At 64.3% G+C, this 97060-nt stretch carries 76 protein-coding genes and 4 pseudogenes; 34 read left to right on the plus strand and 46 right to left on the minus strand.

Annotated features, from left to right (window positions below):
* The 3 genes from HWX25_RS26485 to HWX25_RS26495 all read right to left on the minus strand — a co-directional run.
* The coding region (locus HWX25_RS26485) for an amidohydrolase family protein (protein ID WP_175911381.1) at positions 1 to 383 on the minus strand (383 nt) is incomplete at its 3' end.
* A 19-nt stretch (positions 384 to 402) separates the two neighbouring features.
* Positions 403 to 570, minus strand: a complete 168-nt coding sequence (locus tag HWX25_RS26490) for a DUF1427 family protein (protein WP_059534375.1) — start codon at positions 568 to 570, stop codon at positions 403 to 405.
* Positions 571 to 739: 169 nt separating this feature from the next.
* Positions 740 to 1426, minus strand: coding sequence for a hydrolase (locus tag HWX25_RS26495; protein WP_175911383.1), 687 nt, complete (start codon positions 1424 to 1426; stop codon positions 740 to 742).
* A gap of 308 nt (positions 1427 to 1734) precedes the next feature.
* Here HWX25_RS26495 and HWX25_RS26500 point away from each other — a divergent pair, with 308 nt between their 5' ends.
* Both HWX25_RS26500 and HWX25_RS26505 read left to right on the plus strand, forming a co-directional pair.
* Positions 1735 to 2016, plus strand: a complete 282-nt coding sequence (locus HWX25_RS26500) for a XapX domain-containing protein (protein ID WP_175911385.1) — start codon at positions 1735 to 1737, stop codon at positions 2014 to 2016.
* A 155-nt stretch (positions 2017 to 2171) separates the two neighbouring features.
* Positions 2172 to 3080 carry a LysR family transcriptional regulator gene (locus HWX25_RS26505; RefSeq protein ID WP_175911388.1) on the plus strand — a complete coding sequence of 303 codons (909 nt, stop codon included), beginning with the start codon at positions 2172 to 2174 and terminating at the stop codon, positions 3078 to 3080.
* 28 nt (positions 3081 to 3108) lie between these two features.
* Here HWX25_RS26505 and HWX25_RS26510 read toward each other — a convergent pair whose 3' ends face one another.
* The 3 genes from HWX25_RS26510 to HWX25_RS26520 all read right to left on the minus strand — a co-directional run bounded on the left by HWX25_RS26510 (position 3109) and on the right by HWX25_RS26520 (position 7038).
* Positions 3109 to 4572, minus strand: a complete 1464-nt coding sequence (locus HWX25_RS26510; protein WP_175911390.1) for a mechanosensitive ion channel family protein — start codon at positions 4570 to 4572, stop codon at positions 3109 to 3111.
* Positions 4573 to 4745: 173 nt separating this feature from the next.
* Positions 4746 to 6539 carry a winged helix-turn-helix domain-containing protein gene (locus HWX25_RS26515; RefSeq protein WP_175911392.1) on the minus strand — a complete coding sequence of 598 codons (1794 nt, stop codon included), beginning with the start codon at positions 6537 to 6539 and terminating at the stop codon, positions 4746 to 4748.
* Between the two features lie 193 nt (positions 6540 to 6732).
* Complete coding sequence (locus HWX25_RS26520) at positions 6733 to 7038, minus strand: hypothetical protein (protein WP_175911394.1); 306 nt, start codon at positions 7036 to 7038, stop codon at positions 6733 to 6735.
* Between HWX25_RS26520 and HWX25_RS26525 the strand changes: the two genes are divergently transcribed.
* Positions 7037 to 7678, plus strand: a complete 642-nt coding sequence (locus HWX25_RS26525) for an HD domain-containing protein (protein WP_175911396.1) — start codon at positions 7037 to 7039, stop codon at positions 7676 to 7678. The two genes, HWX25_RS26520 and HWX25_RS26525, sit on opposite strands and share 2 nt — an antisense overlap.
* Positions 7679 to 7703: 25 nt before the next feature.
* Here the strand turns inward: HWX25_RS26525 and HWX25_RS26530 are convergent, their stop codons facing one another.
* Complete coding sequence (locus tag HWX25_RS26530) at positions 7704 to 8129, minus strand: DUF3331 domain-containing protein (protein ID WP_059698900.1); 426 nt, start codon at positions 8127 to 8129, stop codon at positions 7704 to 7706.
* Between the two features lie 404 nt (positions 8130 to 8533).
* Between HWX25_RS26530 and HWX25_RS26535 the strand changes: the two genes are divergently transcribed.
* Together HWX25_RS26535 and HWX25_RS26540 are read left to right on the plus strand one after the other, a co-directional pair.
* Positions 8534 to 8689: a hypothetical protein gene (locus HWX25_RS26535; protein WP_175911398.1), complete on the plus strand. Its 156-nt coding sequence runs from the start codon at positions 8534 to 8536 to the stop codon at positions 8687 to 8689.
* Positions 8686 to 9507 (plus strand): alpha/beta hydrolase, encoded by an 822-nt coding sequence (locus HWX25_RS26540; protein WP_175911400.1) that lies wholly within the window; start codon positions 8686 to 8688, stop codon positions 9505 to 9507. The genes HWX25_RS26535 and HWX25_RS26540 overlap by 4 nt, the downstream gene beginning before the upstream one ends.
* Positions 9508 to 9635: 128 nt before the next feature.
* Here the strand turns inward: HWX25_RS26540 and HWX25_RS26545 are convergent, their stop codons facing one another.
* Positions 9636 to 11216 carry an MFS transporter gene (locus tag HWX25_RS26545; RefSeq protein WP_175911402.1) on the minus strand — a complete coding sequence of 527 codons (1581 nt, stop codon included), beginning with the start codon at positions 11214 to 11216 and terminating at the stop codon, positions 9636 to 9638.
* A gap of 83 nt (positions 11217 to 11299) precedes the next feature.
* On the opposite strand from HWX25_RS26545, the gene HWX25_RS26550 reads away from it, so the two are divergent.
* Positions 11300 to 12328, plus strand: coding sequence for an HlyD family secretion protein (locus tag HWX25_RS26550; protein WP_175911404.1), 1029 nt, complete (start codon positions 11300 to 11302; stop codon positions 12326 to 12328).
* The gene (locus HWX25_RS26555; RefSeq protein WP_175911406.1) at positions 12325 to 13749 is read left to right on the plus strand and encodes an efflux transporter outer membrane subunit; all 1425 of its coding nucleotides are present in this window, start codon (positions 12325 to 12327) and stop codon (positions 13747 to 13749) included. The genes HWX25_RS26550 and HWX25_RS26555 overlap by 4 nt, the downstream gene beginning before the upstream one ends.
* Before the next feature lie 74 nt (positions 13750 to 13823).
* On the opposite strand, the gene HWX25_RS26560 is transcribed toward HWX25_RS26555, so the two are convergent.
* The 3 genes from HWX25_RS26560 to HWX25_RS26570 all read right to left on the minus strand — a co-directional run bounded on the left by HWX25_RS26560 (position 13824) and on the right by HWX25_RS26570 (position 16513).
* Positions 13824 to 14480 carry a response regulator gene (locus tag HWX25_RS26560; protein ID WP_244135309.1) on the minus strand — a complete coding sequence of 219 codons (657 nt, stop codon included), beginning with the start codon at positions 14478 to 14480 and terminating at the stop codon, positions 13824 to 13826.
* A gap of 118 nt (positions 14481 to 14598) precedes the next feature.
* Positions 14599 to 14970, minus strand: a complete 372-nt coding sequence (locus HWX25_RS26565; RefSeq protein WP_175911410.1) for a response regulator — start codon at positions 14968 to 14970, stop codon at positions 14599 to 14601.
* A gap of 55 nt (positions 14971 to 15025) precedes the next feature.
* A complete protein-coding gene (locus HWX25_RS26570) occupies positions 15026 to 16513 on the minus strand; it encodes a winged helix-turn-helix domain-containing protein (RefSeq protein WP_175911412.1) in 1488 nt (495 codons plus the stop codon).
* A gap of 347 nt (positions 16514 to 16860) precedes the next feature.
* Between HWX25_RS26570 and HWX25_RS26575 the strand changes: the two genes are divergently transcribed.
* The gene (locus HWX25_RS26575; RefSeq protein ID WP_175911413.1) at positions 16861 to 21945 is read left to right on the plus strand and encodes an ATP-binding sensor histidine kinase; all 5085 of its coding nucleotides are present in this window, start codon (positions 16861 to 16863) and stop codon (positions 21943 to 21945) included.
* A 27-nt stretch (positions 21946 to 21972) separates the two neighbouring features.
* On the opposite strand, the gene HWX25_RS26580 is transcribed toward HWX25_RS26575, so the two are convergent.
* The gene (locus HWX25_RS26580; RefSeq protein ID WP_175911414.1) at positions 21973 to 23238 is read right to left on the minus strand and encodes an FAD-dependent oxidoreductase; all 1266 of its coding nucleotides are present in this window, start codon (positions 23236 to 23238) and stop codon (positions 21973 to 21975) included.
* A 205-nt stretch (positions 23239 to 23443) separates the two neighbouring features.
* Here HWX25_RS26580 and HWX25_RS26585 point away from each other — a divergent pair, with 205 nt between their 5' ends.
* The 13 genes from HWX25_RS26585 to HWX25_RS26645 all read left to right on the plus strand — a co-directional run bounded on the left by HWX25_RS26585 (position 23444) and on the right by HWX25_RS26645 (position 38435).
* Positions 23444 to 23716 (plus strand): UBP-type zinc finger domain-containing protein, encoded by a 273-nt coding sequence (locus tag HWX25_RS26585; protein ID WP_059534396.1) that lies wholly within the window; start codon positions 23444 to 23446, stop codon positions 23714 to 23716.
* A 134-nt stretch (positions 23717 to 23850) separates the two neighbouring features.
* Positions 23851 to 24333: a VOC family protein gene (locus tag HWX25_RS26590; RefSeq protein ID WP_175911415.1), complete on the plus strand. Its 483-nt coding sequence runs from the start codon at positions 23851 to 23853 to the stop codon at positions 24331 to 24333.
* 1 nt (position 24334) lies between these two features.
* A complete protein-coding gene (locus HWX25_RS26595; RefSeq protein WP_175911416.1) occupies positions 24335 to 25561 on the plus strand; it encodes an FAD binding domain-containing protein in 1227 nt (408 codons plus the stop codon).
* A gap of 80 nt (positions 25562 to 25641) precedes the next feature.
* Positions 25642 to 26001, plus strand: coding sequence for a DUF485 domain-containing protein (locus HWX25_RS26600; RefSeq protein WP_175911417.1), 360 nt, complete (start codon positions 25642 to 25644; stop codon positions 25999 to 26001).
* On the plus strand, positions 25998 to 27677 hold the full coding sequence (gene actP / locus HWX25_RS26605; protein ID WP_175911418.1) for a cation/acetate symporter ActP: 1680 nt from the start codon (positions 25998 to 26000) through the stop codon (positions 27675 to 27677). The genes HWX25_RS26600 and actP overlap by 4 nt, the downstream gene beginning before the upstream one ends.
* A complete protein-coding gene (locus tag HWX25_RS26610) occupies positions 27674 to 28819 on the plus strand; it encodes an amidohydrolase family protein (RefSeq protein ID WP_175911419.1) in 1146 nt (381 codons plus the stop codon). The genes actP and HWX25_RS26610 overlap by 4 nt, the downstream gene beginning before the upstream one ends.
* Positions 28820 to 28986: 167 nt before the next feature.
* Positions 28987 to 30111, plus strand: a complete 1125-nt coding sequence (locus tag HWX25_RS26615) for an FAD-dependent monooxygenase (protein ID WP_175911420.1) — start codon at positions 28987 to 28989, stop codon at positions 30109 to 30111.
* 452 nt (positions 30112 to 30563) lie between these two features.
* Positions 30564 to 31844, plus strand: a complete 1281-nt coding sequence (locus HWX25_RS26620; RefSeq protein ID WP_175911421.1) for a cytochrome c — start codon at positions 30564 to 30566, stop codon at positions 31842 to 31844.
* Positions 31841 to 32341: a (2Fe-2S)-binding protein gene (locus tag HWX25_RS26625; RefSeq protein WP_059534405.1), complete on the plus strand. Its 501-nt coding sequence runs from the start codon at positions 31841 to 31843 to the stop codon at positions 32339 to 32341. The genes HWX25_RS26620 and HWX25_RS26625 overlap by 4 nt, the downstream gene beginning before the upstream one ends.
* Entirely contained in the window at positions 32341 to 34602 is a 2262-nt protein-coding gene (locus HWX25_RS26630) for a molybdopterin cofactor-binding domain-containing protein (protein WP_175911422.1), read from the plus strand. The genes HWX25_RS26625 and HWX25_RS26630 overlap by 1 nt, the downstream gene beginning before the upstream one ends.
* Positions 34603 to 34672: 70 nt before the next feature.
* A complete protein-coding gene (locus tag HWX25_RS26635; protein ID WP_175911423.1) occupies positions 34673 to 35590 on the plus strand; it encodes a LysR family transcriptional regulator in 918 nt (305 codons plus the stop codon).
* A 353-nt stretch (positions 35591 to 35943) separates the two neighbouring features.
* A complete protein-coding gene (locus HWX25_RS26640; protein ID WP_059534411.1) occupies positions 35944 to 37161 on the plus strand; it encodes an MFS transporter in 1218 nt (405 codons plus the stop codon).
* A 161-nt stretch (positions 37162 to 37322) separates the two neighbouring features.
* A complete protein-coding gene (locus tag HWX25_RS26645) occupies positions 37323 to 38435 on the plus strand; it encodes an alkene reductase (RefSeq protein ID WP_059698924.1) in 1113 nt (370 codons plus the stop codon).
* A gap of 77 nt (positions 38436 to 38512) precedes the next feature.
* Here HWX25_RS26645 and HWX25_RS26650 read toward each other — a convergent pair whose 3' ends face one another.
* The 3 genes from HWX25_RS26650 to HWX25_RS26660 form a co-directional block, all read right to left on the minus strand.
* Complete coding sequence (locus HWX25_RS26650; protein ID WP_175911424.1) at positions 38513 to 39184, minus strand: phosphohydrolase; 672 nt, start codon at positions 39182 to 39184, stop codon at positions 38513 to 38515.
* 95 nt (positions 39185 to 39279) lie between these two features.
* Positions 39280 to 41160, minus strand: a complete 1881-nt coding sequence (locus HWX25_RS26655; protein WP_175911425.1) for an amidohydrolase — start codon at positions 41158 to 41160, stop codon at positions 39280 to 39282.
* A 120-nt stretch (positions 41161 to 41280) separates the two neighbouring features.
* Entirely contained in the window at positions 41281 to 44172 is a 2892-nt protein-coding gene (locus tag HWX25_RS26660) for a winged helix-turn-helix domain-containing protein (RefSeq protein ID WP_175911426.1), read from the minus strand.
* Between the two features lie 417 nt (positions 44173 to 44589).
* Here HWX25_RS26660 and HWX25_RS26665 point away from each other — a divergent pair, with 417 nt between their 5' ends.
* On the plus strand, positions 44590 to 45498 hold the full coding sequence (locus HWX25_RS26665) for an AraC family transcriptional regulator (protein WP_175911427.1): 909 nt from the start codon (positions 44590 to 44592) through the stop codon (positions 45496 to 45498).
* A gap of 271 nt (positions 45499 to 45769) precedes the next feature.
* Here HWX25_RS26665 and HWX25_RS26670 read toward each other — a convergent pair whose 3' ends face one another.
* On the minus strand, positions 45770 to 46420 hold the full coding sequence (locus HWX25_RS26670; RefSeq protein WP_175911428.1) for a DsbA family oxidoreductase: 651 nt from the start codon (positions 46418 to 46420) through the stop codon (positions 45770 to 45772).
* A gap of 104 nt (positions 46421 to 46524) precedes the next feature.
* Between HWX25_RS26670 and HWX25_RS26675 the strand changes: the two genes are divergently transcribed.
* Positions 46525 to 47430 (plus strand): LysR family transcriptional regulator, encoded by a 906-nt coding sequence (locus tag HWX25_RS26675; protein WP_059534422.1) that lies wholly within the window; start codon positions 46525 to 46527, stop codon positions 47428 to 47430.
* A gap of 26 nt (positions 47431 to 47456) precedes the next feature.
* On the opposite strand, the gene HWX25_RS26680 is transcribed toward HWX25_RS26675, so the two are convergent.
* From HWX25_RS26680 to HWX25_RS26690, 3 genes are read right to left on the minus strand one after another with little or no spacing between them, the layout of a single operon-like run.
* Entirely contained in the window at positions 47457 to 48899 is a 1443-nt protein-coding gene (locus tag HWX25_RS26680) for an alginate export family protein (protein WP_059819790.1), read from the minus strand.
* A 14-nt stretch (positions 48900 to 48913) separates the two neighbouring features.
* The gene (locus HWX25_RS26685) at positions 48914 to 49855 is read right to left on the minus strand and encodes a glyoxalase (protein ID WP_175911430.1); all 942 of its coding nucleotides are present in this window, start codon (positions 49853 to 49855) and stop codon (positions 48914 to 48916) included.
* A gap of 49 nt (positions 49856 to 49904) precedes the next feature.
* Positions 49905 to 50630, minus strand: a complete 726-nt coding sequence (locus HWX25_RS26690) for a YoaK family protein (RefSeq protein WP_059534426.1) — start codon at positions 50628 to 50630, stop codon at positions 49905 to 49907.
* A 366-nt stretch (positions 50631 to 50996) separates the two neighbouring features.
* Between HWX25_RS26690 and HWX25_RS26695 the strand changes: the two genes are divergently transcribed.
* Positions 50997 to 51716, plus strand: a complete 720-nt coding sequence (locus HWX25_RS26695) for a TetR/AcrR family transcriptional regulator (RefSeq protein ID WP_175911432.1) — start codon at positions 50997 to 50999, stop codon at positions 51714 to 51716.
* Between the two features lie 27 nt (positions 51717 to 51743).
* Here the strand turns inward: HWX25_RS26695 and HWX25_RS26700 are convergent, their stop codons facing one another.
* Entirely contained in the window at positions 51744 to 52016 is a 273-nt protein-coding gene (locus HWX25_RS26700) for a hypothetical protein (protein ID WP_175911434.1), read from the minus strand.
* Between the two features lie 49 nt (positions 52017 to 52065).
* On the opposite strand from HWX25_RS26700, the gene HWX25_RS26705 reads away from it, so the two are divergent.
* Complete coding sequence (locus tag HWX25_RS26705) at positions 52066 to 53208, plus strand: FAD binding domain-containing protein (RefSeq protein WP_175911435.1); 1143 nt, start codon at positions 52066 to 52068, stop codon at positions 53206 to 53208.
* A 7-nt stretch (positions 53209 to 53215) separates the two neighbouring features.
* Here HWX25_RS26705 and HWX25_RS26710 read toward each other — a convergent pair.
* From HWX25_RS26710 to cblC, 3 genes and pseudogenes are all read right to left on the minus strand, one after another.
* Positions 53216 to 53374, minus strand: a pseudogene (locus HWX25_RS26710) (IS481 family transposase); the annotation flags it as partial.
* A complete protein-coding gene (locus HWX25_RS26715) occupies positions 53373 to 54542 on the minus strand; it encodes a CfaE/CblD family pilus tip adhesin (protein WP_175911436.1) in 1170 nt (389 codons plus the stop codon). The gene HWX25_RS26715 and the pseudogene HWX25_RS26710, both read right to left, overlap by 2 nt.
* Positions 54543 to 54617: 75 nt before the next feature.
* A pseudogene (gene cblC / locus HWX25_RS26720) lies at positions 54618 to 55391 on the minus strand (cable pilus usher protein CblC); the annotation flags it as partial.
* 1185 nt (positions 55392 to 56576) lie between these two features.
* Between cblC and HWX25_RS26725 the strand changes: the two are divergent.
* Positions 56577 to 56870: an H-NS histone family protein gene (locus HWX25_RS26725; RefSeq protein ID WP_059708362.1), complete on the plus strand. Its 294-nt coding sequence runs from the start codon at positions 56577 to 56579 to the stop codon at positions 56868 to 56870.
* A 423-nt stretch (positions 56871 to 57293) separates the two neighbouring features.
* On the opposite strand, the gene HWX25_RS26730 is transcribed toward HWX25_RS26725, so the two are convergent.
* From HWX25_RS26730 to HWX25_RS26770, 9 genes are all read right to left on the minus strand, one after another.
* Positions 57294 to 58472, minus strand: a complete 1179-nt coding sequence (locus tag HWX25_RS26730; RefSeq protein ID WP_175911437.1) for a site-specific integrase — start codon at positions 58470 to 58472, stop codon at positions 57294 to 57296.
* Positions 58473 to 59204: 732 nt separating this feature from the next.
* Positions 59205 to 60104, minus strand: coding sequence for a MurR/RpiR family transcriptional regulator (locus HWX25_RS26735; protein ID WP_175911438.1), 900 nt, complete (start codon positions 60102 to 60104; stop codon positions 59205 to 59207).
* Positions 60076 to 61275: a Gfo/Idh/MocA family oxidoreductase gene (locus HWX25_RS26740; RefSeq protein ID WP_175911439.1), complete on the minus strand. Its 1200-nt coding sequence runs from the start codon at positions 61273 to 61275 to the stop codon at positions 60076 to 60078. The genes HWX25_RS26735 and HWX25_RS26740 overlap by 29 nt, the downstream gene beginning before the upstream one ends.
* 137 nt (positions 61276 to 61412) lie before the next feature.
* Complete coding sequence (locus HWX25_RS26745; protein WP_175911440.1) at positions 61413 to 62609, minus strand: porin; 1197 nt, start codon at positions 62607 to 62609, stop codon at positions 61413 to 61415.
* A 90-nt stretch (positions 62610 to 62699) separates the two neighbouring features.
* Positions 62700 to 63620: a sugar ABC transporter substrate-binding protein gene (locus tag HWX25_RS26750; protein WP_043179523.1), complete on the minus strand. Its 921-nt coding sequence runs from the start codon at positions 63618 to 63620 to the stop codon at positions 62700 to 62702.
* 110 nt (positions 63621 to 63730) lie between these two features.
* A complete protein-coding gene (locus tag HWX25_RS26755) occupies positions 63731 to 64648 on the minus strand; it encodes an ABC transporter permease (RefSeq protein ID WP_244135317.1) in 918 nt (305 codons plus the stop codon).
* Positions 64649 to 64749: 101 nt separating this feature from the next.
* A complete protein-coding gene (locus tag HWX25_RS26760; RefSeq protein WP_175863185.1) occupies positions 64750 to 66270 on the minus strand; it encodes a sugar ABC transporter ATP-binding protein in 1521 nt (506 codons plus the stop codon).
* A gap of 180 nt (positions 66271 to 66450) precedes the next feature.
* Complete coding sequence (locus HWX25_RS26765) at positions 66451 to 67392, minus strand: sugar phosphate isomerase/epimerase (RefSeq protein WP_175863186.1); 942 nt, start codon at positions 67390 to 67392, stop codon at positions 66451 to 66453.
* 83 nt (positions 67393 to 67475) lie between these two features.
* Positions 67476 to 68495 carry a Gfo/Idh/MocA family oxidoreductase gene (locus HWX25_RS26770; protein ID WP_175825360.1) on the minus strand — a complete coding sequence of 340 codons (1020 nt, stop codon included), beginning with the start codon at positions 68493 to 68495 and terminating at the stop codon, positions 67476 to 67478.
* A 571-nt stretch (positions 68496 to 69066) separates the two neighbouring features.
* Here HWX25_RS26770 and iolD point away from each other — a divergent pair.
* The 4 genes from iolD (at position 69067) to iolB (ending at position 74743) form a co-directional block, all read left to right on the plus strand.
* Positions 69067 to 71016 carry a 3D-(3,5/4)-trihydroxycyclohexane-1,2-dione acylhydrolase (decyclizing) gene (gene iolD / locus HWX25_RS26775; protein ID WP_175863187.1) on the plus strand — a complete coding sequence of 650 codons (1950 nt, stop codon included), beginning with the start codon at positions 69067 to 69069 and terminating at the stop codon, positions 71014 to 71016.
* Positions 71017 to 71088: 72 nt separating this feature from the next.
* Entirely contained in the window at positions 71089 to 71952 is an 864-nt protein-coding gene (locus HWX25_RS26780) for a sugar phosphate isomerase/epimerase family protein (RefSeq protein ID WP_043179535.1), read from the plus strand.
* Between the two features lie 74 nt (positions 71953 to 72026).
* Positions 72027 to 73949 carry a 5-dehydro-2-deoxygluconokinase gene (iolC, locus tag HWX25_RS26785; RefSeq protein ID WP_175911452.1) on the plus strand — a complete coding sequence of 641 codons (1923 nt, stop codon included), beginning with the start codon at positions 72027 to 72029 and terminating at the stop codon, positions 73947 to 73949.
* Positions 73946 to 74743 (plus strand): 5-deoxy-glucuronate isomerase, encoded by a 798-nt coding sequence (iolB, locus tag HWX25_RS26790; protein ID WP_043179537.1) that lies wholly within the window; start codon positions 73946 to 73948, stop codon positions 74741 to 74743. The genes iolC and iolB overlap by 4 nt, the downstream gene beginning before the upstream one ends.
* 122 nt (positions 74744 to 74865) lie before the next feature.
* Here iolB and HWX25_RS26795 read toward each other — a convergent pair whose 3' ends face one another.
* The 3 genes from HWX25_RS26795 to HWX25_RS26805 form a co-directional block, all read right to left on the minus strand.
* Positions 74866 to 75942 (minus strand): LacI family DNA-binding transcriptional regulator, encoded by a 1077-nt coding sequence (locus HWX25_RS26795; RefSeq protein WP_175863188.1) that lies wholly within the window; start codon positions 75940 to 75942, stop codon positions 74866 to 74868.
* Positions 75939 to 77399 carry a sugar porter family MFS transporter gene (locus HWX25_RS26800; protein WP_244115730.1) on the minus strand — a complete coding sequence of 487 codons (1461 nt, stop codon included), beginning with the start codon at positions 77397 to 77399 and terminating at the stop codon, positions 75939 to 75941. Before HWX25_RS26800 ends, HWX25_RS26795 begins: the two co-directional genes overlap by 4 nt.
* A gap of 1162 nt (positions 77400 to 78561) precedes the next feature.
* Positions 78562 to 79521 carry an HPP family protein gene (locus HWX25_RS26805; protein WP_175911441.1) on the minus strand — a complete coding sequence of 320 codons (960 nt, stop codon included), beginning with the start codon at positions 79519 to 79521 and terminating at the stop codon, positions 78562 to 78564.
* 374 nt (positions 79522 to 79895) lie between these two features.
* Between HWX25_RS26805 and HWX25_RS26810 the strand changes: the two are divergent.
* Positions 79896 to 80060: pseudogene (locus tag HWX25_RS26810) on the plus strand (IS66 family transposase); the annotation flags it as partial.
* 298 nt (positions 80061 to 80358) lie between these two features.
* Here HWX25_RS26810 and HWX25_RS26815 read toward each other — a convergent pair.
* From HWX25_RS26815 to HWX25_RS26860, 10 genes are all read right to left on the minus strand, one after another.
* The gene (locus HWX25_RS26815; RefSeq protein ID WP_175911442.1) at positions 80359 to 80742 is read right to left on the minus strand and encodes a hypothetical protein; all 384 of its coding nucleotides are present in this window, start codon (positions 80740 to 80742) and stop codon (positions 80359 to 80361) included.
* Positions 80743 to 80804: 62 nt separating this feature from the next.
* Positions 80805 to 81188 carry a BON domain-containing protein gene (locus HWX25_RS26820; protein ID WP_244137836.1) on the minus strand — a complete coding sequence of 128 codons (384 nt, stop codon included), beginning with the start codon at positions 81186 to 81188 and terminating at the stop codon, positions 80805 to 80807.
* Positions 81189 to 81336: 148 nt separating this feature from the next.
* Complete coding sequence (locus HWX25_RS26825; protein WP_175911443.1) at positions 81337 to 83484, minus strand: glycoside hydrolase family 15 protein; 2148 nt, start codon at positions 83482 to 83484, stop codon at positions 81337 to 81339.
* Positions 83485 to 83651: 167 nt separating this feature from the next.
* Positions 83652 to 84548: a CopD family protein gene (locus tag HWX25_RS26830; protein WP_175911444.1), complete on the minus strand. Its 897-nt coding sequence runs from the start codon at positions 84546 to 84548 to the stop codon at positions 83652 to 83654.
* Positions 84549 to 84553: 5 nt separating this feature from the next.
* A complete protein-coding gene (locus HWX25_RS33525) occupies positions 84554 to 85132 on the minus strand; it encodes a copper resistance protein CopC (RefSeq protein WP_244138798.1) in 579 nt (192 codons plus the stop codon).
* 40 nt (positions 85133 to 85172) lie between these two features.
* Positions 85173 to 87356, minus strand: coding sequence for a glycoside hydrolase family 70 protein (locus HWX25_RS26840; RefSeq protein ID WP_175911446.1), 2184 nt, complete (start codon positions 87354 to 87356; stop codon positions 85173 to 85175).
* Between the two features lie 411 nt (positions 87357 to 87767).
* On the minus strand, positions 87768 to 90026 hold the full coding sequence (locus HWX25_RS26845) for a glycoside hydrolase family 3 C-terminal domain-containing protein (protein WP_175911447.1): 2259 nt from the start codon (positions 90024 to 90026) through the stop codon (positions 87768 to 87770).
* A gap of 127 nt (positions 90027 to 90153) precedes the next feature.
* A complete protein-coding gene (locus HWX25_RS26850; RefSeq protein ID WP_175911448.1) occupies positions 90154 to 91293 on the minus strand; it encodes a porin in 1140 nt (379 codons plus the stop codon).
* A 268-nt stretch (positions 91294 to 91561) separates the two neighbouring features.
* Complete coding sequence (locus tag HWX25_RS26855; protein WP_175911449.1) at positions 91562 to 93121, minus strand: hypothetical protein; 1560 nt, start codon at positions 93119 to 93121, stop codon at positions 91562 to 91564.
* A 59-nt stretch (positions 93122 to 93180) separates the two neighbouring features.
* The gene (locus HWX25_RS26860) at positions 93181 to 94230 is read right to left on the minus strand and encodes a carbon-nitrogen hydrolase family protein (protein ID WP_175865894.1); all 1050 of its coding nucleotides are present in this window, start codon (positions 94228 to 94230) and stop codon (positions 93181 to 93183) included.
* 155 nt (positions 94231 to 94385) lie between these two features.
* Here HWX25_RS26860 and HWX25_RS26865 point away from each other — a divergent pair, with 155 nt between their 5' ends.
* Positions 94386 to 95345, plus strand: coding sequence for a helix-turn-helix domain-containing protein (locus HWX25_RS26865; RefSeq protein ID WP_175911450.1), 960 nt, complete (start codon positions 94386 to 94388; stop codon positions 95343 to 95345).
* Positions 95346 to 95471: 126 nt separating this feature from the next.
* Positions 95472 to 95803: pseudogene (locus HWX25_RS33530) on the plus strand (transposase); the annotation flags it as partial.
* Positions 95804 to 95893: 90 nt separating this feature from the next.
* On the opposite strand, the gene HWX25_RS26870 reads toward HWX25_RS33530, so the two are convergent.
* On the minus strand, positions 95894 to 96313 hold the full coding sequence (locus HWX25_RS26870; RefSeq protein ID WP_043179548.1) for a helix-turn-helix domain-containing protein: 420 nt from the start codon (positions 96311 to 96313) through the stop codon (positions 95894 to 95896).
* A 79-nt stretch (positions 96314 to 96392) separates the two neighbouring features.
* On the opposite strand from HWX25_RS26870, the gene HWX25_RS26875 reads away from it, so the two are divergent.
* Positions 96393 to 96950, plus strand: a complete 558-nt coding sequence (locus HWX25_RS26875; protein ID WP_175911451.1) for an NAD(P)H-dependent oxidoreductase — start codon at positions 96393 to 96395, stop codon at positions 96948 to 96950.
* Positions 96951 to 97060: the final 110 nt, after the last annotated feature.

Genomic DNA, 97060 nt, shown 5'->3' on the forward strand with positions numbered 1-97060 from the left:
TTCTCCACGAACTGATGTTCGGTGAAGCCGCCGACCACGCGCACCCACTGCGGCGCGGGCGTGATCGCGACCTGACGCTTGAGCATCTCCATCGCGACGGCGAGCGAAGGCACGCCGTCCCAGCGGAGCTCCATGTTGTAGTTCAGGCCGCCGCGAATCACGTGGCAGTGGTTGTCGATCAGGCCCGGCAGCACGCCGCGGCCGTCGAGGTCGACCACCTTCGTCGCGCGGCCCGCGAGCGGCATCACGTCCGCGTCGCTGCCGACCGCGACGAAGCGGCCATCCTTGATCGCGACGGAAGTCGCGACGGGGTTCGTGCGGTCGAGGGTCGTGAATCTTCCGTTATGGAGGATCAGATCCGGTTGGGTCCCGGTTGCGGTCATGTGCATCACCTCGCTTCGATCAGAAGCCAAAGAGCTGTTTGAGGGTGGGAATGGCCTGCACGCCGATCACCATGCCGAGCAACCCGACCAGTGCGATCAGCGGCGGCGCGGGAGAGCGGACCTTGATTGCGCTGTAGATGACACCGATCAGCACGCCCGCACCAAGGGAAACCAGATAAGGTTCCATACGATCAATCTCCCGGACAAGTTGAAATGCAGGCCCTATGTCCTGGCAAACGCCGGGCGGACGGCATCGTGAATCATCACGGTTCGCCGTCCGCGTCGACGCATCGCCGATGCGGCGCGTCCGGATCGGGCACGCCGCTTCGGCAGCGACAGTCGAGGACTGTCCGCGCTTACTTCGCCGGGACGGCCGGGATCGACTCGTGCGGCGTCGCGGTGCGCTGCGCAGCCTTGTGGACCATCGTGTACGCGTAGTCGACGCCCATGCCGTACGCGCCCGAATGTTCCTTCGCGATCGCCATCACGGCGTCGTACGTCTCGCGGTGCGCCCAGTCGCGCTGCCATTCGAGCAGCACTTGCTGCCAGGTGACCGGCACGACGCCCGCCTGCACCATCCGCTGCATCGCGAAGTCGTGCGCGGCCTGCGTCGTGCCGCCCGATGCGTCGGCGACCATGTAGATCTCGTAGTCGCCTTCGAGCATCGCGCAGAGCGCGAACGTCGTGTTGCAGACTTCCGTCCACAGGCCCGACACGACCACCTTCTTGCGGCCGTTCGCGGCCAGCGCGTCGCGCACCTTCTGGTCGTCCCACGAGTTCATCGACGTGCGTTCGAGCGTCTTCTGGTTCGGGAACACGTCGAGCAGTTCGGGATAGGTGTGACCCGAGAAGCTGGTGCTTTCGACGGTCGTGATCGTGGTCGGGATGTTGAATACCTTCGCGGCCTTCGCGAGACCGACGACGTTGTTCTTCAGCGTCTGGCGATCGATCGACTGAACGCCGAACGCCATCTGCGGCTGCTGGTCGATGAAGATCAGCTGGCTGTTGTGCGGAGTGAGTACTTCAAGCTTCGGGTTGCTCATGGCGGTGATGTCCTTTGACGCGGAGAAAAGTGAGGCTCGCCTCGCCGACGAATCCGCGAGGCGTCCGATGCGCTGTGTCGGGAGGTTCGACAGCCGGCCCGCATCATTCAATACGCAAATTCGCGATCACGCCAATTAATCGTTCTGATCATCGCGACCCTCGAAATTCAGGCTTAAGAGATCTGAATTTGGTTGAATCGACACGTGACGAACGCACAGACCTGATAGGCTGAACCGAGACTTTCGGATCGACGCCAGATCGGTAGTTATCCAGATTTTTCACCCGGTCGTCACTCCATTCCAATTCCATGAAACCGTACACTGCTTCGCTTTTCGCCGGCATGCTCGCCGGCATCGTCTACGCGCTGATCGGCGTGCAATCGCCGGCGCCGCCGACCGTCGCCCTGATTGGCCTGCTCGGCATTCTGGTCGGCGAACAGATTCTTCCCGTCGCGCGGCGGATGGTCGGCGGAATCCGCCTCGGAACCGCGTGGAGCGACGCGAAGTGCAGCCAGCACATGTTCGGCGCGCTGCCCGGCGCGCACGCGTCCGACGCTGCCACGAAGCGCCGCGAATCGACGCCGACCTGACCGGCATGCGTTGACCGGATGCGGCAACGCGCGTCGGCGCGCACGCTTGCGCGTTTTCCGGCACGTCGGGCGATGCCTCGCCCCGATCCGTATTGGATTCGGTGCCGCTTGACGCTAACATGACAGCCCGATGCCCTTCCCCCGTGGAATTCGCCATGAAGCTGTCCTTCGAAGCGCTCGAAGCACTGGACGCGATCGACCGCACCGGTACGTTCGCCGAAGCCGCGGAACTGCTGCACCGCGTACCGTCCGCGCTGACTTACCTCGTACAAAAGCTCGAGAGCGACCTCGACGTCGCCTTGTTCGACCGCAGCGGACGCCGGGCGCGGCTCACGCACGCGGGCCGCGTCGTCGTCGAGGAAGGCCGTCGGCTTCTGCATGCCGCCGAACAGCTCGAACGCAAGGCGCAGCGCGCGCAGCAAGGCTGGGAAACCGAGGTCCGCATCTGCGTCGACGAGATCCTGCCCTTCGAGGCGATGTGGCCGTACGTGCATGCGTTCTACGGTCTCGAGATGGACACGCGGCTGCGACTCTCCACCGAAGTGCTCGGCGGCACCTGGGATGCGCTGATTTCGCGCCGCGCCGATCTGGTCGTCGGCGCGTCGGGCGAACCGCCGGAGCTGCCCGACATCGTGACGCGGCCGATCGGCACGCTCAGGCACGTGTTCGCGGTCGCCCCCGACCATCCGCTCGCGGCGCTGCCGGAGCCTCTGTCGATGGCGTCGGTCGTCGAGCATCGCGGCGCGGTGATCTCCGATACCTCCCGCGAACTGCAGCCGCGTTCGGTCGCCGTCGATGCCGGGCAACCGTATCTCGCGGTGCCGACGCTCGCCGCGAAACTGGCCGCGCAATGCGAGGGACTCGCGGTGGGCACGCTCCCGGACTGCATCGCGGCACGCGCGATCGCGCAAGGCAGACTCGTCGCGCGCCAGGTGACCGGCATGCGCGACACGACCCATTGCTATATCGCGTGGCGCGGCGACGAAGCCGGACGCGCACTGCACTGGTGGGTCGAGCAACTCGATCGCCCCGACCTCGTCGACCGGTTCACCGCGCTTGCCTGATTCCGCGGCCGCACGCCATGACGCCGCGTCAGCCGAACGCATCGTGCAGGCGCTTCATCTCCTTCTCGAGCCACTCGATCAGATTGAACGACGCGTGAGCCTTCGCGGCCGGCGGGATCAGCATCCTTTCCTCGGTCGCGATGTGCTCGGTCAGCGATTCGCACATCAGCCTTCCCAGTTCGGGCTTCCTGGCGATCAGCGGGGACAGGTCGCGGCTGCTCAATTGATACGCCGTCACGGCGGTCACCGCGTAGACGCTCGCATGAAGCCGCGTGCCGGCGAGCACGACGGACTGGCCGATCGCGTCGCCGGGCGCCATGCGCCTGACTTCGATGTCGCCGGCCGCGCCCGGCACGAACACCGACGCGACGCCGCTGCCGACGATGGTCAGCAGCCGCGCATCGGCATTCGACGCGTAGATCACCTCCCCCTTGTGGAACACGCGTGACGCCAGCGCGTCGGCCAGCACCGCCAGATCCGCGTCGTCGAGCTGCCGGAAGAGTTCGACCGCACGCAACAGGCGCTGCCCCCGCGAAACCGGACGATGCTCCGCGACGGTCCCGGCAAGCGGGCGCAACGCGACGTCCGCGGCGGCCAGGTGCCGATGGGTCAGATCGTAGAGGCGGTTGCGGACCTCGATCTTCTTCTGCAACGTGTCGACGTAACAGATGAGCTCGTATTCGATCGAGTTGGTCCGGAACGCCTTGACGACCGAGACCGGCGCGGGGCGCGTCAGCACGTCGAGCGAACTCGCGGCGGCGCGATCGAGCGCATCGACGACCACGGCGGGCCGCACGCCGGGATCGATCTCGATCGTCAGCGTCACGCCGTGCACGCTCGCGGGCTCGCTCAGGTTGACGATCGTGGCCTTGGCCGCCGCGCTGTTCGGCACGACGACCAGATTGCCGAGGCTGTTGATCATCTTGGTCGCGCGCCAGTTGCTTTCGACGATGCGACCTTCGAGCTCGCCGATCGACACGGTGTCGCCGAGGCGAAACGGCTGCGTGGTATTCAGGACCAGGCCCGAGAACACGTCGTTCAGCGTGTTCTGGAGCGCGAGACCGAGGATGACCGCCACGGCGCCCGACGTCGCGACCACCCCGCTCAGCGGCAACCCGAGGACGTAGCCCAACGCCGCGACGGCCGCGGCACCGAACACGGCGCCCGCCGCGATGTCATGAAACAGCCGCTGGTTGCGCCACGCACGCGGCAGCAGCAGATGATCGAGCATCAGACTGAACACCAGCGCGCACTGCAGCCACCACGCGACGGCGATTGCCTGGATCGCAAGGCGGTCGAGGCGGTCGGGCGACGACGGCACCGCGAGCGGGCTCACGCCGGTCGAGAACAGCGCATAAGTCAACGCGGCGAACGACGCGCAGCGCCAGATCGCCTTCGTCGTCGAACGGCCGGCCCCAAGCAGCCGCCAGGCAATCAGGTCGGCAAGAACGATCGGCGCGCCGTAGGCGACCGTGTCGGACAGGTTCGGCATGCTGGAATGGGCTGAGGGCGCGCTTCGCGACGGGCGGGGACCCTGCGCCGGCAGTCAGTGGCGTCGCGACAGCGATGAGCGGACAGTCCCCGCGCATGCAATGTAGACGCGCCGGCCGGCCAGGTCCTGTATTCGGCCTGAAATGTTCTGAATGTGCCGTCGGCACACGGGCGCTACGCGTCGCGCGGCGACACCTCGGCCTCGCCCGCCTCGAACCCGAGCGCATGCACGGCCGACCAAGCGTCGTGCGCGACCTGCGTCGGCCGCGACGTATGAGCGAGCGCCGCCGCATACGCGGCCAGCAGCCGCACGCGCGCGTCGGCGTGCTCCGGTGTGTCGTCGAGATCGCGCATCGCGTCGAGCGCCGTGCGCGCCCGTTCGCGACATTCGTCCACGAGCGACAGGTCGAACAGGCACGGAACCGCGACCGCCGCCAGCGCGATGCCGACCTGCACGTCTCCGTTCGGCGAAAACGCCCAGTCAAGCGCCGCACGCAGATTGCCGAGCTCGCGCCGGATCACGTCGAGCCGCGATTCGGCGAGCTGCCCGCCATCGTCGATGGGCGCGAGCCTGAACAGCGTGTGGAAGTAGTTCGCATGCGCAAGCGCCGCGGCCGCGCATTCGCCGTTGTTCTCGAGTTGCTGGAGCGCATAGGCGCGCGTCGTCGTCAGCAGCCGGTAGCGCGGCGCGCCGTGCGTGCTCTCCAGGCTCAGCAGCGATTTCGACACCAGGCCGGCGATCGTGTCGAGCAGGTCCGCGCCGGCCAGCCCCTTCGTGCCGACGATCTCCCGCACCGCGTCGATCGAGAAGCCGTCCCGGAACACGCCGAGCCAGCGCAACAGCAGACGTTCCGCGTCGCCGAGCAGGCGGTAGCTCCAGTCATACATCGCCTGCAACGTCTGATGACGCGGCAACGCCGTGCGAAAACCGCCGGTCAGCAACCGGAAATGGTCGTCGAGATGCGCGGCGAGCACGTCGATGCCGAGCACGGCCGCGCGGGCCGCGGCCAGTTCGATCGCGAGCGGCAGGCCGTCGAGACGCCGGCAGACCGACGCCATCAGCGTCAGGCTGCGTTCGTCGAGCGGAAAGCGCGGGTCGGCGGCGCGGGCGCGCGCCGAGAACAGCTGCACGGCGCTCGCGCCCACGATCGCGCGTTCGTCCGCGCCCTCGTCGGGCACCTCGAGCGGCAGAACCGGACACAGTCGCTCGCCCTGGATGCGCAGCGCCTCGCGGCTCGTCGCGAGCACGCGAAGGCCGGCATCCGCCTCGGTCAGCGCGGTCGCGATCCGCGCCGCGGCGTCGAGCAGATGTTCGCAATTGTCGAGCACCAGCAACATCCGCCGATGTGCGACGCTGGCGAGCACCGCCTCGAGCGTCAGCGATCCCGCCGGCTGCGCGAGCTCGAATGCGTCGGCCAGCGCGTCGGGCACGAACTGCGGGCACGCCACCGTGGCGAGCGACACGAACGCGGCGCCGTCCGGAAAGCTCGCCTCGGCGCGCATGGCCGCTTCCAGCGCAACCCGCGTCTTGCCGATGCCGCCGGCGCCGACCAGCGTCACGACGCGTGCGGTGTCGAGCGCGGCCAGGACCTCGGCGACCGTCTGTTCCCGGCCGATGAGTTCCGTCGGGGCCTGCGCCAGCCGCGACGTCGCGGGACGCACGGGCGCCGCGCGCTCGGCTTGCCCGCCCACCAGCCGGTAGCCGCGCCCCGGCACCGTGACGATCAGGTTCCGGTCGCCGCCCAGCGCCTTGCGCAACGCGGCGACATGCACCTGCAGGTTGTTTTCCTCCACGACCGTGTGCGGCCACACGCGCTGCATGATCTCGTCCTTCGATACCAATGCGCCGTTCGCCCGAATCAGGAGTTCGAGAATTTCGAATGCGCGACTGCCGATTCTCAGCAGTTTGCCGTTCGAGCGAATTTCACGTCTGTCGAGAAAGACGTGAAGCGTTCCAATCCGGATCATGTGAATTCTTAATCGTTTCCATTCGTCGATGCCCTGTCGGAAATGACACCGCTACCGTGCCAATGCTACGGCATTCGCTTCGAACAATGATTCAAATTATCAGAACCCAATGAACAAATTTTTTGAATCGATGAAATTCGCGAACACCGCCGACGGGACGGCATTTGTTCTCGCACACGCGCAGGATCTCGCATCACGGCGTCCGGCAGCACCGCCGATACGCGAAATAGTGATTTACCGATGAATTCTTTTCCGGCAGCAAAACCCGGTTATTCCGGCTTCGCTTTGGCAACCCGTCGTTTGCCGTGGCGAATCGAATGAATTGCGTTAATGTTCCGGAAAAGATGACTCGCGGCATTTTGGCGGAACCGATTTCCATCCCGCCGGTCGGGCGATTTTTCCTTTCAGAATGATTCAGGCCGCGCTCAAGACATTCGGCGGCGCGGCGCGAGACGATGGGCACCGGACAACCACCGTCACGCCGCGAGGAGGCGACCATGGGCCACCGTATCGCCGGCATCCTGATTCCCGACAGCGCGATCGCGCGCGAAGCGGCCGCGATCGTGCGGGCCAGCGAGCCTGAACTCCTGTTCCGGCATGCGATGCGCGTGTTCGCGTTTGCATCTGTCATCGGCACGCGTCGCGGCATCGCCTTCGATGCCGAGCTCCTGTACGTCGCCGCGCTATTCCACGACATCGGACTGACCGAAGGCCACCGCGACTCGCACCGGCGCTACGAAATCGACGGCGCGAACGTCGCGCGCGCATTCCTCGGCGGATACGGCGTTGCCGCCGAAGACGCGGCCGAGGTATGGCGCGCGATCGCGCTGCACACGTCCTTCGGCCTTCATCCTCACATGACGCCGCTGACCGCATTGCTCGGCGCCGGCATCGAGACGGATCTCTTCGCGCGCCATCTCGACGAGGTGAGCTGCGCTGAACGCAACGAGATCACGAACGCGTGGCCGCGAGGCCCGTGCTTCAAGGAGTTGTTCCTCGAAGCGCTCGCCGCGGGCACCGCGCATCGCCCCGAAACCGCGTTCGGCAACGTATGCGCCGACGCGCTCGAGCGTTGCGACCCGGACTATCGTCGGACAAATTTCTGCGGCCTGGTGCTCGGGTCGAAATGGGCGGACTGAGCGCGGCCGGCCGTGCCCGTCACGGTCATGAACGGGGCAGTCTGACGATGAACCGGTCCAGCTCGGACGCGAGGATCGCCTCCCGATAGTTCGCGGGGCGCTTGGCGCCGCGCCATTGCGGTTTGTAGATCGCGTCGCCGGTGCGAATCGTCGTGCCGGTCAGCGCGCAGCGCCCGGCGCTGCGCGACTTGGCGCTGATCCAGCGCTGCTCGTCGTAGCGACAGCGCGTCGGATCGCTCCACGATATCAACACCGATGAATCGGTCTGCCGCTCGACCGCGACGATCGCGCATCGGCGGCGCGCATCGCCGCTCGACGCGGGCGGCGCCTCGTCACGATGGCGGCGGCGCGCGGCGTCCGCGTCGCGAAGCTGCGACAACGCATTGCGACTCACTGCGGGCGACGGGTCGAGCAGTGTCATCACGTGTTCCCAGCGATTGAAGGCGTTCATGGCAACGTATCCAGGCAAATGGCGACGGGCCGGACGCATCACACCCGGGCACATCGCGGTCGTCATCCGCCGCCGCGAACTGGCACGATCCGCGACACGATGACCTGACCTTGACGATAGCGGGCCGCCGCTAAAGAGTCTTGATGCCCGGCTTAATTTTTCTGACCGGTCGGTTCATGCGTCGCGCGACACGCGCCGCGGCCGCGTTCATGACAATTCAGCGCGATTTCAGTACAGGACGCGCGGCCGCGCGATAGGCTCCTGTCCGCATTCGTTCGCTACGTTGCGCGCCCGCGGGCGCGAACGCGAACGCATGCCGGCTGCCGGCGCGATCGCCGCAGGCGGGCAGATCCGACCCAACCAACCAGCGCGGCACCGTTCCACCGCACGTTCAAGGAGTTCCCATGCGTCCCGCAGATATCGACGCCGTTCCCTCGGCGCGTCGCCGAGACATGTTGCTGGCCGGCGCGACCGCCGTTGCCGCCGCCACGCTGCCGGCCGCCGCTGCCGCCGCCGCGCCCAAACAGCCGCTTCCGCCCATCAAGGAGCCCATGCGATGAACACGATCACCACGAAAGACGGTACGCAGATTTACTTCAAGGACTGGGGCAGCGGCCGCCCGGTCGTCTTCTCGCACGGCTGGCCGCTGTGCGCCGATGCGTGGGACGCGCAGATGCTGTTCCTCGTGCAGCACGGCTTCCGCGTGATCGCGCACGACCGGCGCGGTCACGGCCGCTCCAGCCAGCCGTCGCAAGGCAACGACATGGACACGTATGCGGACGATCTGGCGGCGCTGATGAATGCGCTGGACCTGCGCGAAGCCACGCTCGTCGGCCACTCCACCGGCGGCGGCGAAGTCGCGCACTACATCGGGCGCCACGGCACGAAGCGCGTGTCGAAGGCCGTGCTGATCGGCGCGGTTCCGCCGCAGATGGTGAAATCGGCGTCCAACCCGGGCGGCCTGCCGATGGACGTATTCGACGGCATCCGCAAGAACGTCGCCGAAAACCGTTCGCAGTTCTACAAGGATCTCGCCGTGCCGTTCTTCGGCTACAACCGCCCGAACGCCAAGGCGTCGCAAGGTACGATCGACGCATTCTGGGCGCAGGGCATGATGGGCGGCGTGCACGGCCAGTATCTGTGCATCAAGGAATTCTCCGAGGTCGACTACACCGAGGACCTGAAGAAGATCGACGTCCCGACGCTGATCCTGCACGGCGACGACGACCAGATCGTGCCGATCGACGATTCGGCGCGGTTGTCCGCGAAGATCGTGAAGCACGCGCAGCTGAAGGTGATTCCCGGCGGATCGCACGGGATGTGCGTCGTCAATGCCGACCTGATCAATGCCGAACTGCTCGCGTTCCTGAAGGCGTAAGCGTCGCGGCACGGCGCGTCCGGCCGTTGCGCCGGCGCGCTTCAGCACGATTCAGGATTTTTCAGGCCGGCACCATCTCGTTGCGGCGAGCGCGATCGCGAAGATCGTCGCTGCGCGATGGCGGGTGCTTACGGCGCGCGCGCCGGCCTGAGCAGCATGCCGATCATCACCCCCGCAACCGCAACCGCCATCGCGACCCGGAAATTGTCGGCCAGCGCGAGCGTGGTCGCCTGGACCCGGACCGCCCGGTCGAGCAGCGCATAGGCCGCCTGGTCGCCTGCCGCGAAGGTGGCGCCGTGCGACACGAGTGACGCCGCGCCGGCCCGCAGGCGGTCGAGCGTTTGCGGATCCGACAGCGTGACATGCAGACCGACGAGATTCGAATGGGTAGCTTCCATGATGCGCTGGATCACCGCGATCGACGTCGTGCCGAGCTGCCCGCTCAGCAGGCGCGTCGTCTGCACGACGGCGCCGAACGTCAGCACGTGCTCGGCCGTCACGTGCTTGCCGAAGAAGTAGATGACCGACGTGAGCGCCATCGTCTGCCCGAGCGCCTGGAGCAACTGCGACGGGATGAAATCGGGTTCGGCCCAGGCGGACGTGAGACGCGCGCCGAGCGCGAACGCAACCGCCACCATCAGGAAGCCGGCCACGATCAGCCGGCGCGGATCGACACGCTGCAGCAGCCACGCGACGCACGGCGCGAACAGCAGTTGCGGAATCGCGATCCAGCGCAGCGTATCGCCGATCTGCAGCGGACGCAGCCCGTAGGTGCTCGCGAGAAATACCGACGGGATGAAGCTCGTATTGAGCACGGTAAAGCGCACGAGGCCGACGAGCACGATCAGCCATGCGATGTTGGGCCGCGCGAGGTAGCCGAGATCGATCCCGGCCCGCCGGGACGTGAGCTCGTGAATCAGGAACGCGGCAACCATCAGGATGCCGATGCACAGCAGCGCGACGATCAACGGCGACTGGAACCAGAACAGCCGTTCGCCCTGATCGAGCGCGATGCACAGGCACGTGAATCCGCCGGCGCCGAGCAGCATGCCGCGTGCGTCCATACCGGACGCGAAACGCTTGATCGGCTCGTTCGACAGCGACAGCAGCAGGCACACGATGAACGGAAGCGTCAGCAGCGCGTTCTGCCAGAACAGCCAGCGCCAGCTCAAATGTTCGCTGTACCAACCTTCGAGCGTCGCAGACAGGTTCAGCGACATCTCGAGGTTCATCGCATACGCGGCGATGCCGAACGGAATGAGCCGCGGCGGCAGCGTGCGGACGACGAAGCCGACGGTCAGCGGCACGAACACGCCGGACGCGAAGCCGGCGAGGCTCTGGAACACGATGAACGTGCCGAAGTTCGTGCACAGCGGCAGCACGCTTTCGACGACGAGAAACACCGACGCGCCCGCCAGCAGCACGCGGCGCGTGCCGAACACGAAGGCCGCCGCGATCGCGAGCGGGCCGACGAACATCTGCGATGCGGTGAACGCCGTGTTGATCCACGCGCCTTCGTCGAACCCGACGCCGAGCGCGCCGCGCACGTCGGCGAGCCCGAGCGACGTGATGCGCGACGTCAGCGTCGCGATGATCGCGCCGAGCAGCACGGACGCGATCGCGGCGATCGAACGAAACGTCGGTATGTCGGTGGCTGGCGCGGCGGCCGGCCCCGGTGTCGCGCCGCCGGGGGCGAACGTGGTGTTCATCGTCGAGTGGTTTCCACACATGAGGCTCGCGCAAGCATAGCGCGATGCGAAAAAAATCGTCTGTTCGATGGAGTATCCCGACCATGACCCCGAACCCGCCGGACGCACCGTCCCCGCCCGCCGCGCGCTCACGCAAGTGGCCGATCGTCCTGATCGCCGGTTGTGCACTGCTGCTCGTCGCGCTGCTCGTCTACGAATTCGATGCGCATGAGCGCGGCACCGACGACGCCTACGTGACAGGGCACCTGCACGTGATCTCGCCGCGCGTGGCGGGCACCGTCGAGCGCGTGCTGGTGGACGACAACCGCTTCGTGCACGCGGGCGAGCCGCTCGTCCGCCTCGACCCGCGCGACTTCGACGTGCGCGTCGCGCTGCAGCGGGCGCGCGTCGCGCAGGCACATGCCGACGCGAGCCGCGCGAAGGCGCTGGTCGAGCAAGCCGAGGCGACGCGCGTGTCGGCGCATGCGGACGCCGAGAAGGCCGAACTCGATTACGCACGCGCACGCGAGCTGACGCGCGAAACGCCGCGCGGGTTGTCGCAGCAGGAATTCGATGCGGCCAACGCGGCGCGCACTTCCGCCCGCGCGCGCGTCGCCGCGGCCGACGCGCAGCAGCGCGGCGCGCAGGCCGCGTGGCAGGCCGCCGCCGCCGTGTCGAACCAGAACGACGCCGAGCTGCGCGACGCGGAGCTTCAGTTGCAATACACGACGGTCGTCGCACCGTCGGACGGCTACGTCGGCAAGAAAACCGTCGAGACCGGCGAACACGTCGCGCCCGGCCAGGCGCTGCTGACGCTCGTCGAGCCGCACCCGTGGGTGGTCGCGAACTTTCGCGAGACCCAGCTGCGGCACGTGCGCACCGGCGACGTCGTGCAGTTGCGCTTCGACGCGCTGCCGGACCGGACCTTCAGCGGACACGTCGACAGCCTGTCGCCCGCGACCGGCGGACAGTTTGCCCTGTTGCCGCCCGACAATGCGACCGGCAACTTCACGAAGGTCACGCAGCGGGTGCCCGTCAAGATCCTGCTCGACGGCCAGGCGTCGAGCGAGCCGCGCATCCGGCCCGGCCTGTCGGTCGTCGTCACGCTGCAGCGCGAGCGCACTCGGCCATGATCCGCATCGCCGCCCTGTTCGCCGCCGGCTTGCTCAGCGCGTGCACGATCGCGCCGCGGCCGCTCGCGCCCGTGCCGGTCGGGTCCGACCGGTTTCGCCACGCGGATGCGGCGCACGAGCCCGCACCGCCGCTCGCCGAGTGGCCCGCGTGGTTCGACGCACCGCCGCTCGTCGCGCTCGTCGATGCCGCGCTCGCCGGCAATCCCGACATCCGCGCCGCCGCGGCGCGCGTCGATCAGGCGCAGGCGCTGCTCGGCGTGCGCGAAGCCGCGTTGGCGCCCACCGTCGGCGTCGCGCCGTCGTTCAGCCGCGCGCGCGTGTCGGGCACGGTTGACAACGCATTGCCGAAACGCACGATGCACAACTGGTCGGTGCCGTTCAACGCGAGCTACGAAGTCGATCTGTGGGGGCGCCTGCGCGGCGACGCCGAGATCGGCCGGCAGAACGTGCTGCAGGCGGATGCCGATCGCGCGGCGGTGCGCCTGCGCGTCGCGACCGAGGTCGCGGCCGACTACCTGACGCTCCATTTCGTCGAACAGGATCTCGCGACGCTCGCGCGCGCGATCGAGCTGCGGCGCACCGCGCTCGACGTGATCGCCGCGCGCGTGCGGGCCGGCGCGGCGAGCGATCTCGACGCGCTGCGCGCGTCGGCCGATCTCGATACGGCACGCGCCGATCTCGCGGACAGCAGGCGACTGCGCGAAAACCTCGTCGACGCGCTCGCCGTGCTGACCGGCGTGTCGCCGACCGCATTCGCCGTCGCGCCGACCGCATCTGCCGTTCGCGTACCGGACCTGCCGCCCGGCCTGCCGTCGACCCTGCTCGCGCAACGGCCGGACGTCTACGCGGCCGCGCGCCGTGTCGACGCGGCATCGCTCGATATCGGCGTCGCCCGCACCGCGTGGCTGCCGACCTTGACGCTGACCGCGCAGGGCGGTTTTGCCAGCCGCGATCTCGGCACGTTTCTCGATCGCAACAGTTCGCTGTGGGGACTCGGTGCGAGTGTCGCCGAAACGCTGTTCGACGGCGGCAAGCGCGACGCCGCGGTGGCCGCCGCGACGGCGGGCGCCGACGTCGCCGACGCGAACTATCGCGCGACCGCGCTCGGCGCGCTGCGCGAGGTTCAGGATGCGCTCAACGACATCGCCGCGCAGAAGGAGCGGATCGTGCGCTACGACGGCGCGGCGCGCGCCACCGAGGCGGCGGCGCGTTTGTCGCTGAGCCGTTACGCGCACGGCTACGTCAGCTATCTGGAAGTCATCGACGCGGACCGCGATGCATTGAGCGCGCAGCGCCAGCTGATTCACAGCCGCCAGGCGCTGGCCATCGCGACGGTCGGTCTCGTGCGCGCGCTGGGCGGCGGGTGGACGCCGCCGGCGTCGGCGCCGGCGGGCGACGCGCATCGCGCCGGGCTGTTCTGAAGATGCCTGAACGTGCGTTGCGCCGTCGCTGGCGCGCGCCGATGCCGTCGCGTCGAACGGGCCGGCGCGCCCGCTCAGTCGCCCGCGCCGGCCGGACGCACACCGAGCGCCTCGGCCTGGCGCACGAGATCCGGCAGCGTGCGGACCTGCATCTTCTTCATCACCTGCGCACGATGCACCTTCACTGTGATTTCCTGCAGCCCGAGATTCGACGCGATCTGCTTGTTCATCAGGCCCGCGATCACGTGGCTCATGACCTCGCGTTCGCGCGGCGTCAACGATGCATAAGCCTGCCGCACCGCATCCAGCGCTCGCTCGCGAACGAGGCGTTCGCCGTCGCGGGCCAGCGCGCGGCCGACCGCATCGAGCATCGTCTCGTCGTCGAACGGCTTCGTCAGGAAATCGAGCGCGCCGCCCTTCATGGCCTTCACGGTGGTCGGTACGTCGCCGTAACCCGTCATGAACAGGATCGGCACGTTCAGGCCCGCGCGCACCGCTTCCTCCTGAACGGCGAGCCCGCTCTCGTCGGCAAGACGCACGTCGAGGATCAGGCAGCTCGGCACGTCGGGCCGCTCGAAGGCGAGGAACGCGCGCGACGTCGCGAACGTCTCGACGCGAAATCCCGCCGAGCGCAACAGCGCGCTCAGTGCGCGCCGCAGCGTTTCGTCGTCGTCGACCACATAGACGATCGGCGCAGGATCGCCCGCGCTCTGGTTGCGGTTCGAAGTCATATCCGGCGTGCTCGCCATCGCATTCCCTGAGTAGTCATCCGCTTCATTATCGAATGATAAACCGAGAAAAATTCGGGCGGCTACGCCTGAACGCGCGACGTGACGGCCGGTGGGCCGATCAAGCGGGCGGTGCGCCGGATGCGACCTGATCGATCAGGTTGAGCATGTCGTCAGATGGAAACGGCTTGCGCAGGAACGCGACCGCGCCTTGCGCGAGCGCCCGGCGGACCGACTCGTCGTCGCCGTGCGCCGACATCAGGATGACCGGAAGCGCCGCGTTGCGTTGTGCCAGCAGGCGCTGGACGTCGAGACCGCCCATCCCTTTCATCTTCAGGTCGAGCAGCACGCACGCCGCGTCGTCCAGCGGGCCGGCCGCGAGGAATTCCTCGCCAGACGGGAACGGCAATGCGGTATGGCCCGCCGATTTCAGCAGGCTGACAAGACTCTTTCGGACCGACGCATCGTCATCGATGATGCAAACAAGGGCCATGAAATAAGAACCGGAAAATTGTGTCAGTCGAGAACATCGCCGTGCGGCCCGGGGTTCACGCCCACGACCCGGCAAGCAGCATGGGTTGCGCCGACGCGTCGGCCGGCGCGGGGTGCGGCGTGTTCGCGATCGCGTCGGCCGCGAACGACGCGCACCGCGCATGGAGGCGCCCGGCCTCGCCCGACTCCGCCAGTTTCTCGAGCGCGTATGCGCGCACGACCTCGAGCAGCGAGTAACGCTTCGACAGCCCGACCGAATGGACGACCAGAAGCGATTTCGATGCAAGGCCGACGAGCGCGTCCAGCACCTCCTCCGAACCCAGTTCGTCACAGGCGGCGAGCGCGCAGGCCGCGTCGAGCCGGAACGCATCCGGAAACACCGCGAGACGGCACAGCACCGTGCGCTCCATGTCGTCGAGCAACCGGTAGCTCCACTCGATGGTGGCCCTGAGGGTCTGCTGCCGCGGGTGGGCCGTGCGCAGGCCGCCGGACAGCGACAGCACGGACTTGTCGAGATCCGCCGCCAGCCCCTGGATGCCGAGCGATGCGACACGGGCCGCCCCGAGCTCGAGCGCGAGCGGCAGGCCGCTCAGGCGGCGGCAGATGGTCGCGATCGCGTCGAGGGTCTTCGCATCGCACGGAAGGTCCGTCCCCATCGCACGCGCGCGCGCCAGGAACATCCGGACCGCGCCGCTCGCGACGATATCGCCGGCGTTCGCGCCGGCCGGCGGCACCGACAGCGGACCGACGCGATAGACCCGCTCGCCCGCGACGCGCAACGGCTCCCGGCTCGTCACGACGAGTATCGCGCCAGGATTCGCGTCCGCGATCGCTTCGCTCAGATCCGCCAGATCGTCGACGTACGGCTCGGCGTTGTCGAACACCAGCACGACGCGCTGCTCGCCGATCGCCCGCACGACATCGGCGGGCCCCGCGGTCGCGCCGCCCGGCAGGTCGAGCGCGCCCAGCACCGCGGATGCCGGCGTCGCGCCGGCCTGCAGGCCGGCCAGATCGACCCGGGCCATCTCGATCCCGCGCGCCGCCGACCAGGCCGTCGCGACCTCCAGCGCCAGATGCGTCTTGCCGACGCCGCCGGGGCCGACCAGCGTGACGAGCGCCTCGCGCTCGAGCAGCTCGTGCAGCTCGGCCGCTTCCGTCTCACGACCAATCATCGGACATTTGCGCGGCGCGGCGCTCGTGCGGGCCGCGCCCGCCGATTCGAAGGCGATCGGCAGGCGATCGTCATGCGTCCGGTCCGCCGGTGGCGCGAGCCGGTAGCCGCGACCCGATTCGGTCCGGATCCACCCGTGCTTGCCGCCGAACAGCTTGCGCAGCGTCGAGATGTGAACCTGGATGTTGTTCTCGACCACGACCGTGTGCGGCCACACGGCCTGCATGATCTCGTCCTTCGACACCAGCCGGCCGGCCGCCTTCACCAGCAGCTCGAGGATCTCGAATGCCCGGGCGCCGATATACCGGGGCTGCCCGTCGACGCAGACCTCGCGGCATTCAAGGGAAACCGTCACCTGCCCGAACGTGTACATGATCCGCACTCGCTTATGCTGCGTGGCACCTTGCGCCGCCTCGCGAGACGACGCGCTTCTGGGTTGCCCGTCCGGCCGTGCCAAGGCAGGCCGGAAGGCTCGACCGTATCGTAGGTCGCAACCGGCGCCGCGAACATTATCCATAGGTTTAGTCCGGCATGGACCGGTCACCGGGGCGCACGGGGTCCTGCAAAATCCGCCGGGCTGTCGGACAATGCACGGGTCGCCGCCCGGACGTGCGCGACCGAGCCCGGCCGATCCCGCATCGCGAGCCGTTTCCGACCTGCTCCATCCAGCCTGCCCCAACCGTGAATCAGCCCTTGCGTGACCCGGACGCCTCGAATCGAATGGATGCCGACTGGCTCGCGCGCGCCCGCCTGTCGAACGTGGTGCGCTCGGGCGACGTCCTGACGTTCGACCTGACCGACGCCGCAACGGGGGATGTGTGGTCGGCGTGCCAGACCGGCTGGGTATCCGATCAGCGCTGCCGGCAGTTCGAGCAGGAATACGCGTTGGCCGGACTCCTGGAACCGGCCCGGGCGCTCACGCCGACGGCGCTGATCCGCGCGGCCGACGGCCCGGTGCTCGTCTATCCGCGCCTGGACGTGCGTGCGTTCGACACGCTGACGGACGGGCGACTACCGCTCGACGTCTTCCTCGAAAGCGCGATCGGCGCCGCACGCGCGCTCGGCGAACTGCATCGGCACGGCTGGCTGCACGGCGATCTCCAGCCGGCCAGTTTCGTCATCGCACCGGACGGCACGGTCATGCTCCGCGCGTTCGCCCATGCCCGGGAGCGCGGCACGAAAAAAGCGGCGGCGGGCACGATGCGCACGGATTTCGCCGCATACGCGGCGCCGGAAGTCTCGGAAGGCGCATCCGTCGACGAGCGCGCCGACCTGTACGCGTTCGGCATCACGCTGTTCCGCCTGCTGACCGGCGCGATGCCGTACAAGGCCGCGTCGACGTCCGATTGGGTCCACGCGCACGTCGCGATACAACCGTCGCCGCCCGCGGCGTTTCGCGGCGACGTGCCCGCCATCCTGAACGATCTGATCCTGAAGCTGATCGCCAAGGAGCCCGCCGATCGCTACCCGTCCTGTGAAACGGTGCAGCACGATCTCGAGCGGATCCTGCACGACTGGCGGGCAGCGGGCCGCGTCGAGCCCTTCGCGCTCGGCGGCCGCGATCCGTTCGCCGGTCTGCACGCGCCCGACCTGCCGGTCGGCCGCGACGCTGAAATTCACGTGCTCGAGGGGAGCCTGGACGCCGTCATGCGCACCGGCGAGACGGCCGTCGTCCTGATCGACGGGCCGGCCGGTGTCGGCAAGACCGCGCTCGCCGAACACTTCATCCGCCATGCGCGCGCGGCGTCCGACACCGCCTGGTGCACGTCGGCCAAGGTCGATCAGTTCCAGCCCGCGCGGCCGTATGCGCCCGTGCTGCAGGCATTGCGCGCGCTGTTCGGCAGCGCGCTGGCCAGGCGCGACGACGAAATCGCGGTGATCGCCGCGCGGCTGCGCGACCGCGTGGGCCGTCAGGCCAGCGTCCTTTCCGCGATCTTCCCGGAAACCGCGTGGCTCCTCGATGTCGAGCCCGTCGCGTTCGACCACACCGATGCGATTCCGGCATTTCATCTCTGCCAGATCGTCGTGAATGCATTCCGCGCGTTCGCGGCGCCGGCCGAACCGCTCGTCATGACGCTGGACGACATCCAGTGGGCCGATGACGCGACGCTCGCGTTTCTCGCATCGATCGTGCTCGATCCGCCGGCGCATTTCTGCATCGTCGCCGGTTACCGGAGCGGGCCGTCGCACGACTACCCGCCGGCGTTCCGTCGCTTCCTCCAGCAGATCGATCGCGGCCGCCTGTCGTCGTTGACGCTCGCGCCGCTCGGCGCGCCCGACGTCACGCGCATGCTGTCCGGCATGCTCGGGGAAGCGCCGGACCGATTGTCCGGGCTCGGCGACATCGTGCATCGCAGGACGGGCGGCAATCCCTTCCACATCCAGCAGCTGCTGCGCACGCTAATCGACGAGCAGCTGCTCGGCTACGATCCGGTGCGGCAAACGTGGCAATGGAACGCGGGCGACATCGACGCGCACCACCAGACCGAGAATGTCGTGAGCCTGCTCGCGATCCGGATGCAGCGCTTGCCGCATGAGTCGAGAACGCTGCTGGCGCTGATGGCCTGTATCGGCATCGACACCGACGAAGCGCTGTTGCGCGCCGCCGCCGGCAAGACGCTGGCCGAACTCCGCTTCTGGCTGGACCCGGCGCGCCAGATGGGCCTCGTGTCGCTCTCCGGCGACCGCTGGCGCTTCACGCACGATCGCATCCTCGAGGCCGTCTACGCGCTCACGGGGAGCCCGGAGCGCGCGCTGCGCCACGCCCGGATCGCCGCCGCGATGCTGGCACGCGCGAACGCGCCGTCGCCCGAATCCTTGCTCGCGCTCGCTGCCCAGATCGAACTGGCGAAAGACGTGCCGCTCGACGACGCGCTCGCGCTTGCGTTCGCGGGCGCGCTGACCGACGCCGCGGCGGCCGCCGCCACGGCCGCCGCGCGCGATCGCGCGTTGTCGTTCCTGGCGCTGGCGCAATCGTTGCTCGGCCCGCATGCGTGGTCGCGACACTACGGTCTCGCAAGCCGGATCGGCATACTGCGCGGCGGCCTGCTGCTCGCGATCGGCGAAACCGCGCAGGCGGCCGACGCGATCGACATGCTCATGGCGCGGACGCGCACGCCCGCCGACCGGGCCGAGGCGCATCGGCTGAAGGCCGCGCAGCTCACGGTCGAGTCGCACTACCGGCAAGCCATCGACGTCGCGCTGGCCGGGCTGGCGCTGCTCGGCGTCGAGCTGCCCGCCGAGCCGGCCGAGGCCGATCTCGCGGCGGCCTGCGAGGCCGTGCACACGGCGCTCGACGGCCGCGCCATCGCCGATCTGGTCGACCTGCCCATGATGACCGACACGCGCGTCGAAGCCGCGATGGCGCTGCTGACCGCGCTCGAAGCCGCGATGTTCTATCCGAGCGGCGGGCTGATGCTGCTGCATTTCGCGACGATGGTGCGGCTGACGCTGCGCCACGGTGTCACCGCCGCGTCGGTGCAGGGGCTCGCGTGGTACGGCGTCAGCATCGCCGAGCATCACGACGCGTATAAAGACGGCTTCGAATTCGCCAAGGTCGCGCTCGCGCTGGTCGATCGCCACGGCTTCGAGCGCTATCGCTCCGCCACGCTGATCGCGCTCGACCAGGTGAGCGTCTGGACGCAGCCGCTGTCCTACGCACTCGAACGCGCACGCGATGCGAAAGCGGCGGGCAATGCGAGCGCCGAGCTGCGCTGGATGTGCTACAGCTGCAACCACATCGTCAGCGATCTGCTGTCGATGGGTGAAGCGCTGCCCACGATCCGCGACGAAATCGACCCGCTGCTGGAAATCGCGCGCGGCACGCACTACGACGACATCGTCGACCTCGTCTCCACCCAATCGGAATTCATCGACGCGCTGCAGTTCGGCCAGGACCGGCGGATCGGCACGTGGCGGACCCGCGCGTCGACCCGGACCCCGATGTCGGTCCTCGCGTTCTGGACCGACGTGCTCGTCGGCCAGGCGGCGTTCATCTTCGGCGATGCGGCGACGGCACGCGCATCGCTCGAGGCGGCCGCATCGAGTGCGTGGTCGACGCCCGCGCACATCATGCTTGCCGATTTCCACCTGTTCAGCGTGCTGGCCGGCATCGCCGCCGACGACGGCGCAACGCGGCCCGATCGCCTGCTCGAGCGCTTCGCGCCGCAGCGTGCCAGATTCGCGGCGTGGAGCGAGCGAAATCCGGGTACGTTTCTCAACAAGCTCGCGCTGATCGACGCCGAATTCGCGCGCGTACGCGGCGAGCATGTCGTCGCGATGCAGCAGTACGAAACGTCCGCCGGCCTCGCGGCGGAACGCGGTTTCGTGCACGAACAGGCGCTCGCGCACGAACGGGCCGCGGAGCATGCCGCGTCGCTCGGGCTCGCCGGCCACGCCCGCCATCAGTTGCGGCTCGCCCATGCGTGCTACCGGCGCTGGGGCGCGACCGGCAAGACCCTTGCGATGGAAGCGCAGCATCCGTTCCTCGTGATGGATGCGTCGCCGGGCGGCCCGGCCGCGCCCGCGTGCGAGGATCTCGATTTCGCGCTCGCGATGCGTGTGGCCCACTCGCTGTCCGAGGAAATCGTGCTGGAGCGCCTGATCCAGACGCTGATGCGCAACATGCTCGTGTACGCCGGCGCGCGTCATGGCCTGCTGCTGCTCGCCCGGCGCGACCGGCTGACCATCGAGGCGGTGGCGCGCATCGCGGGCAGCGACGTGATCGTCGACATCGCCCGCGGCGAACCGACCGAACAGGACGTGCCGCTGTCGATCCTGAACACCGTCGCGCGGACGCGCAAGCCGATCGTGCTCGCGAATGCGCAGCGCGATGGCGTTCCCGACCACGTCGACAGCCTGCGCGCGCACCCGACGCGCTCGTTGTTCTGCCTGCCGCTATTGAAACAGGGCACGCTGATCGGCGTGCTGTATCTCGAGAATGCACTGAGCAACGGCGTGTTCTCGCCGCGGCGCATCGCGATGCTGGAAGTGCTCGCACCGCAGGCCGCCAACGCGCTCGAATCCGCGCGGCTCTACGCGGAACTGATCGACGAGAACGCCCGCCGGGTCGAGACCGAGGCCGAGCTGCGGCACGCGCGCACCGAACTCGCGCGCACCGCGCACATGACGGTGATGGGCGAACTGGCCGCATCGATCGCGCACGAGATCAATCAGCCGCTGACGAGCATCGTGTCGAGCGTCGGCGCATGCCTGCGCTGGTTGCGCGGCCCGCAACCCGATCTCGGCGAGGCGCTCGCGAGTCTCGAGGACATCCGTGCGTCCGGCGTGCGTGCGGCCGACATCGTCCGCGCGTTGCGATCGCTCGCGCGCCAGGCACCGCCCGCGCTCGCGCCCGTCGCGATCGACGACCTGATTCGCGACATGCTGCGTCTCACCGAGACGGAAATCGACGCGAAGCATGTGGTGCTGCGCGTCGACCTGCACTGCGACGGCGTGCACGCGATGGCCGACCGCACCCAGATTCAGCAGGTGATCCTGAACCTCGTCACCAATGCACTCGACGCGATGGACGGACTCATCGCGCCGCGCGAACTCGAAATCACATCGCAGGTCGGCGACGGCCACGCGGTCGTCCGCATTGCCGATCGCGGCGCCGGCATCGACGCGGACATCGCGAACCAGATCTTCGACCCGTTCTTCACGACGAAATCGCACGGCATGGGGATGGGCCTCGCGATCTGCCGCTCGATCATCGAAGCGCATGGCGGCACGCTCGAGGCCGCGCCACGCGACGGGCACGGTACCGTCATGACGTTCCGGCTGCCGGTGTCGACGCCGCGCTGATATCGGCGGCAAACGCATGGCTCGGGTTCAGCCCTGACGGTGCGCGTCCTCGCTCAGGAATCGATGGACGAAGGTCACGGCCATCGCCCCCTCGCCGACCGCCGACGCCACCCGCTTGACCGAACCCGACCGGACGTCGCCCGCCGCGAACGAACCCGGCACGCTCGTTTCCAGAAAGTACGGCCGGCGCTCGAGCGGCCACACACGCTCGAATGCCGGACAGTCGTAAAGATCGCTGCCGGTGACCAGATAACCGCCCTCGTTGCGGATGATGCTCGTATCCCTTGCCCATTCGGTGTTCGGCGCACCGCCGATGCAGACGAACAGGTGCGTGGCCGGCAGCACTTCCCGCGTGCCGTCTTCCGTGCGCAGCACGATCGCCTCGAGTCGATCGTCGCCCTGCAGCGCGTCGACGGTCGTGCCGTAGCGGACGGTCACGTTCGGCATGCGTTCGATCCGGTCGATCAGATAGCGCGACAGCGTCGCCGCGAGCGACGCACCGCGGACGATCATCGTGACTTCGCGTGCGTGCCGTGCGAAGTTCATCACGGCCTGGCCGGCCGAATTTCCGCCGCCGACGATGAACACGTGCTTGCCCTCGCACATCGACGCTTCGCTCGATCCCGCGCCGTAGAACAGGCCTGCGTTGAGAAACTGCTGTTCGTCCGGCAAACCGAGGCTGCGGTATTCGATGCCGGTCGCACAGATATTCGCGCGCGCGGTCAGGATCGAGCCGTCGGCCAGGTCGACGCGAATCTTGCCGTCGACGAACGTCGCATGCACGCCCTCGCGCATCATCAGCAGCTCGACGCCGAACTTGACCGCCTGCTGGCGCGCACGCTCGGTCAGTTCGGCGCCCGGTATGCCGTCCGGGAAGCCCATGTAGTTCTCGATCAGCGAACTGGTCCCCGCCTGTCCGCCGACCGCATCGCGCTCGATCACGACGGCCCGCAGCCCTTCCGACGCCGCATAGACAGCGGCCGACAAGCCCGCCGGGCCGGCGCCGTAGATCGACACGTCGTACTCGACGAAGCGCGGCCGGGCGACCCAGCCGAGCTTGGCGGCGATCTCCGGCAGCGTCGGCTGGTAGAGGCACGTGCCGTCCGGAAAGACGACGGCCGGCAGCCGGATGTCGCGCAGCGGCGCGATGCCCAGCTCGCGCATGCAGTCGGTGTCGGACGTCAGCTCGCACCACGCGTACTTGACCACGCCGCGCTTCAGGAAGTCGCGAATTGCGTAGGCCTCCTTGCTGTTCGGCAAACCGATGACCTTGACCTGCTGAGACTGCGTCATGAAACCTCCAGGTGACCGCGGTGCCGTATTTCATGTCGGCCGTACTTGCGACTGTACGTCGTCATCGCCTTCACGCCGCCGCGCTTCATAAGAATTAAGGTCCGCTCGCACCGCGACCGTCCACAATGAAGCCTGTCCACCTCCGCTCGCAGCTTCGTGCCGGCCGCGCTGCGAGCGCTCTGCGGCGCCGGCATCGGAGCGAAAGATGGCCACGACCTGCACTCACCTCGGCGAAGCACGCGTGCTGAACACGGACAAGGACTACTGCGAGGAATGCGTGAAGTCCGGCAGCCGGTGGGTGCATTTGCGCCTGTGCCTGAGCTGCGGGCAGGTCGGTTGTTGCGACTCGTCGCCGAATCGCCATGCGAGCCGGCATTTCCACGAAACCGGCCACCCGCTCGCCCGTTCGATCGAGCCGGGCGAGCGCTGGGTATGGTGCTACGCGGACGACGTCATGGCCGGCGAGATCGCGTCGTAACGCATCGCGTGGCGGCATCCGGCACCTTTTCCGACCACGGGTAAACACCGCTCGATCGCGGCTTTGTCCTGCCGATCTTTTCCACTAGAATTTATCGAACGATAACTTATCGCCCGATAAACACGAGGTGTCCCATGCCTGTATCCAGACTCGCGCACTACTCGATCCGCACGCTCGACCTCGAAAAATCGTGCCGGTTCTATGAACGCGTGCTCGGCTTCAAACGCGGCTATCGCCCGCCGTTCGACTTTCCGGGCGCGTGGCTCTACAAGGGCGGCGACGAAGCCGACTACGGAATCGTTCACATCATCGGCGTCGATCCGGCCAACCCGGACGGGCTCGCGGCCTATCTCGGCGACAAGGCGCTGTCGGCCAGCGGCACGGGCACCGTCGATCACATCGCGTTCCTCGCGACCGGCGTCGAGGCGACGTGGCATACGCTGCGCGCCGAGAACATCCCGTGGCGCGACCGCACGGTGCCGAGCCTCGGGCTGCACCAGGTCTTCATCGAGGATCCGTCCGGCGTGACGATCGAACTCAACTTCCCTGCCGCCGAGGTCGAGGGCCTGGCGCTTCCCGACGCGGCCGCAGCGGCCCGCGCATCCATCGGAGACTGACATGAACGACGTCACTTCAACCCACCGCAAGGCCGTCATCGTCGGCGGCTCGCTGGGCGGCCTGTTCGCCGCGAACCTCCTGCTGCGCAACGGCTGGGACGTGGACGTGTACGAGCGGGTGCCCGAGGCGCTGTCGGGCCGCGGCGCCGGCATCGTCACGCATCCGGAACTGTTCGACGTGATGCGCGCCGCGGGCGTGCGCATCGACGAATCGATCGGCGTCAAGGTCGAGTCGCGCATCACGCTGTCGCAGGACGGCGCCGTGGCGTCGGCGCGCCGGCTGCCGCAGACGCTTACCGCGTGGAGCAAGATGTATCACGTGCTGCGCGCGGCGCTGCCTGATCAGCACTATCACCCGGGCGCCGTCGTGACCGACGTCTCGGACGGCCCGGCGCACGCGTCCGTCACGCTGTCCGACGGCTCGATCGTGCACGCCGACCTCGTCGTCGCGGCCGACGGATTCCGCTCCGCGATTCGCGAATGGCTCGTGCCGGACGCACGGCTTCAATACGCGGGCTACGTCGCGTGGCGCGGGCTGGTCGACGAAGCCGCGCTGTCGGACGCAACCCACGCGACCCTGTTCGACAAGTTCGCATTCGGCCTGCCGCCGCGCGAACAGATCCTCGGCTATCCGGTCGCCGGCCAGGGCAACAGCACGCTGCCCGGCGAGCGCCGCTACAACTTCGTCTGGTATCGCGCGACGAGCGAGGAAATCGACCTCCCGAACCTGCTGACCGACGAGACCGGCAAGCTGTGGGCGGGCGGCATTCCGCCGACGCTGATCCGGCGCGACGTCCTCGCCGATCTCGAGGACGCGGCCCACGCGCTGCTCGCGCCGCAGTTCGCGGAAGTCGTGTCGCGCGCGACGCAGCCGCTGTTCCAGCCGATCTACGACCTCGAAGTGCCACGCATGGCGTTCGGCCGGATCGCGCTGCTCGGCGATGCCGCGTTCGTCGCGCGGCCGCATTGCGGAATGGGCGTCACCAAGGCCGCCGGCGATGCGCTCGCGCTCGTCGAGTCACTCGCCACGCGCGCCGACACGCTCGACGCACTGAGCGAATACAGCGAAACGCGCACGGCGTTCGGCGCCGCGATCGTGCAGCACGCGCGCCATCTCGGCGCCTACATGCAGGCGCAACTGAAAAACGACACCGAGCGCGAAATGGCCGAGCGCTATCGAACGCCGGAAGTCGTGATGCGGGAAACCGCCGTGCCGCCGCACGTCTGAGCCCGGCAACGGCGGACGCCGCGCACGACACGCGCGACGCTCACGCCCCGCCACGACATTCGATCCATCGAGGAGACACCGTGAACCACACGCTTCCGGCCACCGCCGGCACCGCGCCCGATCCGGACTCGCCGGCGCAGGCCCCGCATCCGCTGCTGCGCGATGCCCGTTTTCGCACGCTCGTCAGGCGCAGAAGGCTGCTCGCCTGGTCGCTGACGCTCGTCATGCTCGCCCTGTATTTCGCGTTCATCCTGACGCTGGCGTTTTCGCCGACGCTGCTCGGCCAGCCGATCATGCCGGGCCGGCCGACGCCGTGGGGCATCCCGGTCGGCTTCGGCATGTTCGTCGTCACGTTCGCGCTGGTCGCGCTGTACGTGTTCCAGGCCAACTCGGTCCACGACGCGCTCGTCGCGTCCATTCGTGACGGAGACGCGCAATGAAACGCCTGCTCCTCGCATCGATCGCCGCCGTCGGCGCGGCGCCGGCGTTCGCGGCCAGCCCCGCGGCGCTCGCGCACGGGCACAACCCGGTCGCGATCGGCATGTTCCTGCTGTTCGTCGCGTCGACGCTCGTCATCACGCGCTGGGCCGCGCGCAAGAACCACAGCGTGGCCGACCACTACGCGGCCGGCGGCCGGATCACCGCGCTGCAGAACGGCTGGGCGATCGCCGGCGACTACATGTCGGCGGCGTCGCTGCTCGGCATCTCCGCGCTGGTGTTCACGAGCGGCTACGACGGCCTGATCTATTCGGTCGGCTTTCTCGCGAGCTGGCCGATCATCCTGTTCCTGATCGCCGAGCCGCTGCGCAATCTCGGCAAATACACGCTCGCCGACGTCGTGTCCTATCGCCTGCGGCAACGGCCGATCCGCGCCTTCGCGGCGTCGAGCTCGATCGTCATCGTGCTGCTCTATCTGGTGTCGCAGATGGTCGGCGCGGGCAAGCTGGTCGAACTGCTGTTCGGTCTCGACTACACGGTCGCGGTGCTGGTCGTCGGCGTGCTGATGGTCGTCTACGTCTTCTTCGGCGGGATGCTCGCGACTACCTGGATCCAGATCGTCAAGGCCGTGCTGCTGCTCGCCGGCGCGGCGTTCATGGCGTTCATGGTGCTCGGCCGTTTCGGCTTCAGCCTCGACGCGCTGTTCGCGCAGGCCGTGAGCGTGCATCCGAAGCATGCGGCGATCCTGCATCCGGGCGGCCTGGTCTCCGATCCGGTCTCGGCCGTGTCGCTCGGCCTCGCGCTGATCTTCGGCACGGCGGGTCTGCCGCACATCCTGATGCGCTTCTTCACGGTCGGCGACGTCAAGGCGGCCCGCAAGAGCATCCTGCATGCGACCGGCATCGTCGGTATCGGCTACATGCTGATCGTGATCATCGGCTTCGGCACCATCGCGCTGGTCGCGCCGGACCGGCAGTACCACGATGCGTCCGGCGCCGTGACGGGCGGCGCCAACATGGTGGCGATCCACCTCGCGCATGCGGTCGGCGGCAACGTGTTCCTCGGCTTCATCTGCGCGGTCGCGTTCTCGACCATCCTGGCCGTGGTCGCCGGACTCACGCTCGCGGGTTCGTCGGCGATCTCGCACGACCTCTACGCGAACGTGCTGCGCCGCGGGCGCGCGTCCGACCGCGAGGAAATGCGCGTGGCGCGCGCGACGACCGTGGTGCTCGGCGTGCTCGCGATCCTGCTCGGCATCGCGTTCGAGAAGCAGAACATCGCGTTCATCGTCAGCCTCACGTTCTCGATCGCGGCGAGCTCGAACTTCCCGGTGCTGCTGCTCTCGATCTACTGGCGCGGGCTGACGACGCGCGGCGCGGTACTGGGCGGCCTGCTCGGGCTCGCCACCGCCGTCACGCTTACGGTGCTGAGCCCGACCGTGTGGGTGACGGTGCTCGGTCATGCGCATGCGGTCTATCCGTACGAATATCCGGCACTGTTCTCGATGGCGGCGGCGTTCGCCGGCGTCGTCCTGTTCTCCGTCACCGATCGCTCGGCCCGTGCGCGACATGAGCGCGCGCAGTTCGACACCCAGCTCGTCGCGTGCGAAACGGGCATCACAACGGGCATCTCGCAACGCGGCGGAGCCGCACGATTCGAGGAGTCGATATCCGCATGAGACACGCCACGCTGACCTGCACCTGCTGCCCGTCGCCGGCCCGGCGACGCCTGCTCGGCGCGTTTGCCGCGCTTGCCGGCACGGCCGTGGCCGGCCGTTCGGCATCGGCCGCCGAAACCGCGAACGCCCCGGCCGCATCGACCGCCCCGTCGCTGCCGAGGCCGCGCGCGATCGACGTCCACGCGCACTACTACCCCGAAAGCTTTTGCGATCTGGTCGGCGGCGAGGGCAAGCGCTTCGGCGGGTCGTTCACGTGCGACGACGCATCGTTCACGTTCCGCACGCCCGCCGGCGGCCTCGGGCCGCTGCCGATGAAGTTCATCGACGTCGACGCGCGGCTCAGGGACATGGATGCGTCCGGCGTCGACGTTCAGGCGCTGTCGCTCAGCGTGCCGATGGCGTATTGGGGCGACCGGCCGTTCAATGCGAAGCTCGCGCGCGACTGGAACTCGGCCGCGTCGCGCGTCTACCAGCGGCATCCGGCACGATTCGTCGTACTCGCGACGCTGCCGATGCTGAACGCGACCGACGCGATCGACGAACTCGAACGCGCCGCGCAGTTGCCAGGCGTGCGCGGCGTGTACATGGGCACCAACATCGACAACCGCGATCTCGACGATCCGTTGTTCGCGCCGGTCTTCGCGCGCATCGCGCAACTGAACCTGCCCGTGTTCCTGCATCCGCAGCAAACGGTCGGCGGCGCGCGGCTCGGCGATTTCTACCTGAGCAATCTGCTCGGCAATCCGTTCGATACGGCGATCGCGGCCGCGCATCTGATCCTCGGCGGCGTGCTCGATCGCCATCCGGACCTGCACTTCACGTTGCCGCATGCAGGCGGTGCGTTGCCGATCGTCGCGGGACGCCTCGACGCGGGCTGGACCGTGCGCCCCGAAACGCGCCGGCTCGCGCAGAAGCCGAGCAGCTATCTGCGGCGCTTCAGCTACGACACGGTGTCCCATTCCGGGCCCGTGCTGGACTTCCTGATCGCGAACGTCGGCGTCGATCGGCTCGTGCTCGGCAGCGACTACTGCTTCGACATGGGCTACGAACAACCGGTCCGCTTTCTCGATCGCGTCGACCTGACGGCGGAACAGCGTTCGATGATCCTCGGCGGCAATGCGGGCAGGCTGCTGCGCATCTAGCGCGCGGGCCGGCCAGCGAAAACGCATGCGACCGGCCGCGCCTGCACGATCGGCGCAGCCCGCCGACGCACATGGCATCATCCGGCGAACCGTCGGCACCACGCGCGTCGGCACGCGGGCGGGCAAGCGGCCGGCGGTGCCGTCTTTCGAACATGGAGTCACGCACGATGAAAATAATCATTGCCGGCGGGTCGATCGCCGGTCTCGCGGCCGCGCTGACGCTCGACTGCATCGGGCACGACGTAACGGTCTACGAGCGCTCGCCGTCGCCGCTACGCGGTCAGGGCGGCGGCGTGGCCGTGCTGCGCCGGATGATGGCGTTCCTCGAACAGCATGGCCGTCATTGCCGGCAGATGATCAGCGTGCCGACGCATCGGCGGCGCTGGATCGATCGCGACGGCAGCGTCACGCGGGACGAACCCGAAATGCTGCCGTTCTCGTCGTGGGACGCCGTGTACCGCTCGCTGTGCGAGACGCTGCCGCCCGGACGCATCCGTTACGGCCGCGCGGTCAGCGGCTTCGAGCAGGACGCCGACGGCGTCGACGTTCTCCTGGGCGACGAACGCATCCGCGCGGACGTGCTGATTGCGGCCGACGGAGCGGGCTCGACCCTGCGCACGCGCCTGTTTCCCGGCTACGCGCCGTCGTTCGCGGGCTATCTCGCGTGGCGCGGCATCGTCGACGAAGCCGATTTCGACGCCGCCGCGATTGCGCCATTGGTCGAGAACATGACGCTTCACAAGGCGCCGGGCGAGCTGTTCATGGCGTTCCTGATTCCCGCGCTCGACGGCTCGCTCGCGCCGGGCGCGCGCCGTTTCAACTGGCTGTGGTATCGCAACGAAGCCGACCGCACGGCGCTGCGCCGCCACCTGACCGATCGTGACGGCAACGTCCATCATGCATCCGTGCATCCGGGGATGCTTGCGGATGAGACCGTCGGCGCGCTGCGGCAACTGGCGGAAGAACGATTGCCGGCATCGTTGTCGCAACTGGTGCTCGCGACGCGCGCGCCGTTCAACCAGGCGATCGTCGACGCGCTGAGCCCCGGCTTCGTCAACGGCCGCGTGGCGCTGATCGGCGATGCGGCCTGCACCGTGCGCCCGCATACGGCCTCCGGCACGTCGAAAGCGGCGAGCGATGCGGTGTCGCTCGCCGAAGCGCTGCCGGCCGACGCGGCCGACGTCGTCGAACGTCTCGCGCGATGGTCGGTGCGACGGCGTGAGGAAGTGACCGCGTTGCTCGCGAAGGGGCCGCAACTCGCGGCCGCGTTCGGCCTCGGCACACCGCTTTGACATGCTGGCCGGCGATGACGGAATCGATGTCGCCAACGCCGACACGATGGTCCGCAATGCGCCGCGGCGCACGACGGAACCGCACGCGATGCCCGCCGCCTGCGTTCAGAACGTTTCAGCGCGGTTTCAGGTAACGGCGCCGCCCCCCGCGTAGACTGCCCCCATCATCCGCCGCACGGGCCACGCCCCGCGCGCAATCCCACCTTCTGGAACGACGACATGAACTCCGCCGCGAATCGCCATCGCCGGCCCGGCTCGTCATGGCCGAACCGGTCGGCCATGCGCCATCGCCATCCGCCGGCCCCGGCCGCAACCGCCGTTGCCGGCACGCGCCGGCCCGCCTGTCACGGCAAGCGGATCCGCGCCGCATCGGGCGAACCGCACGGCCGACGCCCTTTCCATTGCCACGCCAACTGCACGACGCCGAACGAACCGGCTCGCCGGGAGCGCGCATGAAGCACAAACGTCTCTGGTTCGGCGCGGCAGGTGTCGCGGTCGTCGGCCTCGCGGTCGCGATCGGCATCATGTTCCGGCCGTCGATCGCGCCGATCGATCCGCCCGCGCGCGCGTCGTTCGATCCGCAGCTCATTCGCGCAGGCGCGCGCGTCGTCGCGCTCGGCGACTGCGTCGTCTGTCACACCGCGAAGGACGGCAAGCCGTTCGCCGGCGGCCTGCCGCTCGCGACGCCGTTCGGCACGATCTACGCGACCAACATCACGCCGGATGCCGACACGGGCATCGGCCGCTGGTCGCAGGCGGCATTCGCGCGCGCGCTGCGCAGCGGCATCGCCCGCGACGGCCATCCGCTGTACCCGGCGTTTCCGTACATCCATTTCACGCGAATGTCCGACCAGGACATCGCGGCCGCATACGCGTATCTGATGACGCGCGAACCGGTCCAGACGAAGACGCCGGCGAACGACCTGATCTTCCCGCTCAACTTCCGGCCGCTGGTCGCGTTCTGGAACGTGCTGTTCCTGCGCGAGGGCGCGTACCAGCCCGACCCGTCGCAATCCGCGCAATGGAATCGCGGCAAGGCGCTCGTCGACGGCCTCGGGCACTGCGCGTCGTGCCATTCGCCGCTCAATGCGATCGGCGGCGAACAGGCCGGCAAGGCGTTCGACGGCGGCATCGTCGACGGCTGGGAAGCGCCGCCGCTCAATACGCTCGGTCACGCGGTCCGGCCGTGGACGCAGGCGCAACTGGTCACGTACCTGCGCACCGGCCGCGCGAGCGAGCATGGCGCGGCCGCCGGACCGATGCTGCCGGTCACGCGCGATCTCGCGACGGTGCCGGTGGAGGACGTCGAGGCGATCGCCGCGTACATCCTGTCCATCCAGAAGCCGGCCGCCGCCCGTCCGGCAACCGCCGGCGCGGGACACGGCCCGACGACGCCCGCCGGACAACGCGGCGCGGTGCTGTTCCAGGCGTCGTGCGCGCAGTGCCACGGGCCGGCGTCGCCGATGCAGTCGATCGGCGAACGGCCGACGCTCGCGTTCAGCACGGCGATCGCCGCCGACACGCCGCGCAACGCGATCCAGATGATGTTCAACGGTATCGGCTGGCACGGCGAGGACACGCTGAACTACATGCCGTCCTATATCGACCAGTACGACGACGGGCAGATCGCGGATCTCGCCGCCTATCTCCGCGAAACATATTCCGATCGCGCCGAATGGACCGGCGTCGACACCCTCGCCGCGAAGCTCAGAAAGGAGGACCGCGCGCAATGATCGCCCTCACCGTGAATGGCGTGCGACACACGCTCGACATCGATCCCTCAACGCCGCTCCTGTACGCGCTGCGCAACGACCTGCACCTGCACGGCGCGAAGTTCGGCTGCGGCCTCGGGCAATGCGGCGCGTGCACCGTGATCGTCGACGACAAGCCGATGTTCTCGTGCCTGATCCCGGTCGCCGCGCTCGGCGAGCGTCGCGTCAGGACCCTGGAAAGCCTCGGCACCGCCGAGCATCCCGGCAAGCTGCAGCAGGCGTTCATCGATCATCAGGCGGCGCAGTGCGGTTACTGCATCGCGGGCATGATCATGCGCGCGCAGGCGCTGCTCGAACGCAACCCGAAGCCGACCGAGCGCGAGCTGCGCGCCCACATGGAACCGAACCTGTGCCGTTGCGGCACCCACATGCGGATCCTGGCGGCCGTACGCCAGGTCGCGGGGATGCCGGAGCCGGAACCGTCCGCCGCGCCCGTCATGATCAACAAGGAAATCTGATGAACGCACCCGACGACATCGACGAAGGCCGCCGGCACTTCATGGTTTCCGGCGCGCTCTTCGTCGCGTTCACCCTCGCGCCCGCCGCGCGCGCGCTCGCCGAGGTCGTGATCGCGGACGAAGGCGCCGCCGTCCACGTCGCCAAGGCCACCGAAACGCTGGCCGGCAGCCTGAAGACCAACCCGCTGCTGGACGCGTGGATCAAGATCGCGCCCGACGGCAAGGTCACCGTGTTTACCGGCAAGGTCGAGCTCGGCACCGGCGTGCGCACCGCCTTGCTGCAGGTGGCCGCCGAGGAGCTGAACATGAAGCCCTCACTGATCACGTTCCTGACCGCCGACACCGGCGCGTCGCCCGACGAGGGCCTGACGGCCGGCAGCCACACGATGGCGGACAGCGGCTCCGCGCTGCTGAACGCCGCCGCGCAGGTTCGCGGTCTGCTGGTCGACGGCGCGGCGAAGCAGTTCGGCGTCGATCCGCGCACGCTGACCGTCGCCGACGCCGTCATCAAGGCGCCGGACGGCCGCACGATGCGCTACGCCGACGCGGTGCGCACCGTCGACCTGCACCGCAACGCCACGCCGACGTCGCCGCTGAAACCGCCGGCCACGTTCGCCGTGATCGGCACGTCGCTGCCGCGCGTGGACATTCCGAACAAGGTCACGGGCGGCGTCAGCTACGTGCAGGACATGACGCTGCCCGGCATGCTGCATGCGCGGGTCGTGATGCCGCCGGTGTACGACGCGAAACTGCTGTCGTTCGACGAAGCCGCGATCCTGAAGATGCCGGGCGTCGTGCGGATCGTGCGCAACGGCAGCATGCTCGCCGTCGTCGCCCAGGTGGAATGGCAGGCGGTGCTCGCGCAGCGCGCGCTGGCCGCCGGTTGTCGCTGGTCCGGCGGCCGAACGCTGCCCGGTCGCGAGACGGTCCACGCAGACCTGAAGCGGATTGCGACCCAACGCATCGAGATCGCCAACACGCACGCGCCGAGCGCGCCGGCGACGAAGACGCTCTCCGCCACGTTCCTGAAGAACTATCTGCTGCACGGCTCGATCGGGCCATCGTGTTCGGTCGCCCATCTCGAGAACGGCACGCTGACCGTGTGGACCCACTCGCAGGGCGTTTATCCGCTGCGCGACGCGCTCGCGGAAATGCTGTCGATGCCGAAGGCGAACGTGCGCTGCATCCACACCGAGGGCTCCGGCTGCTACGGGCACAACGGCGCGGACGACGCGGCCGCGCATGCGGCGCTGATCGCGGCCGCGATGCCCGGCAAGCCGATCCGCGTGCAGTGGATGCGCGAGCAGGAACATACGTGGGACCACTTCACGCCGGCGATGGTCACCGAGCTCAGCGCATCGCTCGATGCGGGCGGCCGCATCGTCGACTGGAAGTACGCGCTGTGGAGCAGTTCGCACAACGAGCGCATCGTCAACGCCGGCCGGCTTCTGCCCGCCCGCATGCTCGAGCCGCCGTTCGTGTCCGCGCCGTCGACGCCGATGCTGCAGCCCGAGGGCGGCGGCGATCGCAATGCGATCCCGCTGTACGCGCTGCCGAACATGCACATCGTCAACAACTTCTCGCCGACGATGCCGCTGCAGACTTCCGCGATGCGCTCGCTCGGCGCGCACACGAACGTCTGGGCCATCGAAAGCTTCATGGACGAACTGGCGCACGCCGCCGGCGTCGATCCGGTCGAATTCCGCCTGCGCCACATGGAGGATCACCGCGCGCGCCAGGTGATCCAGCTCGCCGCGACCAGATTCGGCTGGCCGCGGCCGCCGCGTGCACGCAATCGCGGCGTCGGCTTCGCGTTCGGCAAATACAAGAACCTGATGGGTTACGTCGCGATCGCGGTCGAGGTCACGGTCGTGCCGGAGACGGGCCACGTGACGCTCGACCGTGCGGAAGTCGCCGTCGACGCCGGCCAGATCGTGTCGCCCGACGGCATCCGCAACCAGATCGAGGGCGGCATCGTGCAGGCCGCGAGCTGGACGCTGTACGAGGCGTTGAAATACGATACGCAGCGCATTCGCAGTTTCGACTGGAGCAGCTATCCGATCCTGCGTTTCCCGGCCGCGCCGCAAAGCGTGAAGGTGCACCTGATCAATCGCCCCGGCGCGCCGTTTCTCGGCGCGGCCGAGGCGTCGATGGGGCCGACCGCCGGCGCGCTGGCCAATGCGATCTTCGACGCGACCGGGCAGCGCATGCGCGAAATGCCGTTCGCCGGCGATTCGCTCAGGAAACGCATCGACGCATAGCTGCGGATCACAACCGATCGCGCCGGCACGCACCGGCGCCGACAATCGACAGGCTGGAGATTTCTGAACGATGGATACCTTGCTTTCGATGCGCGTGTTCACGCGCATCGTCGAGACGGGCAGCTTCACGCGCGCGTCGGACACGACCGGACTCACGACGCCGCGCGTGTCCGCGCTGCTGAGCACGCTCGAACGGCATCTCGGCTGCCGGCTGCTGAACCGCACGACGCGCCGCATCTCGTTGACCGAGGACGGGCAGGCCTATTACGAACGCTGCGTCGGCGTGCTGCGTGAGATCGACGACATGGAAGCGGCCGTCTCGCAGGCGCGCAACGTGCCGCGCGGCCGCCTGAAGGTGAACCTGCCGCCGGCCATGGCGAAGCAGATCATGGTGCCCGCGCTGCCGGAGTTTCTCGCCGCCAATCCGGGCATCTCGGTCGAACTCGGCGTGACCGACCGGCAGATCGACCTGATCGGCGAAGGCGTCGATTGCGTCGTGCGCATCGGCGCGCTCGACGATTCGGGCATGGTCGCGAAACGGATCGGCAGCCTCACCACCTGCACCTGCGCGGCCCCCGCCTATCTCGAACGATGCGGCGCCCCCGAAACGGTGGACGACCTGGCGCAGCACGTCGCGGTCAGTCACATCTCGGCCGATACGGGCCGGCCGCGTCCGTGGGATTTCGTCGTCGACGGCGAACCGCGCATCGTGCAGATGTGCGGCACGGTCGCGGTGAACGACGCCGACACCTACATCGAATGCGGCCTCGCGGGGATCGGCCTGATCAAGACGTCGCTGTACCTGGTCGAGCCGTACCTGAAATCGGGGCGTCTGCGCGAAGTGCTGACCGATTTCAACCCGCCGCCCCGGCCGATCTCGATCCTGTATCCGCCCAACCGGCATACGCCGGTCAAGCTCAAGCTCTTCGTCGACTGGCTCGCGGGCCAGTTCGCGGAGATTCCGACGCTGCAGGGCAAGCGCGGCTGACAGCGACACCCTCGTCGCGCGCCGCATGAATCAAATGATTTAAAGCGGCGTTTCAGGACAATTCAGTCCGCGCGATCCAGACTGGTTCATGGGCTTCGCGAGCCGCGATATCCGCGCCGGTGGCCCGCTTCACGCTCGTGCCGACGCTGCCGCGCGGCGCCCGCGCATGATTCCACGCGCGATCCGCCCCCTTTGCGCGCCACGCAATGCTCGATTGCGCAGCGGGCGTATTCCCTTGTTATCGATCGATCAATAATCTTGACGGCAATGCGGCGGCTGTCGTTTCGCCGCATCGGCAATCGCACCGCCCGCCCGAAGAACGGGCTCCCGACATCTCTTTCAAGGAGTCGATCATGTCAGCAGAATCCACCCCGCTCGCTGCCCACGGGCACGCGACCAAGCTCACGCAGGGCCTCATCCTGCTGTTCGCGTTCAGTTGCGGCGCGATCGTCGCGAACCTGTACTACGCGCAGCCGATCACCGAACTCATCGCACCCAGCCTGCACATGTCCGGCGAAACCGCGAGCCTCATCGTGTCGCTGACGCAGATCGGCTACGCATTCGGCCTGTTCTTCATCGTGCCGCTCGGCGACCTGCTCGAGAACCGCAAGCTGATGATCACGACCGCCGTCGTGTCGATCGCGAGCCTCGCGGCCGCGGCGATGGTGCATACGCCCGGGCCGTTCCTCGCGATCTCGCTGCTGATCGGCTTCAGCTCGGTCGCCGTGCAGATCCTCGTGCCGCTCGCCGCGCACCTGGCGCCCGATCATTCGCGCGGCCGCGTGGTCGGCACGATCATGAGCGGGCTGCTGCTCGGCATCCTGCTCGCGCGTCCGCTGTCGAGCGTGGTGGCCGACGCGTTCGGCTGGCGCTTCGTGTTCGCGGCCGCCGCCGTGCTGATGACGCTCGTGACGGCCGTGCTCGCGCTGACGATCCCGTCGCGCCAGCCCGATCATCGCGCGACCTATTTCGAACTGATCGGCTCGCTGCTGCATCTCGTGCGCACGATGCCGGTGCTGCGCCATCGCGCGTTCTACCAGGGCCTGATGTTCGCGTCGTTCAGCCTGTTCTGGACCGCCGTGCCGGTCGAGCTCACGCGTCACTACGGCCTGTCGCAATCGGCCATCGGCCTGTTCGCACTGGTCGGCGCGATCGGCGCGACGTCGGCGCCCGTCGCCGGCCGCCTCGCGGATGCCGGCCACACGGTGCGGGCCACGCTGATCGCACTGGTCGCAGGCGCCTTGTCGTATGCGGTCGCGCTGGTGCACGGCGCCGGGCTGTACGGCCTCGTCGTCACCGGCATCGTGCTCGACTTCGCGGTGCAGATGAACATGGTGCTCGGCCAGCGCGAGATCTATGCGCTGCATGCGGCGAGCCGCAACCGCCTGAACGCGCTGTACATGACGAGCATCTTCGTCGGCGGCGCCATCGGCTCCGCGCTCGCCAGCCCGTTGTACGAGCATGGCGGCTGGCCGCTCGTCGCCGCCGTCGCCGGCGTGTTCCCGATCGTCGCGCTCGCCCACTACCTCGTGATCGGGCGGCCGCACGCGGAACGCCACGCACAGGCCTGAACCGGCGCCGGCACCGGTTCACGCGCGAATGCCGCTCGGGCTTCTCGCGCAACGGAACGCTGCCGGCACGTCATCTCCGACTTCCCGCAGGGCCAGCCGCTGCACCGGCCGCAGCCGGACGATTCGCGGCGGCGCCCTGCCCCACGCACAAGGAATCCATCATGTCCACCTTGCTCAGCCACTACGATCTGCGCGGCCTGCCGCTTCCCAACCGTATCGTGATGGGCCCGATGACGCGTTCTCGCGCGCCGTCGCGCGGCCTGCCGACCGCGCTCATGACCGAGTACTACGCCCAGCGCGCGTCCGCCGGCCTGATCGTCACCGAAGCGACCAACGTCAGCCCGGCCTCCGCGGCGTTCGAACTCACGCCGGGGCTTGTCACCGACGAGCAGGCGGCCGGCTGGAAGCAGGTCACCGACGCGGTCCATGCCAACGGCGGTCGCATCTTCGCGCAGCTGTGGCACGGCGGCCGGGTCAGTTCGCTGACGCTGCTCGGCGGCGCGGCGCCGCTGTCGCCGTCCGGCGTCAACGACGATCTCGAACAGTTGCAGGTGTGGGCGCAGTTGCAGAACGGCTACTACACGAAGATTCATGCGACGCCGTCGCGCGCGATGACGACCGACGAGGTCGCCGCGACGGTCGAGGAATTCCGCCAGGCGGCGCTTCGGGCGAAGGCGGCCGGCTTCGACGGCGTCGAGATTCACGCGGCCAACGGCTACCTGCCGCACCAGTTCCTGTCGTCGACGCTGAACCGCCGCGACGACCGCTACGGCGGCTCACTCGCGAACCGCGCGCGCTTCCTCGAGGAAATCGTCGATGCCGTCGGCGGCGTGCTGCCGCTCGATCGCGTGGGCGTGCGCATCTCGCCGTACGCGAAGTACAACAACGTGCGCGACGCGGATCCGGATGCGACCTACGCCTACGTCGGGCGCATGCTCGACGAAGCCGGCGTCGCCTACGTGCACGCGGCGGACACCAACGGCTGGAGCGGCGAGCCCGACCTGCCGCGCATCATCGCCAACACGCGCGACGCGTACCGCGGCACGCTGATCGTCAACGGCGGCATCGCGCCGGACGCCGCGAATGCGCTGATCGACGCGGGCGATGCCGATCTCGTCGCGTTCGCGCGCGCATACATCGCGAACCCGGACCTCGTCGAGCGGATCGCCGCGAATGCGCCGCTCGCCGCGCCGAAGACGGTCGGCTGGTACGGCGGCGACCGCGCGGGATACGTCGACTACGCGCGTCACGACGCGGCGGGCCTGACCGCCTGACCGGCCACGCACTGCGCCGGCGGCAGCCCCCGCTGCCGCCGCAGTCGGCCCAATCGTTCGGATGGCGAAGAATACGCTCAGGCGTCCTGCCAGCGCGAACCGAGCACACGGCCGCAGAAATTCGGCCGGCGGAAATCCGGATCGGCCCGATCGAGCACGTCCGCGCTCCACGTGCCGAAGGTCGACGCCGGCCGGTGCGCGACACCGCGCGCGAGCGCGTCGAGGAACGCATCGCCGAATCCTTCGCCGCGCGGGTAGGCGGCGAGCAGCGCGCGGCGCTCGTCCGCCGAATACGCGTCGAAGCCCGTCGCCATCAGGTCGGTCGACACGGCGAACGCCAGCGCACGCGCGAGCGGCGACATGCGCGCGGCCACGCCGGGCGTCGTATGCAGCGCGATCGCGCACCACACCTCGTCGCGCAGCTGCTGCAGAATCTGGTGGCGCGACAGGAACGCCTGCGCGGCATCGGCGCTGTCGATCTCGTAGCGTTCGGTCGAGCGGGAGTAGGCCGGGCTCAAGCCCATGTTCGCGTACATCGCGGCCACGTACAGCGCATCGGCATCGAGCGTCTCGCCGGCACGGCGCGCGGCGAGCGACGCGAGGACGAACACCCGGCATGCATGATCGGCGATCACGCGCGGCAGCGACGCGCATGCGGCCTCGACGGCCTCGATCGTCATCGGCGTCCGGGGAATGCGAACGCCGGCAACTTCGTCGTCGGCCCGTGCACACGTGTGCGCAGCACTCATCTCGTCTCCTTCTGCCCGTTGCCGGGGCACAAAATTATCCATTCGCCGCGCGGTACGCACCGGCACCGCCATTCCGCCCGCCGACCCATGCCGTCCTAAAAGGCGGCACCGTGGCAGACCAATCCTTCGCACTGCTCGACGACCTCCCGCGCGGCCGCCTGCAGGCGCTGCGCGAAACGGCCCGCATGACCGCGCGCGGCGCGCGCATCCGCGTTGCCGTCGGCCGCCGCGCGCTTCGGCATCGCGGCCGTCCAGCCACGCCGCGCGAAGCCGCCGAACTCGACCACCGGCGACCACGCGGGGCTGACCGGCAGCGGCGGCGGCGCCAGCGTTCCGAACTCGTCGTCGGCGTGCACGACCTTGCCGTCGACGACCGTCAGCACCGACGCCAGCGACTTGATCTGCGACTCGTCGATCGTGAAATAGTCGTCCGTCAGCACCGCGAAATCCGCATACTGGCCCGGCACGAGCGCGCCCTTGCGATCGTCTTCGTTCGAGAACCACGCGCTGCCCACCGTGTAGCGGCGCAGCGCCTCCATGCGGCTGAGCCGGTTGCATTCGGGATAGAGCGCCGTGCCGCCCACGGTGCGCCCGGACACCATCCAGTACAGCGACAGGAACGGGTTGTAGCTCGCGATGCGCGTCGCATCGGTGCCCGCGCCGACCGGCAGCCCGGCCGCCAGCATCGCGCGGATCGGCGGCGTGCGCGCGGCCGCTTCCGCGCCGTAGCGCGCGATGAAATACTCGCCCTGGTACGCCATCCGGTGCTGAACGGTCACGCCTCCGCCCAGCGCGGCGATGCGCGCGATGTTCGCATCCGAGATCGTCTCGCAGTGGTCGAGGAACCAGCGCAGTCCGTCGAACGGCACCTCGCGGTGCACGGCTTCGAGCACGTTCAGGAAACGGCCGATCGATTCGTCGTACGTCGCGTGCAGCCGGAACGGCCAGCGGTGCCGCACCAGCAGCCGCACCACGGCGGCCAGTTCCGTCTCGAGCGCTTCCGGCAGATCGGGGCGCGGCTCGAGGAAATTGCCGAAATCGGCCGCGGAATACACGAGCAGTTCGCCCGCGCCGTTCATGCGCAGGAACGCGTCGCCGTCGCCGGGTTTCGCCAGCGTCACCCACTGCGCGTAGTCGTCGATCTCGCCTCCGGCGTGCTGCACGAACAGGCTGTACGCGATGCGCACCGTCATTTCACCGCGCTGCGCGAGCGCCATGATCGCGCCGTAGTCGTCCGGATAGGACTGGAAATCGCCACCGGCATCGATCGCGCTCGTCACGCCGAGGCGGTTCAGTTCGCGCATGAACTGACGCATCGAATTCATCTGCTCGTCGCGGTCCAGCTTCGGGCCGCGCTCGAGCGCCGCATGCAGGACGCCCATGTCCGGGCGCGCGATCAGCATGCCGGTCGGCCTGCCGAGGCGATCGCGCTGGATCTCGCCGCCGGGCGGATCGCCCGTGTCGCGGCCGTAGCCGATCGCACGCAGCGCGGCCGCGTTCAGCAGCGCGCTGTCACCGAGGTGCAGGATGAAGACCGGCGTGTCGGGCGCAATCGCGTTAAGCTCGGCCACCGTCGGCCCGCGCTTTTCCGCGAACTGGAATTCGGTCCAGCCGCCGACCACGCGCACCCAGTGCGGCGCCGGCGTGCGCAGCACCTGGCGACGCAGCATGCACAGCGCGTCGGCCAGCGTCGGCACGCCGTCCCAGCGCAGTTCCAGGTTGAAGTTCAGGCCGCCGCGAATCGCGTGCAGGTGCGAATCGTTCAGCCCCGGGATCACGGTGCGGCCGTTCAGGTCGATGCGCAGCGTGCCGTCGCGCGCGTGGCGCATCACGTCGTGCCCGCTGCCCGTTGCGAGAATCCGGCCGTCCTTGACCGCGAGCGCGGTCACGAACGACTGCCGCGCGTCCTGCGTCGCGATCTTGCCGTTGTATACGATGAGGTCCGCCGCTTCGGCGGATGCCGTCGTCTCGAGCACCGTCAGGCCCCCCCGTCCGCGCCGAAAGCCGGCATGCGGCCGCACGCGGCATGCATCCGGTTTGACGATCCACCGACCATCCCTTCCTCCTTGAACATTGAACGATCGGCCCGCGCGCCGTCACGCCGCCGACTGCATCGCATCCGCCGCCTCGCGTCGCGCGCGCGTCGGGCTGGTCGACGCGTTGGTCTCCTGGCGAACGAAGTTCTGCAGACGCGCCAGCCGCCGGACGTCGAACGCGCGCGATTGCGGGTCGATCTGCCCCGACAGGTCGGCCACCAGCGACGATGCCTGCGCGATGCGCCCGCGCTCGATCAGGTGATCGGCCAGGTCCAGCGTGCCGCGCAGCGCCCACATCGCGGCGCCTTGCGCGTTCGCCGTCTGGATCGCCGTCAACAGATGATGCTGCCCGTCCGCTTCGCACGCGGCCGCGCGATCCGGATCGGCGGCGCGGGCCTGTTCGAGCGTCGCCAGCCCGCGCGCGCGCAGCAGTTCGGGCACGAACAGATGCTCGCCGTGCGCGCGGCAGCGCGCGAGCGTCGCGTCGAGCTTCGTGCATGCGTCGGCCGCACGGCCGGTGCGCGTCAGCCCTTCCGCGTAGGCAACGACCAGCGGCGCGAGCAGCCGCCGGAACCCGCTCGCTTCGATGCGTCGCAGCGCGGGCTCGAGGCGCGCGAGGCCGGCGCCCGGATGGCCTGCCTGCATGTCGAACCGCCCGGCGAGACATTCGGCATGGCTTCGCCAGATGTCGAAGCCGTTCGCGTCGGCGGTCGCGCGCAGCGTCGCGAGATGGTCGGAGATCGCATCGTGATCGCCATAGCGCAACGCAATCGGCACGGCCGCGGCACCGAGCACGACGCACAACGCCAGCCCCGAGCCGCTGCGGCGCGCGCATTCGACCGCCTGCGCCGACAGCCGCATCGCGTAATCCGGATCGCCCTGGATCCAGACGAGCCGCATCAGCATCGTCCGGCCGAGCGTCGCGACGTCGATGCCCAGTGCGGCTTCGGCGCACGGCGGTTCACCCGCGTCGGCCAGCTCGGCGGTCGCCGCCTCGAGCCGCTCGCGCGCCTGCGCATGCTCGCCGAAGTAATGCAGCGAGGTCGCGACCATCGCACTCGCCAGCAGCCGTTGCGACGGGTCGCCCCGCCGCTGCGCGGCCCGCTCGAAGCGCGTCGCATAGCGCAGCGATTCATGAATGTCGGCGCGCGTCAGCATGGTGTTCCACAGCCCGACCAGCGCGCGCGCGTCGAACGCGTCGTCGCCGACCCGGCCCGCGAGACCGAGCGTCCTGTCCCACATCGCGGCGGCCGTGTGCGTATCGCCGTCGGTATGCAGCAGTGCAGCCGCATAGGCCGCGCGCAGGCGCATCTCGCGCGCGGCGTCGACAGCCTCCGGCGCGCCGGCGTCGAGCGCGTCGAGTGCGCGTCGCGCGGGTAGCGAACATTCGCGCATGCGCGCCGGCTCGAGCAACGCCTGCGCCAGCCCGTCGATTTCCGCGGCCTGCGGCCCGGCCGCCGCGCGTTCGCGAAGCGGCGCCACATCTGCGTCGGGACGCAGGCCCGCGGCGTGCGCGGGCTGTGCCTGGGCCAGTATTCGTGCTTCCGCCTGCTCGTGTTCGTAACGCGCATGACGTGCGGCGACCGCGTCGAATTCGCCTTCGTTGTGCAGTTTCTCGAGCGCGTACGCGCGGGTCGATTCGGTCAGCCGGTAGCGCGCCTGCGCGCCGTTGAATTCGACGGCGACCAGCGACTTCGCAACCAGCTCGCCGAGCAGCGCGACTATCTCGGCGGCCGGCATGCCCGGGTCCATCGCGACGTCGCGCGCGGCATCGAACGTAAACGGACCGATGAAGCAGGCCATGCGGCGCAACAGCGACCGGGCAGCCGCATCCAGCAACACGTAGCTCCAGTCGAACGTGGCCCGCAACGTCTGGTGGCGCGGCAAGGCCGACCGTAGCCCGCCCGTCAGCAGGTTCAGCCTGTCGTCGAGACGCGCCGCGACGACCTCGAGCCCGAGCGTCGCGACGCGCGCGGCCGCAAGCTCGATGGCGAGCGGCAACCCGTCGAGGCGCCGGCAGATATCGCCGATCAACCTGAGGCCAGCCGCATCGACCGCGCAATCGGGCGTGGCGGCGCGAATCCGCGCCAGAAACAGCTCGACGGCGGAATGGCGCACGATCTCGTCGACGGATGCGCGCCCGTCCGGCACCGCCAGCGGGCTCACGCGAAACACGGCTTCGACCGAAATATGAAGCGGCTCGCGACTCGTCACGAGCACGCGCAGCGCCGCGCTGTGCGACGTCAGCGTTTCGACCAGGTCGGCCACCAGATCGACGACGTGCTCCGCGTTGTCGAGCACGAGCAGGCCGCGCGACGCGGCGAATGCATCGCCGATCCGCTCGACGGCAGGCACGCCGTCCGCGTCGAGCCCGAGTTCGGTGGCAATCGCGCGCAGCACGTCGTCGCGCGTCGTCGCACACGCCAGTTCGACGAACAGCACGCGCTCACCCGAGCGCGCGCGCAATTCATGCGCGACGCGCGCGGCGAGGCTCGTCTTGCCGATGCCGCCCGCGCCGACGAGCGTGACGACCGGCACCCGTTCGAGCATGTCGACGATCTGCCCGATCTCGGTTTGACGCCCGACGAGCGGCACCGGATGGGAGGTTGCTTCGGTATCGTGCGCCACGTCGGGCGCGGGCGGCGCCACGGTGTGCGCGACCGGCGGATGCGCGATCAGCAGGTAGCCTCGGCCCGGCACGGTCTTGATCAGATCGCGGTTCGGGCCCAGCGCCTTGCGCAGCGTCGCGACGTGCACCTGCAGCCGGTTCTCCTCGACGATCAGGCCCGGCCATACCGCGTCCATGATGTCGTCCTTCGACACGAGGGATCCGTTCGCGCGATGCAGTACTTCCAGTATGTCGAGCGCGCGCGCGCCAATCCGCAGCGACGCGCCGTGATGGCGAATGTCGCGCTGCTCGAAATCCACCGACAAATTCCCGATCTGGATCATGGCCGCCTCCAGGTTCCCCACGATGACCGCCATGTGAACGCACGGTTCACCGGGGCGGAAGCCCGCACCGGGCCTGCGCGGCACGCGGGGCACGAAATGTCAAAAAGTGGGCCGAGTCTAAACGCCGCATAAAGAAAAATCTTGAATGAAAATGCACTCGCGCCCGCCGTGACGGCACGCGGCGGACACGCGGGCGGCGAGAACCCGAATGGGGCAGTATCATTCGGCCCGCTGTCTCCGCAGGCCGTTCGCGCGACGGCGAAATCGTTCGCGTGCTGGCACAATGAACCGGCCCGGCCGACGCATTTTTCATCAGCAAGCGGACATTTATTCAAGTTACAGTGGGCCTGTCGGGCGCGCCGTATAAACTGCGCGCAAGAATGCTCGCGCGCCGTACCCCTCGAAGGACGCTCCATCATGTCAGATGCCCTCGTCGCGCCCGCCGCGGCGCCACCGAAAGACACGCTCGGATGCATGTCGAGCCTGCTTTCCAAGGATATTGAAAGGTCGGCCGGCGGCCTGACCCTCCATCGCAAATGCATGCGCGACGAACAATTCGAGCGCATCGAGATGGCCGCCAGCGATCGCGGCTTCCTGATCGGCGTATCGCTGAACGGCGGGCACCGGCGCACGATCTATGGCGGCACGGGCAAATCCGAGCGACGGTTTCAGCACAACTCCATCTACATTCGCGACTTTTCCCGGAATTTCCGCGCCGACCTGTACGGCAAGTTCGACTTCATGCTGATCGAGCTGTCGCACAGCTACCTCGGCCATCTCGACCGTGAGCACGACGGCACCGAAATCGCCGGCCTGACCTGCGCGCCCGACGTGCAGGACGCGGTGCTCGGCCACCTCGCGCACGCGGTCGCCGACAGCCTCGACGTGCCGGGTGCGCTGAACACGCTGTTCGTCGAGCAGATGGGCGTCGCGATCGGCACGCATCTCGCGTGCCAGTACGGCAGTGCGCATGCGCGCGACCTGCAGCGCAAGGGCCTGCTGTCGCCGGCCAAGACGGCGCTCGCCAAGGAACTGCTGATGGAGAAGGCGAACCTCGGCGTATCGATCGAGGAAGTCGCGAACGAATGCGATCTGTCGCGCGGATATTTCATCCGCGCGTTCTCGCGCACGACAGGGCGCACGCCGCATCAATGGCTGCTGGAGCAGCGCGTGATGCGCGCCCGTGAGCTGATCGAGACGACCGACATGACGCTCGCGGAAATCGCGGCCGCGTGCGGCTTCGCCGACCAGAGTCACCTGAACCGCCTCTTCGCGCGCATCGTCGGCCATCCTCCCGGCGCATGGCGGCGCGGCATGTCGCGCTGACACCCTCGCCCGGCCCGGCGGCAAACGCGCCCGAGGCGAGAAGGCCGACGCACCATGCGGCGAGCAGCATGGCGTCGGAGCGCAACGCGCGCATGCGCCGGTTCAGTGTGTTCATGTCCGAGTTCCACGGTTGCGTGTCGACGTCGCGCGGCGCCTGCCGCTCCAGCAGACGAAATGCGCGCAACATGGAGCGTACCGTTCGGTTTCGCAATAATCCTGAGCCGAATATGAAACGTTCTGAAAATCGACGCGCCGCGGCTGCGGGCCGGATTCATGCGACCGGATGATGCGCGCGGTGCGCGGCGAGCAACGCATCGCGAAACACGGCGGCCGGCTGCGCGCCGCTGACGACCGTGGCTCCGATCCGCGTCGACGGCACCGACGCGACGCCCGCGCGCACCGCATCGGCCTCGAGCGCGATCACCGCGTCGAGCCCTTCGTCAGAGGCGAGGAACGCCCGCACCGCGTCGCCGGCCAGACCGGCACCCGCCGCAAGCTCCACCAGCACATTCGCATCGCCGATGTCGCGGCCGTCGCGGAAGTACGCGGCGAACAGCGCATCGACGAGCGCGGCCGCGCCGCCGCGCTGCTGCGCGAACCAGACGAGCCGGTGCGCGAGCCGGGTGTTCGGCGTGCGCGCGATCCGCGCATGATCGAACACGAGGCCCGCCGCGCGGCCGGCGTCGGCCACCTGCGCGTCGAGTGCCTGGGAGCGCGCCCAGCTGCCGAACTTCGCGCTGCGATACGCCTTGCGGTCCATGCCCGCGGCCGGCATCGTCGGGTTCAGTTCGAACGGCACGAACCGGACCTTCACGTCGCCAGCGAGCCCGGCTTCGTCGATCGCCTCCGCGAGCCTGCGCTCGGCGATCCAGCACCACGGGCAGATGAGGTCGTAGGTGATCGTGACTTCGACGGAATTCATTGCGCTCTCCTGTTGATTGCAGTCTCGAAGATAGCGCTTGCCGGCCGGCGATAGAATGCGAGCGGCACGCAACGCATCGTTGCGGCATGCACAAAGGCAACGACATGGACAAATTCTCCGCGCTGCGCGCGTTCGTGGAAGTAGCGGAAGCCGGCGGCTTCTCGAGCGCGGGGCGGCGTCTCGATCTCGCGGCCTCGTCGGTGGTGCGCGCGGTGGATGCGCTCGAGGCATCGCTCGGCACCGTGCTGCTGAACCGCACGACGCGCCAGGTCACGCTGTCCGATGCCGGCTCCGTGTACTACGCGCGGGCCAAGCGGCTGCTGGAGGAACTCGCGGAAGCCGACGCGCTCGTCTCCGATCGCGGCGACGAGCCGTCCGGACCGCTGCGCGTGTCGGTGCCCGTCGCGTACGGCGTGCGTCGCATCGCGCCGCACATCGGCGCCTTCCTCGCGCGCTACCCGAAGCTCGACCTCGACCTGCAGCTCACCGACGAACGCGTCGATCTCGTCGCCGGCCGGATCGACGTCGCGATCCGCCTCGGCGAGGCGGCGCCGTCCGCGGAGGTCGTCGCGCGGCAGCTCGGCACCTTCCAGCGCTTCGTCGTCGCGAGCCACGACTACCTCGATGCGCACGGTGCGCCGGGTAGCCCGGCCGAACTGGTCGACCATCAGTGCCTGCGCTTTCACTTCGGCGGCGACCAGCAGGCGTGGTCGTTCGCCGATGCGCACGGCACGACGAAAGTGCTGGTCGCCGGACGGCTGAAGTCGAACCACAGCGAAGTGTTGCGCGATGCCGCGCTCGACGGCGCCGGCATCGCGCTGCTGCCCGACTGGCTGGTCGACGGCGACGTCCAGTCGGGCCGTCTGCGCAGGCTGTTCGAAGCGTACGACGTCATGCCCGACGCGGCGCGCTCGGTCGTCACCGCGCTGTATCTGCCGAATCAGCGCGGCTCGAAGCGCGTCACGGCGTTCATCGACTTCGTCGAGACGCTCGCGGGCGCGCAGCACTGAGCCGAGCGGCGCACCGCGTCACCGCGTCACCAGCCGAACTTCGCCTCCACGCCGACATAGTCGGCGTTGCGCGCGCCCAGCGCGCGAATCGAATCGGCGAGCTGGAAGTGCACCGCCTCGACCGCCAGCGCCGTGTTCGCATTGACGAGCCAGTCCACGCGGGCCTGCGCGTACATGCCGGTCCACGCGCCGCCCTTGCCGGCCGTGCCTGGCACGGCCTGCATCCCTTGCCCGTAGATCGCGTCGGCCGTTGTCGCGCGCCACTGGAAACCGACCGCGGTCAGCACCGTCACGTTGCCGGCCGGCTTGAACGTCAGCGACGGCTTTACGTGAATCAGGTTGCTGTAGCCCGTGTAGCCGGCCAGCGTGAAGTAATAGCCGTTCGGGAACAGCGGATTGAAGGTGCCCATGCGTCCGTCGCCGGGATGCTTGTCGCCCGACGCGCCGTCGACCTGGATGCCGATGCGCGGCGTGCCCGGCGTCTTCGCGAACGTATAGCCGCCCAGCGCACCGAACGCCCATGCACCGATCGTGTCCTGGCCGATGTGCCCGGTCTGCAGCATCGCTTCGGCGTCCCAATCGAACCCGGAAGACTTGCCCGCGTAGCGCATGTCGAACACATCGCGCCGCTCGGTGCCGGCCCCCGCGATGTAGCGCGCGTTGTCGCGCGTATAGCGCGACCAGTAGCCCGACAATTCGCCCGGCCCCACCGCGTTGTGCTCGATTCGCACGCCGTCGAATCTGAGGTGCCGGTTCGACACGTCGTCGAACACCGCGTCGTTGCGATACTGCACGGGGCGCGTCACATAGCCGATCAGCCGCCAGTTGCCGATTTCATAATCCGCCCACAGCGCGTCGAACGCCTGGCGCACGTTGGGCCCGTCGCGCACCGACACGAACCGCTGCAAGTCGTACGCCATTTCCTGCCGGCCGACGCGCGCCTTGAACGTGCCGCCGCCAAGCTGGTCGACATACGCGACGAACGCCTGCTCGATGTCGAGCTGATCCTTGTCGACCGGGCCGACCGTGTCCTTGCCGTACGGCCGCGCATCGACGAACTGGACGAACGCCTGGAAATGCCCGGCATAGCGCAGATCCGCGTGCACCGTCGCGCGCTGGATCACGTAGTTGTCGTCGTGGGCGGCGCCGAGCCCGAACAGCGGCGCGTTGTTCAGCTCGAAGCGCTCGCGCAGGTTCGCGCCGAGCGACAGGTAAGTCGACGGGTCGCCGCCCAGCGGGATGTACTTCAGCCCGTCGAGCGGCTTGCGCGGCACGCACGGATTCGCGAGTACCGACCAGTCTTCCTGCCAGCGGTTGAACAGCACCGCGGGACGCTTCGCGGTGCACGTCGCGGCGGCGGTCGAGGCCGGCGCCGCGGTTTCCTCGGCGCCGGCCGCCGTCCCGGCGTATGTCGCGACGCCGCCCGCCAGCACGGCGGCCGGCAACACGCCCCGCCACGTCCGCCTCATCGACCGCCGGTCCATCACTTCGACCGCGCGTGGATCTCGGCGACGTAGCCGCCCGGGAACTGCACGAGCGCCGCATCGCGCCCGTCCGACGTGAAGGTCGGCACCAGCACCGTCACGCCGGCGGCCTTCGCCTTCTCCAGCGTGGCCGCAAGGTCCGCCACTTCGTAGCCCGTCATTTCGCGCCCGAACGGATAAGGCAGATGGCCGTCGGTGGCCAGCACGGTCATCTTGCCGAAGCCCGACTCGATGCGGATGCGGCGGTACGTGTCGTTCGGCCGACCGATCTCGATGCCCGGCGCCTTGCGCACGTCGGACACGACCTTGCCGCGCGAGAACGCGACGAAGTCGTGCACCAGCTTGCTCGCGCTTTCCGGCGACACGTACACGCGGTTTTCCGGCACGGTCTGCAGCGGATCGTAGTGCGGCGCCTGGGTGTGCCAGTACAGCTGCATGTTCACGCCGCCCGGCCAGCGGATGATCGCATCGCGGCCGATCGGATCGGGGAACGTGTCGACGACCACGTCCGCACCGTGCGCGCGCGCCGACTTCATCGCGACGTCCATGTCGGTGACGAGGTAGCCGGTGCGCTCCTCGCAGAACGGGTACGGGATCGGCGTCTTGAAGCCGAACACCGAGATCGTGCCGGACGGCGTGAACACGAGCTGCGACATCGTCTGGCTCGGCGTCGGCGTGACCTGGAACACGCCCTGCTGCGACTTCTTGCCGCCGAACGTGGCGACGAAGCTGTCGGTGAAGCGGTCGAAGTCTGCCGGCGCGACGCACACGTGCGTCGTGTCGTATTGCGGGCCGACCGAGACGGCCGGCACCTTCGCCGACGAGGTCTCGAGCAGACGCGTCTCGTCCGCGTGGGCCGGCGCGGTCGCCAGCAATGCGCCGAGCACGGCCGTCGACGCGGCCGTCATCCGCAATACCTGTCGCAACTTCAGTGCAATCATCGAAATTCTCCTTGAAAGTGGCAAGCGCTGCCGTGCGGCGCGCGTGGATTCAGCGTGATGCCGGCCCGTCATCGGGCCGGCCGGATCGATAGGCGAGGAAGCACAGGGTCGCGAGCGGCAGCGCCAGCGCCCAGAAGGCGGCGAATACGTACGCCGCGGCCCCCGCGCCCGCGCCGATCGCGAAGGCCGCGACCGGCGGCAGCGTGCGCCGCAGCCGCACGCGCGCGGCGTCACGTTCGGCCGGCGCGGCAAGCGGCACGAGCCAGTCGAACGCATCGATCACCGCCTGCGTGACGTTGCCCGTCATCACCGTGTTGGCGACGACCGAGCGGGCCGTCAGCCGGCCGTGCGCATTCTGGACACCCATTGCCGCGGCGCCGAGCAGACCGCACAGGATCGTGCGCGGCGCATCGGCGTCGGCGATCGGCGACGCCATCACGCCGGCCAGCATGAACCCGGCCAGCAGCACGGCCTGAAGCGCATAGAGCGAACGCGCGCGCGGGCCGTGGCCCAGCGAACGCATCCGGTGGTCGAGCACGCGCGCGCCGACGATCCCGGCGATGAAGGCCGGGAACGCGAGCCATTTGATCGCGAGCCCTTGCCCGACACCGGCCAGCCCCGAGCCGATCAGGATGAAGTTGCCGGTGACGTGCGCGGTAAACAGGCCGAACAGCGCGACGAAGCCGAGCGTGTCGACGTAGCCGGCGATCGACGCGAGAAACACGTCCTCGCCGCGCACGTGATCGGGCGCCGCGGCCGCGGTTACCGTCGGCATGACACGGCCTCCTGGATGGCGACGGTGGCGCCGGCGCACGCGATGCGTGCGTCCGGCGAGATCAGATCACGCATGTTCCGCTCCGGTTGTGCCGAACGGCCCGGCGGTGCCGACTGGCGTCCGGTCCAAACGGCTGTTCGGAAGCAAGACTAGTTAAGGCGCGTCTTAATGTCATGGCGATGGGCCTGAATTTTCCTGAACAGGACGCCCGGGCGCCCGGCCGGATGGCGCGCTCGACGCGACGCGAGGCACTTGCGCGACGGGTCCCGCATCGCGTCGACAAGCACGCCGCGCGCGGTCCTCGCGGTCCGATCGTGTTATTTTTCGATCGATAGCTTAAGCGCGCACGCGATCAGGAGCCGATGCATGACCGAAAGAAAACGCAGCACGCCAGCCCGCGAGCGCGGGACGGACGCCGACGGCAACGCCGTCACGCCGGGCCGGCGCCTCGCGCCGGAAGCGCGCGAGCGGCAGATCGTCGAGAAGGCGATCGAGCACTTCGCGACGCACGGCTTTTCCGGCAGCACGCGCGAGCTTGCGCGGCAGATCGGCGTCACCCAGCCGCTGCTGTACCGGTATTTCCCGAGCAAGGAGGCGCTGATCGATCGCGTGTACGACGAGGTCTACACGTGGAGCCCCGACTGGGAAAAAATGATCGCGGATCGCACGGTCCCGCTGCAGGAACGGCTCGTCGCGTTCTACCGCGCGTACGCGCAAACCATCCTGCGGCGCGAATGGATCCGCACCTTCATCTTCGCGGGGCTCAGCCGCGAGGGCTTCAACACGCGCTATCTGTCGCGGCTGCGCGAACGCGTGTTCCTGCCGGTGCTGCGCGAGCTGCGCCACGAATACGACATCGCCACGCCGGCGACGGAGGCCCAGCGCAACGCGGAAATCGAGCTCGTCTGGAGCCTGCACGCGAGCATCTTCTATTTCGGCGTTCGCAAGTGGGTCTACGGGCTGCCGGTGCCCGACGATCTCGACACCGAAATCGAACGGCTGGTCGACGCGTTTCTCCACGGCACGCCCGCTACGCTCAAGCAGCTCGCGGCCGGCGCGGCCGCACGGCGACGCCGCCGCGTGTAGCGCGGCCCCGCGCGCCGCCCGACGAATTCAGAACAATTCATCCGGCGTGCCGGTCGCTTCGCTTATCCTCGAAAGGCATTTGCGCCCGCGTCCGGGCGCGTGCGGGCCGAACCGCATGGTGACCGTCACCTGACCGCCGACACGCCTTCGATCGCTCATCGCACCGTCACCGCGAACGGTTTCCGCCAGCACGACGTCGACGCCGGCAGCGGGCCGGCCGTCGGCCAAGACGAGCGCAACATGGCGCGCGAAGAACAGCCGGCGCGTGTGAATGCGTGGCCGGCGGTCCTCCTGAAGCACTGGGAAGGTTGAGTCGCCGCGCGCGAAAAATCATCGGGGGAAGGGAATCATGAGCGACGTTTCGGGCCCGTCGGCGATCGTCATCGGCGGATCGGTGGGCGGGCTGTTCACGGCGACAGCACTACGCGCGGCCGGATGGCGCGTCAAGGTATTCGAGCAATCGCCGCACGACCTCGACAGCCGCGGCGGCGGCATCGTGCTGCAGCCGCCGATCGAGCGCGCGTTCGCATTCGGCGGCGTGCCGGTGCCGCGCGATGCAGGCGTCGATTCGGTCGACCGGATCTATCTCGACGAGCACGACCGGATCGTGCAGCGCCTTTACATGCCGCAAGCGCAGACCGCGTGGAACGTGATCTACACCGCGCTGAAGCGCGCGCTGCCCGCCGGCGTCGTGCACGCCGGCGTATCGTTCGAGCGGTTCGAACAGGACGGCGCGCGCGTGATCGCGCATTTCGCGGATGGCAGCGTCGAGCATGCCGACCTGCTGGTCGGCGCGGACGGCGGCCGCTCGGCCGTGCGCGCCCAGCTGCTGTCCGACGCGCGGCCCGCGTATGCGGGCTACGTCGCGTGGCGCGGGCTCGTCGACGAGCACACGCTTCCCGACACGGTGCTGCGGGTGCTGCGCGATCGGTTCACGTTCCAGCAAGGCAACGCGCATCTGTTCCTGACCTACCTGGTGCCCGGCCGCGACGGCGCGATCGAGCCGGGCAAGCGGCGCGTGAACTGGGTCTGGTACCGGCGGCTCGAGCAGGATCGCGTGCCATCGCTGTTTCTCACGCAGGACGGCACGCAGCGCGACGGCTCGCTGCCGCCCGGCGCGATGCGCGACGACAACCGGCTCGAACTCGTGGACGCCGGCCGCCGGTTGCTCGCGCCGACGCTCGCCGCGCTCGTCGACGCGACCCGGGCGCCGTTCGCGCAGGCGATCCTCGATCTTGCGGTCGAGCGCATGGCGTTCGGCCGCGCGGTGCTGCTCGGCGACGCGGCCTGCCTCGTGCGACCGCATACGGCCGCCGGGGTCGCGAAGGCGGCGGAGAATGCCGTCGGTCTTGCCGAAGCGCTGCGCGGTGGCGTGCACGCAAGCGCATTCGACACCGCGCTGTCGCGCTGGGAAGCCGCCCAGCTCGCGACCAATGCTTCGCTATCCGAACTCGGCATCTCGCTCGGCACGCGGATCATGGGACGGGCGTGATCAGCGGCAGGCCGGTGTCGCGCGCCTCTCGTGGATGTATCGCCGTGTAGGCAATCCGGACATGATCGTCCACTGCGACGAAGAGCGACTCCCAGCCAACGCCGTCCACAGTATCGCGCCGATTGCCGGTGACGCGATGGCCAGGACGCACGATACGGCCTGGCTTACAGACTCGCCGACGACGGCGTAAACGTGATCGTCAGCTTGTTGCTGTACTTGCCGGGACGCTTCCACACCGACTGGAATTCCGGCGTCTCGAGTGTCAGCGGCGTCGGGGTGCAAATGACCGGCACCGAAATGCCCGGCAGCGATACCGAGCGACCGGCGCTGTTGTTCACGCCCTGGAGCCGCACCGTCTCGTTGTTCGGCAGCGCGATCTTCTTGCCCGCATACGTCAGGCTCACGTTGTAGTCGATACGCGATTCGTACGCACCGCTCTTGTCCTTATCGAGCAGCACCGAATACTGACCCTTGTCGCGGCGATCGACCGTGAGACCGTCGCTCGCCGACACGTCGAACCACGTGCTCTGCGAGTTGTAGCCGTCGTACAGGCACATGTCGACGTTCGACGTGCCCGACATCCTGCTGCCGTTCGGCAGCTTGCGCAGCTTGAGGTCGACGGTGGGCGTCGCGCTCGTGTATTCCGGCAGATAGACCTGGATGTTGTTCTTGTCGGTGACGTCCAGCTCGATCGCCGATTTGAAGACGGCGATCGTCGGATGAGTACCTGAGGTGGCCCATTGCCTAAGGTTCAGCCAAAGATTCGCCTTCCACGTTCCGCCGGACGGGAGCTTCTTCAGCTCCGCGGCGGGAATCTTGACGAAGAGACTGCGGCCATCCCATTCGATTGAGGAGTCGCACTGGGCCACGTAGTAGGGGTTCGCCTCGTTAATTGGCTTTGTCGCGATCGACAATACTAACGGAATGACGTTTTTGTTGCAATCCAGCCTGCGAGTGAGCACCGACTGTCCGTGAAGATTCAGCACGGCCGTGGCACCGGTCTTTTCTTCCTTGAACGAAAGCTTGATGATGCTCGATTCGCCCGTCGCGTCTGTTGCCGGTGATGTGTTGCACGCGCCGGTCGCCGCGTCGGTAGCCGATTGGCAAGTCCACGAATTCCTCGCCCATTTTTTGGGCTCGCTCGTATCGTAACCTCCCGAAGCGTTGTCGAAAATCACGACGTCCCCCTGCGGCGCGGCGCGATCCAGCGTAGCTTCCGCCGTATCGTTGCGGTTGGCCGGCTGCTGGGAGGCCGCCGATGCGTCAAGCGCGATCGCCCCCAATGCGGCCGCCAGGACAATTGCCCGACAGCGAATTCGATTGATCTGAAGCATTTGAGTAGCTGTTTCCTTATCGTTTCGGCAAAGCAAGCGGCAGCGTGAGGTGCCTGCCGGCACAGATCGTGCGCGTCATTGCTCCGCGTCGGTCACACCTGTCGTCCGCGCCCGCATCGACATCACATAGCGATGCTCCAGCAGCTTGCGCACGCGGGCCTGCTTGCGCAGCGATTCCGGCAGCGCATCCGGCCCGGCCACTTCGCAACGCACCTTGCCCACCATCATCAGCACGTCCTGCTTGCGCTTCACGTGCAGCGGGCACCGCATCAGCGTCGGCCCGTCCACGACGAACAGTTCGCTTTCCTTATGGTCGAGTTCGGCAATGAATCCGCCCTGACTGTCGATCAACGGCATCGCGCCGTTGAGAATCACGCTGTCCGACAGCGGCATGCCACCCTTCGAGAGGGCCTGGCCGACGTACGTGTACGTCACCTTCGCGTCGACGTTGCGCAGCGCGAGCTGCCCCGGAACCATGAACAGCGTGCGCTTGCCGAGCCCCTCGGTCACGCTCGTCGCGCCCGCAGACGCATGCGCGCCCGCGTCGTTCACTTCGGTCGTCACCGGCGTGAAGGCCGACACCGGCAGCAGCGCGCGCTGCCCGAAACCCACCTTGATCTTCGCGCTCGAATCGCTGCGCACCTCGGCCGCCATGCCGCTCGCATTGTCGCGCTTGCCAACCCTGACGGCGAAACCCGCCAGCGGATCCGACTGCGACGCGGATGCACCGAGAAATACGCCCTGTCGCGCCACCGCGAACGACGAGGAATAGCTCGCCGTCACCGACGGATTGTTGCCGCCGCTGTCACGGCTGTAGCTGTTCGCGACCGACGCGGCGACGTCGCCGTAGCCGAGCATCGCCGCCGGTGATGCCGGTTATCCGCATCCTTCACCCAATCCGGCCGGATGGCGGACGCGTAGGCCTGACCGGTGCGCGAACCCTCGCCGCTTGCCTGTGCGCGCAGTCCGAGACGTTCATCAATCGCATGAGCGACAGTCGAAGATTTTGGCAGACGACCGCCATCGCAGTCCGTCCAGAACATATGCATCGCGTCGAACAAAACTGAGAGGATCGTGGTCAGGTAAGGCAGGCAAACGACTACACCGCCTCCCATCGAATTGCCATCAACAGGACCGTAGTGATCGCTCGGTACGTCGGCCTGCAGATCTATCCGCAACGCGTCAAGTTCACGCTGCAATCGCTCTTCAACGCAGTAGTGCGCGGTCGCCGAGTTCGCCAGGACCTTGCTGAGCTCGCACAGCTTCTCGTCTTTCAGTTGAACGCATCTTGTGAGACGCCGAATCTGCGTTTCGGCCCTTCGCAAACGAATCTGTAAGGTCGCGCAATCGCAGGCCGGTGCCGAGCATGCGCTTGTATCACTCGATCGCCAAACATTATCGCGTTGCTCCATAACAGGCCTCGCCTCGAACGTGGCGATGTGTACTCCACACGCCGCGAGAAATCGGACCGATGATGCACCGACCTGGCCGGACTCATCGCGCTGGCGCAAATCGGTTCATCTTTTTTCGTTCCTCCTCGCAACAGAGTCAACTGTAAAGATTTGGGGGTACCGATCAGCGCGTCTGCGAAGTTGAACGAGGTCACGCACGTACGAAAAAATAACGTGGCTTGTCTGACGTTTTACGCTTTGACACGGTCTGACGAACACAAAAATAGCTCTCCTCATTGTGCCTACGACGTAATTCAATAGAGAGGGCCGCCGCCCCTGCTGGATCGGAGCGCTTGACCGTACATCGGTGGGCGACGTACGGTCGCACGACTATTTGCTGATGATCGTCAGGAATTTGCATACCCAACCGCAATAATCCAATGTACGGCTTCGATGTCCCACCAAATTCGCGGCCTCGGAGACGATAAATGATCGACTCCTGGTCAAAACGATGAGAAAATCGCGTAATCGTTCCAATTTCGCCTCCGACAATGACATGTCGCAGACCCGATGCGCCGCGCCGAATTGGACTCTTCGAAGCGACGATTTCAATACTGTTTCTTTTAACCACGTGGAGTGAAGAATGGCCACCTATCAAGAGTTGAAAGCCAAGGCTGAAGCACTGCTCGTGCAAGCGGAAGAAGCTCGGCAGGCCGAACTAGAGACTGTGCTTGAAGAAGTTCGCGCGCGGGTTCAGGAGTACGGACTCACGCCGGACCAGATCTTCGGCCGTAAGCGCGTACGTAGCGCGAATGGCAGCCAACCCGCAACGCCGAAGTATCAGGATCCGAAAACGGGCAAAACGTGGAGCGGACGTGGCCGCGAACCGTCATGGATCAAGGGTAAGAAACGTGACCGCTTCTTGATCGCCGAATGATCACCGCAGCGTAGCGATCGGGCGCCCGACGGGCGCACTCTGGGCCTGTAGCTTCATGCTGCAGGCCCCGTGAATGTGTATCAAGCCGTGCCGACCCAAGTGATTCAGATCCGCCTTGGCGGGCCCGACGTTGAAGACACCCCACGGTCCTTCAGAATCCATGCAGTTCGTTTCAGCGGCGACTCTATTTCACACTTGGCAGCGGTACCACCAGATGTCGATGAATTTGGCCCGCATTGCATCAGGATCAGGCGACATACTGACGACACAGCCTCGCACTCGCGATACTGGGCGAGTGCGAACCCGCCCGACCCGCAGCACCGTTCCCCGAACAGAAGCAGCGTCGATTTAGGCAGCGAACGTTTGCGGCATGACCGGTGCCATTGACGCTTCAAGCATGTGTCCGCTTGAACAATACGCCCCCTAGTCCTCCATCATGAGCCGCCGTCTTTCGAGTTGATCGCGACGCCGATAAGCCGCGATCGTCTGCGAAGTAATGATGTGCGCCAACGCTTCCTCTGCCAAAGAATCCGGATAGTCGGTGCATTCGGCGACCCAGTCACGAAATGTCGACCGGAAACCGTGCACGGTGATGCCGGAGTACGACATGCGTTTCAGCAGTGACAGCATCGCCATGTTCGACAGTGGGCGCCCTTCCGTGCAACCGGGAAACAGATATCCATACTTCGCCTTCGGTAGCGCACTGCGTACGATCTCGACGGCACGCTTGCAAAGTGGCACGCGCAGCGGCCGACCGCTCTTCGTGCGATCTCCCGGGATACTCCAGACACGATTATCGAGATCAAACTCCTCAACCCGCGCAAACCGCGCCTCATTCGTGCGGGTCGCCGTGAGAATAAGCAGGTGCAGCACCCGTGCCGCGCGTCGGGGACGAAGCTCCAGTTCCCGGATAAACGTCGGAAGGTCTTCCCAAGGCAACGCCGGATGATGCTTTACCTGCGAGCGTTTCTTTGACCGTGGTAACACCAGTTGGAGATGGTCTACGTAACGAGCAGGGTTACCACCGGCGCGGTGGCCCATCACGGTCTCCGCGTCCAGGATCGCCTTGATGCGCCCCCGCACACGGCGCGCCGTCCCTGCCTTTTTGGTCCAAATCGGCTGCAGAATGCGGACAATCATCGCTGTGTCGATGTCGCGCACACGCACATCGCCGATGATGGGATAGGCGTAGGTCTTCAGCGTAGTGTCCCATTGCTGACTGTGCTTCCGGTTTCGCCACTCCGATTCGTGCGCTCGAATGAACGCTTCAGCTGCCTCACGGAACGTCACGTTGGCATCGACGGAGATGTCGAGCAATCGACGACGCTGCTCTTCGCGCCGTGCCAGGATGGGATCGACCTGATCCCGGACCATCTCGCGGTACCTAGTGGCCAGCTTTCGCGCTTCACCAAGCGAGACTCGCGAAAGCGGTCCGAGGCCCATTTCGCGCACTCGCCTGTCGAGCGTGAAGCGAAACACCCATGAGCGTGCGCCACTGCCGGCGATCTGCATGAAGAGGCCACCGCCGTCGGCATAATGTCCTGGATCCACCGCCTTCGCGACCCGCAGCGCGCTAAGCCGATGCAACTGTCGTCCCGCCATGCCGCCCTCCTTTCCTACCCACAAAACCCATGTTGCTACCCATGTTTCGTGAGGAAATTGTGGAGGACGCGGCTGGACGTCGCAAGCACATCGTTACCCACAAAACTCCGCAAAATCATGGGCTTGCGGACTTTCAGAGGAAGTTCAAGGAACGCCGCGGAAGCCCGGCATGGCGGAAGGCAGCCGACTACAACTACCGCTCGCACCGCCCCGCCAGGTAAGACTCCCTCAATCACAGATGGCACCCTACCCACGATCCTACCCATACTTGGCTCGACGCCAATCTAGTATCGTCCGCAATGCGTTGCTGGCAGAGGGGCGCCGAGCAAATTCCCGACAAGATCTCACCAAAGTCCCGTCATGGACTCTGTTACGTATGCGGTCCCCCTACCGTCGCCACGGTCTTGCGAATACGTCCTGCGTGTCGGGGGTGCGGCGGCAAACGCAAGATCGGAGGCAACAGCGGCTTCCACTACCCCGCAAACAACACCTATTGAGCATGTGTTTGTCAAACGAGAATGATAACTATTTCGAATAAAATCGCAATCTTGTGATGACTTTACTACCAGAGCCTGTATCTCGCAGTCTGCAAATCTTCGCGCTAGAGGGATCACGCCCATCAGCTAGAGAAACGCGATCGCCGGTCGCAATCGAATCGTCGGGCTGTTCCGACCATTTTGATCACGTCATGTCGGAAGCGGAAAAATCCGCGCGTAGGTTGGTACGCCTGCCCTAATCGCCATACTGCTCGACGTAACGCAACGACATGAACAAAAGCTGCACTGCCGTTGAGGCAGCGGTGATCGAATGGAATCCGAATACAGCACTGTCGTCCAACCGCAGCAAGGCATCGGCATCCCGCGCGAGCGGTGACAGGCGACTGTCGGTCATCAGGACCAGCTGAGCGCCATTGAGCTTCGCGAGTTTGGCAATACGGCACGTCTCGTCGCTGTAAGGGGGTAATTCAAGCGCCACGAAAACGTCGCCCGCCCTCACCAAGCGCACTTGGCCGACATCCATCTCACCGACCGTCAAGAAGAGGGAGACCGTCTTCTCTGTCTGGTGCAAGGCCTGCGCCAAATGAGATGCAACCGGAAACGCCTGATGCGCTCCCATTACCCAGATCGTAGCGGCATCGCGCAGCATGACCAGCGCGCGCGTCCAGTCTTCGGATGCCAGCAATTCGCGCAGACGTGCGACCGCTGCCACGCTGGACGCCAACACCGATTCAGTCATTCCTTCTAGTCCATTGGTCGCGGCCTCATCGTGTACGTCCTTAGCGTCCCACCGCATCGGCCGCGGCAACCCGATCCGATGACGAAACCGCCGCCTCAGGTCCGCGTAGCCGGACAGACCGAAGTACTGAGCAAAGCGCACAACTGCCGACGGATGCACACCGCATTGCTCGGCGACGCTACGAATATCCAGTATGCCGACCTGATCGGCATGGGTATCGATGAAGTGGGCAATCGCTTTAAGCCGTGGACTCAGCGCGTCGTACTCGGAGCGAATTTGCGACAATAGCTGGTCGGCACCGTCGAGCCGCGACTCGTCCGGATTACCCGCCAGTCCGGTGCGGGACATGCAATCGGGACGCATCGTCTCAGGCGCGGGCCGGTTCGAGTGGTTCATGGCTCAGGCAATCTTGGAACTGCAGCCACATTGGCTCCGGTCGCTCCATCCGGGTTTCAAGTGGATAGGTCACGTTGTTAGCCGCCGACTCGAGCATGCCATGCATTATCTCAAGGATATGCAGGGCCATCTCGGCGCTAGCACGGGGCGCACGCCCCTCGGCAATCGACATGGCCATGTCGACAAGTCCGATGCCACGGCTGTTTTCGCGATGGCTCGTCTCGATGAATGGCCGCTCGATCGGTACCTTTTTCCATGGGCGCCGTGCAGCTTCGCCGCGAGGCAGCTCGACCCACCGGTAGTCGTCGCGCGTGCGCAGCAGCAGATCACCGCCGAACAGATTCGGCCCGTCACAGGGATCGATGTCGTTCAGGCACAAGGTGCCGGCCGTACCATACAGTTCCATCCTTGGCAACTCGGAATCCCATACGTCATAGCTTACGATCAGGGTGACGAGTGCACCCGACACGAACACTAGGTTGGCGGCCACGTGAGTCGGCTCGTCGACCGGAATGCGCATGCCGCAAAGCGGCCCGCTTTCGACGACACGCTCCGAACATGCCCGGCCTGCGACCGCCGAGCATTGCCGCACCGGCCCCAACAGGGACACCAGCGCGCTCAGATAATACGGTCCGATATCGTGTAAGGGCCCGCCTCCGCGCCGATACAAGAAAGCGGGATTCGGGTGGAACCACTCCGGGCCTCGGCTCACCGCAAATGCCGTCGCGCCGTGCACAATCCCGATCACACCTTCGTCGATCAATTGACGGCAGGTCTGCAGGCGCCCTCCCAATACCGTGTCGGGTGCGCAACCGAGCGTCAGACCGCGCCGGCGCGCATCCTCGCACAGCGCCTTTCCTTCGGCAAACGTCGTGGCGAGCGGCTTCTCACTATAGACGTGCTTGCCGGCGCGCAGCGCAGCCAGCGTCAGTTCCGCATGCACGTCAGGCGTGGTCAGGTTCAGGACGATATCGATCCCGACATCGTCAATCAGCGAGGCAGCATCCGGATACGCTTTCGGGACGCCGTGTGCCGCCGCCTTCGCACGCGCCTTCTCGAGATCGCGACCGGCCACTGCGGCAAGCTCGACAATCGGGTATTTCGCAAGATTGTGCAGATAGACGTCGCTTATGTCGCCCACGCCCAGTACACCGACTTTAAGCGGTTTCATCGTGCCTCTCATACGGAAGGCCGCCAACGCGCGGCGGCGGCGGGATATTGCTCGGATCTCCTGCGCGCGCCGCGTCGCATGCCGTTTCGGCCGACGTGTACGGCCCGCACAAGAGGGTTCCTGCACCGGACAGTGCGTCAGAACTGCGTGGCAATTCCCGCGAACACGCCGAACTGGCTGCGTCCATAGCCTGGATTCAGGTTCGATGCGCTGCCGTTGACCGGATCGTTCACGTTGTTGGCCCCGTAGGTCCCGCCGTTCAGCCCGAGATTCGACGTCGCGCTGTTGCGCAGATAGCCGAGCTCCGTATAAAGCCGCGTCTGCTTCGACAGCGAGTAGATGCCGGACAGCGTATACAGCGTGCCGTTGCCATTACCGTGATTGGCGTTGGCGTGATACACGGCACCCATGACGGCTGTCGCCGGCGTCACGGCCCATTGCGCGCCGAACCACTCCTGGTCGACCGCGGTCGGCAAGGAAACGCCGGCGGGCTGTGCCGACGGCGTGCCCGTTCCGTAATACCCGGCATTCGATGCGTCCGGCGCGCTCAGGTGGACGTAGCCCGCATACAGCGTCACTGGTCCGATTCCGTACGACGCCCCGGCGAAGATCGAGCGCGAGGCCAGATAGACGTTGCTGAACTTGCCGTTGCCATCGCGAATCTCATCATAGATCAGCTGCGCTTCGACGTTCGACGCCTTGTACTGCAACTTCAGGCCATCCGCCCGGCCTTGCGAGCTACCCAAGCCAGTGGCCGTGCCCAGTTGCCCCGGCGCCGTGCCCGGCGTACCCGCATTCCATTTGGTCGAATTGGTGAGGTTGTACTGGCCTTTCACCGTGAAACCACCGAAATCGGGCGACGTATATTCGATGCCGTTCGAGGCCTGCGGGAACATGCGGCCGCGTACCAGCGTGCCGAACGAATATTTCTTGGTCTGCTGCGGATCGAGCTCACCGGTATCCTGCAACAGCTCGCTCGCCCCGAAATTGCCGAGACGAATCGCACCATACGCGTCGTGTCGCAAACCCACGGTCGCCTGCCCCTCGAAGAACGAACCGTTCGCCACCGAGCCGTTCAGCGTGTTCAGGCGCGCTTCTAGGCGGAACGTGGCCTGCAGGCCGCCGCCCAGGTTCTCGTTACCGAGCATGCCGAAGCGCGATTCACCCCAGCCGCCGGATTCGGCCGACAGCCGGTTGCCGCCGGGCAGACCCGTTTCGTATTGCAGGCCGTTATCCACGATTCCATACAACGTAACACTGCTCTGCGCATGCGCTAATGCCGTGGCGCCGCACAGCGCCGTACCGGCCATGAATCTGAGTAATTTCGTCTCCATCGAAAATCTCCTTTGCATACCTAATCTATTGATGTTTTTTTAGTTCCTCATACGCCGACGCATATCGGGCTATACACCGGCTCGCCTGCCCTACTTCAGGTAATTTCCTACGTTGCTGCGGGTCACGGATTCGAACGGGACGATCACTTCGGCGGGAGCCGGCTTGCCGCTCTTGAGCGTTTCGACAACCTGGTATGCGGCCTGCGCCTGTCCCTTCGCGTTCTGGAAGATGGTCTGGGACATCTCGCCGGCCTTGATCGCCCGCATCGCGTCCGCGGTCCCGTCAACGCCAGAGATCGCGACACCCTTGAGCCGCCCTGCCGTCTTCAGCGCTTCCAGCGCGCCAAGCGCCATCTGGTCGTTCGCGGCGACGATCGCATCGAATTTCGGATATCGCTGAACCCAGTCCTCGGTAACCTTCATGCCCTGTGCGCGATCGTAGTCGGCCGGCAGGTTCGACAGGATCTTGACGTCGGGACGCTTGGCCAGCGTCTGCACGAAGCCGGCCAGGCGTTCCTTGGAGTGGTAAAGGCCCGGCGTACCCTGCAGGTAGAGGATCTGCGCATTCTTCGGCAAAACCGAGTCGAAGTACTCGCCCTGCAGGCGGCCGGCATCGTAGTTCTTCGAACCGACGAACGTATACTTGCCGCTAGCGGACTGGATGCCGAGCGCGATCACCGGGATGCCGGCCTTGTTGGCCCGCTCGACACCGGGAACGATGCCGCGATAGTCGACCGGCACGATCATGATCACGTTGACCTTCTGCGCGATGAAGTTGTCGATCTGGTCGAGCTGGCGGCTCACGTCGCCGTTTGCGTCCGTATAGACCACGCTCAGGCCCGGGTCCGCCTTGACCGCGTCGGCAAAGGCAGTCTTCCGGCTCATCGTGAACACGTCGGTGTCTGCCAGATTCGTATAGCCGATCACAAACTTCTTGTCGGCCGCGCTGGCCGATGTCGCCAGCGCGGCCAGCCCGAATACCGCTACCGCCGCTTGTTTCCAAACCTTCATATGCTCCTCCGTTGTTGTCTGACCTGCTGCGGGTTGAACATCGACTTGCTTTAAGTGCTGCTCTCACTGCTTCACTGCACGCCGGAGACCCGGCTCGTCCGGTTCCGATCTCAGGCCGGACGCCGTACGCGCTTGCCGCGACCGTTCTTGGTCTTGACGTCCAGAATCACTGCGACCGCGATGATCAGCCCCTTGGCGATCTGCTGCCAGTAGGAGCTGACGTTCAGAAGGTTGAGGATGTTGTTGATCACGCCGATGATCAACGATCCGATCATCGAGCCCATGATCGTGCCGGTCCCGCCCATCAGGCTGGTCCCGCCTACCACCACGGCCGTGATCGCATCGAACTCGTAGCCGACACCGCCAGCCGGCTGGCCCGAGTTGATCCGCGACATCAGCACGATGCCGGCGATCGCGGTCAGCACACCGCTGTAGACGAAGGCCATCGTCGTCACGCGTCGCGTATTGATGCCGGAGGCCAGCGCGGCGCGCGTGTTGCCGCCGGTTGCATAGACATAGCGGCCGAAGCGCGTGCGATTCAACAGCACCCACGACACCGCGAGCACGGCGATCAGGATCAGTACCGAGATCGGCACCGGCCCGACCGAACCCTGGCCTATCACGGCGAAGTCGCCCAGGTCGCTGATGGGTGCGCCGCCGGTATAGAGCAGGATGCCGCCACGCGCCACTGTCGTCATCGCGAGCGTGGTGATGAACGAGGGAATGCCGAAGGTCGTGACGATGAAGCCGTTGACGAACCCGACCACCACGCCCATCGCCAGCCCGGCCGCCACTGCCAGTGGGATGCTGCCGGTAAGCGACATTACGCTCGCCGCAATCGTGCCGGTCAGGGCCACGACCGCGCCCAGCGACACGTCGATCTGCCCGAGAATGATGATGAAGGTTACGCCGCACGCGAGCAGGCTGACGACCACCACCTGCCGCAACACGTTGGTCAGGTTCGGAACGGTCAGGAACGCATCGCTGACCAGCGAAGCGAGCACCACGATGCCGATGAAGATCAGCATCGTGCCGTATTTGCGGTAAATCTCGGCCGGGCTCGCGCCCTTCAGCCAGGCCATGATGCCAGCGCGCGGCTGCATCGAATTTTCCTGCATGCTGTTCAACATCATTGACCTCCGGTTGCCAGTTTCATGATTCGTTCCTGCGAGGCCTCACCCCGGCTCAGTTCGCCGGCCACCCTGCCCTCGCGCATCACGATCACGCGGTCGCTCATGCCGAGAATCTCCGGCAGTTCGGACGAGATCATGACGATGGCCAGCCCCTGCTGCGCGAATTGCGACATCAGGCGGTGAATTTCGGATTTCGCGCCGACGTCGATGCCGCGCGTCGGTTCATCGAGGATGAGTACCTTCAGGTCGCGCAGCAGCCATTTCGCAATCGCGATCTTCTGCTGGTTGCCGCCGCTGAGATTGCCGGTGACGGTCTGCAGGTCGGCGGTCTTGATCTTCAGCATCTCGCGCATGCGCGTCGCTTCGTTACGCTCGCGGCGCGTGTCGAGCAGGCCGCGCCGCGAGAAACCCTTCAGGTTCGCGAGCGAGATGTTTTCCATCACCGATCGACACAACACGAGCCCTTCGCCCTTGCGGTCCTCGGACACCATCGCAATGCCACAGCGGATCGCGGCATCGCTGCCCCTCATCCGCAACGGCACGCCTTCGAGCACGATCTCGCCCTCGTCGAGCGCATCGAGCCCGAAAATCGCGCGTACCACTTCCGTGCGCCCCGCGCCGATCAGTCCGGCCAGCCCGACGATCTCGCCACGTCGCACGCTGAAGCCGATATCCGAGAACACGCCGTGGCGCGTGGCGTTACGGACCTCGAGCACGGTCTCGCCGATCGTCGCGTCGAGTTTCGGGAAAATGCTCGAGATCGGCCGACCGACCATCGCCGCGATGAGCCGGCTCTCGTCGTATTCGTCGGCCGGGCCCGACTCGACATAGCGGCCGTCGCGGATGATCGTGATGTCGTCCGCGATCTGGAATATCTCGTCCATCTTGTGGCTGATGTAGATGATCGCGACCCCGCGCGCCTTCAGGTCGCGGATCTGCTCGAACAGCATGCCGACCTCGGTATCGCTGATTGCCGACGTCGGCTCGTCCATGATGACGACCGATGCGCCACGCGAGATCGCCTTGGCGATTTCGATCAGCTGCATGCCGGCCACGCTGAGCTCGCGCATCTTCTGACGGGGCGCATAGTCGAGCCCGAGCCGGTCGAGCAACGCCTGAGTATCGCGTTCCATGCTCCTGAAATCGATCATCTGCCGCGACAGCGCACCGAACGCCGCATAGGTCGGCTCACGCCCGAGAAAGATGTTCTCGGCGATCGACATGTCGAGCACCGGGCTCAATTCCTGGTGGATCATCGCGACGCCGGTTTCGAGCGCGGCCTTGGTGCCGGTGGGACGATACGGCGCACCTTTGAAGCGGACTTCGCCCGAATCGACGCGATGCTCGCCGGACAGGATCTTCATCAGCGTCGATTTGCCGGCGCCGTTTTCGCCGACCAGCACGTGAGTAGTGCCCGCGCGCACCTTGAGGCTGACCCGGTCGAGTGCGAGCACGCCCGGGAATGCCTTAGAGACGTCCTGCATCTCCAGCACGTATTGCGATTCTTCGCTATCCATGTGCTTGCTCCTCGTGGGCCGGCTTGGGCCGACCCGATGGCATGCCGGCGATACGCCCGTGCAGCGCTGCGGCAGGGGCGATCCCGCCGCGGCGCGCCGGTGGCGCCGTGCATGCCTGTCTCCGTTGTGTTTCTTGATCTCGCCGCTTGAGTCGGCCCGGTCAGGCCGGATCGCGTCGACCTAGCGGCTGATGGTCTGCTTCAATGCGTCGATCGAGGTGGCAATGCCTGCCTCGACCGACATCGTCAGGTCCTCCATCTCGAGCGACACCCAGTCGTTGTAGCCGGTCATGCGCACCACCGAGAAGAACTCCTTCCACCACTGGAGATCCTTGCCGCAACCGACGGCCACATAATTCCAGGCACGCCGGCCGACATCCTCCACCGGCTTCGTTTCGAGCAGACCGTTGACGTCCACCAGCCCGCGTTCGAGACGCGCGTCCTTGCCGTGGACGTGATGGATTGCGTCGCCGAGCGCGCGTGCCGCCGCTATCGGGTCGGCACCCATCCACATCAGGTGGCTCGGATCGAGATTGAGACCAATCATCGGGCCAACGGCGTCGCGCAACCGGAACAGCGTTTCCGGATTCCACACCAGCATTGCGCTGAAGTTTTCGAGCGCGAACTTTTCGACACCCGACTCGCGCGCCTGCGCGACCAGCGATTTCCAGTACGGAATCGCAACGTCGTTCCATTGATAGTCGAGACGACTCTTGAGCGTCGCCGGCCAGCTCACGGTATAGGTGATCCAGTTCGGTACGCGATCCTCGGGGCTGGCCGGCGGCAGGCCGCTCATCGCGACGATCTTGCGAATACCGAGTTCACCGGCAAGACGGATTGCCTTCTCCATGTCTGCCTTGTGCTTGGCGCCGAGCTCGCCCGGATCGAGCGGATTGCCCGACACGTTCAGCGCGGCGATCTCCATGCCCCGGCTTTCCAGCGCGGCAAGCAGCGCGCGGCGCTTGCTCGCGTCGGCGAGCAGTTCGTCAGTGCGGAGATGGGGCGCGGACGACCATCCGCCCGAGGTCATTTCCACGCCGAAGACGCTCATTTCACACAGCTTGTCGAGCATCGCTTCGAATGGCAGGTGGCCGAGGCTGTCCGTGCAGAACGAAAGTTTCATGGTGTTTTCCGACTGTATTGATGATGTGCTCAGGCGCGCCCGAACTTGCCGGCACGCGCGGTGTGAGAGGAACCCGCTCGACGTCAGGCCTCGCGGTAGAGGGCCGGCTTGTCGTTCAGCACCACGGCGACTTTCTCACCACTGCGCTGGGCCGCCACGCCTGCCTCGCAGCAGGCCGCCGTCGCATAGCCGTCCCACGCGGACGGGCCATCGATCGTGCCGTTGTGCGCCGCGTCGACCCAGGTCTGCACTTCGAGATCGAACGCCGCCTCGAAACGCTCGACGAAGGTCGGGGTGACCGAACCGCCCCACTGCCCGGCACTGCGCACATACGGGCCGCCGTCGTTGCCGATGTTGACGATGCCGTCCTCGAACACCGCTTGCGTCGCGACCTGATAGCCGAATCGCGCGTTGACGAAGATCTCGACGTCGGCCAGCACGCCGCTCGCCGTTTCGATCAGAACCTGCTGCGGATCGTGTTGACCCGGATGCGCGTGTCGCGTAGGCCGGCCCAGGCGAACCTGCACTGAAGCGATTTCCTCGCCGGTCAGGAAACGGATGCCGTCGAACTCGTGCACCACGGAATCGTTCACCAGCATCTGGCTCGTAAAGCTCGCCGGCGTGGCAGCGTTGCGATGCGAGAAATGCAGCATCAGCGTTTCGCCGAGCCGACGCGTGGCGATCAGCTCGCGCAACTGCCGGTACTCGGCATCGAAACGACGCATGAAGCCAACCTGAATCAACTTCCGACCGAGCTTCACTTCGGCTTCGACGACCCGCCAGGACGATTGCGCATCGGGCGTCAGCGGCTTCTCGCACAGGATTGGAAGCCCCTCGGACAGCACCTGAAGCAGCGTGGCTTCATGCAGGAAGCCGGGTGTGGCAATGACGACCGCATCGGCCAGGCGATCGGCCAGGACCTGCTCGATCCCCGGCACCGCCACGGCACCTGGCGCCTTGTCGGCGACGGTGCGGGCGCGAGCGGCATCGATATCGACAACGGCCGAGACTTCGGCACCGACTATGCGGCGCGCAATGCGCTCGACATGATCGGATCCCATCAGGCCGGCCCCGACTACAGCGATACGAAGCTTCTTGCTCATATATCGACTTCCTAAGTATTTTCAATTGACCTGCCGGTCGAATTGACTGCATGCGCTGCCAGACCGGCAGAGGTTCAAACGAACGAGGCGAGTATGGGAGAGATGTTCAGGGCCAGCGGCGCGCTTGCCTGGCAAGCGGACGGGTCGGTTGCATGTCTCCGGTGGCTCGATCGGCTCTCTCACGGCCGTTTCGGACCGTAAGCCTCAAGACCTCATTCGATAGTTCAGTATCGAAGTTTAGAGACGCGCAATGCCGCCGCAACAACATTCGTGACCATAAATGGTCAGGACGAGCGGCATCGAATCGGCAACCACGCGATGACCATAAATGGTCAATCTTTCTGTTGATGGGCACGCGCCTGACCTCTTAATTTATGGACGAACGCGACGCAGTCCATGCAACGAACCGAGCCGGTCCGCCCTTGCCTGCGTCGAGAAAACAATGCTGGAGACACGTCCCCGCCCGCTACGCATTTGCGCTCGCAGGCGAGGCGATGAGGCGAGCAAATCGCGCCGACATCGCTTCGCGTCGCCTCCTTGCATTCATCCCTTTCCACCGCACGGATCATTCATGGGTCATATCAGGCTAACGATGGCGCAGGCACTCGTACGCTTTCTCGACAATCAGTATGTCGAGATCGACGGCGAGCGCATCAAGTTCGTCAAGGGCATCTTCACGATCTTCGGACACGGCAACGTATTGGGCCTTGGCCAGGCGCTCGAACAGGATCCCGGCCGGCTCGTCGTGCATCAGGGCCGCAACGAACAGGGCATGGCGCACGCGGCGATCGGCTTCGCCAAGCAACGGCGCCGCCGGCAGATCTATGCATGTACTTCTTCGGTCGGCCCGGGCGCGGCCAACATGGTGACGGCTGCCGCGACCGCCAGCGCCAACCGCATTCCGCTGTTGTTACTGCCGGGCGATGTGCATGCTGGACGCCAACCTGACCCGGTGCTTCAGCAGATCGAGCAGACGCACGACCTGTCGATCAGCACCAACGATGCGTTCCGTCCGGTCAGCAAATACTGGGATCGCATCGCACGCCCCGAGCAACTGATGAGCGCGTGTCTCAACGCGATGCGCGTGCTGACCGATCCTGCCGAATCCGGCGCGGTGGTTCTGGCGCTGCCGCAGGACGTGCAGGCCCAGGCCTACGACTACCCGGAAACCTTCCTCGCCGAGCGCGTGCACTACGTCGACCGCCGCCCCGCCGCGCCGGCATCGATCGCGCGCGCTGCCGCCCTTATCGCGCCGTCCACGCGCCCGCTGCTGATCTGCGGCGGCGGCGTACGCTACGCCGGCGCGGCCGCCGAGCTGCGCCGCTTCGCCGAGCGCTTCGACATCCCGGTCGCGCATACGCAGGCCGGCAAGGGCGCGCTGCCCTGGGACCATCCGCTCAATCTCGGTGGCATCGGAGAAACGGGCTCGCTGGCCGCCAACGAGATCGCGCGCCGCGCGGATCTCGTGATCGGCGTCGGCACGCGCTACACCGATTTCACGACCGCGTCGAAATGGTTGTTCCAGGATCCCGAGGTGCGGTTCGTCAACATCAACGTCAACGGCTTCGATGCGGGCAAGCTCGACGGTCTGTCGATTCAGGCCGATGCGAAGGCCGGCCTGAGCGCGCTCGGGGCCTCGCTGGACGAGGCAGGCTACCCGACCGGCCACCGGCATGGTTATCGCGAGGAGATCGCGCAGGCGGTCGCACGCCTGCGCGCCGAAGAGGAACGCCTGTTTGCCGTGACCTATGGCACCGACCACTTCGTGCCGGAAATCGACGACCACCTCGACCGCGCGGTACTCGATGAATTCGTACGCATGACCGGCTCGTCGCTGACCCAGTCACGCGTGCTCGGCGTGCTCGATCGCAAGCTGACCGAACACGACGTGGTGGTCGCCGCCGCGGGCAGCCTTCCCGGCGACCTGCAGCGCATCTGGCGCGCGAAAGGCGAGGACAGCTACCACGTCGAGTACGGCTATTCGTGCATGGGCTACGAAGTCAACGCCGCACTCGGCGTCAAGCTCGCACAGCCCGACAAGGACGTGTTTGCATTCGTCGGCGACGGCTCCTACATGATGCTGCACTCGGAACTCGTCACCTCGATACAGGAAGGCCGCAAGATCAACGTCCTGCTGTTCGACAACATGACCTTCGGCTGTATCAACAACCTGCAGATGGAACACGGGATGGGCAGTTTCGGCACCGAATTCCGGCACCGCAACGCCGACACGGGCCGGCTCGACGGCGCCTTCGTGCCCGTCGATTTCGCCGCCAATGCGGCGGCCTACGGCTGCAAGACCTACACGGCACGCAGCATCGAGGAACTGGAGGCCGCGCTCGATGACGCCCGCACGCAGCGCGTTTCCACCCTTATCGACATCAAGGTCTTGCCGAAGACGATGGTGCACAAGTACGCCTCCTGGTGGCACGTAGGCGTGCCGGAAGTCTCGACCAGCGAGCGTATCGAACGCGCCGCCGAACGCATGAAGGCCGCACTCGCCACCGCCCGCCGCTACTGACCCAACCGAATCGACCCGACGCGGAGCGCGCGCCCTGCCGCCCGCATTCCGTCTCACTCACCAGGAACCGACATGCGTATCGCACTTGACCCCTACATGTACCGCCATCTGCCGCTGCCCAAGATGGTCGAGAAAGTCGCCGAGCTCGGCTACAGCCACATCGAGCTTTCGCCCCGCGAAGACTTCCTGCCGTTCTACAAATACCCGCGGGTCGACAAGGCACGCATTCGCGAATTCAAGGCTGCGCTGCTCGATACCGGCGTGCAGTTGTCGTCGCTGCTGCCGCTGTATCACTGGGCCAGTCCGGACGAATCGCTGCGCGAGGCGGCGGTGCGCAACTGGAAGCGCGCGATCCAGGTAGCGGTCGAGATGGAGTGTCCGTTGATGAACACCGAATTCAGCGGCCAGTCCAATCATGCGCTCGCCAGCGAGAACCAGTTCATGCGCTCGATGGAGGAGCTGATGCCCGTGTTCGAACGCGAGCACATCAGCCTCGACATCCAGGCGCATCCCTACGATTTCTGCGAGCGCAACAACGAATCGGTCGACATCATCCGCGGCCTCGACAAACCCTGGCTCAACTATCTGTACGCGGTCCCGCACACCTACTTCTACGACGACGGCGTGGGCGACATCGCCGCGATGCTCGAGTATGCGAAGCCTAAGCTCACGCACCTGATCATCGCCGACACCTACAACCACCGCGCATCGTCGAACCTGCGCTACATCGTCAATCCCCCCGGCGTAACAGCCACCGTGCACCAGCATCTCGACATCGGCCAAGGTGAAATCGACTGGGACACGTTCTTTTCGAAGGTTCGCGAGATCGGCTTCGACGGCATCGCGACCGTAGCCGTGTTCGCGTGGGAAGACCGGGCCGACGAATCGAGCCGGATGATGCTGGAGACCGTCAAGCGCGGCCTCGGCCTCGCCTGACATCCGGCACCGCCCAACCGCTCATCCGCTCAGACTCAAGACGACAGGAAACCATCGTGCATACACCGACGCTCATGTCCGAACGCCAGTTCGACCTGATCTGCCTGGGACGGCTCGCCGTCGATCTCTACGGCCAACAGGTCGGCGCCCGCCTCGAGGACGTCACCAGCTTCGCCCGCTACCTCGGCGGTTCGTCCGCCAACATCGCCTTCGGCACGGCCCGGCTCGGGCTGAAATCGGCGATGCTTTCGCGGGTCGGCAACGACCACATGGGCCGCTTTCTCCTCGACGCGCTCAAGCAGGAAGGCTGCGACGTCAGCCAAGTCCGCCTCGACCCCGAACGCCTGACCGCGCTGGTCCTGCTCGGTCTCAAGGATCGAGACACGTTTCCGCTGGTGTTCTATCGCGAGAATTGCGCCGACATGGCGATCGACGAGCAGGACATCGACGAGTCGTTCATCGCGTCGAGCCGGGCGCTGCTGATCACTGGTACGCATTTCTCGACCGAGCGCGTACATCGCGCCAGCATGAAGGCGCTCGAATACGCACGACGTCACGACGTGCGAACGGTGCTCGACATCGACTACCGGCCCGTGCTGTGGGGCCTCACCGGCAAGGCGGACGGCGAAACGCGCTTCATCGCGGACGGCAGCGTCAGCCACCACCTGGGCGGCATCCTGCCGATGTTCGACCTGATCGTCGGCACCGAAGAGGAGTTCCGCATCGCCGGCGGCCATGACGACCTGATGGCTGCACTGCGTGTCGTTCGCGAGGCGACGCCCGCCACCCTTGTGGTCAAGCGCGGTCCGCTCGGATGCACGATACTCGACGGCGCGATTCCGGCGAGCATCGACGACGGCCGCCTGCACGCCGGCGTGCAGGTCGAGGTGCTAAACGTGCTCGGCGCCGGCGACGCCTTCATCTCCGGCTTTCTCAAAGGCTGGCTGACCGGCGCGGACGAAACCACCTGCTGCGCGTACGCCAACGCTTGCGGCGCGCTGGTGGTCTCGCGCCATGCGTGCGCGCCGGCCATGCCGACGCCGGCCGAGCTTGACTATTTCCTCACGAATTCGGCCCGCATGAGCCGCCCCGACCGTGATCCCGCGCTGAACCGCCTGCATCGTGTCAGCCCAAACCGCAAGTCGTGGGACGAGGTGCTCGGCTTTGCGTTCGACCACCGCGACCAGCTCGCGGAACTGGCGCGGCAAGCCGGTGCTGATGAAAAGCGGATCGGCACGCTCAAGCAGCTCTTCGTCGAAGCCGTCGCCGAGACCGAGGCCCAAATCGGCGGCCAAGGCAAGATGGCCGTGCTGATCGACGATCGCTTCGGACAGGATGCACTCAATACCGCCACCGGCCGCAACTGGTGGATCGGCCGACCCGTCGAACTGCCGGGCTCGAACCCGCTGCGCTTCGAACACGGACGGTCGACAGGATCAGCGCTCATTTCCTGGCCGCGCGAGCATATCGTGAAGTGCCTCGTTCAATATCATCCCGACGATGCTCTCGAGCATCGACTCGAACAGGAAGCGCAACTGCAGGCGCTCCAGCAGGCGGTATCAGTCAGCGGCCACGAACTGCTGCTTGAAGTGATCCCGCCCAAGGATCGCCCCGCATCGCCGGACGCCGTGGTGCGCGCGCTGGAACGCCTCTACGACTTGGGCATCCAGCCCGACTGGTGGAAGCTCGAATCGATGCCGACCGAGACCTGGCGCCGCATCGACGCACTGATCGAGGCGCGTGACCCGTATTGCCGCGGCGTCGTACTGCTCGGCCTGAACGCTCCGCTTGAAACGCTTGCGCAAGGCTTAATCGATGCTGCCGCCAGCCGAACCTGCCGCGGTTTCACGGTCGGCCGCTCGATCTTTTACGAATCGAGCCGTGCGTGGTTTGACGGCGAGATCGACGACGGCGAACTGATCCGCCGCGTGCGCGCGTCGTTCGAGACCCTGATTCGCATCTGGCGCCAGGCTCGCCCGCAACAGGAGGCAGCATGAGCAAACTGCTGATCAAGGGACGCGCAAGCGGACGCGATATCGTCACCGTCACGCCGGCCAGCGCCGGCTGGCGCCACGTCGGCTTCGCCGCCAAGCGGCTCGCCGCCGGCGAGCGACTCGCGATCGACACCGTCAACGACGAACTCTGCATCGTGGTGCTGACCGGCACCGTGACGATCACGACCGGCGATCGGGTCTGGCGCGACGTCGGCGGACGACGCAGTGTGTTCGAGGACCGCTCGCCCCATGCGGCCTACGTGCCGCCGGGCCGCAGCGTGTCGATCGATGCCGTCGACGCAGCCGAAATCGCGCTCTGCACGGCGCCAGCGACCGGCCGATACGAAGCCCGCCTGATCGAGCCCGCGTCGATCGCGCGATCGGTGCGCGGCAGCGGCACCAATACTCGCTACGTCTGCGATATCCTTCCGCAAACGGAACCAGCGGAAGGGCTGCTGGTGGTCGAGGTGGTGACGCCGGCCGGGCACGCGTCCAGCTATCCACCGCATAAGCACGACGTCGACGCAATCCCGGTCGAAAGCGTGCTGGAAGAGACCTACTACCATCGGCTCGACCCCGAGCAGGGGTTCGCGTTCCAGCGCGTCTATACCGATTCGCGCGACATCGACGAAGCCTATGCGGTCGAGAACCACGACGTGGTGATGGTGCCGCGAGGCTATCATCCGGTGGTCGCGCCGCACGGCTATCGCAGCTACTACCTCAACGTGATGGCGGGACCGAAGCGCGTCTGGCACTTCCGCAACGATCCGGCGCATGAATGGATGCTGGCGAAATAGTCGCCCAGGAAGTAGCGCCGGCCCCGCAAGGGGCCGGCTGGAATGCTTCACTGACAACGGCCGGCAGTGACAGGCAAAGCGATTCGGCCGCGCGCAGATCCATGCCCACTTGCCGCCGCCATTCAATCGTCGGGGGAAAGATAGGGGCTGCGTCGAACGTTCGCTGCGCAGAAAACGCCGAACTCGACTGGCCCGATCGGTGGCGTGGTCTCAAGCACCCCGCAACCGTACAGCAGGTGCTGCAACGCGGAAATCACCTGCGCGTCGGGATTCTGGTCGATCACGATATCCATCGTGCCTTCGTCGATATAGGCGCGGTGCTCGTCCAGCATCTCGTGACCGATCCACACCACCTTGCCGGCCACGTCGAATTCCCTGAGCGCCGCGGCGATGCCCGCCGAACCATAACCGCTGTTGTAGATGCCGACCAAATCGCCCTGCTTCAGCGCAGGCAACACCGCGCGATAACACGCATCGGCGTTGTCGAGCGTCTCGATCTCGACGCCCTGATACTCGAGCTCGGTTTCGGCCCCCTCGAGCGCCACGCGAAAACCGGCGATCCGGTCGCGGTGCGCGCCAAAACTGCGGCTTCCGCAAAGCTTGAGCACACGCCCGGCCCGCTTGGCGAGCCGCCCGATGAAGTAGCCTGCGGTGCGGCCAGCGCCCACGTTGTCGATCCCGGCGAAGTGGGCACGCGAAATCTCGCTGATATCGGTCATCAAGGTGACGACCGTTTCGCCTCGATCGATCGCCTCGCTCAGCGCCGCGCGCACCGGCGCCGTGTCACGCGTCGTGATGATCATCCCGGCGCGGCGGTACCGGCAGTTGCTGATCGCGTCGACCACCGCCCGGTCCGACTCGGGAAGAATCAGCCGATGCAGGACGATGCGCTTGTCGAGGATCTGGGCCGAACGTTGCAGCGCCGCATTCAGGCGGCGGAAAAACGGCGTGTCGCCGTGCGAAAGCAGCACGTCGATATGAATCAGGCCATGCCGGCTGTCCGGCAGCACGCGGCGCACGCCCAGCCGGCGCGCCGCCGCGATTACGCGCTCGCGCGCCGACTCCGAAACACTGCCCCGTTCGTTGAGGACGCGATTGACCGTGGCCTCGCTGACGCCCGCCTCGGCCGCTATTTCGACAAACCGTGCATCGCGCTTACGCCTCGTGCCAGCCGGGGGCACGACAGGATCCTCGCTCATCGTGCCTGCTCCGCGCCGCCGTACAGGCTGCGGAAATGCGCCTCGATCTCCTCGAGGCTGCGCCCCCTCGTTTCGGGCAGGTTGCGCCAGATGAACGCAATCGACACCATGCCGATGACAAAGAATACGAAGAACGTGCTTGAAATGCCGACATAGGCGACCAGCGACGGGAAGCTCAGCCCGAGCACGAAATTGACCATCCACAGCACGCAACCGGCTACGCCCACTGCGAAGCCGCGAATATGCAGCGGAAACAGTTCGGCCAGCAACACCCAGCATACCGGTGCGATCAGCGCCTGCATGAAGCCGAGGAAACACGCCATGGCGACCAGAATCAGGCACGCACGCAGGAACGATACCGGCAGGAACTGGGAGAACAAGCCGATCATCAGCAAGGATAGCGTCGTACCGCTCAGGCCGAGCAGGAACATCGGTCGGCGACCGATCTTGCCGAGCACCTGGATGCCGACCAAGGTCGCCACGACCGAGATCACCCCGTTCGCCACATTGCCGATCAGTGCCGTCTCCCGTCCAAAGCCGGAATTCGTCAGGATCTGCGTACCGTAGAACATGATCGAATTTACTCCGGTCGCCTGCATGACGATGGCAATCCCGATCCCGACCCAGAAGACATGGCGGACCCAGGGCGCCGACAAGCCCGGCCCGGTGCGAAGGGCCGGATGGGCGTGGCGGTGCTCGGCGTTGCGAATCGAATCGAACTCCTGCTGAGCTGACTGGAAGTCGCGCACCTGCTGCAATACTTTCCAAGCTGCGTGCAGTTTGCCCTTCGAGGCCAGCCAGCGCGGGCTTTCCGGCATCACCAGCATGCCGAACCACAGCCCGACCGCCGGCAACGTCGCGACGGCCAGCATCCAGCGCCAGATGCCATGGTCGCTACCCCACAGGCTGCCCATCGTCGCATTGACGATGAATGCGATCATTTGGCCGGAGACGATCATCAGCTCGTTTTGCGTGATGATCTGCCCACGAAGATGCACGGGCGCCAGTTCGGCCAGGTAGGTCGGTACGCAGATCGATGCCCCCCCCACCGCGATGCCCAGCACGAATCGCGCGGCAATCAGCATCGAAACGGTCGGGGCGAAAGTACATGACAACGCGCCCCCAAGGAACAGGACCGCCAGGATCATGATGCTCATCCGGCGCCCGTAGCGGTCCGCTACCAGGCCCGAAGCCACCGAGCCGATCACGGCGCCGAGCAGCAGAGAACTGGTCACGAGCCCCTCGGTCAGCGGCGTGAGCCCGAGATCCTGGGTCATGTACGCCAGCGCGCCATTGATGACCCCAGTGTCATAGCCGAACAGCAGGCCACCGAGAGTCGCGATCATTGCGATGAACCGCATCGACCGGCGCGCCTGAAGGGGCTGAGCCGCCGCGGACTGAGTGGGTTCGCCGGACGTGAGCGGCTCACAGACTTCCTGCATCAGTGTCTCCATCATTTATATGATTCATCGACTCGGCTTGCCTGCGATCACTGCCTGCGCCGCAGGTCGAGGGGGCCGTAATACACCGCAAGAATGCGACAACATCCGCGTCGATCCGATCGTTCGCGCGGATCACTGCCGGGCATCGCGCCGGAAGCTAATTGTGTGCTCGATCGATACTCGGGCGGCAGGCTCGAAGTCGCGAATTGACGCGCGCACAATCTCTATCCTATGCGTTGCCGGGTAAAATCATCCAATGTTTGGCCATGCGATGCAAATGCTGCACGATCACTGCTTGACTGGCTCAAAAGTAGACAAAGCGGGATGAGTGTGCAACGCGAACGTTGACCATTTTTGGTCAAGTCTCCGGCGACCGATCTATCTGTTAGCTGGACCATGCCGCAACGTGTAGTATACGGTTTGCTTCGCGCTGCCCCCCAATTCCACCAATCAGAACCCAAACACGCGCGGGACCACCGTCGCGTAAGTGAAAATGGGGGATTGATCGAGGATGTCGCTCCGCTTGGAAAGCCCATCTAAAGTCCAAGCAATCTCTTATAATTGAATTGAATTGAATTGCAATGCAATGCAATGCAATGCAATGCAATGCATCGCAATGCATCGCAATGCACCAAACATTATTGTCTACGCAATTTTAATACTCATCCCGTATATTCCGATTATTTCTTATAACCTCTTCGCAACCACAAGTTGCCACTGCGACACACGGCTTGCAAGTTGGCCAATGAACTGCCGCGAGATTCGATTCTGCCTGGCGCTCCACAATGCTTTTATCTGGGTACTATCGTCGCTAGAATTGAGCGCAGCCTGCGAGATTCTTGACGGAATACGATGGACCGAAAAGCCGCCTTGTCAAAGCGGCGGCAAGCTTGATCTGGCTACGACCCTGCACATTAAAGCACTGTGCGTCTCGGATGTGCTCTACCACTCCCGAGCATTATCAAACTGTTTTCCAGTACTATGGCCAAATCAGTTCCAACATCGCGACGACCACGCTGCCCTAAGTCGCTGGGTAACGCTTCGCGAATATCGGGCATCCGGCGGCCTTTTCCTCAAAGTTTCTAACGCTCCAGTCGCGCTTAAACGAACCCGTGTATCTCGAGTGACTATGCTCGATGCGGGGAAATAATACGGCTACTTCATCGGGAAACGCCGTTCATTGCGCGACGCTGCGTCCGAGTGTTGACGCCTTCTTGAAGAGTAGGAAACTCATTGTCAATAGCGCACTGCCCATGCCGACAGCAAGCGGGAAACGCCAGTCGACTTGAGGCATGACTTGCGGTAGGAGCCCTACGGCAAGTGCGGGGATTGCATGGAGGCGGGTCATACGTAGCATTACAATGCCGAATAGTGTAGCCAGCAACGTCGAGATGACGCCCGGACCAAAAGTCGCCAGCGCTGCGACGCCGACTACCGCTGCGAGCGTACACACCGCCGGCAACAATGCGGGCCGCTGCGCCCAGGGACAGACGTTCGCATGCGCGAACATTTCGAAGGCGATGACGACGAGCGGCGGGAAGAGCAACATCTTCATTCCGGTCGCTTTTGAAAGAAGGTATGTTGTGCTGAGGAATAGTGCGAAGAACGGTGCCCACACAAATTGGTCGGGTAATGCTTCAAGTTCGTTTTTGAGCTGATCGTCGACGCTCGGCGCCAAATGTGATGCTGCGGTGTCGAAGACGATCCGATAGACTGCAGCCAGCACGGCGAGCATCCCAGTGCCGATCAGGATCGAGATCGGATACCACCAGCTTCTCTCGCCGAGCGACAGCGCGAGAATGCAGGACGAGATTGCAGGTGCAACGGGCGAGCGCATAACCCTCAGGATTGCGATCGCTCCCACGATGCAAATCGCAATCGATGCCGCAGAATACGGCAAATGACGGCTGACAAACACACCCAGCATGGCAGTCACCGCCGGAGTGAGCGTAAGCATCAAGGGGGCGCGGGCCCAAGTGCCATGCGGCCGAACGAATACGTCATAGGACAGCGCGGCAAGCTCGGGAAAAAGGAGAGAAGCCATACCGGCCGCCGAGGCAACTTCGGCGACTCCGCCCATGAAACAGAGCGTGATGAGCACGGCTGAGATTGCGAGGCGTGATTCGGAATTTCTCATAAGCAGGACCTATATGCAGTGGACAGCGGACGCAGCGTCGAAACACACTAAACCTTCCCACCGTGGGAAGGTCAACCGAATTGGTCAAGTTTCGCGGCGGCGCGACCCGCATTGGTCACCTGTGAGCGTGGAGCCCATTCAGTCTTGACGTTGTGAGTTTCCGGTTTCGCCAACGATCGGAAGGCATGCAGTGCATGTGTATCATTGCCAGCGTGCAGTGGAGTTGTCCCATTAACTCAGGACACGCGGACGCCGTTAGATTGATGGCACCGCAGCCCGCCTGAACTCGCGAGGCGAGCGGTATTTCCCATTCACCACCTGAGTACGCGCCGGCGAACAGATAGTTTCGGCGCATATGCCAACGTTGGCATAATCGCAAAAATTGGCTGTTCGCAGGATAGCCGCGTGTGGGTCAGCGCGCGGCCACCATCATGAGTTTGAACAGTTCCACGCAACTGAACGGACTCGATCCAGGGGCCCATCGGAAGGACGTCTTGACAAGCTTGCCGCCACACAAGGTCAGCGACATCGACGCGTAACTGCCACATCGCTGCGCGCCTCTCCCGACCACCGCTTAAACTCGCTCGGCCAGACGAGTTGGCTGCCCGCCTCCGTTCGACATACGCGTGAACACTGCCAACTCGCTTCTTGTCAGTGTCCTCTTGGGAAGCACAGCGTAGTCATGGGTGGCATCGTGTCGTCCTTCAAATATGACGATAGCGTACTCGCAATGACATCGTGCCACCGCCGCGGTCTGTTGGATCCGCCAATTCGACCCGGAGCACACAAATAGCAATGCGAGCGCCGAATATAGAAGTTCGCGTGCCCGATGATCAATTAAGGTCTTGCCGAATGCCAGGCGTTGTTGAGAAGGCCGTCTCCTGTCATATCACCGGGCCTGGCGTCCTTTGCCCAGTAGTACAGCGGACGTCCCATATAAGCCCATTGCTTGCCACCATCGTCGCGGACGATCACACTCCAGGGACCAAATGGCGCATCACTAGTGGACACGATCAGCGGCGGCCAGTTCTTGGAACACAGGCCATTGCACATGCTCTTGCCCGAACCAGCCGAGTCTTTGTCGAAGACGTAGAGCGTCATACGGTTCGGGCCGACCAGAACGCCGTTCATGCTAGTGGCAGGTTCAGAAGTAACTGACGCTGTCGTACAAGCTGCCAGCAGTACGATGGAAAGAAGTACGAGGGAAGCGGTGCGGGTCATGTTGTCTCTCCTTAGGCGGTCGGATGCAGAATAGCTCTGAGGTTGATTCCATTGCTTGCGGATCAATGCACATTTTCGCGCACCATCAGCTTGCTCGTCACCGACTTGACTCCCGGCACCTTTTCCGCCGCCATCATTGCCTGATTCTCCTGCTGTTGATCATCAATGAAACCGGCGAGTGTAACCTGACCCGTCGCAGCAATACCAAACACAACGATTTCAGTACCCGCCAGTCCCTTTGTCTTAAAGATCGCCTGACGCACTTTCTTTGAGAACTGCCGGTTCGCTGCGCGCTCGATCTTCTTCGACGCGTGCGACCATGACGCAGCCGTTGCCGACATGCCGCTGACCTTCGTGGCCGGTTCGGCTGTCTGACTTTGCGCGTGCGCGCCCAGTGAAAATACCGCAGCCACGACGTACATCATCATTCTGTAACTCGTCTTCATGGATTCCCTCTCATTGGCAATGAATGCTCGAATGTTGCTGGATATGTCAGCGCGACGTCCACCGTCCCCTATTAGCTGGATTGCGATTTCAGTTACACTAACTTCTTCTCAGCGGTCGCCGTTCCCGGCGACCATCAATAGAAACTTCTTACTTCCGACAACGATGCGTGTACCTGCATTCAACAATCGTCGGCAACTCAACCGGCTCGCCACGATCAATCGACAAAGCTAGTCTTACATACTGCGCTTCCGACCACGCAAGCGGCGTAGCGGAAGTGCTGCCAGTCCCAGGCACAAATCCAGGCTGGCCAGACGGAGCATTGAAATCCCATACCTGTTCAGGAATCATCAGGCCGTCATTCGCCGCAGCCCCCATCGCAGCAAGTTGCAAGCGCGCACCATTGGCGTCATTTGCGAGGAGATCATATTCGCCACGCTCACCGGCGAATATGGGCCAGATCCGACCGATTGTCATCTGACTCCCCGCAGCAAAGGCCATACCGTTAAATTCGCTTCCATCCCGTTGTTCTCCATAACCATCAAAGTTATAGCGATGCCAGAACTTGCCGTTCGGCGTCTCCACACCGAGCTGGCCATCAACGACCGTCAGCGTATTCCTGATAATCGGATCGTCTGCGCGCTTCACACCAAGCCGTACCAGCTCGAGAAAGCTCGGATCGACAACTGCCCGTTGGTCGACATTACTAGGCCCACTGTTTCTGACGTCATATGCCGTGCTGGCGTCAGGCTTTCCGTCCTTGGTCAAGCGCAAGTAGTACGGTCGAACGGAATACGGGCCGGAATGTGTGACCGTCCACGACTCAACACTCCGCTGCCATGTGTCGGCCAGCGTCGCATAGGTGTTCGTCGATGCTGCGTCGCCATTTTTTCGCGCGATATCGGAAGCACAAGTAAGCGCCGCGATCTCGGCTGCGATCGTTGCCGGCGAATACCCGCTCTGCTCCTCCCAGCGTTCCTGTTGGGTGGTAGGCCCATATGCGACAATGAAGTCGGCAGCCTTCTTTACGTGATTGAGATATGTCGCGTTGTCGAATCGGCCAAGTTGCCAAGCAAGGATGATCGGGAACGCGACCTGGTCAACTTGCAGGCCGGTCCAGCGCGGCGTTCCATCAACCTGAGAATTTTGTGGAAATGAACCGTCTGCCTTTTGTTGCGAATTGAACAGCCACGTCATCGCACGCTCGGCTGCCCCCCGGTCGCCAGCAGCGAGCAACGAAGTAGCCATCTGGTAGAGATCGCGAGCCCAGACTAGGTGATATGCGCCCGACGGATCTCGATGACCGAATACCCACGGCATAGAGGGCGAAGCGACGAAGGCGCCTCTGTAGGTCTTATCCTCGTGTGCAGCCAAGGCCATCAACGCTGAATTGTATACCTCGGGTTTATCTCGTACGCTTTCGGGAGTCGGTCTGAGCGATCGGAGGTAAGCGTCCCAGCCCTCAGCATAGGCCGCCGCGATCGGCGTAAAACCAACTGTGAGCGACTTCTGCGCATTCATTTCAGCCTGTGACGAAGTTTCGCCGAAACCGATCGCCAGTGTGATGTGCCTGTGCTTCACACCGTCGAGTACGGTCTGTCCGGTTTGTACGACGTTGCCCTGCGCGGCCGATGCGTAGGTCCAATCCATACGTAGATGGCCGCTCACATCCTGCCAGCCGTCACTCGTTCCTAGGTAACCATTCGAAGTACGCGTGAATCGCGGGCTCGCCGAGAAAGCGGTCGCAACATTGCCGTTGTTTGCCACGAGCACGCCATCGAACGTTCCGCCGGCTGTGTTGGCCAGACTGTTACCCGGCCCCGGATTGAGCAACGCATACACTTGATAGGGGCGGCCGTCTAGTGACTCAAAATCTACGTCTACAAGCAATGTCGATCGGGACGGGTCCGTGGTGAACGTTTTCGTGAGGCGATACCGTCCGCTACTTGACAGCCCGATCTGGCGATAAGTGAGGCTATGCTGATTGACCAGTTCCGTCCGGTGCTGCGCACCAGTACTTTCGCGCTCCGCGAAGGTCCGACCGTCCGACACGACGAACTGCAGGTCGCGAATGCTGGGAGTATCGAGGCGGGGGTAGTAGACTTCGTTGAGGCCGTCGCTTCCGATAGTGAACCAGACCTTGCTCTCAGTCGTGGTTGAGGTACCAAACCCGTGCTTGTTGGCGGGAGTCCATGCACCGACTACACCCGGTGCGCCAGGCGCAGCACTTTGAGCATGAGCTGCGTTCAATCCGAACAGCGCCCCGATTAAAGCGGCCGTAAAAATATGAACTCGCATAACCACTCCATGTTTCCAAGTTAAATGATTCGTGCAATACAATTCCCACAAAATCACCAAACAAACATTAGTAGTCCAAATTAAATACGTGCAACCAAATTTTGTTTCCCATAAATAAATGACTGATTGACCACCTCAAAAGATATTCAACACGCTGTCCCCTATGGTCAGCCATCTGGCGGCGACGTGTTTCCTAGAATAGCCGCCGCGCACAGCACCGCGATCATGACAACAGCTTCCACAGTTAAGATCCTGTTGAAGTTCCTCTGAGCGCATCGGAACGATTCACTACCACTGGCAGCAGCCTTCAGGCGTGGTAGATATTTCGTTCTATTGAGGAATCCCAGTAACACTGAAAACGCGACCAAAGCGAGCTTGAATATCAGTACGCGACCATACCAAGAATCTCGCGATGGCAAACAGGACAAGCTTGAATTGCTTGCAGTGCAGTACGCCCCCGTCAGAACGACCACACCTAGCGCAATTGTCGCCAACTGTGACAGCCGCACGCAGAACATGCGACGGACGGCCACTGCTGACAATGAATTTCCCACTCCGTGCACAATGCGGGTCGCGAACGTCACACTGCCAGCCCACAACGCTGTTGCGAAAAGATGCGTCGCGTAAACCGCCTCACCTCGCGTGAAGTCACCAGCGTCAGCCGCATGGCTTGCGGCTGACTTGCCGGACGAGTAGATAATTGCCCCAGCAAGCGCGCCTAGCCACGCCAATCCCGTTGTTCGTGTGCCAGCGAGGATTGCAAGGATTACGCCGGAAAAGCATACGGCCCACGCGATACCATAATGAGATTGCGCCATCACAATAGCTATTTCCGGGCCCGCCTCACTAATTGGTTTGCCGCGCATCGCCGCGGACTGAAACCACAAGTTCAGAACGAGCGCCACTGCAAGGCTGCATAACGCCCCCATGCGCCATCGAGCCGGCTCCGTCTGCAACAACCGTCCCCATTGCCCAAGTAGCGCTTCGCAAGCAAGTGCTCCCAAAACAACCGCGAACAGCAGGTCTTGCACTACTGCGAAACCAATCTGTACGATGAGGTGCATAGCATTTACTTGACAGTGAACGTATATTGGCCTTGCCTATGGTGCCCATCAGCGGCTACTGCCACCCACATCACTGTGTACCTGCCCATTGCCAGAGGCTTCAGTTGTGCGGAGATGCGCTTCGGATTCGCAGAATCAACAACCGCTTGTCCGCTATTCATAGAAACCCCGTGGGCGTCCATCACCGTGACTGAACTAAAGGCCGGCTCAAGGCGCTCATCAAAATCAATAGTCACATCCTTGGTTCCCACGCTCACTGCTGCAGATCCAGACGGAAACTGATGGACTGGGTGGATGTGCGCGTGGGCCAGGTGCGCACAAACAAGTGCGACTACCCCAACGAGGATGCGAACGACTAGAACGTTCATAATGGAATTCTTCACGATCATAAATGGTCTACGGTAAGTTCGGAATTCAGCAAGCTGTCTCGGACCGCAACGCAATCGCGCCGGCGGCCAGTCTATGGTTGCATTTGTCAACTGGATTTCGTACTCGGGGAATAGAGACTTATCCAGTTTCGTTGGCGTGACATCGTTGAGAAATAGGTGCGCGTTCTGATCAATCGAGCCAATCAGCACCCTCATCAGGCCTTGCCGCTGACAACATACGCAGCATGTAACTCGTTTAGCCTGAATACCCCGTGATCGCGCCTTCATCCTCCGACGTGGGCACCCAAACACCCAAATAGCCGTGGATTTGCGGCGTCGACGATCCAACGACGTGTACGGTCAGCACCCCACGTGAATCGGACTGAATGCGTTCGGGCCACTGGCCGAACAAGTTCGAGAAGATCTGGTTCGCGTGCAGCATGCCCATGTTGATCTGGATCGTCGTACTTGTGGCCGGATTGTCGCCTACCACTGTTGCAACGCCCGTATGTCGGTCAGTACCGATACGTACGCTCGCCACTAGATCCTGCCCCGCCACGTTGGGAGATGTGTTGGTCTGGTAGTAGGTAACAATCTGCGCACCCGATACGTACTTTTGCCGAATCATTAGCAAGCGAACGATTGCATCGTAGTATGGCGTCTTCACCGACGTGTACCCCTTGTCGCTCTCATACATGTCGCCATAGAAAACCGTCGGTACAGTATCTTTGTTGGTCAGCATCACAGCGTATGCAGCAGGAACGTTATAAGGTGCGTACTGCTTAGCGCTCAGCCTGCGATCGTTGTCGTAGATCCTCATCTGCGCAACTTGTTGTGCTGCGTCGACCGTTAAACCATTAATCTCAGTCGGTGGTACAGGAATACTTGAGATAACGGTATGTTCCAGATCGTGATTCGTGACGAACGACCAGTTGGGAATCGCTTCACCGACACCCAAGCGCGCCTGACCGACAATCGACTTTGTGAACACGTCGCTAAGCGGCTCACTTGGATTTGCTTGCCCCAACGTGTTGTACATCGCATCGTACAGCGTTGTATCGTATGCTAGTTGCCCATTTCGATTGCTGTTCTCCAAGGCAATCTGAGGATTCCCGAAACGGAGGTTCTGGTACGACTCGATTACGCTGAGATGTTTGTCCATCTCCTGGCTGTACCGCGCCGACATCATCTCCGCCGACTGTCTCATGATTTCGGTACTGTAGTGATCCGCAGCATCGAACCGGAATCCGTCGAAGTGGTACTTGTCGAGCAAGAAGCGTTGCCAGTTAAGCGTTTCCGCCTGTACGACGCTGTTGCTGTTGTCGATATCCGTACCGAGGAGAAACTCGAAGCGCATCACGTTCTTGCCAACATCTCCATTGTCGGACTTGTTGAAGCGAAACGCCCAGATACCTCCCTCCGAAGTCGCCGAGTATCCTGGCTGCAACGCAAGGTAAGCCTTTGTCGCAGCGGATACTGCACCGGTGTCGCCATTGACGATACTCTGGCGCACCGCATCATCGGTGCCTCCAGGAAAGCCATGCGTTCGCATGTACTCGAGATAGCGTTGGGTCGTCGAATTCCGGTGGGGATCGACGTAGTATAGTAGATACGATCGATAAGCCGGAATCGCCGTGGTCGTACCTTTCACTGCATAGCCGCCGTCTACAGATAGATACGAGTCGATCGTATTGAGTTCGCCGAGCTTCGCAGCGTCAGTGCTGGCCAGCCAGGTTGGCAGATGATTGCGTGCGTCGCCCGGGCCGTAGTACCGATAGGGCGCTCCGGCACCGTCGATCATGATTCGATCGAGGCCAATCCCCTGCGGCGAGGTACCGTTTTCATACATCGCGCTCCACTGCTTGATTAACCCATACTTCCTCTGCCCAAGGCCGCCCCCTTTTGTATATCCGGGATAGAAAATGTTAGCTACCGTAGGACTGCTCGGAATCCCGAATCGGTCCACGGCACTGGCACTAACCACCTCGCGTTCCGACAGGAATATCTGGTTCGGAACGATGTCCACGATCGCATTAATATGTTGCCGATGCATGCTCTCGATGGCCTCATGCAATTCAGAGCTCGTACCATACTTCGTCGCGATTGCATTGTTACGCCCCTGTGGAAACTCTCCAAGATCATAGCGGTCAATCACAGCGTATCCTTCGCCGAATCGTCCGTCGTCGAGTGCGTGGTATGGTGGAGCAAACCATACATCGGTAATACCAAGCCTGCGGAGCTCCGGCGCTTGATGTGCGAGCGTTCGATACGCCGTCCCATCGTACGGCTGATAGAACGCGAAATCTTGGTAGATGACGTGCCTGTCAAGGGCCGGGCTCGACACGAAGATCGGACCATTGCTCGCGCCAAGAGCAAGGGCGGTGAACGATACCAACAATCCAGCAACCAACGGCGCCGTCATATTTGTAGTATGACTCATCTTCAACTCCGAAAACTAGAACATCGTCTTGTGACGATCGTTAACTCGAACCAACATAGAGGAACGGCATTCCGTCGAGACCGCCGAGACTTTTGTTGTGTACCTCACGCAGCAGGCTTTTTACCTACCCGCTCAAACGGTCGGCAACGTGCCTCCCAGAATGGTCACGACGCAAATCACTGCCATTTCAGTCAATTAATCTCCCACTCCGCTCAACACTCGGGCAGTAATCTGTATGTTAGACGCTTCTAACAACGTCGCCGAATAATCAGAGTGGTGAACTTGCACTATATTTAATATATACAATAGAGGAAAGTTCACCGCTCACTCAATAAAATTTCTACAAGTCACCATTCACGTGAAATCGACGGATGTCAATTTCTGGCAACTCCGTTTGAGGCATGCTCCTTTTCAGGGCTGCCCCACGCTTAATTCAACATCTTTTGTCAACGCAGACGCATCTCGAGACCCCCCTCCCACATTGAGCTTGTAGATGCCTGGGTTGACCTGCCATGCGTGATCGTCGACATTCCACGTGGCAAAACGTGCGACTGGAATCGCCAAGGTAATTTCCTTCGTCTGCCCCGGCGCTAGGAATACTTTCGCCCATCCAACCAGTCGCTGCGGTGGTTCCCCCAGCCCCGAAGGCAACTGCGCGTAGACCTGCGCCACTTCCGCACCCGCACGTGCACCTGTGTTCTTCAATGTGAATTTCACAGTGACATTATTCGATAAATCGGCTCGAATTTTGAGTTTTGAATAAGAAAAATTCGTGTATGAAAGTCCGAATCCGAACGGGAAAAGTGGCTTGATATCATTGGCGTCATACCATCGGTATCCCATCAACAGGTCTTCGCGATATTTTACGTCCAACTCGGTACGACTAACCGCCTTTTGGGGGAGATCCGAGTCTTGCTGCGGGAACGTTATCGGCAATTTTCCCGACGGGTTTACATCGCCAAATATCACATCTGCGATCGCTTGCCCGCCCTGTACGCCAGGGAACCAGGCTTCCAAGACACCATGTACGTTGGGGAGCCATGGCATCAACACCGGACTTCCGTTTTGCAGAACCACAATCACTCGTTTGGCCTTCGCAGCGACAGCGGTGATAAGAGCGTTCTGATCATACTCAGCGCTGATCGGAGTCGACTTGCTGTCGGGCAATGCAAGACTTCTGAGATCCCGCGCCTCAGCTTCCCACTGTGTTGCAAATACGATCGCCACATCAGCACGCGCAGCCGCGTTGGCGGCAGACATCGCATCAATTCCGTCGTAGTAGGTAACTTTCGCGTTTGGTACCTTCGCCTTGATTGCGTCAAGGGGCGGCGACTTATACCAGATCGCACATCCCCCCATAGGCGTGTTTACGTAATACTGGCAATTCGCGACCGCGTTGCCATTCGACGCTGGAACATTGGCAGAACCGCCGCCGGAGAGAACACCCGAATCAGCACGTCCGCCAATGACAACGATAGATGATAGTTCGCGAGAATTCAGTGGAAGTACCGGCTGCCGAGCACTGGAAGGTACCGCATTTTTCAACAGCACAAGTGATTGCCGTGCAAACGATAGCGCGTCGGCGTTTCCGGCAGCGGTGTCTACTTTGCCGTTCGGCTTCGGGGGATCGTCCATCACGCCAGTACCGATTAGCACAGCCAACTTTCGTCGAACCATGTCGTCTAGACGGGATGTCGGTACCGTTCCGGAAGAAACCGCCTCCTTCAGTTTTGAACTGAAACGCGATACGAAGATAGGAACCTTCTTCTCTACGTCTACACCCACCTCCCCAGGCTGCTCCTCGTCAAGTCCGGCATTGGCAGCAGCAACGGTGCTATGTGTCGCCCCCCAATCTGATTGAACGACGCCTTTGAAACCCCACTCGTTCTTTAGAACCGTATTGAGCAAGTACGGATTCTCGCAAGCATAAATTCCATTTACGAGATTGTATGAACACATTACGTTTCCTGGGTGTCCCTCCTTCACCGCAATTTCGAACGCAAGCAATTCTGTCTCGCGCATCGTACGTTCGTCACCAATGGAGTTGCTCTTCATCCGGTTCGTTTCCTGGCCGTTCAACGCGAAATGCTTGATCGTTGCGATAACCTTCTGAGACTGAACCCCTCTCGTCATCGCCGCGCCCATCGTTCCCGCGAGGACGGGATCTTCCCCCATGTATTCGAACGTTCTGCCGCTACGCGGTTCGCGTGCAAGATTGATACCGCCATTGAGCGCTTCTGCATACCCGAGTGCCCGAAGTTCCTTCGCGACCCTGGCACCGTAGGCTGCCGCAACTGCTTCGTCCCACGTCGCAGCTAATGCTATGGGTGCTGGCAGCGCAGTTGCCCCTGATCCTTTCACACTAACGCCAGCGGCCGCGTCAGCACTTGCGATCGACGGAATGCCAAGCCGCGGGATACCGGGAATATAACCGGCACCTTTCGCCCATACCGGGAATGGTCCGCCCATACCCAGATTCGGTATCCCAATACCATGAACAAGTTGAATCTTTTCGTCGAGTGTCATTTTTGAGACAAGAGCCGACGCTCTTGCATCACCCGCGGCACCGAACGGAGACGAGTCGACCCGGCTTCCTAAGGCACTTGACGCAAGGAATGCCGTGAGCGGACAAATCCCTGCGAGCGCCAGATATCGAACTGCTTTTTTCAAGTTACTTCCCCATAGCCAAACACACCCAGACTGTCGAAAACGTCGGTCAACTTCAATTCTGATTTCTATCCAATCCGAAGCCAGCGTTGACCCAATTCGACATCCTTGTTCAGTCACCGAACTTTGATCAGAATCGATGCTGAATACCCAGCGCCACGACTAGTTGCCGACGAGTGCTAGATTGCCCAGTGTTGAGAATCTGGGCCTTCGCGTTCCTACCTTGTTGACCGATCGCAATGAGATAAATCAACGTACGCTTAGACAGCAGATACTGTGCTCCGACATTTAACTGATCCCAGCCAGGATCGGGAGTCGCTGAAGTCACACCTGAATATGCGCCATTCGTACGGATATATGCCACCTGCGCGATCCAAGCCGGCGTTACTTGCCATGCGACATTAGCCTCATAGTTGTCGAGCGAAAGCCCGGTCCCGTCGAGATAGCGATACTGAACTTTCGAATACAGACCATTGAGCGTGACTGGTCCGATCTGATATGAAGCGCCGGCGAGCCAAATCCGCTCACGCTCAACATTCGCGCCGCTAGTTACGCTTTTTGTGAACATACTCACATAATCGTCGGCTGTCCCACCTCCGGAAGTTCCCACAGCACCTCCTGGCTGGGAGTCCGGATGATTGAGTTGAATGAAGCCTAATGCTGAGGAAAAGGGCCCATGGCTGTACGTAGCGCCAAATGCAATTGCCCGATTGTTCGCGAATCCCGACGAAGGTCCGGATCCCCCCCCCTGATTACTGAATCCGTACGTAGTGCCGAGAGTCAATCCGTACCACGTCGGACTCACATATTTGGCAGCATTGCTCGTTTTGAACGACCCATTTGTATTATCTGAGTCGCCGATATGGGCCCACGTCCCATTAGTCGCGAATCCAGAAACGAAGTCGATTGTGGTGTCATACTGTCGCCCTAGCGTCAAAGTACCGAATCGATCGTTACTCAGACCAACGTAGGCAACATTAAACCCACGTCCCGGATCGCGACCGTTCTGAACGCTGAACGGATGTATCAGACGAAATACCGTCCGATTCCCGCCCCCTATATCTTCAACACCTGACAAGATCCAGCGGCTTGGTGTAAGCGCCCCATTCATCGTTGACCAACTCGCATGGCCACCATTGTTATTCGTATAAAGAAATCCAGTGTCAATAGTACCGGACAGCGTAACACTCCCCTGAGCGCTCGCACCAATCGGGATTGCTCCGGCGACACAAGCCAGCATCACGCCAGATGCGAAGTTTCGTGACTTCATTTTACCTCCAACCCTGTTCACAGTGTAATAATCGGCGCCGAGTGATGCGCCACATAAATTTTTTGTTATTTAAATAAATCTCTAAAATAAATTGCAAAGCAAAATCTACCGCGAACCCTCGCGTTACCCAGAGAAATCCAAATCAATAAATATTCATATAGTAGTTTTATTTTTTATCTGACCACAGGTATTTCATTTGCGTGACCGATGAACTGGTCACGCACAGCCGTCCCACTCTTCACATGAGATCAACGCTTGATATTTATAGTTACCTGATCGAATCCTCCAACTGTTTTGAGTATGTCGTTGCTGCCTTCGTATCGCCAGCCTTCTCAGCACTCTGTATCGCTCCGACAAGAGAGCGGTGACGATTCGGATCGACTTCAAGAACTCTCTTGAAGTTCATTAACGCTTCATCAGCATGCCCGGTTTGAAGCAGCATCGTTGCGAGCATCTCGCGAGCTGTCACAATCGGGCCAGCAGTGACGGCACTTTTCTCTGTTGCATCTTCCCGCTCGGCCGCGTCTCTCAACACCATGATTCCATCATCGTGTTTTCCATCAGCAAAGACCGCGAGACCACGTACAATTTGTGCCTCAATATCAATCTGTTCCGCCCAGTAACTCATCTTCATCGCCAATGCCACATCACGAAGCGAGATAAGTCGCGCTGATTCAAAATGCGCCTTTTCCGGATCCCCGCTCATCGCCGCGCCAACTCCTCGGGCAAAGGCGTTAACCGCTTCTGATTGCGGGTATTTCTTCCAGGGATAGGAATCAGCCGGCGGAGAAAGCTCCAGGTTTGCAGCATCCTTCCACGAATCAGTCTCGATCGCGATGCGGGCAGGCATTGCAGCGTATGGGTAGGACGCCCCCAGGTCGTCGAGCACCTTTCTAGCTCGCGCCTGATCCATTATCTGACGAGCAGCATTGACATCACCTAACTGAAGATATGCATAAACCATAAAATCTGAGAAGTGGAATGCCTGAAGCGTCCCCTCTCTCGCGGCCGCGTAGGCTGCGCGATTCGACGCGATCGATTCCTTCCAAAGACCAAGTCTCGAGAAAATGTGCGATGGCATATGAAGTGCATGTGGTGCACTCGGTGCGATTTTTGCGTAAAGTCTGGCAACATCCAATCCACGCTTTGCAAGAAATGGATAGTCATAGCTATGAATTAGAAAATGGGCGGTTCCTGGGTGATTCGGTTGTTTTTGAAATATTGGCTCGAGAATCGATACCGCCTTTAGTTGCCTAACATATTTTTTATCCGCCGGATCTGAATTCGCAGACAAAATAAGTGCATACAAAACAGAAGCTTCCGAATCATTCGGATATTTCTCTGCCAACCTTCCAAACGCAGACTCTAACGCCACCGCCCTCGTTCGGTGATCAATTTTATCTGCATCTTTGAAATATACCGAAAGCGCATCAACATAGTCACGCTCACGCTGAGAGCCAAGCCCCGTCTTTCGCGCGGCATCAAGAGCTGCAGATCCGTCGCCAACAGCAGATGCCGGAAGACTACTCGGCCAAGCAAAAGGATTGTTAAGCGACGACAATGCTTTCAACCAATATGCCATTCCACATTTTTGGTCATCCTGCAGAACGCGGTTCGTCGCCGAGTTGATCTTACTCCAATCGAACGAGTAGTAATAAGCCATCGCAACATTGAAGTCACTCTGTGCTTCAGAGTTGCACGCTACAGCGAAATTTACCTTCCCGAGATTTTCTCCACCACTGTGCTCATGCTGAGCATGCGCGGACGGTGCTGTTCCGAATATCAGCATTGCGAGCGCGATAAACAGATATTTTCGATTAACTTTCATTGAGGCCTTCACCGATCCATATTTATGACAACTTTCGCAACCACGTGTACTGCAGATGTTCAGTCCGCTGCACGAGTAGGCGTAACAACTTCAGAAGTATGTTCCGGCTGATCGCCACACTCACGAACCGAGGCTTCCGGAAACACGCGCTGCGTATACACGACGCGACGTCCTGGCGTACGGTCCAGAAGCAACCGCGTTACGTCCGGACGCGCATAGTGGCCGGCCGGATCTGCGGCCGCCTTTGCCAAAGAAATCACGCCAAGGTCGATCTCGGCATAAACAATGCCCTCTTCCTTTTCAGGCAGTCGGTCATGCAGCAGTGTGCCGTCCGGACCGAAGATTGACGCAGATCCTCCACCTTGTTCAAGCAAGCTACGCTTGACCGGATCTTCACCGCACAGCATGTCGATCATTTCTTCGCTTACAAGCGAAGTCGGGGCAATAACAAAGCATTGACCTTCAACCGCATAGACTTGTGACGCCGCCATGTTCACATCGGCCTGCAGCGCATTGGCTATTCCTCGATATGCCGAGAAACTCGGCCATGCGGCGATGTGCAATTGCTCGTCTTGCGCATACATCGCATATTTCGACAACGGCTGGAGATGCTCCCAGCAGCACAAGGCCCCGACGCGGCCCAAAGATGTTTGCCAGACAGCCAAGTCCGTGCCATCCCCCTCACCAAATACTGTGCGCTCAACGTGTGTCGGCTTGAGTTTCCGGCGTTGCGCAACGGTCTGTCCCTCAGCGTCGATAATCCACTGACCTAGATAGAGGCTGCCGCCCTGCTTCTCGCTGTGCCCCATTACGACGGTGATTGAGTGCTTTTTTGCGGCCTGCACAATCCGGTCCGCTTGCGGCGAGCCGTAGACCAGAGAATTGTCGTGGTAACGCTGAACGAACTGCATACCCCACGCCGGGGAATCCAGCCAGATGAACCACGGGTATCCGGGCAGCCAAGCTTCTCCGAAGGCAACCAGCTTTGCACCATTGGAAGCAGCCTCGGCAATCAGCATGATCGCCTTCTCGATGGACCCTTCGAGATCAAGAAACACGGGCGCCGCCTGGATGGCTGCAACACGAAATTTTGGATGCGTGACGTTCATTTGAAACCTCAGTAGCATGTTGTGAGGTCTCATAGTAAGAAGACGATTTTGTTACGGCTTGACCCTGCGTCTCGCCTCTCTTGACTGAATCGGTCACCCTCGACGGAAGACCATCCAGGTTTGCTTGGCGTACTCAATTTGTGATAGGTACAGATATGTTTAGCGTACATTCCACGACACAGGTCGATCCCAGCCGTCGCCTAGCGTATTGGTCTGACATTGTCTGCGACGCTTACGTGCAACTTGAGTGCGAGATAGCGGATAGGCAAAGCACTATTGAGGGCAGCATTGCCGTTGCTCAGTTGTCCACCCTTTGTCTGACGAAAGTGACGTCGAGTGCGCAGAGGGTCCATCGAACACCTTCCAAGATTGCACAATCAGGTGAGGACTATTTCCTGATAAGCATTCAGACGCGAGGGAATGGAGTTGTAGTGCAGGATGGACGCGAGGCGTCTCTCATGCCGGGTGATTTCACAATGTATGACAGCACTCGCCCGTATACGTTGGCTTTCGATGGCGACTTCCAACAGTACGTGCTTATGCTCCCGGGGCGCTTGCTGCGGACAGAATTTCCGTGTGCGGAACAATTAACTGCCAACACCGTGAGCGGCGATCGCGGTGCTGGGCACCTGATGCTAAATATGATTCATACGTTAGCCGGCAGCATCGATACGCTCGCTCCCGAATCTGCGGGTGCGATCGCCGACAGCGTCAGACAAATTCTTATCGCAGGACTGTCGACCCTTCCTGCGGCCAAACAGGCACCCATGTCGCAGCTCCGTCTATTTAACCTGGAGCGCATCAGGTCCTGCGTACGCGACAGGCTTCGGGAGCCTGGCCTCACAATTTCGTCAATCGCAGCTGAACTGAAAGTGTCGCCTAGTACTCTGCATCGTACGTGGGGCACCGAGACATGCTCATTGGGAGACTGGATCTGGACACAACGTCTTGACGCCGCCTATCGGGATATCCGCGACCCGGGCCTTGTCGGGCGCAGCATCAGCGAGATTGCTTTTTCGTGGGGCTTCAACGATGCCGCGCATTTCAGTAGAGCTTTCCGAGCAAGATTTGGATGCACTCCTCGAGAGTTGCGACCACGTTCCATGACGGGCTAAAGCGCATTCTCCACACGGGTACATGCGAAGTCGCTCGAATTATCGACAGTGTTTGAATCTGCCCTCAATTCTCGAGAATTGCTCACGCTGCAAAAAGGCGCTGGCCGGCTCCATCCGTAAGCGTGCCATGTGCGCTCGAAACTGGCGTGTATGCGTTGCGACAACATCGCGCGAGCTGCTGCTCCGATCCGCCCGGTTGAGTATGGACTGGCTGGTCCGGGCTTACTGGCGCTGATTTCGAAGTTTGTGGATCACCAGCCGCTTTATCGCCAGTCGGTGATCAATGCTCCCGATAGTGTTGTTCTCGATCGCTCGCTACGGGGACAATCGGTGGGCCATGGCGCAGACCTACGACGGCCGCTGGTCGACGCCCGGGCCGGCACGTCATTGCGGCCACGAAGCCGCATGCCGTCGATACAACAGTACCAGTGCTCACTCCGGGTAACGGCAGGACCAAGATTGAATGGCAGCGGCGCTATGTGCGCGACGGCCGGAACCCAAGAGCTTACATGTCATAGAAGCAACCACTCACCTTGTAATAGTCAAGGTTACTTTCGTACATACAGCACGCCATGTGTCACATCCCGTCCCGTCGACTTTTGCTCAAAAGTATGGCGTGCCATAGCCATCTCATCTTGGTGCTCCAACGCCCACTGGTATAGCGCCCGCAACGGCCCCATCAAGCTGCGGCCGAGATCCGTCAGATCATAATCGACACGCGGCGGAATGGTTGGGTACATAGTCCGGCTAACTAACCCATCTCGCTCCAGACCCTTGAGGGTCAGCGTCAGCATGCGTTGCGAAATACCGCCCACCTGCCGCTGCAACTCGTTGTATCGCAGCGGACCTTCGCACAACGTGCCTACTACCATAACTGTCCATTTGTCGCCAATGCGGGCAAGGACATCAACGACTGAGGCACATCCCGCGTGTTCGTGGCCACGAACATCCGTGTTCGTATCGCTCATAAAAGTACCTCCTTGCGCAATTCCTACTGGACTCTAACATGTCGGGACGATCAATCTTTCTTTACATACAGGATTCACTATGAACCTTCTGCATGTCGATTCCAGCATCACCGGTCAGAATTCGGTCACTCGCAAATTGACCGCTGCCATTACCCACCGCCTGCGAGAAGCAAATCCGAGCGCAGTCGTGACGTATCGCGATTTGGCTGCGGAGCCAGTTAGACACCTGTCCAGTGCCCCTGCCGGCGACAGCGAAATGCTTGATGAATTCCTATCCGCCGAGGTCGTCGTAATTGGGGCTCCGATGCACAACCTCGGGGTACCCAGTCAATTGAAAGCTTGGCTGGACTGGCTAACCGTTGCCGGCAAGACCTTCCGCTACAGTGAGGCCGGTCCGCTGGGCCTGTGCGGCGGGAAACGCATCATTGTCGCCTCTTCACGTGGGGGCGTTTATAGTGCGCCTTCTCCAATGGCATCGATGGACCATCAGGAGAGTCACCTGCAAAGCTTCTTCAGTTTCCTTGGGATCACGCATTTGGAGATCATCCGCGCAGAAGGTACCGCAATTGGTGAAGCGGATCGCCAACTTGCACTGGAGAATGCGCTCGCGGCCGTATCAGCCCTAGGGAAACACTGATTTATCCGGCTCTGTGGTCATCGCTGACGCAGCCGAGGACGTTGTAGAAGATAGTTCACGGAACGGGTCCACGACGATGAAACGGCAAATGAGCTTTGCGGAAGCGGAAA

This window comes from Burkholderia sp. BCC1640, from assembly GCF_902833125.1.
Lineage (GTDB): Bacteria > Pseudomonadota > Gammaproteobacteria > Burkholderiales > Burkholderiaceae > Burkholderia > Burkholderia diffusa.

What these genes read in the sequence shown, in the direction of transcription:
- HWX25_RS26850 (WP_175911448.1), bottom strand. Translation starts at nt 91,293, where the DNA reads ATGAAGTCACGAAACTTCGCATCTGGCGTGATGCTGGCTTGTGTCGCC.
- HWX25_RS26825 (WP_175911443.1), bottom strand. Translation starts at nt 83,484, where the DNA reads ATGCGAGTTCATATTTTTACGGCCGCTTTAATCGGGGCGCTGTTCGGA.
- HWX25_RS26515 (WP_175911392.1), bottom strand. Translation starts at nt 6,539, where the DNA reads ATGATCCGGATTGGAACGCTTCACGTCTTTCTCGACAGACGTGAAATT.
- HWX25_RS26490 (WP_059534375.1), bottom strand. Translation starts at nt 570, where the DNA reads ATGGAACCTTATCTGGTTTCCCTTGGTGCGGGCGTGCTGATCGGTGTC.
- HWX25_RS26855 (WP_175911449.1), bottom strand. Translation starts at nt 93,121, where the DNA reads ATGAAAGTTAATCGAAAATATCTGTTTATCGCGCTCGCAATGCTGATA.
- iolB (WP_043179537.1), top strand. Translation starts at nt 73,946, where the DNA reads ATGAGCAAACTGCTGATCAAGGGACGCGCAAGCGGACGCGATATCGTC.
- HWX25_RS26520 (WP_175911394.1), bottom strand. Translation starts at nt 7,038, where the DNA reads ATGGTCGCCTCCTCGCGGCGTGACGGTGGTTGTCCGGTGCCCATCGTC.
- HWX25_RS26705 (WP_175911435.1), top strand. Translation starts at nt 52,066, where the DNA reads ATGAGCGACGTTTCGGGCCCGTCGGCGATCGTCATCGGCGGATCGGTG.
- HWX25_RS26625 (WP_059534405.1), top strand. Translation starts at nt 31,841, where the DNA reads ATGATCGCCCTCACCGTGAATGGCGTGCGACACACGCTCGACATCGAT.
- HWX25_RS26555 (WP_175911406.1), top strand. Translation starts at nt 12,325, where the DNA reads ATGATCCGCATCGCCGCCCTGTTCGCCGCCGGCTTGCTCAGCGCGTGC.
- HWX25_RS26550 (WP_175911404.1), top strand. Translation starts at nt 11,300, where the DNA reads ATGACCCCGAACCCGCCGGACGCACCGTCCCCGCCCGCCGCGCGCTCA.
- HWX25_RS26565 (WP_175911410.1), bottom strand. Translation starts at nt 14,970, where the DNA reads ATGGCCCTTGTTTGCATCATCGATGACGATGCGTCGGTCCGAAAGAGT.
- HWX25_RS26640 (WP_059534411.1), top strand. Translation starts at nt 35,944, where the DNA reads ATGTCAGCAGAATCCACCCCGCTCGCTGCCCACGGGCACGCGACCAAG.
- HWX25_RS26795 (WP_175863188.1), bottom strand. Translation starts at nt 75,942, where the DNA reads ATGAGCGAGGATCCTGTCGTGCCCCCGGCTGGCACGAGGCGTAAGCGC.
- HWX25_RS26840 (WP_175911446.1), bottom strand. Translation starts at nt 87,356, where the DNA reads ATGAGTCATACTACAAATATGACGGCGCCGTTGGTTGCTGGATTGTTG.
- HWX25_RS26540 (WP_175911400.1), top strand. Translation starts at nt 8,686, where the DNA reads ATGAACACGATCACCACGAAAGACGGTACGCAGATTTACTTCAAGGAC.
- HWX25_RS26530 (WP_059698900.1), bottom strand. Translation starts at nt 8,129, where the DNA reads ATGAACGCCTTCAATCGCTGGGAACACGTGATGACACTGCTCGACCCG.
- HWX25_RS26805 (WP_175911441.1), bottom strand. Translation starts at nt 79,521, where the DNA reads ATGAGAAATTCCGAATCACGCCTCGCAATCTCAGCCGTGCTCATCACG.
- HWX25_RS26495 (WP_175911383.1), bottom strand. Translation starts at nt 1,426, where the DNA reads ATGAGCAACCCGAAGCTTGAAGTACTCACTCCGCACAACAGCCAGCTG.
- HWX25_RS26740 (WP_175911439.1), bottom strand. Translation starts at nt 61,275, where the DNA reads ATGAAACCGCTTAAAGTCGGTGTACTGGGCGTGGGCGACATAAGCGAC.
- HWX25_RS26650 (WP_175911424.1), bottom strand. Translation starts at nt 39,184, where the DNA reads ATGAGTGCTGCGCACACGTGTGCACGGGCCGACGACGAAGTTGCCGGC.
- iolD (WP_175863187.1), top strand. Translation starts at nt 69,067, where the DNA reads ATGGGTCATATCAGGCTAACGATGGCGCAGGCACTCGTACGCTTTCTC.
- HWX25_RS26760 (WP_175863185.1), bottom strand. Translation starts at nt 66,270, where the DNA reads ATGGATAGCGAAGAATCGCAATACGTGCTGGAGATGCAGGACGTCTCT.
- HWX25_RS26750 (WP_043179523.1), bottom strand. Translation starts at nt 63,620, where the DNA reads ATGAAGGTTTGGAAACAAGCGGCGGTAGCGGTATTCGGGCTGGCCGCG.
- HWX25_RS26645 (WP_059698924.1), top strand. Translation starts at nt 37,323, where the DNA reads ATGTCCACCTTGCTCAGCCACTACGATCTGCGCGGCCTGCCGCTTCCC.
- HWX25_RS26580 (WP_175911414.1), bottom strand. Translation starts at nt 23,238, where the DNA reads ATGACGCAGTCTCAGCAGGTCAAGGTCATCGGTTTGCCGAACAGCAAG.
- HWX25_RS26510 (WP_175911390.1), bottom strand. Translation starts at nt 4,572, where the DNA reads ATGCCGAACCTGTCCGACACGGTCGCCTACGGCGCGCCGATCGTTCTT.
- HWX25_RS26860 (WP_175865894.1), bottom strand. Translation starts at nt 94,230, where the DNA reads ATGAACGTCACGCATCCAAAATTTCGTGTTGCAGCCATCCAGGCGGCG.
- HWX25_RS26680 (WP_059819790.1), bottom strand. Translation starts at nt 48,899, where the DNA reads ATGAGGCGGACGTGGCGGGGCGTGTTGCCGGCCGCCGTGCTGGCGGGC.
- HWX25_RS26875 (WP_175911451.1), top strand. Translation starts at nt 96,393, where the DNA reads ATGAACCTTCTGCATGTCGATTCCAGCATCACCGGTCAGAATTCGGTC.
- HWX25_RS26630 (WP_175911422.1), top strand. Translation starts at nt 32,341, where the DNA reads ATGAACGCACCCGACGACATCGACGAAGGCCGCCGGCACTTCATGGTT.
- HWX25_RS26770 (WP_175825360.1), bottom strand. Translation starts at nt 68,495, where the DNA reads ATGAGCAAGAAGCTTCGTATCGCTGTAGTCGGGGCCGGCCTGATGGGA.
- HWX25_RS26500 (WP_175911385.1), top strand. Translation starts at nt 1,735, where the DNA reads ATGAAACCGTACACTGCTTCGCTTTTCGCCGGCATGCTCGCCGGCATC.
- HWX25_RS26730 (WP_175911437.1), bottom strand. Translation starts at nt 58,472, where the DNA reads ATGGCGGGACGACAGTTGCATCGGCTTAGCGCGCTGCGGGTCGCGAAG.
- HWX25_RS26590 (WP_175911415.1), top strand. Translation starts at nt 23,851, where the DNA reads ATGCCTGTATCCAGACTCGCGCACTACTCGATCCGCACGCTCGACCTC.
- HWX25_RS26830 (WP_175911444.1), bottom strand. Translation starts at nt 84,548, where the DNA reads ATGCACCTCATCGTACAGATTGGTTTCGCAGTAGTGCAAGACCTGCTG.
- HWX25_RS26725 (WP_059708362.1), top strand. Translation starts at nt 56,577, where the DNA reads ATGGCCACCTATCAAGAGTTGAAAGCCAAGGCTGAAGCACTGCTCGTG.
- actP (WP_175911418.1), top strand. Translation starts at nt 25,998, where the DNA reads ATGAAACGCCTGCTCCTCGCATCGATCGCCGCCGTCGGCGCGGCGCCG.
- HWX25_RS26745 (WP_175911440.1), bottom strand. Translation starts at nt 62,609, where the DNA reads ATGGAGACGAAATTACTCAGATTCATGGCCGGTACGGCGCTGTGCGGC.
- HWX25_RS26635 (WP_175911423.1), top strand. Translation starts at nt 34,673, where the DNA reads ATGGATACCTTGCTTTCGATGCGCGTGTTCACGCGCATCGTCGAGACG.
- HWX25_RS26585 (WP_059534396.1), top strand. Translation starts at nt 23,444, where the DNA reads ATGGCCACGACCTGCACTCACCTCGGCGAAGCACGCGTGCTGAACACG.
- HWX25_RS26800 (WP_244115730.1), bottom strand. Translation starts at nt 77,399, where the DNA reads ATGATGGAGACACTGATGCAGGAAGTCTGTGAGCCGCTCACGTCCGGC.
- HWX25_RS26610 (WP_175911419.1), top strand. Translation starts at nt 27,674, where the DNA reads ATGAGACACGCCACGCTGACCTGCACCTGCTGCCCGTCGCCGGCCCGG.
- HWX25_RS26780 (WP_043179535.1), top strand. Translation starts at nt 71,089, where the DNA reads ATGCGTATCGCACTTGACCCCTACATGTACCGCCATCTGCCGCTGCCC.
- HWX25_RS26820 (WP_244137836.1), bottom strand. Translation starts at nt 81,188, where the DNA reads ATGAAGACGAGTTACAGAATGATGATGTACGTCGTGGCTGCGGTATTT.
- HWX25_RS26545 (WP_175911402.1), bottom strand. Translation starts at nt 11,216, where the DNA reads ATGAACACCACGTTCGCCCCCGGCGGCGCGACACCGGGGCCGGCCGCC.
- HWX25_RS26815 (WP_175911442.1), bottom strand. Translation starts at nt 80,742, where the DNA reads ATGACCCGCACCGCTTCCCTCGTACTTCTTTCCATCGTACTGCTGGCA.
- HWX25_RS26620 (WP_175911421.1), top strand. Translation starts at nt 30,564, where the DNA reads ATGAAGCACAAACGTCTCTGGTTCGGCGCGGCAGGTGTCGCGGTCGTC.
- HWX25_RS33525 (WP_244138798.1), bottom strand. Translation starts at nt 85,132, where the DNA reads ATGAGGGTGCTGATTGGCTCGATTGATCAGAACGCGCACCTATTTCTC.
- HWX25_RS26525 (WP_175911396.1), top strand. Translation starts at nt 7,037, where the DNA reads ATGGGCCACCGTATCGCCGGCATCCTGATTCCCGACAGCGCGATCGCG.
- HWX25_RS26505 (WP_175911388.1), top strand. Translation starts at nt 2,172, where the DNA reads ATGAAGCTGTCCTTCGAAGCGCTCGAAGCACTGGACGCGATCGACCGC.
- HWX25_RS26765 (WP_175863186.1), bottom strand. Translation starts at nt 67,392, where the DNA reads ATGAAACTTTCGTTCTGCACGGACAGCCTCGGCCACCTGCCATTCGAA.
- HWX25_RS26660 (WP_175911426.1), bottom strand. Translation starts at nt 44,172, where the DNA reads ATGATCCAGATCGGGAATTTGTCGGTGGATTTCGAGCAGCGCGACATT.
- HWX25_RS26560 (WP_244135309.1), bottom strand. Translation starts at nt 14,480, where the DNA reads ATGACTTCGAACCGCAACCAGAGCGCGGGCGATCCTGCGCCGATCGTC.
- HWX25_RS26595 (WP_175911416.1), top strand. Translation starts at nt 24,335, where the DNA reads ATGAACGACGTCACTTCAACCCACCGCAAGGCCGTCATCGTCGGCGGC.
- HWX25_RS26615 (WP_175911420.1), top strand. Translation starts at nt 28,987, where the DNA reads ATGAAAATAATCATTGCCGGCGGGTCGATCGCCGGTCTCGCGGCCGCG.
- HWX25_RS26575 (WP_175911413.1), top strand. Translation starts at nt 16,861, where the DNA reads ATGGATGCCGACTGGCTCGCGCGCGCCCGCCTGTCGAACGTGGTGCGC.
- iolC (WP_175911452.1), top strand. Translation starts at nt 72,027, where the DNA reads ATGTCCGAACGCCAGTTCGACCTGATCTGCCTGGGACGGCTCGCCGTC.
- HWX25_RS26870 (WP_043179548.1), bottom strand. Translation starts at nt 96,313, where the DNA reads ATGAGCGATACGAACACGGATGTTCGTGGCCACGAACACGCGGGATGT.
- HWX25_RS26715 (WP_175911436.1), bottom strand. Translation starts at nt 54,542, where the DNA reads ATGCTTCAGATCAATCGAATTCGCTGTCGGGCAATTGTCCTGGCGGCC.
- HWX25_RS26690 (WP_059534426.1), bottom strand. Translation starts at nt 50,630, where the DNA reads ATGCCGACGGTAACCGCGGCCGCGGCGCCCGATCACGTGCGCGGCGAG.
- HWX25_RS26685 (WP_175911430.1), bottom strand. Translation starts at nt 49,855, where the DNA reads ATGATTGCACTGAAGTTGCGACAGGTATTGCGGATGACGGCCGCGTCG.
- HWX25_RS26665 (WP_175911427.1), top strand. Translation starts at nt 44,590, where the DNA reads ATGTCAGATGCCCTCGTCGCGCCCGCCGCGGCGCCACCGAAAGACACG.
- HWX25_RS26865 (WP_175911450.1), top strand. Translation starts at nt 94,386, where the DNA reads ATGTTTAGCGTACATTCCACGACACAGGTCGATCCCAGCCGTCGCCTA.
- HWX25_RS26695 (WP_175911432.1), top strand. Translation starts at nt 50,997, where the DNA reads ATGACCGAAAGAAAACGCAGCACGCCAGCCCGCGAGCGCGGGACGGAC.
- HWX25_RS26755 (WP_244135317.1), bottom strand. Translation starts at nt 64,648, where the DNA reads ATGCTGATCTTCATCGGCATCGTGGTGCTCGCTTCGCTGGTCAGCGAT.
- HWX25_RS26570 (WP_175911412.1), bottom strand. Translation starts at nt 16,513, where the DNA reads ATGTACACGTTCGGGCAGGTGACGGTTTCCCTTGAATGCCGCGAGGTC.
- HWX25_RS26535 (WP_175911398.1), top strand. Translation starts at nt 8,534, where the DNA reads ATGCGTCCCGCAGATATCGACGCCGTTCCCTCGGCGCGTCGCCGAGAC.
- HWX25_RS26735 (WP_175911438.1), bottom strand. Translation starts at nt 60,104, where the DNA reads ATGAACCACTCGAACCGGCCCGCGCCTGAGACGATGCGTCCCGATTGC.
- HWX25_RS26675 (WP_059534422.1), top strand. Translation starts at nt 46,525, where the DNA reads ATGGACAAATTCTCCGCGCTGCGCGCGTTCGTGGAAGTAGCGGAAGCC.
- HWX25_RS26670 (WP_175911428.1), bottom strand. Translation starts at nt 46,420, where the DNA reads ATGAATTCCGTCGAAGTCACGATCACCTACGACCTCATCTGCCCGTGG.